At 65.2% G+C, this 112,687-nt stretch carries 106 protein-coding genes, 1 tRNA gene and 1 other RNA gene (2 of these 108 cut by a window edge); 63 read left to right on the top strand and 45 right to left on the bottom strand.

Annotation, left to right across the window (positions count from 1 at the left end):
- The 8 genes in view from otsA to EUB48_RS18670 are tightly spaced (at most 38 nt apart) and all read right to left on the bottom strand, a layout consistent with a single transcriptional unit that may run on beyond the window.
- A protein-coding gene (otsA, locus tag EUB48_RS18705) for an alpha,alpha-trehalose-phosphate synthase (UDP-forming) (RefSeq protein WP_142820590.1) crosses the window boundary here: on the bottom strand, positions 1–430 show its start. Its footprint begins 953 nt before the window's first position; 430 of the gene's 1,383 nt are visible here — the first part of the coding sequence; its start codon is at positions 428–430; the stop codon falls past the left edge of the window.
- 10 nt (positions 431–440) lie between these two features.
- Positions 441–2,288 (bottom strand): glycoside hydrolase family 15 protein, encoded by a 1,848-nt coding sequence (locus EUB48_RS18700; RefSeq protein WP_142820588.1) that lies wholly within the window; start codon positions 2,286–2,288, stop codon positions 441–443.
- The gene (gene otsB / locus EUB48_RS18695; RefSeq protein WP_244618267.1) at positions 2,285–3,022 is read right to left on the bottom strand and encodes a trehalose-phosphatase; all 738 of its coding nucleotides are present in this window, start codon (positions 3,020–3,022) and stop codon (positions 2,285–2,287) included. Before otsB ends, EUB48_RS18700 begins: the two co-directional genes overlap by 4 nt.
- Before the next feature lie 38 nt (positions 3,023–3,060).
- Positions 3,061–4,524, bottom strand: a complete 1,464-nt coding sequence (locus EUB48_RS18690; protein WP_142820584.1) for a heavy metal sensor histidine kinase — start codon at positions 4,522–4,524, stop codon at positions 3,061–3,063.
- The gene (locus tag EUB48_RS18685; RefSeq protein ID WP_077563908.1) at positions 4,524–5,207 is read right to left on the bottom strand and encodes a heavy metal response regulator transcription factor; all 684 of its coding nucleotides are present in this window, start codon (positions 5,205–5,207) and stop codon (positions 4,524–4,526) included. Before EUB48_RS18685 ends, EUB48_RS18690 begins: the two co-directional genes overlap by 1 nt.
- 2 nt (positions 5,208–5,209) lie before the next feature.
- Positions 5,210–8,392 carry an efflux RND transporter permease subunit gene (locus EUB48_RS18680; protein WP_142820582.1) on the bottom strand — a complete coding sequence of 1,061 codons (3,183 nt, stop codon included), beginning with the start codon at positions 8,390–8,392 and terminating at the stop codon, positions 5,210–5,212.
- On the bottom strand, positions 8,389–9,579 hold the full coding sequence (locus EUB48_RS18675; RefSeq protein WP_142820580.1) for an efflux RND transporter periplasmic adaptor subunit: 1,191 nt from the start codon (positions 9,577–9,579) through the stop codon (positions 8,389–8,391). The genes EUB48_RS18680 and EUB48_RS18675 overlap by 4 nt, the downstream gene beginning before the upstream one ends.
- Positions 9,576–11,126: an efflux transporter outer membrane subunit gene (locus EUB48_RS18670; RefSeq protein ID WP_142820578.1), complete on the bottom strand. Its 1,551-nt coding sequence runs from the start codon at positions 11,124–11,126 to the stop codon at positions 9,576–9,578. Before EUB48_RS18670 ends, EUB48_RS18675 begins: the two co-directional genes overlap by 4 nt.
- 193 nt (positions 11,127–11,319) lie before the next feature.
- Between EUB48_RS18670 and EUB48_RS18665 the strand changes: the two genes are divergently transcribed.
- On the top strand, positions 11,320–11,802 hold the full coding sequence (locus EUB48_RS18665; RefSeq protein ID WP_142820575.1) for a thioesterase family protein: 483 nt from the start codon (positions 11,320–11,322) through the stop codon (positions 11,800–11,802).
- A 92-nt stretch (positions 11,803–11,894) separates the two neighbouring features.
- Here EUB48_RS18665 and alkB read toward each other — a convergent pair whose 3' ends face one another.
- The 9 genes from alkB to EUB48_RS18620 all read right to left on the bottom strand — a co-directional run bounded on the left by alkB (position 11,895) and on the right by EUB48_RS18620 (position 20,888).
- Positions 11,895–12,548, bottom strand: a complete 654-nt coding sequence (alkB, locus tag EUB48_RS18660) for a DNA oxidative demethylase AlkB (RefSeq protein WP_142820573.1) — start codon at positions 12,546–12,548, stop codon at positions 11,895–11,897.
- A 10-nt stretch (positions 12,549–12,558) separates the two neighbouring features.
- Complete coding sequence (locus tag EUB48_RS18655) at positions 12,559–13,263, bottom strand: 2OG-Fe(II) oxygenase (protein WP_244618452.1); 705 nt, start codon at positions 13,261–13,263, stop codon at positions 12,559–12,561.
- 163 nt (positions 13,264–13,426) lie between these two features.
- The gene (locus EUB48_RS18650) at positions 13,427–14,590 is read right to left on the bottom strand and encodes an ABC transporter substrate-binding protein (protein WP_142820569.1); all 1,164 of its coding nucleotides are present in this window, start codon (positions 14,588–14,590) and stop codon (positions 13,427–13,429) included.
- 100 nt (positions 14,591–14,690) lie between these two features.
- Entirely contained in the window at positions 14,691–16,547 is a 1,857-nt protein-coding gene (locus EUB48_RS18645; RefSeq protein ID WP_142820567.1) for an AMP-dependent synthetase/ligase, read from the bottom strand.
- A gap of 6 nt (positions 16,548–16,553) precedes the next feature.
- The gene (locus EUB48_RS18640) at positions 16,554–17,351 is read right to left on the bottom strand and encodes an ABC transporter ATP-binding protein (protein ID WP_142820565.1); all 798 of its coding nucleotides are present in this window, start codon (positions 17,349–17,351) and stop codon (positions 16,554–16,556) included.
- Entirely contained in the window at positions 17,348–18,235 is an 888-nt protein-coding gene (locus EUB48_RS18635; protein WP_142820563.1) for an ABC transporter ATP-binding protein, read from the bottom strand. Before EUB48_RS18635 ends, EUB48_RS18640 begins: the two co-directional genes overlap by 4 nt.
- On the bottom strand, positions 18,232–19,308 hold the full coding sequence (locus EUB48_RS18630; protein WP_142820561.1) for a branched-chain amino acid ABC transporter permease: 1,077 nt from the start codon (positions 19,306–19,308) through the stop codon (positions 18,232–18,234). Before EUB48_RS18630 ends, EUB48_RS18635 begins: the two co-directional genes overlap by 4 nt.
- The gene (locus EUB48_RS18625; RefSeq protein ID WP_077563926.1) at positions 19,305–20,180 is read right to left on the bottom strand and encodes a branched-chain amino acid ABC transporter permease; all 876 of its coding nucleotides are present in this window, start codon (positions 20,178–20,180) and stop codon (positions 19,305–19,307) included. The genes EUB48_RS18630 and EUB48_RS18625 overlap by 4 nt, the downstream gene beginning before the upstream one ends.
- Before the next feature lie 258 nt (positions 20,181–20,438).
- Entirely contained in the window at positions 20,439–20,888 is a 450-nt protein-coding gene (locus EUB48_RS18620) for an acyl-CoA thioesterase (RefSeq protein WP_142820559.1), read from the bottom strand.
- A gap of 41 nt (positions 20,889–20,929) precedes the next feature.
- Between EUB48_RS18620 and EUB48_RS18615 the strand changes: the two genes are divergently transcribed.
- The 17 genes from EUB48_RS18615 to EUB48_RS18535 all read left to right on the top strand — a co-directional run bounded on the left by EUB48_RS18615 (position 20,930) and on the right by EUB48_RS18535 (position 34,570).
- Positions 20,930–22,753 carry an ABCB family ABC transporter ATP-binding protein/permease gene (locus EUB48_RS18615; RefSeq protein WP_142820556.1) on the top strand — a complete coding sequence of 608 codons (1,824 nt, stop codon included), beginning with the start codon at positions 20,930–20,932 and terminating at the stop codon, positions 22,751–22,753.
- Positions 22,754–23,044: 291 nt separating this feature from the next.
- On the top strand, positions 23,045–23,299 hold the full coding sequence (locus EUB48_RS21445; protein WP_168226782.1) for a hypothetical protein: 255 nt from the start codon (positions 23,045–23,047) through the stop codon (positions 23,297–23,299).
- Complete coding sequence (locus EUB48_RS18610) at positions 23,283–23,597, top strand: hypothetical protein (protein ID WP_142820554.1); 315 nt, start codon at positions 23,283–23,285, stop codon at positions 23,595–23,597. Before EUB48_RS21445 ends, EUB48_RS18610 begins: the two co-directional genes overlap by 17 nt.
- Positions 23,598–23,681: 84 nt before the next feature.
- Positions 23,682–24,149: a hypothetical protein gene (locus EUB48_RS18605; protein WP_142820552.1), complete on the top strand. Its 468-nt coding sequence runs from the start codon at positions 23,682–23,684 to the stop codon at positions 24,147–24,149.
- Between the two features lie 124 nt (positions 24,150–24,273).
- Positions 24,274–24,813 carry a cysteine hydrolase family protein gene (locus tag EUB48_RS18600; RefSeq protein ID WP_142820550.1) on the top strand — a complete coding sequence of 180 codons (540 nt, stop codon included), beginning with the start codon at positions 24,274–24,276 and terminating at the stop codon, positions 24,811–24,813.
- A 6-nt stretch (positions 24,814–24,819) separates the two neighbouring features.
- Complete coding sequence (locus tag EUB48_RS18595; protein ID WP_142820548.1) at positions 24,820–25,128, top strand: DUF167 domain-containing protein; 309 nt, start codon at positions 24,820–24,822, stop codon at positions 25,126–25,128.
- A gap of 211 nt (positions 25,129–25,339) precedes the next feature.
- Entirely contained in the window at positions 25,340–26,131 is a 792-nt protein-coding gene (locus tag EUB48_RS18590; RefSeq protein WP_142820546.1) for an SDR family NAD(P)-dependent oxidoreductase, read from the top strand.
- A gap of 61 nt (positions 26,132–26,192) precedes the next feature.
- Positions 26,193–27,125: a LysR substrate-binding domain-containing protein gene (locus tag EUB48_RS18585; protein ID WP_142820544.1), complete on the top strand. Its 933-nt coding sequence runs from the start codon at positions 26,193–26,195 to the stop codon at positions 27,123–27,125.
- Positions 27,126–27,297: 172 nt separating this feature from the next.
- The gene (locus EUB48_RS18580) at positions 27,298–28,203 is read left to right on the top strand and encodes an amino acid ABC transporter substrate-binding protein (protein ID WP_142820542.1); all 906 of its coding nucleotides are present in this window, start codon (positions 27,298–27,300) and stop codon (positions 28,201–28,203) included.
- A 105-nt stretch (positions 28,204–28,308) separates the two neighbouring features.
- Positions 28,309–29,067: an amino acid ABC transporter permease gene (locus tag EUB48_RS18575; RefSeq protein ID WP_142820540.1), complete on the top strand. Its 759-nt coding sequence runs from the start codon at positions 28,309–28,311 to the stop codon at positions 29,065–29,067.
- A 1-nt stretch (position 29,068) separates the two neighbouring features.
- Complete coding sequence (locus EUB48_RS18570) at positions 29,069–29,734, top strand: amino acid ABC transporter permease (protein ID WP_142820538.1); 666 nt, start codon at positions 29,069–29,071, stop codon at positions 29,732–29,734.
- A gap of 27 nt (positions 29,735–29,761) precedes the next feature.
- On the top strand, positions 29,762–30,499 hold the full coding sequence (locus EUB48_RS18565; RefSeq protein ID WP_142820536.1) for an amino acid ABC transporter ATP-binding protein: 738 nt from the start codon (positions 29,762–29,764) through the stop codon (positions 30,497–30,499).
- A gap of 277 nt (positions 30,500–30,776) precedes the next feature.
- Positions 30,777–31,187 carry a GreA/GreB family elongation factor gene (locus EUB48_RS18560; protein WP_142820534.1) on the top strand — a complete coding sequence of 137 codons (411 nt, stop codon included), beginning with the start codon at positions 30,777–30,779 and terminating at the stop codon, positions 31,185–31,187.
- A gap of 49 nt (positions 31,188–31,236) precedes the next feature.
- Positions 31,237–32,268: a dihydroorotase gene (pyrC, locus tag EUB48_RS18555; RefSeq protein WP_142820532.1), complete on the top strand. Its 1,032-nt coding sequence runs from the start codon at positions 31,237–31,239 to the stop codon at positions 32,266–32,268.
- Between the two features lie 68 nt (positions 32,269–32,336).
- Positions 32,337–33,104: a DUF3025 domain-containing protein gene (locus tag EUB48_RS18545; RefSeq protein ID WP_244618266.1), complete on the top strand. Its 768-nt coding sequence runs from the start codon at positions 32,337–32,339 to the stop codon at positions 33,102–33,104.
- Positions 33,105–33,197: 93 nt separating this feature from the next.
- Positions 33,198–34,073 (top strand): protease HtpX, encoded by an 876-nt coding sequence (gene htpX / locus EUB48_RS18540; protein ID WP_142820527.1) that lies wholly within the window; start codon positions 33,198–33,200, stop codon positions 34,071–34,073.
- Between the two features lie 119 nt (positions 34,074–34,192).
- Positions 34,193–34,570: a YXWGXW repeat-containing protein gene (locus EUB48_RS18535; protein ID WP_142820526.1), complete on the top strand. Its 378-nt coding sequence runs from the start codon at positions 34,193–34,195 to the stop codon at positions 34,568–34,570.
- Between the two features lie 22 nt (positions 34,571–34,592).
- Here the strand turns inward: EUB48_RS18535 and EUB48_RS18530 are convergent, their stop codons facing one another.
- On the bottom strand, positions 34,593–36,293 hold the full coding sequence (locus tag EUB48_RS18530; protein ID WP_142820524.1) for an NAD(P)/FAD-dependent oxidoreductase: 1,701 nt from the start codon (positions 36,291–36,293) through the stop codon (positions 34,593–34,595).
- A 44-nt stretch (positions 36,294–36,337) separates the two neighbouring features.
- Here EUB48_RS18530 and rnpB point away from each other — a divergent pair.
- Positions 36,338–36,667, top strand: an RNA gene (rnpB, locus tag EUB48_RS18525) — RNase P RNA component class A.
- Between the two features lie 108 nt (positions 36,668–36,775).
- Here rnpB and EUB48_RS18515 read toward each other — a convergent pair.
- On the bottom strand, positions 36,776–37,303 hold the full coding sequence (locus EUB48_RS18515; protein WP_142820522.1) for an Rrf2 family transcriptional regulator: 528 nt from the start codon (positions 37,301–37,303) through the stop codon (positions 36,776–36,778).
- Positions 37,304–37,452: 149 nt separating this feature from the next.
- Between EUB48_RS18515 and nhaR the strand changes: the two genes are divergently transcribed.
- On the top strand, positions 37,453–38,349 hold the full coding sequence (nhaR, locus tag EUB48_RS18510; protein WP_142820520.1) for a transcriptional activator NhaR: 897 nt from the start codon (positions 37,453–37,455) through the stop codon (positions 38,347–38,349).
- A gap of 41 nt (positions 38,350–38,390) precedes the next feature.
- Here nhaR and EUB48_RS18505 read toward each other — a convergent pair whose 3' ends face one another.
- Together EUB48_RS18505 and EUB48_RS18500 are read right to left on the bottom strand one after the other, a co-directional pair.
- Entirely contained in the window at positions 38,391–39,185 is a 795-nt protein-coding gene (locus EUB48_RS18505) for an RNA pseudouridine synthase (protein WP_142820518.1), read from the bottom strand.
- Between the two features lie 3 nt (positions 39,186–39,188).
- Positions 39,189–40,841, bottom strand: a complete 1,653-nt coding sequence (locus EUB48_RS18500) for an MBL fold metallo-hydrolase (protein WP_142820516.1) — start codon at positions 40,839–40,841, stop codon at positions 39,189–39,191.
- Positions 40,842–40,898: 57 nt separating this feature from the next.
- On the opposite strand from EUB48_RS18500, the gene dapF reads away from it, so the two are divergent.
- The 26 genes from dapF to EUB48_RS21440 all read left to right on the top strand — a co-directional run bounded on the left by dapF (position 40,899) and on the right by EUB48_RS21440 (position 68,491).
- Positions 40,899–41,774 (top strand): diaminopimelate epimerase, encoded by an 876-nt coding sequence (dapF, locus tag EUB48_RS18495; RefSeq protein WP_142820514.1) that lies wholly within the window; start codon positions 40,899–40,901, stop codon positions 41,772–41,774.
- Positions 41,771–42,460 (top strand): DUF484 family protein, encoded by a 690-nt coding sequence (locus EUB48_RS18490; RefSeq protein WP_142820512.1) that lies wholly within the window; start codon positions 41,771–41,773, stop codon positions 42,458–42,460. Before dapF ends, EUB48_RS18490 begins: the two co-directional genes overlap by 4 nt.
- 11 nt (positions 42,461–42,471) lie before the next feature.
- The gene (locus EUB48_RS18485) at positions 42,472–43,407 is read left to right on the top strand and encodes a tyrosine recombinase XerC (protein WP_142820511.1); all 936 of its coding nucleotides are present in this window, start codon (positions 42,472–42,474) and stop codon (positions 43,405–43,407) included.
- 219 nt (positions 43,408–43,626) lie between these two features.
- A complete protein-coding gene (locus EUB48_RS18480) occupies positions 43,627–44,700 on the top strand; it encodes a CobW family GTP-binding protein (protein ID WP_142820509.1) in 1,074 nt (357 codons plus the stop codon).
- A gap of 238 nt (positions 44,701–44,938) precedes the next feature.
- Positions 44,939–45,928 carry an RNA polymerase-binding protein DksA gene (gene dksA / locus EUB48_RS21775; protein WP_244618451.1) on the top strand — a complete coding sequence of 330 codons (990 nt, stop codon included), beginning with the start codon at positions 44,939–44,941 and terminating at the stop codon, positions 45,926–45,928.
- 41 nt (positions 45,929–45,969) lie between these two features.
- Positions 45,970–47,181 (top strand): type IV pilus assembly protein FimV, encoded by a 1,212-nt coding sequence (locus EUB48_RS18470; RefSeq protein ID WP_338052404.1) that lies wholly within the window; start codon positions 45,970–45,972, stop codon positions 47,179–47,181.
- Positions 47,163–47,696, top strand: coding sequence for an STAS domain-containing protein (locus EUB48_RS21970; protein WP_338052403.1), 534 nt, complete (start codon positions 47,163–47,165; stop codon positions 47,694–47,696). Before EUB48_RS18470 ends, EUB48_RS21970 begins: the two co-directional genes overlap by 19 nt.
- A gap of 71 nt (positions 47,697–47,767) precedes the next feature.
- Positions 47,768–48,316, top strand: a complete 549-nt coding sequence (gene hslV, locus EUB48_RS18465; protein WP_142820507.1) for an ATP-dependent protease subunit HslV — start codon at positions 47,768–47,770, stop codon at positions 48,314–48,316.
- Between the two features lie 4 nt (positions 48,317–48,320).
- Positions 48,321–49,670, top strand: coding sequence for an ATP-dependent protease ATPase subunit HslU (gene hslU, locus EUB48_RS18460; protein WP_142820505.1), 1,350 nt, complete (start codon positions 48,321–48,323; stop codon positions 49,668–49,670).
- A 257-nt stretch (positions 49,671–49,927) separates the two neighbouring features.
- Positions 49,928–50,356, top strand: a complete 429-nt coding sequence (gene mraZ / locus EUB48_RS18455) for a division/cell wall cluster transcriptional repressor MraZ (protein ID WP_142820503.1) — start codon at positions 49,928–49,930, stop codon at positions 50,354–50,356.
- Positions 50,357–50,365: 9 nt separating this feature from the next.
- Positions 50,366–51,283 carry a 16S rRNA (cytosine(1402)-N(4))-methyltransferase RsmH gene (gene rsmH / locus EUB48_RS18450; RefSeq protein ID WP_142820501.1) on the top strand — a complete coding sequence of 306 codons (918 nt, stop codon included), beginning with the start codon at positions 50,366–50,368 and terminating at the stop codon, positions 51,281–51,283.
- Positions 51,280–51,633, top strand: a complete 354-nt coding sequence (gene ftsL / locus EUB48_RS18445) for a cell division protein FtsL (RefSeq protein ID WP_142820500.1) — start codon at positions 51,280–51,282, stop codon at positions 51,631–51,633. The genes rsmH and ftsL overlap by 4 nt, the downstream gene beginning before the upstream one ends.
- Positions 51,630–53,375 carry a peptidoglycan D,D-transpeptidase FtsI family protein gene (locus EUB48_RS18440; RefSeq protein ID WP_142820498.1) on the top strand — a complete coding sequence of 582 codons (1,746 nt, stop codon included), beginning with the start codon at positions 51,630–51,632 and terminating at the stop codon, positions 53,373–53,375. Before ftsL ends, EUB48_RS18440 begins: the two co-directional genes overlap by 4 nt.
- Before the next feature lie 3 nt (positions 53,376–53,378).
- Positions 53,379–54,884, top strand: a complete 1,506-nt coding sequence (locus tag EUB48_RS18435) for a UDP-N-acetylmuramoyl-L-alanyl-D-glutamate--2,6-diaminopimelate ligase (protein WP_142820496.1) — start codon at positions 53,379–53,381, stop codon at positions 54,882–54,884.
- Between the two features lie 89 nt (positions 54,885–54,973).
- Positions 54,974–56,368, top strand: a complete 1,395-nt coding sequence (locus EUB48_RS18430) for a UDP-N-acetylmuramoyl-tripeptide--D-alanyl-D-alanine ligase (RefSeq protein WP_142821404.1) — start codon at positions 54,974–54,976, stop codon at positions 56,366–56,368.
- Entirely contained in the window at positions 56,358–57,536 is a 1,179-nt protein-coding gene (gene mraY, locus EUB48_RS18425; RefSeq protein ID WP_142820494.1) for a phospho-N-acetylmuramoyl-pentapeptide-transferase, read from the top strand. The genes EUB48_RS18430 and mraY overlap by 11 nt, the downstream gene beginning before the upstream one ends.
- Positions 57,537–57,539: 3 nt before the next feature.
- Positions 57,540–59,057, top strand: a complete 1,518-nt coding sequence (murD, locus tag EUB48_RS18420; RefSeq protein ID WP_142820492.1) for a UDP-N-acetylmuramoyl-L-alanine--D-glutamate ligase — start codon at positions 57,540–57,542, stop codon at positions 59,055–59,057.
- The gene (gene ftsW / locus EUB48_RS18415) at positions 59,054–60,313 is read left to right on the top strand and encodes a putative lipid II flippase FtsW (protein ID WP_142820490.1); all 1,260 of its coding nucleotides are present in this window, start codon (positions 59,054–59,056) and stop codon (positions 60,311–60,313) included. Before murD ends, ftsW begins: the two co-directional genes overlap by 4 nt.
- Positions 60,310–61,389 carry an undecaprenyldiphospho-muramoylpentapeptide beta-N-acetylglucosaminyltransferase gene (gene murG / locus EUB48_RS18410; protein WP_142820488.1) on the top strand — a complete coding sequence of 360 codons (1,080 nt, stop codon included), beginning with the start codon at positions 60,310–60,312 and terminating at the stop codon, positions 61,387–61,389. The genes ftsW and murG overlap by 4 nt, the downstream gene beginning before the upstream one ends.
- On the top strand, positions 61,386–62,822 hold the full coding sequence (gene murC, locus EUB48_RS18405; protein ID WP_142820486.1) for a UDP-N-acetylmuramate--L-alanine ligase: 1,437 nt from the start codon (positions 61,386–61,388) through the stop codon (positions 62,820–62,822). Before murG ends, murC begins: the two co-directional genes overlap by 4 nt.
- Positions 62,819–63,814 (top strand): D-alanine--D-alanine ligase, encoded by a 996-nt coding sequence (locus tag EUB48_RS18400; protein WP_142820484.1) that lies wholly within the window; start codon positions 62,819–62,821, stop codon positions 63,812–63,814. Before murC ends, EUB48_RS18400 begins: the two co-directional genes overlap by 4 nt.
- Positions 63,811–64,596 carry a cell division protein FtsQ/DivIB gene (locus EUB48_RS18395; RefSeq protein ID WP_142820482.1) on the top strand — a complete coding sequence of 262 codons (786 nt, stop codon included), beginning with the start codon at positions 63,811–63,813 and terminating at the stop codon, positions 64,594–64,596. Before EUB48_RS18400 ends, EUB48_RS18395 begins: the two co-directional genes overlap by 4 nt.
- 25 nt (positions 64,597–64,621) lie before the next feature.
- Entirely contained in the window at positions 64,622–65,851 is a 1,230-nt protein-coding gene (gene ftsA / locus EUB48_RS18390) for a cell division protein FtsA (RefSeq protein ID WP_142820481.1), read from the top strand.
- Between the two features lie 142 nt (positions 65,852–65,993).
- Complete coding sequence (ftsZ, locus tag EUB48_RS18385; protein WP_077563996.1) at positions 65,994–67,226, top strand: cell division protein FtsZ; 1,233 nt, start codon at positions 65,994–65,996, stop codon at positions 67,224–67,226.
- A gap of 155 nt (positions 67,227–67,381) precedes the next feature.
- Positions 67,382–68,305, top strand: coding sequence for a UDP-3-O-acyl-N-acetylglucosamine deacetylase (gene lpxC / locus EUB48_RS18380; protein ID WP_142820479.1), 924 nt, complete (start codon positions 67,382–67,384; stop codon positions 68,303–68,305).
- Positions 68,306–68,314: 9 nt separating this feature from the next.
- Complete coding sequence (locus EUB48_RS21440; RefSeq protein ID WP_168226781.1) at positions 68,315–68,491, top strand: hypothetical protein; 177 nt, start codon at positions 68,315–68,317, stop codon at positions 68,489–68,491.
- 216 nt (positions 68,492–68,707) lie between these two features.
- Here EUB48_RS21440 and ruvC read toward each other — a convergent pair whose 3' ends face one another.
- The 7 genes from ruvC to EUB48_RS18345 form a co-directional block, all read right to left on the bottom strand.
- Entirely contained in the window at positions 68,708–69,256 is a 549-nt protein-coding gene (gene ruvC, locus EUB48_RS18375) for a crossover junction endodeoxyribonuclease RuvC (protein ID WP_142820477.1), read from the bottom strand.
- A gap of 16 nt (positions 69,257–69,272) precedes the next feature.
- Entirely contained in the window at positions 69,273–70,004 is a 732-nt protein-coding gene (mtgA, locus tag EUB48_RS18370; protein ID WP_142820475.1) for a monofunctional biosynthetic peptidoglycan transglycosylase, read from the bottom strand.
- A gap of 7 nt (positions 70,005–70,011) precedes the next feature.
- Positions 70,012–70,848: a shikimate dehydrogenase gene (gene aroE / locus EUB48_RS18365; protein ID WP_142821403.1), complete on the bottom strand. Its 837-nt coding sequence runs from the start codon at positions 70,846–70,848 to the stop codon at positions 70,012–70,014.
- 23 nt (positions 70,849–70,871) lie between these two features.
- Entirely contained in the window at positions 70,872–71,720 is an 849-nt protein-coding gene (locus EUB48_RS18360; protein WP_142821402.1) for an energy transducer TonB, read from the bottom strand.
- A gap of 2 nt (positions 71,721–71,722) precedes the next feature.
- Complete coding sequence (locus tag EUB48_RS18355) at positions 71,723–73,798, bottom strand: ribonuclease catalytic domain-containing protein (RefSeq protein ID WP_142820473.1); 2,076 nt, start codon at positions 73,796–73,798, stop codon at positions 71,723–71,725.
- A gap of 31 nt (positions 73,799–73,829) precedes the next feature.
- Entirely contained in the window at positions 73,830–74,414 is a 585-nt protein-coding gene (locus tag EUB48_RS18350; protein WP_142820471.1) for a YqiA/YcfP family alpha/beta fold hydrolase, read from the bottom strand.
- A 92-nt stretch (positions 74,415–74,506) separates the two neighbouring features.
- Positions 74,507–76,849, bottom strand: coding sequence for a hypothetical protein (locus EUB48_RS18345; RefSeq protein WP_142820469.1), 2,343 nt, complete (start codon positions 76,847–76,849; stop codon positions 74,507–74,509).
- Between the two features lie 237 nt (positions 76,850–77,086).
- Here EUB48_RS18345 and EUB48_RS18340 point away from each other — a divergent pair, with 237 nt between their 5' ends.
- From EUB48_RS18340 to EUB48_RS18315, 6 genes are all read left to right on the top strand, one after another.
- A complete protein-coding gene (locus EUB48_RS18340) occupies positions 77,087–77,809 on the top strand; it encodes a response regulator transcription factor (protein WP_142820467.1) in 723 nt (240 codons plus the stop codon).
- Positions 77,810–77,845: 36 nt separating this feature from the next.
- The gene (locus EUB48_RS18335; protein WP_244618265.1) at positions 77,846–79,678 is read left to right on the top strand and encodes a sensor histidine kinase; all 1,833 of its coding nucleotides are present in this window, start codon (positions 77,846–77,848) and stop codon (positions 79,676–79,678) included.
- A gap of 31 nt (positions 79,679–79,709) precedes the next feature.
- Positions 79,710–80,864 carry a rod shape-determining protein RodA gene (gene rodA, locus EUB48_RS18330; RefSeq protein WP_142820465.1) on the top strand — a complete coding sequence of 385 codons (1,155 nt, stop codon included), beginning with the start codon at positions 79,710–79,712 and terminating at the stop codon, positions 80,862–80,864.
- A complete protein-coding gene (locus EUB48_RS18325) occupies positions 80,861–81,751 on the top strand; it encodes an NAD(P)-dependent oxidoreductase (RefSeq protein ID WP_142820463.1) in 891 nt (296 codons plus the stop codon). The genes rodA and EUB48_RS18325 overlap by 4 nt, the downstream gene beginning before the upstream one ends.
- A 9-nt stretch (positions 81,752–81,760) precedes the next feature.
- Entirely contained in the window at positions 81,761–83,233 is a 1,473-nt protein-coding gene (gene tldD / locus EUB48_RS18320; protein WP_142820461.1) for a metalloprotease TldD, read from the top strand.
- 191 nt (positions 83,234–83,424) lie between these two features.
- On the top strand, positions 83,425–84,555 hold the full coding sequence (locus EUB48_RS18315; RefSeq protein WP_142820460.1) for a 3-deoxy-7-phosphoheptulonate synthase: 1,131 nt from the start codon (positions 83,425–83,427) through the stop codon (positions 84,553–84,555).
- A gap of 43 nt (positions 84,556–84,598) precedes the next feature.
- Here the strand turns inward: EUB48_RS18315 and mpl are convergent, their stop codons facing one another.
- Positions 84,599–86,080, bottom strand: a complete 1,482-nt coding sequence (mpl, locus tag EUB48_RS18310) for a UDP-N-acetylmuramate:L-alanyl-gamma-D-glutamyl-meso-diaminopimelate ligase (protein WP_142820459.1) — start codon at positions 86,078–86,080, stop codon at positions 84,599–84,601.
- 84 nt (positions 86,081–86,164) lie between these two features.
- Complete coding sequence (locus EUB48_RS18305) at positions 86,165–87,886, bottom strand: long-chain fatty acid--CoA ligase (protein WP_244618264.1); 1,722 nt, start codon at positions 87,884–87,886, stop codon at positions 86,165–86,167.
- Between the two features lie 85 nt (positions 87,887–87,971).
- Here EUB48_RS18305 and EUB48_RS18300 point away from each other — a divergent pair, with 85 nt between their 5' ends.
- The 7 genes from EUB48_RS18300 to EUB48_RS18270 all read left to right on the top strand — a co-directional run bounded on the left by EUB48_RS18300 (position 87,972) and on the right by EUB48_RS18270 (position 94,061).
- Positions 87,972–88,565 (top strand): hypothetical protein, encoded by a 594-nt coding sequence (locus EUB48_RS18300; RefSeq protein WP_077564017.1) that lies wholly within the window; start codon positions 87,972–87,974, stop codon positions 88,563–88,565.
- Positions 88,562–89,128: a TlpA family protein disulfide reductase gene (locus tag EUB48_RS18295; RefSeq protein WP_142820458.1), complete on the top strand. Its 567-nt coding sequence runs from the start codon at positions 88,562–88,564 to the stop codon at positions 89,126–89,128. Before EUB48_RS18300 ends, EUB48_RS18295 begins: the two co-directional genes overlap by 4 nt.
- Before the next feature lie 162 nt (positions 89,129–89,290).
- A complete protein-coding gene (accB, locus tag EUB48_RS18290; RefSeq protein ID WP_142820457.1) occupies positions 89,291–89,743 on the top strand; it encodes an acetyl-CoA carboxylase biotin carboxyl carrier protein in 453 nt (150 codons plus the stop codon).
- Between the two features lie 22 nt (positions 89,744–89,765).
- A complete protein-coding gene (gene accC, locus EUB48_RS18285) occupies positions 89,766–91,115 on the top strand; it encodes an acetyl-CoA carboxylase biotin carboxylase subunit (protein ID WP_142820456.1) in 1,350 nt (449 codons plus the stop codon).
- Between the two features lie 27 nt (positions 91,116–91,142).
- Positions 91,143–92,051 carry a 50S ribosomal protein L11 methyltransferase gene (prmA, locus tag EUB48_RS18280; RefSeq protein WP_142820455.1) on the top strand — a complete coding sequence of 303 codons (909 nt, stop codon included), beginning with the start codon at positions 91,143–91,145 and terminating at the stop codon, positions 92,049–92,051.
- 49 nt (positions 92,052–92,100) lie between these two features.
- Positions 92,101–93,138 carry a DUF3426 domain-containing protein gene (locus EUB48_RS18275; RefSeq protein WP_142820454.1) on the top strand — a complete coding sequence of 346 codons (1,038 nt, stop codon included), beginning with the start codon at positions 92,101–92,103 and terminating at the stop codon, positions 93,136–93,138.
- 20 nt (positions 93,139–93,158) lie between these two features.
- On the top strand, positions 93,159–94,061 hold the full coding sequence (locus EUB48_RS18270; RefSeq protein ID WP_142820453.1) for a carbohydrate kinase family protein: 903 nt from the start codon (positions 93,159–93,161) through the stop codon (positions 94,059–94,061).
- A gap of 153 nt (positions 94,062–94,214) precedes the next feature.
- On the opposite strand, the gene EUB48_RS18265 is transcribed toward EUB48_RS18270, so the two are convergent.
- The 8 genes from EUB48_RS18265 to EUB48_RS18230 form a co-directional block, all read right to left on the bottom strand.
- Positions 94,215–94,658 carry a histone H1-like DNA-binding protein gene (locus EUB48_RS18265; RefSeq protein ID WP_142820452.1) on the bottom strand — a complete coding sequence of 148 codons (444 nt, stop codon included), beginning with the start codon at positions 94,656–94,658 and terminating at the stop codon, positions 94,215–94,217.
- 179 nt (positions 94,659–94,837) lie between these two features.
- Positions 94,838–96,076, bottom strand: a complete 1,239-nt coding sequence (locus EUB48_RS18260) for a ribonucleotide-diphosphate reductase subunit beta (protein ID WP_142820451.1) — start codon at positions 96,074–96,076, stop codon at positions 94,838–94,840.
- 119 nt (positions 96,077–96,195) lie between these two features.
- Positions 96,196–99,150, bottom strand: a complete 2,955-nt coding sequence (locus EUB48_RS18255; protein WP_142820450.1) for a ribonucleoside-diphosphate reductase subunit alpha — start codon at positions 99,148–99,150, stop codon at positions 96,196–96,198.
- A gap of 396 nt (positions 99,151–99,546) precedes the next feature.
- A complete protein-coding gene (ampD, locus tag EUB48_RS18250) occupies positions 99,547–100,161 on the bottom strand; it encodes a 1,6-anhydro-N-acetylmuramyl-L-alanine amidase AmpD (RefSeq protein WP_142820449.1) in 615 nt (204 codons plus the stop codon).
- A complete protein-coding gene (locus EUB48_RS18245) occupies positions 100,145–101,575 on the bottom strand; it encodes a sigma-54-dependent transcriptional regulator (RefSeq protein ID WP_142820448.1) in 1,431 nt (476 codons plus the stop codon). Before EUB48_RS18245 ends, ampD begins: the two co-directional genes overlap by 17 nt.
- Positions 101,576–101,578: 3 nt before the next feature.
- On the bottom strand, positions 101,579–103,291 hold the full coding sequence (locus EUB48_RS18240) for a sensor histidine kinase (protein WP_142820447.1): 1,713 nt from the start codon (positions 103,289–103,291) through the stop codon (positions 101,579–101,581).
- Positions 103,292–103,522 carry a PP0621 family protein gene (locus EUB48_RS18235; protein WP_244618263.1) on the bottom strand — a complete coding sequence of 77 codons (231 nt, stop codon included), beginning with the start codon at positions 103,520–103,522 and terminating at the stop codon, positions 103,292–103,294.
- Complete coding sequence (locus EUB48_RS18230; RefSeq protein ID WP_142820446.1) at positions 103,519–104,328, bottom strand: cytochrome C assembly family protein; 810 nt, start codon at positions 104,326–104,328, stop codon at positions 103,519–103,521. Before EUB48_RS18230 ends, EUB48_RS18235 begins: the two co-directional genes overlap by 4 nt.
- A gap of 96 nt (positions 104,329–104,424) precedes the next feature.
- On the opposite strand from EUB48_RS18230, the gene ffh reads away from it, so the two are divergent.
- A complete protein-coding gene (ffh, locus tag EUB48_RS18225; protein WP_142820445.1) occupies positions 104,425–105,789 on the top strand; it encodes a signal recognition particle protein in 1,365 nt (454 codons plus the stop codon).
- Between the two features lie 75 nt (positions 105,790–105,864).
- On the opposite strand, the gene miaB is transcribed toward ffh, so the two are convergent.
- The 6 genes from miaB to EUB48_RS18195 all read right to left on the bottom strand — a co-directional run bounded on the left by miaB (position 105,865) and on the right by EUB48_RS18195 (position 109,533).
- Entirely contained in the window at positions 105,865–107,208 is a 1,344-nt protein-coding gene (miaB, locus tag EUB48_RS18220) for a tRNA (N6-isopentenyl adenosine(37)-C2)-methylthiotransferase MiaB (protein WP_142820444.1), read from the bottom strand.
- Positions 107,209–107,315: 107 nt separating this feature from the next.
- Positions 107,316–107,672, bottom strand: a complete 357-nt coding sequence (locus tag EUB48_RS18215) for a hypothetical protein (RefSeq protein ID WP_244618262.1) — start codon at positions 107,670–107,672, stop codon at positions 107,316–107,318.
- A gap of 207 nt (positions 107,673–107,879) precedes the next feature.
- Positions 107,880–108,224, bottom strand: a complete 345-nt coding sequence (mazF, locus tag EUB48_RS18210) for an endoribonuclease MazF (RefSeq protein WP_142820442.1) — start codon at positions 108,222–108,224, stop codon at positions 107,880–107,882.
- Positions 108,224–108,466 (bottom strand): AbrB/MazE/SpoVT family DNA-binding domain-containing protein, encoded by a 243-nt coding sequence (locus EUB48_RS18205; protein ID WP_210411661.1) that lies wholly within the window; start codon positions 108,464–108,466, stop codon positions 108,224–108,226. Before EUB48_RS18205 ends, mazF begins: the two co-directional genes overlap by 1 nt.
- A 172-nt stretch (positions 108,467–108,638) precedes the next feature.
- Positions 108,639–108,715, bottom strand: a tRNA-Met gene (locus tag EUB48_RS18200).
- Between the two features lie 38 nt (positions 108,716–108,753).
- On the bottom strand, positions 108,754–109,533 hold the full coding sequence (locus tag EUB48_RS18195; RefSeq protein ID WP_142820440.1) for an enoyl-CoA hydratase: 780 nt from the start codon (positions 109,531–109,533) through the stop codon (positions 108,754–108,756).
- 115 nt (positions 109,534–109,648) lie between these two features.
- On the opposite strand from EUB48_RS18195, the gene EUB48_RS18190 reads away from it, so the two are divergent.
- Genes EUB48_RS18190 through paaK form a run of 3 tightly spaced genes read left to right on the top strand, consistent with a single transcriptional unit; the run spans position 109,649 to position 112,183 of the window.
- Positions 109,649–110,476 carry an enoyl-CoA hydratase-related protein gene (locus tag EUB48_RS18190; protein WP_142820439.1) on the top strand — a complete coding sequence of 276 codons (828 nt, stop codon included), beginning with the start codon at positions 109,649–109,651 and terminating at the stop codon, positions 110,474–110,476.
- The gene (paaI, locus tag EUB48_RS18185) at positions 110,451–110,888 is read left to right on the top strand and encodes a hydroxyphenylacetyl-CoA thioesterase PaaI (RefSeq protein WP_142820438.1); all 438 of its coding nucleotides are present in this window, start codon (positions 110,451–110,453) and stop codon (positions 110,886–110,888) included. The genes EUB48_RS18190 and paaI overlap by 26 nt, the downstream gene beginning before the upstream one ends.
- Entirely contained in the window at positions 110,885–112,183 is a 1,299-nt protein-coding gene (gene paaK / locus EUB48_RS18180; protein ID WP_142820437.1) for a phenylacetate--CoA ligase PaaK, read from the top strand. Before paaI ends, paaK begins: the two co-directional genes overlap by 4 nt.
- A gap of 28 nt (positions 112,184–112,211) precedes the next feature.
- On the opposite strand, the gene EUB48_RS18175 is transcribed toward paaK, so the two are convergent.
- Positions 112,212–112,687: the final stretch of a DUF3108 domain-containing protein gene (locus EUB48_RS18175; protein WP_142820436.1), read on the bottom strand. The gene runs 604 nt beyond the window's last position; only the last 476 of its 1,080 coding nucleotides appear in the window; the start codon falls outside the window, past its right edge; the stop codon is at positions 112,212–112,214.

Below are 112,687 nucleotides of genomic sequence, written 5' to 3'. Positions count from 1 at the left end.
GCAACTCGTCCGCCAGGGGGATCAGGTGGTAGTCGTGCACCCAGATGATGTCGTCGGGCCGCAGCAGCGTCAGCAACTGGCGTGCAAACAGCCGGTTCACACGCCGATACGCGCCAAAGTAGCCGGCATCAAAGCGTGCCAGGTCGAGCCGGTAGTGAAACACGGGCCACAGCACACTGTTGCTGTAGCCCAGGTAGTAATCGGCGTGGTCTTCGGCGCATAAATCCACCGTGGCCAGCGTGACGGTGCCGGCCTTTTGCTGGTGCAATTCGCCTTCGCCGGGCGCGCCGCCTTCGATCACGGTGCCGCTCCAGCCGAACCAGAGTCCGCCCGCGGTATTCAGGGCGTCGCCCAGTGCGACGGCGAGGCCGCCCGCCGCCGCCTTGCGCGGGTCGGCGACGCGGTTGGAAACAACGACAAGGCGGCTCATGGCGTGATCCTCATATCTGGGAGTCCCACGGTGCCGACAGGCGCACCGCCGCGTTGATGATGCCGACCATCGAGTAGGTCTGCGGAAAGTTGCCCCACATTTCACCCGTGACCGGGTGCGTGTCTTCAGACAGCAGTCCCAGATGGTTGCGTGCGGCCAGCATGGTTGAAAAAATTTCGCGCGCCTGCTCTTTGCGGCCAATGCGCGCAAGTGCATCAACGCGCCAGAAGGTGCAGATGTTGAAGGCCGTCTCCGGCTTGCCGAAATCGTCAGGGGCTTCGTAGCGGCGCATGTAGGGGCCATCGCACAAATGGGTTTCCAGCGCATCGACGGTGGCGATGAAGCGCGGGTCTTTCGGATCGATGAAGCCGACCTCGGTCATCAACAGCACACTGGCGTCCAGGCTGCGCCCGCCAAAACTCTCCGCAAAGGCCTGGCGCTCTTCGCTCCACGCCTCGCGCAAGATTCGCTCTCGCATGCGCCGTGCGTGGCCCCGCCAATGGGTTGCCCGCCTCTTTTGCGCCAGCACCTCGGCGATTTTTGCGAGCCGGTCGCAGGCGGCCCAGCACATCAGCGCGGACGAGGTGTGGACGCGGGCGCGCGAGCGCAGCTCCCACATGCCGGCGTCGGGTTTGTCGTAGGTGCGTATCGCCTGCTCGCCGACTTCTTCGAGCCGCTTGAACTGGGCCAGTCCCGCGCGGTGCAGCAGCCGGTGGTCATGAAAGGCCTGTGCTGCGCCCAGCACCACGTTGCCGTAAACGTCATGCTGAAAGTGTTGCTGCGCCTGGTTGCCCACGCGCACCGGCCCCATGCCGCGGTAGCCGGCCAGATGCTCCATCACGACTTCAGGCAACTCGCGCTCCAGGCCAATGCCGTACAGCGGCTGGATGTGGCCGCCCCGGGCCTGCACCACCACGTTGCCGAGCCAGCCCAGGTAGTCTTCCATGGTGCCGACTTCCGACAGGCTGTTCAGGGCGCGCACCACGAAGAAGGCATCGCGCAGCCAGCAGTAGCGGTAGTCCCAGTTGCGCTGGCTGCCGGGCGCCTCGGGAATACTGGTGGTCATGGCGGCCACGATGGCGCCCGTGTCCTCGAACAGCGACAGCTTGAGCGTGATCGCCGCGCGGATCACCGCCTCCTGCCACTCCAGTGGAATGCTCAGGCGCTGGCTCCACTGGCGCCAGTAAGCCAGCGTCTCCAGCTCGAACAGCCGCGCGGTGTCGGCGATGCCATCGGTCAGCGATTCATCGGCGCCTAGCAAAAAGTTGAGTTCGCGTGTCAGCACAAAGGGCTGCCGGGACAGAACGTGGGACAGCGGCGCGTCGGTGTTCAGGCGCAGCGTCAACTCATGGCCCACGTAGCGCAGATGGTTGCTGCCCTGGGTGATCAGGGGTTCTCGCCGGCCCCAGTCGAAACGCACGTCCAGCGCGACGCGAATGCGCGGTGCGCCGTTCAGAGGCCGCACCCGGCGCACCAGTGTCATGGGCCGGAAAAAGCGCGCCCGGCTGTAAAAGCGCGGTGCAAAGTCGGTGACCTCGATGCCATGCCCGCTCTTGTCGAACAACTGGGTACGCAGCACCGCGGTGTTGGGATCGTAGAACTGCTTTGATTCGGCAAAATCCTCGATCTCGATGGCAAAGGCGCCGGGTTGGGCGCCAGTGGGTGAGGCGCCTTTGCCCGTGTCCGGCTGCAGCAGGGCGTTGAACACCGGGTCACCATCGAAACGCGGCAGACAGCACCAGACGATGCGGGCCCTGGCATCAATCAGGGCGCTGAAGGCGCAGTTGCCAATGACCCCCATGGCGAGCGAGGGTTCGGCGGGCGGCGCAAAGCGCGCAGCGTCGGGCGGGGCTGTCATGGGCTGGTCCTTCCGGTGAGGTCTTGTGCTGCGCGCTGCAGCCATTGCCGCAGTGCGACCGGCGACAGACAGCGGTAGCGGGCTCGCGTTGCGCCTTCGCCCACCTTGATGCCGCAGCCACCCATCCGTTGCACCGCCGAAAATCCGTCTTCATCGGTGATATCGTCGCCGGCAAAAAGCGGCAGGCGGCCCGCGAACGGCGCTTGCGCCATGAAGTCTTCAATGGCGGTGCCCTTGCTGGCGCCCGCCGGCTTGATTTCATGCACATATTTACCGTGCAGCAATTCCAGGCCCACGGTGCTGCGGACGACCTCGTCCATGGCCTGCCGGCACACCGCTTCCATCTCGGGTGCATGGCGATAGTGCAGGGCGACGGCGGCGGTCTTGATTTCGACACGCAGACCGGGATGGCGCTGGGCCAGCGTGTTGACCCGGCAAATCACGGCTTGCAGGTCGGGAGACGCCATGCGGATGATTTCACCGGAGATGAGGCGGCGCTGCGCGCCGTGCTCGGCCACCGAGGGCAGCCGCAGGGGTGCGAGAAAACCATCCAGGTCCGTGAGTGGGCGCCCTGACACGATGGCCAGCGCCCCATTCAACCGGGCGGCCAGCTGCGTCAAGGTGGGGACCAGATCCGCGGCGACCTGTACGGCATCGGGTTGCGGCGCGAGCTCGGCCAGCGTGCCGTCGAAGTCGAGAAAAAGCGCGCTCTGCGCGCCGATGGGCGGCAACAAGCAGGAGCATTCCGGCAGTGGAGAACTCGAAGACTGCATCACATAACCATAGCAGATCCCCGCGCAAACCCGTGTAGGCCGGTTGCCCGTTTTGCCGGCGGGCGACGCTGGTCAGGCAGCTCGGGGGGCGTCACCGGGACACTGAAGCCGATGGTGGTAATGCCCTCCGCGCACGAGGCCGTCACGCTGCCGCCGTGCATGCTCGCGACCGCCTTGACGATGGCCAGGCCCAGGCCGTGCCCGTGGTGTTCTCCCTGGGGCTGGCGCGCCGCGTCGACCCGGTAGAAGCGGTCGAACAGGCGCAGCAAATGAGCCGGCGCAATGGGCTCGCCAGGATTCGAGACCGTGACCCAGATCGACGACAGTTGTTGCTGGATGGTTACGAGCAGGCGCGCGCCGGCGCTGGAATGTTCGATCGCGTTTTGCAGCAGATTCGACATGGCGCGGCGGAACAGCGCGGTTTCGATCATGGCCTCGGCCGCCACATCGCCCTCGATGCTGACGGTCGCGCCCATGTCGTCGAGCACGAACTCGAAGAACTCGGTGGTCTTGCGCACTTCCTGCGCGATCGGCGTGCGCACCAGGCCGGTGGCCGCTTCGCCCTGGTCGGCGCGCGCCAGGAACAGCATGTCGTTGATGATCGAGCGCACCCGCTCGAGCTCCTCGAGGTTCGATTGCAGCACTTCCTGGAACTGCCCCGCCGTGCGCTGGCGCGACAGGGCGACCTGGGTGCCACCGATCAGGTTGGTCAGCGGCGTGCGCAGTTCGTGGGCCACGTCGGCATTGAAGGACTCGAGCTGCCGATACGCATCCTGCTGGCGGCTCAGCGCGCCGTTGAAGGCCGCGGCCAGCTGCGACAACTCGGCCGGCAACTGCGACACATTCAGCCGTTGCGAGAGCGGCTTTGGGCGCAGCGCCTGGGCCTCCCGGGACAGCTGCACCAGAGGTCGCAGCCCGACCCGTGCGATCCAGTAGCCGATCAGCATGACCCCCAGCACCGCGCTCAGCGAGAGTACGGCCAGCGCGGCCAGAAAAGTGTCCAGCGTACGGGCGTAGGAGGCCGAGTCGACGCCGACGATCAGCCGCACGGCCGGACGGTCCTGCAGGGCGGCGATGCTGGCCGACAGGGTGTGTATCGGGTGCACCTGTTGCGGCATCAGGATGCTGCCGCGGCCATCGGGCTCGCGGTTCATGTGCTCGATCTCGGCCAGGCCGCGGCCGTACTGGTAGCGCGGGTCGTCGCTCAACACCCAGAAACGCACACTGCCGTCGGCCGGCGTCAGGGTGTCCATCTTGGCGCGCACGCGCGCCCAGCGATCCATGTCGCCGGTGCGCTCGATGGAGTACTGCAGGTTTTGCAGGTTGGTCTTGAGTTCGTCCTGCTCATGGCGCGCCAGTTCGCGCTCGAGAACGCCATACAGGGCCGCACCGATCAGCGCAAAGGTGACCAGCGCCGCGAACGCGAACATGACGATCAGCCGCACGGTGATGGAGCGCCGCATCACACCACGTCCTCCTCCCGCGGCTCGAGCACGTAGCCCATGCCGCGGATGGTGTGCAGCAGCTTGGGCGAGAACGGCGCGTCGATCTTGGCGCGCAGGCGCTTGATGGCGACCTCGACCACATTCGTGTTGCTGTCGAAATTCATGTCCCACACCAATTCGGCAATCGCGGTCTTGGACAGGATCTCGCCCTGGCGCCTCGCCAGTACGGCGAGCAGCGCAAATTCCTTGGCGGTCAGGTTGATGCGCACATGGCCGCGCCAGGCCTTGCGTGCCATCAGGTCGATCTGCAGGTCGGCAATCTTCAGCAGCGCCGGCTCCTGCGCGCGGCCGCGCCGCGTGAGGGCCTGCAGCCGGGCCAGCAGTTCCAGGAACGAGAACGGTTTGACGAGGTAGTCGTCGGCTCCGTCGTGCAGCCCCTTGATGCGGTCTTCCACCTGGTCGCGCGCGGTCAGCATGATGACCGGCGTCTGTTTGAGCGCGCGCACGGTGCGCAGCACCGAGAAGCCGTCGAGGCCGGGCAGCATCACGTCGAGCACGATGACGTCGTAGTCGTGCGCCAGCGCCAGGTGCTGGCCGTCGATGCCGTTGTAGGCCAGATCGACGGTGCAGCCCTGTTCGGCCAGGCCCTTTTGCAGATAGTCGGCGGTCTTGGGCTCGTCTTCGACGATCAGGATCTTCATGGTCAATGCGTGCCTACGACCACCGGTGGCTTGGGCTCGCCCCCAAGGCCCGCCTTGCGCGCCTTGCGCGCTTCCTTGCGGCGGGTATACCAGTAGTGGGCGCGGTCCAGGTACAGGTAGATCACGGGCGTCGTGAACAGGGTCATGGCCTGCGACAGGATCAGCCCGCCGACCATCGCATAGCCCAGCGGGCGGCGCAGCTCGGAGCCGGCGCCGGTGCCCAGCATCAGGGGCAGGCCGGCCAGCATCGCGCACATCGTCGTCATCATGATCGGACGAAAGCGCAGCAGGCACGCCTGGTAGATCGCCTCGCGTGGCTCCAGCCCCTGCTCGCGCTCGGCCGTGAGCGCGAAGTCGACCAGCATGATGCCGTTCTTCTTGACGATGCCGATCAGAAGAATGATGCCAATCAGGGCGATCACGCTGAGGTCGTAGCCACCCAGACGCAGAATCAGCAGCGCGCCAAGCCCCGCCGGGGGCAACGTGGACAGGATGGTCAGCGGGTGAATGAAGCTCTCGTAGAGCAGGCCCAGCACGATGTACACCGCGATCAGCGCTGCCGCGATCAGGTACGGTTGGGTGGAGAGTGAGTCGGTGAAGGCCTTGGCCGTTCCCTGGAACCCGCCCGACAGTGTCGCCGGCACACGCATCTCCACCTGCGCTTTGGCGATCGCTGTGACCGCCTGGCCCAGCGCCACGTTGGGGGCGAGGTTGAACGAGATCGTCACCGCCGGGAACTGGCCCTGATGGTTGATCGTCAGGTACGCCGTCTTGCTGGTGTCGATCTTGATGAAGGCCGACAACGGCACCTGCTGCCCGGTCAGCGGCGAGGTCAGGTACAGCTTGTCGAACAGCGACGGGTCCTGTTGCAGTGCGGGCGTAACTTCCAGGATCACATGGTAGCTGTTGGTCTGGGTGAAATATTGCGCGACCTGGCGCTGGCCGATCGCGTCGTTCAGCGTCGAGTCGATCAGTGCCGGCGAGATGCCGAAACTGGCGGCCCGCGCCCGGTCGATGGTCAACACCGCAGCTGCGGCCTGGTTTTGCTGGTCGGTGGCCACGTCGACGAGTTCGGGCAGCTTGCGCAGGCCTTCGAGCACGCGCGGCGCCCAGCTGTTGAGTTCGTCCAGGCTGGTGTCCGTCAGCGTGTATTGATATTGGGTGCGTGACAGCCGGCCGCCGACGTTGATGTCCTGCGGCGCCTGCAGAAACAGCCGAATGCCCTCCAGCTTCTCCAGCTTCGGGCGCAGCCGCGCAATGATCTGGTCGGCGGAGGCGGTGCGGCCCTCGTCGCGGGGCCGCAGGGCGATGAACAGGCGTCCCGTATTGGCGGTACCGCCGTTGCCACCGGTGAACATGCCGAAGCCGCTCACATCGGGGTCCGCGCGCACGACATCGGCCGCCTGCGTCATGCGTCGCCACATCGCGGCGGGTGAGGCGTCCTGGCCGCTCTCGGCAATGGCGAAGAGGGCGCCGGTATCCTGCTGTGGAAAGAAGCCCTTGGGGCTGAACACGAACATCAGCACGGTCAGCGCCAGCGTCATGAGGAACACGCACAGCGTGATGAACTCGTGCCTGAGCACCTTGTCGAGCCCGCGCCGGTACCCGGCCAGCAGGGCATTGAAGCCGCCGTCGAACAGCCGGTACAGACGGCCATGCTGCTTGGCGTGGCTGTCGGTGAGAAAGCGCGAGCACAGCATCGGCGTGAGCGTCAGAGACACCAGCACCGAGATCACGATGGTCATCGTCACCGTAACGGCGAACTCGCGGAACAAGCGCCCGACGATGCCACCCATGAACAGCAGCGGGATGAACACCGCCACCAGCGAGACCGAAATCGACATGATCGTGAATCCGATCTCCGCCGAACCCTGGAGGGCCGCCGCCATCGGTTTCATCCCCTTTTCGATGTGACGGTAGATGTTCTCCAGCATCACGATGGCGTCGTCGATGATGAAGCCGATCGAGATGGTCAACGCCATCAGCGACAGGTTGTCCAGGCTGTATCCCAGAAGGTACATCCCGGCGGCCGTGCCCAGCAGCGCCAGCGGCACCGTCAGGCCCGGGATCACGGTGGCCGGTACGCTCAGCAGGAACATGAAGATCACCCCGATGACCGCTGCAATGGTGATCAGCAGCGTTTTCTCGACCTCGTCTACCGACGCGCGAATGTTCTGCGTGCGGTCGACCAGGATGTTGACCGAGATAGAGGGTGGAATCGCCGCCTGCAGCCGGGGCAGCGCCGCCTTGATGCGCTCCACCGTGTCGATCACGTTGGCTCCCGGCTCCTTGTCGATGAACAGCACCAGCCCGCGGCCGTTTTGCAAGGTGCTGGCGGCGGGCGCCGCCGCGCCCGCGTAAGCCCAGGCGGCGGAAGTCACGTCTTCGGGCCCCGCAACGGCCACGCCGATGTCGCGCACGCGCACCGGCGCGCCATGACGGTAGGCCAGCACAATGTCGTTCCACGGACCGGCATGAAGCACCTGGTCGTTGGTGTAAACGGCGAAGCTCTGATGTTGGCCGTTGATGCTGCCAGTGGGCTGGCTGACGGTCGCGGTAGCGATGGCGCTGCGCACGTCCTCGATGCTCATGCCCAGGGCGGCCAGCTTGACCGGATCGACCTGGACGCGCACCGACGGTTTCTGCGCGCCGCCGATGTTGACCTGACCGACTCCCTGAATCTGCGAGATCTGCTGCGCCAGGATCGTGTCCGCGTACTCGTTCACCTGCGTCATCGGCAACGAGTCGGACTGCACTGCCAGCACCAGGATCGAAAAGTTACCCGGATTGATCTGGCGCAAGGTGGGCGGGCTTGGCAGATTCGACGGCAACTGGCCGCTGGCCGCCGTGATGGCCGTCTGCACGTCGAGCGCGGCTGCGTCAATATTGCGGCTCAAATCGAACTGCAGCGTGATCTGCGTGGTGCCCTGGGAGCTGCTCGAAGTCATCTGCGACAGGCTGGAGATAAGCGCGAACTTGCGCTCCAGCGGCTGGGCGACGCTGGAGGCCATGGTCTCGGGATTTGCACCGGGCAGATTGGCGGTGACCTGAATCGTCGGGAAGTCCACCTGCGGCAGGGACGACACCGGCAGTAGCGGAAACACCGCCGCGCCGATCAGAAATATCGCCAGCGCCAGCAGCGTCGTGCCGATCGGGCGCTTGATGAAGACGGCGGAAACGCTCACCGGCTTCCTCCCGCGGCGCTAGCCCCACCCATCGCTGTGGATGCGGACACTGGCGCGCCAGCGACCCTGGTGCCGGAGGTGATCTTGTACTGTCCGTCGAGCACAACGCGCTCGCCCGCCGTCAGACCCGCATCGACGATGGCCGTGCCGTCCTGGATCAGGGCCACCTTGATCGATTGCATTCGAACCGTGTCGTCGGCATTCACGACATAGGCATACGTGCCTTCCTGGTTGCGCTGCACCACGGCGGCTGGAACCGTGATGGCGTTTTCACGCTCACCCAGCACGAGGTGTGCGTTGAGATACTGACCCGGCCAGAGCTTGTGCGTCGGGTTCGCGAAGCGACCCTTGACTTGCACGGTGCCATTGCTGGTGTCGATCTGGTTGTTGACCAGGACGAGCTCGCCGGTGGCGAGCAAGGTCTGGTCGTCGCGCGTGAACACCTGCACTTTCAGGGGTTGTCGGCTCGCCTGCTGCGCGCGGTGGATGCCCTGCACGGCCTCTCCCGGCAGCGTGAAGACGACCGCGATCGGGTCAATCTGGTTGATCACGACCAGGCCGTTGACATCGCTCGTGTGCACGATGTTGCCCGGGTCCACCAGCCGTGCCCCGACCCGTCCACTGATCGGGGCGACGATTGTCGTGAAACTGAGTTGCACCTGAGCGGATTTGATCAGCGCGTCATCGACCTTGACGGCCGCATCGAGCTGTGCGACCAGGGTCTTTTGCGTGTCGAACTGCTGCTGCGTGGCGGCATCCTGCGCGAGCAAGGTGGTGTAACGCTTCAGATCGAGCCGGGCGTTGGCCAACTGCGCCTGATCCTTGGCCTTCTGGGCCTGTGCCTGCTGCAATTGGGCCTGCTGGGTGCGCGGGTCCAGCTGTGCCAGCATCTGACCCGCCTTGACGTCCTGGCCTTCGGTGAACCCGACGCGCTCGAGCTGGCCGTCAATCTGGGCTTTCACGGTCACGCTGGCCAGCGGGGTCACGGTGCCGACGCCGGCCTGGTAGATCGGCATAGCGTGTTGTTGAACCCGGGCCAGGGTAACGTTCACCGGCGGCGCGGCCGGCTCCGGCGGCTTTGCCGAACGGGCGTCGCGGTCAAGGCCGAGCGTGGCCACGCCAGCGAGCACGAGCAGGAAGGCCGCGGTCAGCAGAATCGGGCGGCGTTGAAAAAAAGGGGATTTCATGGCTTCAGTTTCCGGAGCTCGGAGTTCAATAGATTGGCGTTGGCAACCTGCGGGACTGCGCCGGGGGCTTGGCGGGCGGTGGAGGCCACGGGTGCACTGTTTGCAGGCGTGGCGTCCCAGCCACCCCCCGTGGCCGTAATCAACGCCACGCTGGCGACCAGCTGGCGCCCGCGCAATTGCACCGCGCCGCGCTGGTTTGTCAGCGACAGCGTCTGCGCCGTGACCACGCTCAGGTAGCTCGCCGTGCCCGCGCGGTACTGCGCCAGCGCCAGTCGCTCGGCCAGCTGCGAGGCCTGCACCGCCTGGTCCTGCAACACCACTTCATGATCCAGCACGCGCAGCAGCGCCAGATTGTCTTCCACCTGCTGCAAGCTGTTGAGCACCGTTTGCTTGTATTGCGCCACCGATACGTCGTAGGCCGCCAGTGCCTGCGCGTTCCGGGCTTTGCGCAGCCCGCCGTCAAATAGCGTCTGGGCGAGCGCCGCGCCGAGCGACCAGACCCGGCTCGGTGTGTTGAACAGCGTGGCGAAGCTGGCGCTGCTGTAGCCACCGCTGGCGCTCAGCATCAGCGACGGGAAGTAGGCGGCCTTGGCCACGCCGATGTTGGCATTCGCCAGTGCGACCCGGCGTTCGGCCCCGGCGATGTCGGGGCGGCGCTCCAGCAGCTCGGAGGGCAAGCCCGTTGGAATCGCCGGCAAGTGCGTGCCCAGCTGGTCCATGGTGGCCGCCGTCGCCGGCAGCGCAAAGGCGGCCGGCGGCTTGCCGGTCAGGATTGCGATGGCGTGCTCGAGCTGGCTGCGCTGCGCCTGCAGATCGACGCCCTGGGCCTGCGCCGTCCTGAGCTGGCTCTCGGCCAGCGCCACGTCCGAGCGCAGCGCCACGCCCACCGCGTACTGGCTTTGCGCCAGCTGCAGTGCGCGCGTGTAGGCCTCGGTCGTGACGGCATACAAATCGATCAGCAGGTCGGTGACGCGCAGTTGCAGGTAGTCCTGCGCCAGCGCGGCCTGGATGCTCAGGCGGGCCGCCGCGAGGTCGTCGGCGCTGGCCTGGACCCCGGCATTGCCCGCTTCCACGGCGCGCCGCACGCTGCCCCACACATCGGGTTCCCAGCTCGCGCCCACGCCGATGCTGGGGAAGGTGCCTTCCTTGATGCCGCCGGAATTGCTCAGGGCCCGGGTGACCCCCGCATTCACGCCCACGGCAGGCCACAAGCCGGCGCGCGCGGCATCGGCCAGCGCACGCGCCTGCCGGTACTGGGCCTCGGCCTGGGCGATGTTCTGGTTCGCCTGGTTGGCCTGCTGCATCAAGTGGTCAAGGGTGCTGTCGCGATAGGCCTGCCACCACGGGTGCCGGCTGTCGATGGCTTGCGGCTCGGCCGTCTTCCAGGGGCCGCTCTCTTTGTAAGCGGCCGGGATGTCGATGGTGGGGCGCACGTAGTCGGGGCCGACGGCGGAGCAGCTGGCCAGCAGTGCCGCCAGCGCGGCAACCGCCAGCCGGCTGGGGAGCCGTGCCGCAGGTCGGGGGGATCGTCTGTCAGAAGGAGTCATGGCCTCTGGGGATTCGTGCGATGGGTCGGGCATGCGGGCGGGCAACGCCAAAAGCTGGTCACCCGCATGACAACTTTTGTACTCTAAACGCAGGCGCCGTCTGCAGGCTGTCGTGAATATGACTGTTTTGTCAGTTTCGGTGGCTTATGGCGCCATGGCGCCGCCAGTTGCCGCGTGCGAGACAATCGCAGTCATGATGAAAAACATAGTTCCCATCGGCGAGTTTGAACCCGAATTCATCACCGGCCTGAAAGCCATCTTTGAAGAGAAGATTCCCTTCAACCGGGTGATCGGGCTGAAGATCACCTCGCTGCGGCCCGAACAGATCGCCGCCCGCATCGACATGAAGCCCGAGCTCGTGGGCCACTACGCCCACAACCGCCTGCACGGCGGCGTGATCAGCGCCGGGCTCGACTCCGTGGGCGGCCTGGCCGTGATGGCGGCCATCGGTGCGCGCCACATGGACGAGTCGCCCGCGCAGCGGCTGCAGCGCTTCGGCAAGCTCGGCACCATCGACTTGCGCATCGACTACCTGCGCCCCGGCATCGGCGAGCACTTCGAGTTGCGCGCGCAGGTGATGCGCCTGGGCTCGCGCGTGGCGTCCACGCGCATGGAGTTCCTGGCGGCCGACGGCAAGCTGCTGTCCAGTGGCACGGCGGCCTATATCGTGTCCTGATTTGCTCTTGTTTTTATAGCTTATAGCCATTGCTCCGTATGGGCTGAAGCCCTAAATGATGCGGAACGTCGCCTGCGGCGGGAGCGCCGGGCTCAACCCGCCTTGCGAAATGTCAGGTTGATGCGGTAGTCCCCCGTCAGGGGGTGATGGCCTTCCGCAAGAGGTAGCACGCCGTGGTAGCGCAGGCGCGCCGGCCCGCCCCACACCACGACGTCGCCATGGCTCAAAGGCACGCGCGTCGTCCGATCCGCCCTGGCCAGGCCACCGAACAGGAACACGGCGGGCAGGCCGAGCGAGACCGAGACGATCGGTTCGCCGTAGTCCCGCTCGTTGCGGTCCTGGTGCAACGACAGTTTGGCACCCGGCGCGTACCGGTTGATCAGGCAGGCGTCGGGTACAAACCCCTCGAAACCGCCCCGCGCCGCCGCGTTTGTGGCCAGTCGCAGGAACGATTCCGGCATGCACGGCCAGGGGTGGCCGCTTTGCGGGTCCGCGGCATCGTAGCGGTAGCCGGTACGGTCCGTGACCCAGCCCAGCGCGCCGCAGTTCGTCATCGCCACCGACATGCGAAAGCCGCCCGGCGTGCGCATGTGGCGAAATGGCGCCAGCGCCAGCACGTCCTGCAGACTCGCCCACAGCGCCGTCTCGTGCGCCGTGGCGAAGCCGCGCAGCACCAGCGCACCGGGACCCAGCGTTTGCAAGGACGGTCCACCTGCGTTATCTGGTTCGAACAAGTCCATCGTCATGAACAGAGTCTCAGGCCGCGTCGTGAAAGATGATGCCGGCGGTGTGGCGCTGCCCGGTATGCACGCGGCTGACGCCATGCCGCAAATTCACCCGGTACACGCCGCGCGTGCCCTGCACCGGGCGGTGGTGCACCGCGATCACCGCGGCATCGCCCTGGCGCAGCGGCAGCACCATCGGGCGCGACTGCATGCGCGGGCGCTGCTCCGTCATCACGAACTCGCCGCCGCTGAAGTCGCGTCCGGGCTCGGACAGCAGGATCACCACCTGCAGCGGAAACACATGCTCGCCGTAAAGATCCTGGTGCAGGCAGTTGTAGTCGCCCGCGCCGTATTGCAGCAGCAGCGGCGTGGGCCGCGACTGGCCCGCCGTGTGGCAGCGCTCGATGAAGGCCGCATGCCGGTCCGGATAACGCACATCAATGCCCATGGCCGTGTTCCAGCGGTTGGCGATCGGCGCCAGGTGCGGATAGAGCGCCGTGCGCAGCGCGCCAATCAAGTCGGGCAGGGGATAGCTGAAATATTTGTACTCCCCGCGCCCGAAGCCGTGCCGCGCCATCACCACGCGGCTGCGAAACAGGGCGTCCCGAGGGTACAGCGCGGCCAGGGTCTGGCACTCGGCCGGGGCGATCAGGCGCTCGATCACGGCGCTGCCCTGGGCATCGAGGTCCAGCGCGACCTGGCCCCAGTCGATCGCCGCGAGCCTGTCGCCCGTCATGTGCGTGGTCATAGACTTTCTTTGTTCACTCATGGTTTGATGAGTCAACTTTAGCCCCCGCGGGCAGATCCGGCACGCCGGATTCGGCTGTCGAATTCGCCGGTCTTCAGGCCGGAGACGAAAAAAACCGCCCGAAGGCGGTTTTTACGGGGGGTGGGCAGGTTCAGGGCTTCACATAGCCCGAGACCACCTTCCACTTGCCATCCTGGATCTGCGACAGGCGCGACAGATCGCTGCCCAGGCGCTTGGTCGGGCTGAACGTGGCCTCGTCGCTGCCGAACATGTCGGGCGGGATCTTCATGGTGTCCATGGCCTTGATGAAGCTGTCGGTCGTGAGGTTCTGGCCGGCCTTGTCCGCGGCCCGCGCGAGCGCGTCGATGATGTCGTAGCCATAGACCGAGAACACGGTCGGGTCTTCGTTGAACTTGGTCTTGTACTTGGTGGCCCAGAAGCGGATCGGCTGCGAGGCCTCGTCGAGGTAGGGATGCTGCACCGTCATGGTCGCGTACAGGCCGTCCATGGCCTTGCCGCCGAGCTTGTGGATCAGGTCGGTGTAGACCGCGCTGGAGCCCAGGAACGTCGGGTTGAAACCGGTCTTGCGCGACTCGCCGATGGTGCCGATGGTCTCGCGGATGATGGTGCCCAGCACCACCAGGTCGCAGCCCGCGGCCTTCATCTTGGCCACCTGCGAGGAGAAGTCGGTTGCGCCGCGCTTGTAGGTGGTCTTCTCGGTCAAGGGCATGTTCAGGGTCTTGAGGGCCGCCTCGGCGCCGCGTTCGACCTCGATGCCGAAGTCGTCATCCTGGTAGATCGTGCAGACTTTTTTCGCATTCTTTTCCTTCACCAGCTTGGGCAGCGCCAGGCGAATCTGGTCATAGTAGGTGGCGGCGAACGAGTACTTGAGCCGGTTGAAGGGCTCGTACATTTCGCGCGCCGCCGTGATCGGGAAGAAGTTGATCACGTTCTTTTCAAACTGCACCGGCATGGCGGCCAGGTTCTGGGCCGTGCCCAGGTGACCCGCCATGATGAAAATCTTGTCCTGGTTCACCAGTTTTTGCGCGGCCAGCACGGCCTTCTTGGGATCGTAGCCATCGTCTTCGGACACCAGCTTGAGCTTGCGGCCGTGGATACCGCCCTGTTCGTTGACCTCGTCGATGCGCAGCAGCATACCGTTGCGCGCCTGCTTGCCGTAGCCCGCCAGCGGGCCCGACATGTCCTGGATGGTGCCGATCAGGATCTCGTTCTTGCTGACGCCTTGCTGCTGCGCCAGCGCCAGCGAGGTGCCCAGTGCCAGAATGGCCAGGACCAGGGCGGACTTCAATTTCATGCGTATCTCCTTGATGGACGTGAGTGGGAATTTTTGACCGGACCCCTTGAAACTCAAATTGGCGTTAACGCGCAAGGGAAACTACTTAACCAGCGGCGCGTCAGCCGTACATGGCTTCGATCTGGGGCGCGTATTTTTTCTCGACCAGTTTGCGCTTGAGCTTCATGGTGGGCGTCAGCTCCTCGTCCTCGGCCGTGAGCTGGGTCTCCAGCAGGAAGAACTTCTTGATCTGCTCGACCCGCGCAAACTTCTGGTTGATCTTGTCGATCTCCGACTGGATCAGGTCCTGGATCTGCGCGGCGCGCGTCAGGCTCGCGTAGTTGCTGAATGGCACATCGGCGTCCTGCGCGTATTTCTCGACGTTCTCCTGGTCGATCATGATGATCACGCTCAGGTACGCACGCTTGTCGCCAATCACCACCGCGTCGGTGATGTAGGGCGAGAACTTGAGTTCGTTCTCGAGTTCGCTGGGCGTGATGTTCTTGCCGCCGGCTGTGATGATGATGTCCTTCATGCGGTCGGTGATGCGGAAGTAGCCGTCGGCGTCCACCGTGCCGACGTCGCCGGTGTGCAGCCAGCCGTCCGCGTCGATCGTCTCGGCGGTCTTCTCGGGCAGGTTCAGGTAACCCATGAACACATTCGTGCCGCGTACCAGGATTTCGCCGGTGGCCGGGTCGAGCCTGACCTCGTTGTAGTCGGCCGCCGGTCCGATGGAGCCGGGCTTGATGCGGCTGGCGGGCACGCCGGTGGAGGCGCCGCAGGTCTCGGTCATGCCCCAGACCTCCAGCATGGGCACGCCCAGCGCCAGATACCACTTGACCAGTTCGGGCGAGATCGGCGCCGCGCCGGTGACGCAAAAGCGCGCGCGGTGGATGCCGATGAGCTTGCGTGCATTGTTCAGGGCAATCCAGCGCGCCACGGTGAATTTCACCTTGAGCCAGTCATTCACGGGCTCGCCGGCCAGCACCTTGTCGGCAATCGCGGTGCCCACGCCAATGCCCCAGGCGTAGGCGGCCTGCTGCAGCGCGCTGGCTTCCTTGAGCGCTATCATCACGCTGGAGTAGAACTTCTCCCACACGCGCGGCACCGCCGTGAACACGGTCGGTGCAATCTCGCGCACGTTCTCGGGAATCGTCTCGGGGTTCTCGACAAAGTTCAGCCTGGAGCCGGTGTACAGCGAAAAATACTCGCCGCCCATGCGCTCGGCAATGTGGCACAGCGGCAGAAAGCACATGCGCTCATCGGTCTCGTCCTGCGCCACCAGCGTGTTGTAGCCGCGTGCGCTGAACACCAGGCCCCGGTGGCTGTGCATCGCGCCCTTGGGTTTGCCCGTGGTGCCCGAGGTGTAGACCAGGATCGCCAGGTCCTGCGGCTGGCAGGCCTGCACGCGTTCCTCTACGGCTTTCGGCTGGCGCGCCAGATGCTCGCGGCCCAGCGCACGCAGAGCGTCCAGGCTCAGCACGTCGGGGTCGGCCAGATCGCGCAGGCCTTCCATGTCGAACACCACCACCTTGCGCAGGCCGGGCAGCTGCGGGCGCACCTGCAGCGCCTTGTCGAGTTGCTCGTCGTCTTCCACGAACAGGATGGTGGTGCGCGAGTCCTCGCACAGGTAATGCACCTGGCTGGCCGCGTCGGTGGGGTAGATGCCGTTGGCCACGCCGGCGCAGCTGAGCACGGCCAGGTCGGTCAGCACCCATTCGATCACGGTGTTGGACAGGATGGACGCGCACTCGCCGCGCGCAAAGCCCAGGCTGATCAGCCCCGCAGCAATCTCGCGCACCGCCTGCCCGGTCTCGGTCCAGCTCCAGGCGTGCCAGATACCGAGTTTTTTCTGCCGCATCCAGACCTGGCCGGCGCGCTGCTCCACCGCGTTCCAGAACATCTCGGGAATGGTGTCGCCGGGCATCACGATGGCGTGATTCGGCTGCAGGCGGCTCAAGTCCCAGAGGTTGCTCATCCTTATTTATCTCCAGGTTTTCTTTTTCTTCCAGCGCCGCTCGCCGCGCACGCCGTCTTCCTTCATGCCGAGGTAGAACTCCTTGATGTCATCCTTCTCGCGCAGCCGGGCGCAGCTGTCTTCCATCACGATGCGGCCGTTCTCCAGCACGTAGCCATAGTCGGAGGCGTTCAGCGCCATGTTGGCGTTCTGCTCGACCAGCAGGATGGTGGTGCCGCGCTCGCGGTTGATGCGCACCACGATCTCGAAGATTTCCTTGGTCAGCTTCGGCGACAGGCCCAGGCTCGGCTCGTCGAGCAGGATCAGGTCGGGCGCGGCCATCAGGGCGCGCGAGATCGCCAGCATCTGCTGCTGCCCGCCCGAGAGCAGCCCGGCGTCCTGCGTGGCGCGCTCGCGCAGGATGGGGAAGTAGCCGAACACGATTTCGATGTCCCGCGCCACGCCATCGCGGTCACGGCGGGTGTACGCGCCCATCAGCAGGTTGTCGCGCACGCTCAGCAGCGGGAACACCTCGCGCCCCTCCGGCACATGCGACAGGCCACGCTGCACGATGAAGGCCGGGTCCTGCGCCGTGATGTTCTCGCCCTTGAATTCGATCGAGCCCTTGCGCGGATCGATGATGCCCGAGATGGTCTTGAGAATCGTGGTTTTGCCCGCGCCGTTCGAGCCCAGCACAGTGGCGATCTCGCCGCGGCGCACCTGCAGGCTGACGCCGCGAATCGCCTTGATCGGGCCATACGCGCTCTCGACGTTGAGCAGCGTGAGCACAGGCTGGTCGCTCACGGGGAGTGGCACGCCGCTCATGTTGAATGGGCCCCCACGTTTGCGGCTGGTGCCGCTGCGCTGCCCCCCGAGGGGGTTTTCGCGGCCAGGGGCGGCCCGTCGCCGCTCCGGGCCTCTCTTCTGAGGCTGCTCACATCGTCCACCGAGCCCAGGTACGCCTCGATCACGCCGGGGTCGGTCTGCACCTCGCGCGGCGTGCCCATGGCCAGCACCTCGCCCTGGTTCATCGCCAGCACGCGGTCGGAGACCTTGGAGACCAGCGTCATGTCGTGCTCCACCATCAGCACCGTGATGCCGAGTTCATTCTTGATGTCGGCAATCCAGAAAGCCATGTCGTCGGTTTCTTCCACGTTCAGCCCGGAGGAGGGTTCGTCCAGCAGCAGCAGCCTGGGTTCCGTGCACAGCGCGCGGGCCAGTTCGACCACCTTGCGCACGCCGTAGGGCAGGCCGGCGACGATCGAGTCGCGGTGGTGCTGCAGGTCGAGAAAGTCGATGACCTGTTCGACCTTTCCGCGCGCCTCGATTTCGGCCTCGCGCGTGCGGCCCGTGAAAAACAGCTCGCTCCACAAGCCGGTCTTGCGGTGCGTGTGGCGCCCGATCAGGAGGTTGTTGAGTACGGTCGCATGCTCGAACAGCTCGATGTTCTGAAAGGTGCGTGCGATCCCGAGCGCGGCAATCTTGTAGGGCGGCTGGTCCGTCAGTTTGCGGCCGAGGTACTCGATCTCGCCCGTGGTCGGGGTGTAGATGCGGCTGATCAGGTTGAACACCGTGGTCTTGCCGGCGCCGTTCGGGCCGATCAGCGTGAAGACCTCGCCCTGCCTGACGTCGAAGCTCACGTTGTTGACGGCCAGCACGCCGCCGAAGCGCACGCTCAGGTTTCGGGCCGAGAGAAGAGCGGTGCTCATCTGAGGCGGTCCGATTTCTGGAAGGATTTTTGCCGCTTGAACGTGCCCTTGCGATAGAACGGAAAGGTCTGCAGGTAGGTGCGGATCTTCAGCCAGCGGCCGTACAGGCCGAGTGGTTCGAACAGCACAAAGCCGATCAGGACCGCACCGTACACCACCGCCTGCAAGCCGGGGGCCTGGCCGATCACGTCTGGCAGGTAGCCCTTGGACAGCGAGATCAGCTGCGGCATGGAAATCAGGAAGATCGCACCCAGGAACGCACCATGGACCGAGCCCAGGCCGCCGATGACCACCAGCAGCAGCAGGTCGATGGACTGCAGGATGTCGAACTGGTCGGGCGAGATGAAGCGCAGCTTGTGCGCATACAGCGCGCCGGCCACGCCGGCCAGCGCGGCCGACAGCGCGAACGACAGCGTCTTGTAGCGCGCCAGCTGGATGCCCATGCTCTGCGCCGAAATCTCCGAATCGCGAATCGCCACAAAGGCACGGCCGGTCGGCGAGCGCAGCAGGTTCAGGATGGCCAGCGTGGCCACGACGGCGACGACCAGGCACAGGAAATAAAACGAGGTGCCGGAGCCCAGGGTCCAGCCGAACATTTCGGGGGGCTTGACCTGGATGCCCGAGTTGCCGCCCGTGACCGAATCCCAGCGCGCCAGAATCTCTTCGACGATGAAGCCGAACGCCAGCGTGGCAATGCCGAGGTAGATGCCCTTCACGCGCAGGGCCGGCAGGCCCACGATGACCCCGACCGCTGCCGACAGCAGCCCGGCCGCCACCAGTGCGATCGGGAACGGCCAGCCCATGTTGGTCAGCACGGCCTGGGTGTACGCGCCCGCGCCCAGAAACGCCGCATGGCCGATGGAAAACTGGCCCGTGAAGCCGGCCAGCAGCATCAGGCCGAGGCCGGCGATGCCGTAGATCAGCACAAAGGTCAGCTGCGCCAGCCAGTACTCGGCAAACAGCCAGGGCGCGGCGAGCAGCAGCAGCATCAGCGCGCTGTACCAGAACACGTGTCCGCCATGCTTGGCAAGGCGGATGTCCTGCGCGTAATCGGTCTTGAAGATGAACCTCATACCTTTTTCCGGAGTTTTTCGCCGAACAGTCCGTTGGGCTTGATGACCAGCATGACCAGCACCACGATGTAGGCGGCCGTGTCCTTGAAGCCGTCGGGCAGGTAAAAGCCCGACAGCGATTCCACGATGCCTACGATCAGGCCGCCCACGATCGCGCCCGGCAGGCTGCCAAAGCCGCCCACCACTGCGGCCGGGAAAGCCTTCAGGCCGATAAAGCCCATGTTGGCGTGCACGAAGGTGATGGGCGCCAGCAGCAGCCCCGCGATGGCCGCGACCGCGGCGGCCAGCCCCCAGACCAGGCCGTTGATGCGTTTCACCGGGATGCCCATGTAATACGCCGCGAGCTGGTTTTGCGAGGACGCCTGCATGGCAATGCCGAGCTTGCTATACCTGAACATGGCAAACAGCAGCACGCACAGCACGCCGGTGGCGCCGATCACCACCATCTGCTCAACGTTGAGCACCAGCGTGCCCACGTTCCAGATCTGGTCCTTGTAGGGCACGGGCAGCACGCGGGTTTCGGTGCCGATGTTCGGAATCATGGTGATCAGGCCGCGCGCCACGTAGCCGATGCCGATGGTCAGCATGACGATGGAAAACTGCGGCTGACCCAGAATGGGGCGGATCACCACGCGCTCGAGCACCACGCCGAACGCGGCCATCGCCACGATGGCGCTGATCACCGCCAGCCAGTACGGAAAGCCCAGCAGCGTCATGCCCGCGAGGCCGGCAAACGCGCCCAGCATCATGAGCTCGCCCTGCGCGAAGCTCACGGTCTCGGTGGCCTTGTAGATGAGCACGAAGCCCAGAGCGATCAGCCCGTAGATGCATCCTTGCGAGATGCCGCTGATCACCAGTTGAAGTACCTGCACCGCGCCTCCCGAATCGTTGCGTGGTTTATAGCTGTATGCGTGACAACTGTCGTCAGGGTTGATACGCATAGCCTGTCGCGCAGATATCAGGAGTTATCACGAACGTGGGCCATTCAGCGCACGTTGAAGGACGGGAGCCGGCCCCGCGCGTGAGGTCGGCGTGCTTCGCCGCGGGCCGGGGCCAGCCCGGGAGATTCTAGAGAAAAGGCCTTGTAGCCCTTGCCAGTCAATGGCAATTAGCTATAAAAAACGGAGCAATCAGGCGGCTGGCTGGGGCAGTGGCCGCGGCCGCCCCTGATCGTCGATCGCCACATACGTCACCGATGCTTGCGTGACCTTGAGGTAGCGGCCCTGGGTGCGGATGCGCTCGGCATAGACCTCGACGTTCACGGTGATCGAGGTGCGGCCCACGTGCGTGATCTCGGAGTAGAACGACAACAGGTCGCCCACGCGCACCGGCTGCTTGAAGACGAACTGGTTCACCGCCACCGTGGCCATGCGGCCTTGCGCGCGGCGCGCCGGCAGCACCGAGCCGGCCAGGTCCACCTGGGCCATGACCCAGCCGCCAAAGATGTCGCCGTTGGCGTTGCAGTCGGCCGGCAGGGGAATGACCTTGAGCACCAGTTCCTTGTCGGTGGGCAGCTCGACATGGAGCGCGCCGGCTTCGCCGGTGGCTGTACTGGCGGTCGAACTTGAATTGTCAGACATGGGCACAATCTCTTGTCATTAACAGCCCCCGATTGTCTCTTATGCGCCGATCCGGCGAACTCGCCCGCCCCTCTTTTGCGCCTGCCTCGCCCGCCGGCACCGCCGCGCCGCGCTCCGACTGGAGCACGCTGGCCCGGCTGTTCCCGTACCTGTGGCAATACAAATGGCGCGCCATCGCGGCCTTGCTCTTCATGGTCGGCGCCAAGATGGCCAATGTCGGCGTGCCGCTGCTGCTGAAGCGCCTGGTCGATGCGATGAGCTTCAAGCCCGGCGAAGTGCAGGCCGTGCTGGTGGTGCCGCTGGCGCTGCTGATCGCGTACGGGCTCCTGCGCCTGTCCACCTCGCTCTTTACCGAGCTGCGCGAACTGGTGTTTGCCAAGGCCACCGAGGGCGCGGCGCGCACCATCTCGCTCGAAGTGTTCCGCCATCTGCATGCCCTGAGCCTGCGCTTTCACCTGGAGCGCCAGACCGGCGGCATGTCGCGCGACATCGAGCGCGGCTCGCGCGGCGTGCACTCGCTCATCTCGTATTCGCTGTACAGCATCATCCCGACCCTGATCGAGGTGACCATGGTGCTGACCTTGCTGGCCGTCAAGTTCGACATCTGGTTTGCCTGGATCACCGCCATTGCGCTGGTGTTTTATATCGGTTTCACCGTCACGGTGACCGAGTGGCGCACCCAGTTCCGCAAGGAGATGAACGAGCTCGACTCGCGCGCGAACAGCCGCGCCATCGACTCGCTCCTGAATTACGAAACCGTCAAGTATTTCAACAACGAAGAGTTCGAGGCCCGGCGCTATGACGAAAACCTGCGCCGCTACCGCGTGGCCGCGCTCAAGAGCCAGCGCACCCTGAGCCTGCTCAATGCCGGCCAGCAGACGATCATCGCCATCGGCCTGGTGGTCATGCTGTGGCGCGCCACCGAGGGCGTGGTCGCCGGGCACCTCACGCTGGGCGACCTGGTCATGATCAACGCCTTCATGATCCAGCTCTACATTCCGCTGGGTTTCCTGGGCGTGCTGTACCGCGAGATCAAGCAGAGCCTGACCGACCTGGAGCGCATGTTCCATCTGATGGAGAGGGAACGCGAGATCGCCGACGTGCCCGGCGCGCAGCCCATCCGCATCGAGGGCACGCCCGAGGTGCGCTTCGAGGACGTGAGCTTCTCCTATGAGGCCGCGCGCCCCATCCTGCACCACATCAGCTTCGTGATCCCGGCCGGCAAGACGGTGGCCGTAGTTGGCCCCTCGGGCGCCGGCAAGTCCACCCTGTCGCGCCTGCTGTACCGCTTTTACGACGTGCAGCAGGGCCGCATCACCATCGCCGGGCAGGACATCAAGCAGGTCACGCAGGCCAGCGTGCGCCACGCCATCGGCATCGTGCCGCAGGACACGGTGCTGTTCAACGACACCATCGAATACAACATCGCCTACGGCAACCCCGGCGCCAGCCGCGCGGTGGTCGAGGCCGCGGCCCGCGCCGCCCACATCCACAACTTCATCAATGCCACGCCGGCCGGTTACGACACCATGGTCGGCGAGCGCGGCCTCAAGCTGTCGGGCGGCGAGAAGCAGCGCGTGGCCATCGCGCGCACGCTCTTGAAGAACCCGCCGGTGCTGATCTTCGACGAGGCCACCTCGGCGCTCGACTCCGCCAACGAGCGCGCCATCCAGGCCGAGCTGCAGAGCGTGGCGCAAAACAAGACCACGCTGGTGATTGCGCACCGGCTCTCGACCGTGGTGGACGCGCATGAAATCCTGGTGATGGAGGCGGGGCGCATTGTCGAGCGGGGCTCGCATGCCGAGCTGCTGGCGGCCAATGGGCGCTATGCGCAGATGTGGGCGTTGCAGCAGAGTTCGGAGTAGTTTGACATCGCGTTTGGTACGAGATTGATAGCGCGATATGTAGGAACGATATGGGCTACGGGCCGAAAATGCTTGAAATTCGCGGATTCAACAAGGCCGGGTACCAGCGTAGCGATTGAGCAGGGCTCATAGACGCTTTGCTGGTTAAGTTGGGTTTGCATGCCGTATAACGTGAGAAGTCTTTTGAACTCAGGACTTTTTGCCAAAAATGTGCAGCAATCAAAAGTGTCCCGTTGACCGGTTAAATTCCGGCAATGATGACGAAATCGCGTTAGACCTCATAGGAGCCCCATGAGCCTTCGGAATTTCCATGTTGACTCCAACGTCACTGACTCAGACCTTCTGAAACGTTCTGATGGTCTCTTCAAGAATTTCGTGGCATCTTTTCGTCAGGCGGCAGCGAACGGTCATTTCAGTTTTGGCGGCATCACCCTCCAAGACCACGACCTAAATCGAGTCCACGGTATCGTCACCGAAATCGACTCTCGCCGGCTGTTCTTGCGGAGAAGACGAGTCTCCACATTACGCCATGCAAAGCCTTTATGAGGCTCGCAAGTCAATCATGGATGCTTCTAAGGGCGTATGGGCAAACCCCTCCTGCGAGGTTCTTGTTCAAGAAATAACCGCAACTCTTAGCCAGCACTGTACGGCGGCAGAAAAGCTAGCCGCCAAAGGCGGGGATATGTGGTCAGTCGACCGGATGGCGTTCATGATGGTAATGACAGACATGCGCCTAAGTATCTGGTTGCTTGTGGCGGCCTTACAAAACAAACTTGGCCCAATTATTCGGCCAAGGAACCTTCCTATAGACATTGCCCGCTTGGTCAGCGCAGGTCAGGTCTAACATGTCGTTCAAGCCGACGCCGCTTCGCGGCGCGGCTTAATTCGTTAGGCTACACAAATACTGCTCTTGGAGCGTAAATGCACAATGAATGATCTGGAGTTACAAGCGGCCGCCCGTGTTGGACAGTTGGCTTTTGCGTTCACAAGACTCGATTTCCTGCTCGCTTTGAGCCTACGCAATCTCGTATCGGCGTCCAGCCCCGACGCACTTAACCCGCTAATCGAGCGATTAGGATTCAAAGACAAGATGGATGCACTCAGGGACGTTGTTGCGAGCGTTCTGTCAGATCATCAAAATGCCGTAACCGAGTATCAAGCTTGGTATGCACGGGCTGATCGACTCCGAACTACAAGAAATGCCTTTGTCCATGGGCGCTGGGGCATGCAGTCCAGAGACACCGTTTTCAATGCGTCAACGAAGATTGGGAAAGCATTGTCGGGAGTCGCGCGGAACTTCTCCCTCGCCGATCTCGATGCCGAGATATCAAACGCAAGCCAGGTCGTGGCAGAGTTCAACGATTGGCACTCGCGATATGTGACAAATGCGGCCTGACTCGTCATATACGGACTACGCTTGGTGCGTCAATCGCTTTGCACAGGGGTTTCAAACCGATCGGCCCTGAAAAATCATGGCAAGTGGCTCAACCTGGGCGCCTAGCCGCAATCACGATCTACCTATGAAGACCGCCGTACTGGTTATCGACATGCAGCAAGGCCTTTGCGAAGGCGAGGGCAAAGCCTTTGACTGCGAGGGCGTCATCGAACGAATCAACCGGGTCACGCGCAAAGCTCGACGTGCCGGCGCGCCCGTCATCTTTGTCCAACATGAGTCAACGGCCGGCTATCTTGAATACGAAACCCCGGCATGGCAGTTCGCCACGGGCCTGAAGGTCGAGGCAGGCGACATCAGAGTCCGAAAGGCCACGCCGGATTCATTTCTTCGCACCAACCTGGAAGCTGTTCTCAAACAACACTGCGTGGAAAGCATCGTGTTATGCGGCATGCATACAGAGTTCTGCGTTGACACGACGACCCGGCGGGCGCTGGCTCTTGGCTACCCTGTGACTCTTGTTGAAGATGCTCACACCTCCGCCGGCAATGCAGCGCTCACGCCGCAACAGGTGATTGCGCACCACAACGCCACGCTCACCAACATCTCGAGTTTTGGGTCTCGGGCTTCTGCGGTTTCCACGGACGGGCTGGAAATTGCGGTCTGACCGCTCATGGCACCGATTGCCTTCCGCAACCTGAACCTTCCAGTGAAAACGCTCACGCTAAGGATCAAGGTCAAGCCAGGCGCGAAAACTGAAAGTCTGGTCGCTGCAGAAGATGGCACCTGGATCGCGTCGGTGAAGGCGCAGCCAATGGATGGCAAGGCCAACGCAGCACTGCTGGCCCTCGTCGCAAGGCACTTCGCGGTCGCTCGCAGCGCGGTTCAGCTCAAGTCGGGTGCCGGCTCCCGGCTCAAGCTGGTGCAGGTGCATGGGGTGCAAGACGGCGGTACGGAGACGGCAAGCCCCGGCCGCCGCTGACCCATGGCCCGGGGGGCACGCGCCCGCCAGCCTTCTGCGGTTCGTGCGTGAGTATGGAATTGATAGCGCACTGCCAGCGTCCTTTATGGGCTACAGGCCGAAAAGGCTTGAAATTTTCTGGCCCGATCAGGCCTGACCCTTCTGCAGCAATCGGGTTGCCCCGTGGATGCCTGGCCGCGTAAACTGGTTTTTCTCGGAAAGGTGGGACGTTATGGATTTGAAACTCACGAACAAACTCGCGCTGGTGTCCGGCAGCACGGCCGGCATCGGCTACGCCATCGCCGCCGCCCTGGCGGCCGAAGGCGCCCAGGTGATTGTCAATGGACGCTCGCAGGCGTCAGTGGACGGCGCCGTGTCGAAGATCAAGTCGGCCACGGGCGGCACGGTGCACGGATTTGCCGGCGATCTCGGTACGGCCGCCGCTGCCGAGGAACTCGTGCGGCAGCACCCGAACATCGAAATCCTGGTCAACAACCTTGGCATTTTCGAGGCCACGCCGTTCGAAAAAATCCCCGATGCCGACTGGGTCCGGTTCTTCGAGGTCAATGTGCTCAGTGGCGTGCGCCTGGCGCGTCTGTGCCTGCCCGCCATGCGGCGCGCGAACTGGGGGCGAATTATTTTTATTTCCAGCGAGAGCGCGGTGCAGATCCCCGTCGAGATGATTCACTACGGCATGACCAAGACCGCGCAACTGGCGGTCTCGCGCGGCCTGGCCGAATCGCTCGCCGGCACGGGCATCACGGTCAACAGCGTCCTGCCCGGCCCAACGCGGTCGCGCGGGGTCGGCGATTTTGTGGAAGCGCTGGCCAAGTCGCAGGGCAAGTCTTTCAGCGAGTTCGAGAAGGAGTTCTTCGACAAGGTGCGCCCGACCTCGCTCATCAAGCGCTTCGCGTCTCCGGACGAGGTCGCGTCGCTGGTGACCTACGTCGCGAGCCCGCTGGCATCGGCCACCACGGGCGCTGCCTTGCGCGTGGATGGCGGCGTGCTGAAGAGCGCGTTCTGAGCGGTGGACAGCTGCCGCCAATGTCCGACTTCGACCGACCCCGCGCCGCATAATCCGCGCCATGGAAACCAAATGGCTTGAAGACTTTGTCAGCCTGGCCGAGACGCACAGTTTCAGCCGCTCCGCGCAATTGCGCCACGTCACGCAGCCGGCGTTTTCGCGCCGCATCCAGGCGCTCGAGGCCTGGGCCGGCACCGATCTGGTGGACCGCAGTTCGTACCCGACGCGCCTGACGCCGGCGGGCGAGACGCTGTACGACCAGGCCATGGAGATGCTGCAGGCGCTGCAAAGCACGCGCGCCATGCTGCGCGGGCACACCTCGGCGGGGCAGGACGTGATCGAGTTCGCCGTGCCGCACACGCTGGCCTTCACCTTTTTCCCGGCCTGGGTCACCAGCCTGCGCGAGAAGTTCGGGCCGATCAAAAGCCGGCTGATCGCGCTCAACGTGCACGATGCGGTGATGCGCCTGGTCGAGGGCAGCTGCGACGTGCTGATTGCCTACTACCATAGCTCGCAGCCGTTTCAGTTAGATGCCGCGCGCTACGAAATGGTGAGCCTGGGGCAGGAGGTGCTGTCGCCCTATGCCAAGCCCGATGCCGACGGCAGTCCAATGTTCAAGCTGCCGGGCCGCCCCAACCAGCCGCTGCCGTACCTGGGTTACGCGCCCGGCGCCTACCTGGGGCGGGTGGTGGACCTGATCCTCAAGCAGTCGGCGACCGCGGTGCACCTGGACCGGGTCTACGAGACCGACATGGCCGAGGGTCTCAAGGCGATGGCGGTGGAAGGGCATGGCATCGCCTTTTTGCCGCACAGCGCGGTCAAGAAGGAGGTGCGTGCGCGCAGGCTGGTGGCGGCCGTGATGCCGGGAGCGCAGGCGCTGGAGATGACCATGGACGTTCGGGCCTACCGGGAAAAGCCCGTGGGCAAGGAGGCGCCCAAGGGGACGGCGCAGGCCTTGTGGACTTATCTGGCGTCGCAGGCAGCCGTTAAATAGCATCTGGCTTATCTATAAAATTGTTGCATAACACCGCCCGCATTTAACATGGGCGTTTTTCCTGGATTTCCGCATTTCAGGAGGGATTTGCGGGTTATCCCGCAAGCCCGACTCTCTAGAATCTCGTCATATTCAGTTACCCGTTAACGCTTTACCTCCAGGAGAGTTTTGTATGAAGAAACATTTATTGGCCTTTGCCGTTGCGGCTGCTGCGGCCGTGGCCACCGGTGGCGCCTTCGCGCAGGCGCCCGATACGCTGGCCAAGATCAAGGATCGAGGCGCCGTCAACCTGGGCGTGCGCGATTCCTCGGGCCTGGCCTACACGCTGGGCGGTGGCAAGTATGTGGGCTTTCACACTGAGATGGCCGAGCGCATCGTTGGCGACCTGAGCAAGGACCTGGGCAAGCCGCTGACGATCAACTATCAGGTCATCACGTCGCAGAACCGCATTCCGCTGATCCAGAACGGCACCATCGACTTCGAATGCGGCTCGACCACCAACAGCGCTGCACGCCAGAAGGACGTGGACTTTGCCTACACCACCTACGTCGAGGAAGTGCGTATGGCGGTCAACAAGAAATCTGGCATCAAGTCGATCAAGGATCTGAACGGCAAGACCATCGCCACCACCACCGGCACCACCTCGGTCCAGACCTTGCGCAAGAACGAGCGCGCCCACAACATCGACTTCAAGACCGTGCAGGGCAAGGATCACGCCGACAGCTTCCTGCTGCTGGAGGCGGGCCGCGCCGACGCCTTCGTGATGGACGGCTCGATCCTGGCCGCCAACATCGCCAAGTCCAAGAACCCGAAGGACTTCGAGATCGTGGGCGAGGTGCTGTCGACCGAGCCGATTGCCTGCATGCTGCCCAAGGGCGATGCCAAGCTGAAGAAGGCCGTCGACGACAGCATCGTGCGCCAGATCAAGGACGGCTCGCTGGCCAAGCTGTACGACAAGTGGTTCATGCAGCCGATCCCGCCCAACAACGTGTCGCTGAACATGCCGGCCTCCGAAAGCACCAAGAACGCCTGGGCGCACCCCAACGACAAACCGATGGAAGACTACGGCAACAAGTAATCCCCCGTGTTGCTGAGTCCCGCAGCGCCCACTTGGCCTCCAAGTGGGCGTTATTGTTCGGTATAAAGCGAAAGCGTCAAGGCGCTTTTCCGCAGGAGGGGTCGAATGGCTATGGACTGGGTGGTGTTCTGCAAGGACACCCTGAGTGGCGATGTGGTGTCGGGCTGTCTCGGCCATGGCCGGGACATCACCTACCTTAACTGGCTGTTTACGGCCTGGGGCTGGACGGTGGCGGTGTCGCTCGCGGCGCTGACGGTGGCGCTGGTGGTGGGTTCCGCCATCGGCATGATCCGCACCTTGCCCGACAAACCCTGGCTGGTGCGGCTGGGCAACGCCTGGGTCGAGCTGTTTCGCAACATCCCGCTGCTGGTGCAGATCTTCCTGTGGTATTTCGTCGTCCCGGCGCTGATACCGTCCATGAAGGCATTCCCGCCCTTCATCCTGGTGGTGCTGGCGCTGGGGCTCTTCACTTCGGCGCGCATTGCCGAGCAGGTGCGCGCGGGCATCCAGGCGCTGCCCAAGGGCCAGCGCTACGCGGGCATGGCGCTGGGCTTTACAACGCCGCAGTACTACCGCTACGTGCTGCTGCCCATGGCCTACCGCATCATCATTCCGCCGCTCACCAGCGAATCGATGAACATCTTCAAGAATTCGGCAGTGGCATTCGCGGTGTCCATCCCTGAACTGACGCAGTATGCCTTGCAGGTGGGCGAGGAAACGGCGCGCCCGATCGAGGTCTACATCGCGGTGACGGTGCTCTATGCGATTTCGGCGCTGGTCATCAACCGTGTCTTCGCCCATATCGAGAGGCGGGCGCGGGTGCCGGGCTTCGTGAGCTCCGGCACCGGAGTGGGAGGCCACTGAGATGAATCTGGACTTCTCGATCTTCAACTGGAACCTGATCCAGAACTTCATCCTCAAGGGTCTCTGGTTCAGTGTCATGCTCACGGTGGTCGCCACCGCTGGCGGCGTGTTCTTCGGCACCGTGCTGGCGCTGATGCGCCTGTCGGGCCAGAAGTGGCTGGACGCGCCCGCCGCGCTGTACGTCAACGTCATGCGCTCGGTGCCGCTGGTGATGGTGATCCTGTGGTTCTTCCTGCTGGTGCCGCTGGTCATTGGGCGGCCCATCGGCGCTGAATACTCGGCCGTCGTGACCTTTACCGCCTTCGAGGCGGCCTACTTCAGCGAGATCATGCGCGCGGGCATCCAGTCGATCCCGCGCGGGCAGGTGTTTGCCGGCCAGGCAGTGGGCATGACCTACGGCCAGAACATGAAGCTGGTGATCCTGCCGCAAGCCATCCGCAACATGCTGCCGGTACTGCTCACGCAGACCATCATTCTGTTCCAGGACACCTCGCTGGTCTACGCCATCGGCGCCTACGACCTGCTCAAGGGCTTCGAGACCGCGGGCAAGACCTTCGGCCGCCCGATGGAAACCTATCTGATGGCCGCGGTGGTGTATTTCGTCATCTGCTTCTCGCTGTCGGCCATCGTCAAGCGCCTGCACAAGAAGATCGCCATCATTCGCTAATTTTTTGCCAGGACGCCGGAGAAGAAGATGATTGAACTCAAACATGTATCCAAGTGGTATGGCCCGGTGCAGGTGCTGACCGATTGCTCCATCAGCATCCAGAAGGGCGAGGTGGTGGTGGTGTGCGGCCCGTCGGGCTCGGGCAAGTCCACCCTGATCAAGACCATCAATGCGCTGGAGCCGTTCCAGAAGGGCGAGATCACGGTCGACGGCGTGGCCGTGCACGACCCCAAGACCGACCTGCCCAAGCTGCGTTCGCGCGTGGGCATGGTGTTCCAGCACTTCGAGCTGTTTCCGCACCTGTCGGTGACCGAGAACCTGACTATCGCGCAAATCAAGGTGATGGGGCGCAGCGCCGAGGAAGCCAAGGTGCGCGGCCTGAAGATGCTCGACCGCGTGGGTCTGATGGTGCACAAGGACAAGTTCCCGGGCCAGCTTTCGGGCGGCCAGCAGCAGCGCGTGGCGATCGCGCGCGCACTCAGCATGGACCCGATCGTGATGCTGTTCGACGAGCCGACCTCGGCGCTTGACCCCGAGATGGTGGGCGAGGTGCTCGACGTGATGGTGGGCCTGGCCAACGAGGGCATGACCATGATGTGCGTGACGCACGAGATGGGTTTTGCGCGCAAGGTCAGCCACCGCGTGATCTTCATGGACGTGGGCGGCAAGATCCTGGAGGACTGCTCGAAGGACGAGTTCTTCAACCACCCCGAGAACCGCGCCCCGCGCACGCGCGATTTCCTGAACAAAATCCTTGCACACTGAACGGTATTGCCGCCTGGGCTAAGATGGCGGCATGCACGCCGCAATGACCTCCTGCCCCTGCGCTCCCGTACGCCGGCGCCCTGCCTTGATGGCAGCGGCGGCGCAGGCGCGCGCCTGTGCGGCAACCCCGGTCGGCGAAATGCCCCAACCGGTTGCACACTCCCAAGCCCGGCGATCCCCCAGTATTTCATAGCGCTTCTCTGATCGTCCGGGCCCCGCCTCCAGCGCGGCTTGCCCGGATGCCTTGTTCCGGGTCTTAACGATTCAGGAGTGCAACATGTCTTCTCTCAAAACCGAATTCCGTACCGTGACCGAGCTCGATCACGTGCGTATCCACAGCCTGGTGCGCCGCCAGGGCGGTGTGGTGGCCGGCGACATCGCCGAAGTCATCGACAACGCGGACCTGGTCCGCTCTCAGGAAATTCCCGCCAACGTGGTGACGATGTATTCGCAGGTGCTGGTGGCCGATGTGCACAGCGGCGAGCAGCGCACGTTGACGCTGTGCTACCCGGCCGACACCGACCCGGCCGCGGGCTTCATCTCTGTGCTCTCGCCCGTGGGCAGCAGCCTGTTGGGCCTGCCAATCGGTGCGATTGCAAGCTGGACGGCGCCCGATGGCACGCGCGTGGCCGCCCAGGTGCAGGACATCCTGTTCCAGCCCGAGGCCAGCGGCGACTACGTGCTGTAAGGCGCGGCGGGGCCGCGCGGGCGAGCGCAGGGATGCGAAAATCAGGCCCATGACTGATACCCTGAGCCTGACCCGCCCCGACGACTGGCACCTGCACGTGCGCGATGGCGACGCCTTGCACACCGTGGTGCCGCACACGGCAAGGCAGTTTGGCCGCGCCATCATCATGCCCAACCTCAAGCCGCCGGTGACCACGGCGGCGCAGGCGATGGCGTATCGCGAACGCATCCGCGCGGCGGTGCCGCCGGGTGTGCGCTTCGAGCCCCTGATGACGCTGTACCTGACCGACAATCTGCCGCCCGACGAGATCGCACGCGCGAAGGACGCCGGCGTGGTGGCCGTCAAGCTGTACCCGGCCGGCGCCACCACCAATAGCGACGCCGGCGTGACCGATGTACGCAAGACCTACCCCACACTGGAGGCCATGCAGCGCGCCGGCCTGCTGCTGCTGGTGCATGGCGAAGTCACGTTGCCCGAGATCGACCTGTTCGACCGCGAGGCGGTGTTCATCGAGCAGCAACTGATTCCACTGCGCCGCGATTTCCCCGAGCTGAAGATCGTGTTCGAGCACATCACCACGAAGGAAGCCGCGCAGTACGTGAGCGAGGCGGATCGCTTCACCGGGGCCACCATCACGGCACACCATCTGCTGTACAACCGCAACGCCATCTTCACCGGCGGCATCCGGCCGCACTACTACTGTCTGCCGGTGCTCAAGCGCGAAACGCACCGCCAGGCGCTGCTGGCCGCGGCCACCTCGGGCAGCCCGAAATTCTTTCTCGGCACCGACAGCGCACCGCACCCGGCCCACCTGAAGGAACATGCCAGCGGCTGCGCCGGCTGCTACACCGCGCACGCGGCGATCGAGATGTATGCCGAAGCGTTTGATGGTGCGGGCGCGCTCGACAGGCTCGAAGGCTTCGCCAGCTTCCACGGCGCGGATTTCTATGGCCTGCCGCGCAACACGGACACGATCACGCTGCGCCGCGAGTCGTGGACCCCGCCCGAGAGCTTTCCCTTTGGCGAGGCGCAGCTCAAGCCGCTGCGTTCGGGCGAAGCATTGCCGTGGCGCATGGTTTAGTTTCCGCCGGGCCGCCCCAAGGAAAACTAGCCCCCTCGGGGGGCAGCGCAGTACGCGAAGCGACAAGCGTGGGGGCACTAGAGGCGGTTGACTGGCAGGCGCCCTGGCTCGACGTCTGGCGCGTGCCAGGGGAACGCGTGGCGCAGCGGGTTGCTGGTGGCATGGCGCTGCACGAGGCGCTCAATCGCGAGCCGGATAACGCCATCGCGTTCGTGCCGCAAGCCGATCTGCGGCCCGGTGAACCCTACGAACGCTATATTTTTAATAGCAAACAGTGTCCGACCCGAGAGGGCTTGCACGACTTTTTCAATGGACTTTGCTGGATTCGCTTGCCGCAGACCAAGAAAAAGCTGAACCGGTTGCAGGCGCTGGAGATTGAACGGGCGGGCGTGCAGGCCGTGCGCGGCCCGGTGCGCGATGCGCTCACCTTGTTCGACGAGAACGCCGCATTTCTGCAGGCGCCGCCCGCGTTGTGGCAGGCCCTGATCGACAAGGACTGGCATCGCCTGTTCGTGCAGCTGCGCCCGCTGTGGGCGCAGGCCCGGCTGGTGCTGTTCGGCCACGCCTTGCTGGAAAAACTGGTTCAACCACGAAAAGCGGTCACAGCCCACGTCTACCTTGCGCAGACAGCTATTCATTCAATAGCAGAGCTCGATGCCTGGGTGGCGACCGACCTGACTGCGGCAAAGCTCGGGGCCAAACCCTTTGCGCCGCTGCCCGTGCTGGGCGTGCCCGGCTGGTGGCCGCCCAACGAAACGCCGGCCTTTTACGACGATCCCGAGGTTTTCCGTCTGCCCAGGTCTGCGGCGCATTCACCCGAATATCCGCAACTTTAGCGGGCATTGCGCGAGTGGGGCTTGATTTCTTCCCGCTCGCCCCTACCATTTGCGCCACCAGTCCCTTGTGACGGGCTGCATTTGAAGGACTTCATGAAGCGTATCTTTTTATTTGTATTGACCAATGTGGCCGTGGTCGCGGTGCTGGGCATCGTGGCCAGCCTGCTTGGCGTGAACCGCTACCTCACGGCCAACGGGCTGAATCTGGGCGCGCTGCTAGGCTTCGCGCTGGTCATGGGTTTTGGCGGCGCCATCATCTCGCTCTTGATCAGCAAGCCGGTGGCCAAGTGGAGCGCTGGCGTGCGCGTGATCGAGCAGCCGCAGTCGGCCGACGAGGCCTGGATCGTGGAGACCGTGCGCAAGCTGGCCACCCAGGCCGGCGTCGGCATGCCCGAAGTCGGCATCTTCGAGGGCGAGCCGAATGCGTTCGCCACGGGTGCCTTCAAAAACTCGGCGCTGGTCGCCGTCTCTACCGGCTTGCTTGCCGGCATGACGCGCGAAGAAATCGAGGCCGTGATCGGGCACGAGATATCTCACGTAGCCAATGGCGACATGGTGACGATGACGCTGATCCAGGGCGTGATGAACACCTTCGTGGTGTTCCTGAGCCGCGTCATCGGCTACGCGGTGGACAGCTTTTTGCGCAAGGGCGACGACCGCAATTCCGGCCCCGGCATCGGCTACTACATCTCCACCGTGGTGCTCGACATTGTGCTGGGTTTCGCGGCCGCCATCATCGTGGCCTGGTTCAGTCGCCAGCGCGAGTTTCGCGCCGACGCGGGCTCGGCCCGGCTGCTGGGCCGCCAGCCGATGATCAACGCGCTGGCACGGCTCGGCGGCATGCAGCCGGGCGCACTGCCCAAGAGCGTGGCGGCCATGGGCATTGCGGGCGGCGTGGGCCAGCTGTTCGCGACGCATCCGCCGATCGAGGAACGCATTGCGGCGCTGCAGACCGCCGCTCAGGGCTGAACGACGGCACGGCCGCGTGTCGCTGCGCGCCGCGCCGGCTTTACCGTCGGGTAACAGTTTTTCGGTCAACGACGCCTTGCTGCGGCCGTTGTTGGAGCATGAAGCAACCGGAGAACACCATGCCCTTGAATCAAATTTTCCGCGGCCAGCCGCGTGCCATGCCCGCACTGCTGGCGGCCGTCGCCGCCAGTTTGTGTCTGTCGGCCTGCGTCGTCGCGCCGCTGCCGGGACCGCCGCCGGCTCAGTACCAGGGTTACCAGGGCGAGCCCGAGGTGGTGGCGCCCGTGGCGCCGCCCGCACCGTATGCCGAGGCGATTACCGTGGCGCCGGCGCCCGGCTATATCTGGATTGGCGGCTTCTGGAGTTGGGGTGGCGGGCGCTACGCCTGGAATGCGGGACATTGGGAAAGGCCGCGCCCCGGCTATCACTGGGCTCCGCGCAGCTGGGCCCAGGGGCCACACGGCTGGCACCAGCACGGCGGCCGCTGGGAGCGTTGACGCGCTGCGCGGACCAGACCGTTCAGGTTTGTTCCGTGATGGCTCTGGCCACTGCCTCGGCCACCTTGATGCCGTCCACACCTGCCGACAGGATGCCGCCGGCATAGCTCGCGCCTTCACCGGCCGGGTACAGGCCGCGCACATTCAGGCTCTGCAGGTCCTCGCCGCGGCCCATCTTGAGCGGTGACGAGGTGCGGGTTTCGACGCCTGTGAGCACCGCATCCGGCCGGTCGAAGCCCTTGAGCTTGCGGCCGAAGGCGGGCAGCGCTTCGCGGATCGCCTCTATGGCATAGGCCGGCAGCGCGCTTGCCAGATCGCCCAGCTTCACCCCCGGTTTGTAGGACGGCACCACGTCGCCCAGTTGCGTGGATGGCCGGCCCGCAATGAAGTCACCGACCAGCTGGCCCGGTGCTTCATAGCTGCTGCCGCCCAGCACATAGGCCTGCGATTCGAGCTGGCGCTGCAGCACGATGCCGGCCAGCGGATGAGGCGCATCGCCGTGCAGGCTTTGCGTGTCGAACGTGGACCCCAATGTGGCCGCAAAGGCGGCCGGGTCGCTCGGGTAGTCGTGCGGATCGATGCCCACCACGATGCCCGCGTTCGCGTTGCGCTCGTTGCGCGAATACTGGCTCATGCCGTTGGTCACCACGCGGCCGGGCTCGGAGGTGGCGGCCACCACCGTGCCGCCGGGGCACATGCAAAAACTGTAGACCGAGCGGCCGTTGCTGGCGTGGTGCACCAGCTTGTAGTCGGCCGCGCCCAGCAGCGGGTGGCCGGCGTGGCGGCCCCAGCGCGCGCGGTCGATCAGGCCCTGCGGGTGCTCGATGCGAAAGCCGATCGAGAACGGCTTGGCCTGCATGTGCACGCCGCGCGTGTGCAGCATGGTGAAGGTGTCGCGCGAGCTGTGGCCCAGCGCCAGCACCACCTGGTCGGCCGCGAGCTCGTAGCTTTGTCCGCTGGCCTGGTCCAGCACCGTGAGGCCGCGCAGATGGCCCTGCTCGATCAGCACATCGGTCACGCGCTGCTCGAAGCGGATCTCGCCGCCCAGCGCGGTGATCTGCTCGCGCATGTTCTCCACCACCTTGACCAGCTTGAAGGTGCCGATGTGCGGGTGCGCTTCGTACAGTATCTCGGGCGGCGCGCCGGCCTTGACAAACTCGTTCATGACCTTGCGGCCAAGGTGGCGCGGGTCCTTGATCTGGCTGTACAGCTTGCCGTCGGAAAAGGTGCCGGCGCCCCCCTCGCCGAACTGCACGTTGCTCTCCGGGTTGAGCACCTTCTTGCGCCACAGGCCCCAGGTGTCCCGGGTGCGCTCGCGCACGGTCTTGCCGCGCTCCAGCACGAGGGGCTTGAAGCCCATTTGCGCCAGCGCCAGCGCCGCAAAGATCCCGCAGGGGCCAAAGCCGACCACCACCGGGCGCCGCGGCAGATCGGCTGGAGCCTGCACTGGCGCGCGCCAGCTCATGTCGGGCGTGGGCTGAATGTGCGGATTGCCGGCAAATTTCGCGAGCAGCGCGGCCTCGAGCGTGGATGTCACTACCACATCGATGATGTAGACCGCCATGAGGTCGGCTTTGCGCGCGTCGAAGCTGCGTTTGAAAACATCGACGCGCAAGAGGTCGGCCGGTGTGAGATGCAGGATGCCAGCGGCGGCAGCCTGCAGCGGCGTGGCGGGGTTTTCCGCGTCGGACAGCGAAAGTTTGATTTCAGACAGGCGAATCATGCGGGCTCGTGTTGATCAAGCAGAGGGCGGATAATACGCCCCGTGAAGCCCGCCAGACCGCCGCTGGTGCATGTCTCGAAAGAGCGCACTGGAGGAACGTCCGGACTGCACAGGGCAGCGTAGCAGGTAACTCCTGTCCACCGTGAGGTGAGGATCAGAGCAACAGAGACGAGCCGGTTAAGTCCGGGTGAAACGGGCAATCTCTACGCGCAGCAATACCAAGTAGGCCAGCGTTGATGTGGCTCCGCAGAGCTGGCGGGTAGGTAGCATCGAGCCGGGTGGGCGACCCCCGGCCCAGAGTAATGGCGGTCACGCCGGGGTTTTCGCAAGAAAGCGCCGGCGCACAGAATCCGGCTTATCGGCGGGCTTCACACTTTTTTGCAGGCGACCGGCTGGGCCAGCGAACGCAGCGAAGGGCCGCCCCGAGCAAGTTCAGCCCCCTCGGGGGGCAGCGCAGTACGCGCAGCGACAAGCGTGGGGGCTCATCGCCCTGCCAACAGGCTGCTGCCCAGTGCAAACACCGAGTTCGGCGCCGTCGTGTGCAATGGCTTGGGCTTCGTGTACACGCCGCGCCGCGCCGGTCGGGACTCGACCTGCACACCCTTGGCGCGTTGTTCGCTGACCAGCGAACGCAGGCTGATGGACTGCATGTGCGCCGTCATCTGCGCGCTCAACGTGGCCCAGAGTTCGGCCGTCATGGCCGCGGCAGCGGCAGGGTGTGGCGTGCCCGCCTGGGCGCCATTGCCACCGCGCCAGCCCTCTACGGCGCCAATGATGTCGGCCACGCTGATGGCGTCGGCGCCGCGCGCCAGCGAATAGCCACCGCCGGGCCCGCGCGTGCTCTCCACCAGCTTGCACTGGCGCAGCCGGCTAAATACCTGCTCAAGGTAAGACAGCGAGATCTGGTGGCGCACCGCGATGTCGGCCAGCGAAACCGGGCCGGCGTTCTCGCGCAGGCCCAGATCGATCAGGGCGGTGACGGCAAATCGGCCTTTGGTGCTTAAACGCATGGCGGTACTCCTTGGAACGTCATGAAAAGAATTACAAGGCTCACTGTAGGTGAAAAGTTACTTCGTGTAAATTCGTATTTCTTGTGATAAAACTTCGAGAAAAACGAATAATACGGGATGTCTTCAATCTGTTTCTGAAGGAGGGCTGCGTGAACTTCAAGCATCTGCACTATTTCTGGGTCACCGCCCGGGCCGGCGGCATCATGCGCGCGGGCGAACAACTGCACACCACGCCGCAAACCCTGTCCGGCCAGATCAAGCTGCTCGAGGAGTGGCTGGGGCGCAAACTGTTCCGCAAGAGCGGCCGCCAGCTCGCGCTGACCGACGAGGGACGGCTCGCGCTCGGCTATGCCGACCAGATCTTCGCGTTGGGCGCCGAGCTGGAGGACGCCCTGCGCCAAGCCCGCAGCGGCCAGCGGGTGCTCGAGTTTCGCGTCGGCGTGGCCGACTCGGTGGCCAAGTCGGTGGCGTACCGGCTACTGGAGCCGGCGCTGTCCGTGGCCGAGCCGGTGCGGCTGATCGGCAGCGAGGGCAAGTTTCCCGACCTGCTGGCCCAGTTGGCGCTGCACCGCCTCGACCTGGTGATCGCCGACGAGCCGCTGTCCCGGCGCATGAGCGTGAAGGCGTTCAACCATGCACTGGGCACCACGACCATGAGTTTTTTTTGCGCGCCCGCGCTCAAGGCCCAACTCAAGGGGCCGTTTCCGCAGTGCCTGAACGACGCGCCCATGCTGATCCAGGGCGTGGCCTCGTCGGTGCGCCAGCAGCTCGAAGGCTGGCTCACGCAGCACCAGATTCGCCCGCGCGTGGTGGGTGAGTTTGACGACGGCGCGCTGATGACCGCGTTCGGCCGCGAAGGGCGCGGCGTCTTCATGTCGCCCGCCGTGCTGGAGCAGGAGACCGTGGCGCAGTACGGCGTCGAGGTGATCGGCCGCTCGAGCGAACTGGTGGAGGAATTTTTTGCGGTGTCGGTGGAGCGGCGCATCACGCACCCCTGTGTGGCCGCCATCACGCAGGCGGCGCGCGGCCGGTTGTTTGGCGGCTGAACGGTTTTGGCGCCCCACGCTTGCGACTGCGTGGGCTGTGCTCAGAACTGCTCGTGCGGCAGCAGGTAGCGCCACTGTCCCGGCGCCAGCGCGGCCAGCGGCACGCGGCCGATGCGGATGCGCTTCATCGCGGTGATTCTCAGCCCGACGCGCTCGCACAAAAGCGCAATCAGCCCCGGGTGCGCGCCCTTGACGGCAAAGCGCAGCCGCGTGGCACCCTCGCCGGTACTGCCCACGCTGACCTTGACCGGCGGCAGCGGGCGTCCGTCCGTGTGCAGGCCGTGGTTGAGGCGCTCGAGCAAGCCAGGTGCGACCTCGCCCGCGACCTCCACCGTGAACTCCTGCTCGATGAAGGCGGCGTCCTCGGTCAGCTTGCGCAGGGTGCGCCAGTCCTGCGTGAACACCACCAGGCCGCTGGCGGCGCTCTCCAGCGGCATGCCCAGGGTCTGCTGCGCGGAATGCTTCTTGAGCAGGCGGATGCCACTGCGGTCGTCTGCCGCGTGCGAGGCCGGCGTGATCAGCGCGAGCGCGGGCCGCACGCCCTTGCCGACGCCCTTGATGTCCACCGGCACGCCGGTGCCCGCGTCATAGCCGGGCGGCTTGTGCAGCAGCAGCGTGACCGGCGTGAGCGCCAGCAGGCTCGCGTGCGCGTCAATCTCGATGCGGTGCGCCGCCAGGACGCGGAACTGAGGCTCTTCCACCACCTGGCCATCGACCGTGACCCAGCCGCCCTCGATGTACTGCTCGGCCTCGCGCCGCGAGCAGGCCTTGAGTTCGGCCACGCGCTTGGCCAGGCGCATGCCCTGCGCGGGCTCGGGACGGTCGGATTCGGCCATGGCTCAGTCGTTTCCGGGCGGCAGCGAGCGCAGGCGTTCCACATGCGCCAGCAGCGAACGCGCCGCCACGGGCCACATGCGCGTGGGCACGTCGTCGTATGCGAGCGCGACCCAGTCATCCAGCGTGCCGTCCGGGCGCGCCTGCATCGCGGCCATGATCCTGGCTTCGCGCTTGAGGCGGTGCGCCTTCAGGTGGGCGATGGCGTCCCGCGCCGCGCCCAGCACATAGCCGTGCGCCGGCAGGATGAATTCGATGCCGTGCGCATCGCAGGCGGCGCTCAAGGTGTCGAGCGAATCGAGGTAGGCCGTCATGTCGCCGTCGGGCGGATCCACCACCGTGGTGCTGCCGTTGAGCACATGGTCGCCCGAGAACAGCAGGCCGTCTTCCAGCAGCACCAGGCACAGGTGGTTGGCGGCGTGGCCGGGCGTGAAGATCACCTGCAGGGTATGGGTGATTTCGCCCTCCAGCCCTTTTCCCGTCAGCACGAGAAGCTCCTGATCTTGTAGCGCCCGATCGGGCGTAAAGGCGCTGGCCGCGCGCGCCGTCGGTGCCGACGGCAGGCCCAGAATCGGCGGAGTGTTCTGGCACAGTGCCTGCAGCGGCTTTGCGCCGGGCGAATGGTCCGGGTGCGAATGGGTGCAGACGATCAGGCGGATGCGGCCGTCCGCCGCGCGCCACAGCCGTTCGAGGTGTGCGGCATCGGCCGGCCCGGGGTCGATCACGATATAGCCGGTGGCCGGGTCGCCGACCAGGTAACTGTTGGTGCCGGGGCCGGTCATGGCGCCGGGATTCGGCGCCGTCAGGCGCATCACGTTCTTCAGCAGGGCCACCGGATGTTCGCTCTGCCAGTCCAGCGCGTGCACGATCTGTCCGTCGGGGCAGACCATGGCGAGCTCGCCGTAGGGATGCTCATGCTCCATGTAGCGCGCCTCCTTGCCCGCCAGCAGGCCGGCGCGCGGGCATGAGGTCCACAGCGGCTGTTCGGTCGCCGCGCAGGCCGTGAGCAGCGCGTCCACGGTGGCAAAGGCCTGCAGCCGCTCCAGCGTGCGGATGGTCGGGAAGATGATGAAGAAACTGCCCGCCTGGTGCCGCGCCAGCGCGTCGGCCGGACGCACCCAGACCGGCTCGAACTGCTCGGTCTCGTCGGCCACCGGGATCTGGCCAGTGGGCATGCGCGCCACCAGAAACGGCACGTCAAAGCGGCGCGGCAGGTCGCGGTCGGTGATCCAGTGCGCCAGCACGAACACCTCGTCGGCCGCCAATGTCAGACCGTGCGCGGCGCACTGGGCCGCGAACGGGGTCTTGCGGTCGAGCGCGGCGATGTCCCCGGCATCGGCCAGGGCGCCGTCGGCGCGGCGCGCCAGCAGGATGCCGAGCTCTTCAAAACTCTCGCGGATGGCGGCAATCGCCTGCGTCAGGTGCAGCTCGCTTTGGCCGGGGCGGCGCGTGGCCTGTGCGTGCGCTGACGCGTCCAGCGCGTCCACGCCGCCGCCCGGAAACACATAGGCACCGGGCGCGAAGCTGGCCGTCATGGAGCGGCGCGTCATCAGCACCTCGATGCCCTGGGGGCTGTCGCGCAGCAGCAGCACGGTGGCGGCGGGGCGCAGCGGTGCGGGTTCGCGCTGCGGATACAGGAGTTGGGTGGGTCGGACCATGGCAGCATTATCCGCAGGTGGCGTGGCCCCGGCACCGCTGCGTCGATAATGCAGCCCATGCGAATTCGCTTCACCAAGATGCAGGGGGCGGGCAATGACTTTGTCGTGCTCGACGAGACGCGCGCCCGGCTGGGACTGACGCGCGGGCACTACCGCTTCCTGGCGGACCGCCACTTTGGCGTGGGGGCCGACCAGATCCTGTCGGTGCGCACTAGCCCGGCGCCCGGCATCGACTTCGAGTACGTGATTCACAACGCCGACGGCGGCGAGGTCGAGCAGTGCGGCAACGGCGCGCGCTGCTTTGTGCGCTATGTGCGCGACCACGGCCTGGCCACCCGGGACGTGCTGCGGGTGCAGACACTGGGCGGCGTGATCGAGCCGCGCCTGGGCGCCGATGGCCGCGTGACGGTGAACATGGGCGCACCCGTGTTCGACCTGCCGCGCGTCCCGTTCGACGCCGCCGGCCTGCAGCCGCAGGCCGCAGGTTCATGGCAAAAATGGCCGCTAGCCCTTTATGGCCCTGCACCAGATACTATAAAATATGTAGCAATCCTGTCCATGGGCAATCCGCATGCGGTGCAGTTGGTGGACGACGTGGAGACCGCGCCCGTGCTGCAAGAGGGCCCGCTGATCGAACACCACCCGCGCTTTCCGAAGCGGGTCAACGCGGGGTTCATGCAGGTGGTAAGCCGCTCGCAGATCCGGCTGCGCGTGTACGAGCGCGGCGCCGGTGAAACACTGGCCTGCGGCACCGGCGCCTGCGCGGCCGTGGTGGCGGGCGTCCGGCTCGGCCTGCTCGATGGCTGCGTCGAGGTGGCCACGCGCGGCGGAGCCCTGACCATTGAATGGGCCGGCGGCGATGCCCCGGTGCTGATGACCGGCCCGGCCACCACCGTCTTTGAAGGCGACATTGAAATTCCGGACACGCTATGAACATCAACACCATGAACCCGATCACCGAAGACGACATCGCCAACTACCTGGCCAACACGCCCGACTTTTTCGAGCGCCACGCCCAACTGCTGGCGGCGGTGCAGCTGACCAGCCCGCACGGCAACCGCGCCGTGAGCCTGCAGGAGCGCCAGGCCGAAATGCTGCGCGACAAGATCCGGGCACTCGAGCAGCGCATCATGGAGATGATTCGCAACGGCAGCGAGAACGTGGTGATCGCCGACAAGCTGCAGCGCTGGACCCGCGAGCTGTTTCTGGCGCCCAGCGCGCGCGATCTGCCGCGGCGCATCGTGGATGAGCTGCAGGCGCAGTTCGTGGTGCCGCAGGCGGCGATCCGGGTCTGGGATGTGGCGCCCGCCTTTGCTGCCGAGGCGTTCGCCAAGGGGGTGAGTGACGATGCGAAAATCTTTGCGTCGTCGCTGACCACGTCCTATTGCGGTGTGAATGCCGGCTTCGAGGCCGTGAGCTGGCTGCAGGATCCGGTCACGGCGCAGTCGCTGGTGCTGATCCCACTGCGCGCGGGGCTGGCCCCGCAGGCCTTCGGGCTGATTGTGCTGGCCTCGCCCGATTCGCAGCGTTTCAACAGTGGCATGGGCACCGATTTCCTCGAACGCATCGCCGAGCTGGCCAGCGCCGCCCTGTCCCGGCTGCGCCACCCGGACGCCTGACGCGCCAAGTCATGAGTCAGGAACTGGTCGAGCGCTACCTGGAGCACGTCCGGGTCGAAAAGCGCCTGGCCCAGCGCACGGTGGAGCTGTATGCGCTCGACCTGCAAAAACTCGCCGCCTATGCCTTTGAGGCCAAGGTCGAACTGACGCAGGTGCAAAACGCCCACATTCGCCGCTGGGTGGCGCAGATGCACAGTGGCGGGCGTAGCGGGCGCGGCATTGCGCTGATCCTGTCGGGCTGGCGCGGTTTCTACATCTGGCTGGGGCGCGAGGGTCGGGTCGCCAGCAATCCGGTGCAGGACGTGCGTTCGCCCAAATCACCCAAACCGCTGCCCAAGGCGCTGAGTGTGGATGACGCGGTGCAACTGGCCAGCTACCACAGCGAAGCCGGCGACCCGTGGCTGGAGGCGCGCGACGCTGCCATGGTGGAGTTGCTCTACGGCTGCGGCCTGCGCGTGGGCGAGCTGGTCGGGCTCGATGCGGTGGCCAGCGCCTCGGCGCGCGGCTGGATCGACCTGGAAGGCGCCGAGGCGCATGTGCTGGGCAAGGGCAGCAAGCGCCGCACCACGCCGGTCGGCGCCAAGGCCTTGGAGGCGCTGCAGCGCTGGCTGGCGCTGCGTGGCCAGGCGGCCGGCGTGCCCGGGGATGCGCCGGCCCTGTTCGTGGGCCGCAACGGCACGCGCCTGAGCGCGCAATCGATCTGGCAGCGCCTGCGCCGGCGCAGCCTGCAGGCGGGCCTCGCCACGCCGGTGCATCCACACATGCTGCGCCACTCGTTCGCCAGCCATCTGCTGCAGTCCAGCAGCGACCTGCGCGCAGTGCAGGAACTGCTGGGCCACGCCAACATCACCACCACGCAGGTCTATACCCGGCTTGATTTCCAGCACCTGGCCCGCGCCTACGACGCGGCACATCCGCGCGCCAAGCTGAGCCGCAGCAAGCCCTGATGGCGCGGTGCCGGCGGGTTGATCGGCCGACGCACCGGACGGCCCTCCGGTTTCGGATTCCCCCGGGAGAAATACCCGAAAAGATGGGTGGTTATCCGGGAATGACCCTTATTGAAAGGGCCGCTAAACTCCCCACCTGCAAAAGATGGACCCAACCCCGCGGCAGCGACCGCGGAGCGCACCGTAGACTGGTCCCTGCCCTCACCCGATTGGAGCGCCATGAGCCTTATTCCTGCAACCATCATTACCGGCTTTCTGGGCTCCGGCAAAACCACGCTGCTCAAGCGCGTTCTGAGCGAGGCCCACGGCCAGAAAATCGCCGTGATCGAGAATGAATTCGGCGAAGAAAACATCGACAGCGATATTTTGGTGTCGGACACCACCGAGCAGATCATCCAGATGAGCAATGGCTGCATCTGCTGCACCATCCGCGAAGACCTGCGCTCCACGCTGCACGACCTGGCGGAGAAAAAGCGCAAGGGGCAGCTCGACTTCGACCGCGTGGTGATCGAGACCACCGGCCTGGCCGACCCCGGCCCGGTGGCGCAGACCTTCTTCATGGACGACGAAATTGCCGAGAGCTACCTGCTCGACTCGATCCTGACGCTGGTCGATGCAAAACACGCGGCAGGCCAGCTCAACGAGCGCCAGGAGGCGCGGCGCCAGATCGGGTTTGCCGACCAGATCTTCATCAGCAAGACCGATCTGGTTGCGAAAGACGAGGTGGATGCGTTGATCCACCGCATCAAGCACATGAACCCGCGCGCGCCGCAGCGCGCCGTGAACTTCGGCGACGTGGCGATCTCGGAAGTGTTCGACCTGCGCGGCTTCAACCTCAATGCCAAGCTGGACATCGACCCGGACTTCCTCAAGGAAGAGGAGCACGACCACGATCATCACGACCATGATCACGCGCACGGTGAGCACTGCGACCATCCATCGCACCAGCACGAACACGGCGAGGAGGGCGGCCGCCTGCACCACCATCACGACGACGACGATGTGAAAAGCTTTGTCTTCAAGTCCGATCGCATGCTCGATCCGGCCAAGCTCGAAGATTTTCTGGGCGCCATCGTCAACATCTACGGGCCGCGCATGCTGCGCTACAAGGGCGTGCTCAACATGAAAGGCACCGATCGCAAGGTGATCTTCCAGGGCGTGCACCAGTTGATGGGCAGCGATCTCGGGCCGGCCTGGGCGGACGGCGAGCAGCGCACCAGCAAAATGGTCTTCATCGGTATCGAATTGCCCAAAGACATCCTGCTGCAGGGACTTGAGCAGTGTCTGGTGTGAATTTGTTGCCTAAAGCCTGATTTGGAGTGAAATGTTTGTCTCGATTCTGCAACGCATGGCAATGGGCTGGCTTCAGCCGATACAATCGCGCGCCGGTGAAAACCCGCAAAACAAGCCCTCGAAGGTCAACAATAAGGGTATAACTCACGTGATTAAAGACCACAAATCACCTGGGGAGGCTGGTTCAGGCGACGTGCAGCAGGCGCACGTGCCGGTCAGTACGGTGAGGAGACAAGAAGTGAAAGTGCAACCTAAAACCCCCAAGACTGCAGTCAAATTGCAGAAACCGGCTCCCAAGGCCGGGCCAGTGTCCAAGGCGGTCGCGAAGCCGGCCGCCAAGGTCGCCAAGCCTGCGGCCAAAAAGGCAACGAGACCGAAGGTCGCGGCCCGCAAACCTGTCGCAGCAGGGGTTGCAAAAGCGGCCGCGCCAGTTGAAAAGGCCTCGCCCCCTGTTCCGAAGAAGGCGGCTGCTGTTGCGAAACCCGTCAGGGCTTCGTCGGCAGTCCCCGTCAAATCCATTACCAAGCCAACCTCCAAAGTGGCCAAGCCGGTTGAAAAGCCGGTGGCCAAAGCGGTGGCGGCTCCCAAACCGGTCAAATCCTCCATGTCTACTCTCACTGCGACCCCCGCGCCGGCGCCCAAGCGCTCGTCCAGGCTTGCCCAACTGACCGTGCCCTCGATGGCGCCTGCGGTTGCTTCAACGGCGGCCAAATCGAGCTATTCACAAACAACGTCGGTGCCCGTGTTTGCGCCGGCACCTCACGTGGCCGCCCGCAAGGACCCCAAGCTGGCCGGCAACTGGAAAACCAAAACGGCAGAGCAACTCAGTGACGCAGAGATCATTGCCATGCCCGACTCGGAATACATGAACGAAAAGCAGATGGCTTTTTTCCGTCTCAAGCTGCTGCAACTCAAGATGGATATCCTCAATAGCGCGGGCGAGACGACCGAGCATTTGCGTGCTGACACCGTGGTGGTGCCGGACCCTGCCGACCGCGCCACCATCGAGGAAGAGCATGCGCTGGAGTTGCGCACGCGCGATCGCGAACGCAAACTGCTCAAGAAGATCGAGCAGTCGATCCAGCGCATCGATGCGGGCGACTATGGTTATTGCGATGAAACCGGCGAACCCATCGGTGTCGCGCGCCTGCTGGCCCGGCCGACGGCTACCTTGTCGCTGGAGGCGCAGCAGCGCCGCGAACTCAAGCAGAAAATGTTTGGCGACTGACGTTTCCCACAGCCAACTGTATTCATCACCCCAGTAGCCATATGCTCAAAGACGACAACGGCGGTTTGCTGTCCAAGGTGGTGAAGTTCGTGCGCAATCCGACGACGAACTGGGCTGATCTCGACCACCAGGAAACGGACCGCGAGAGCACCTACAGCAAGCAGGTGCTCAAGGAGATGATCGAGCGCAAGCGGCGCAACGATTTTGTGCGCAAGCGCGAGTTCGACATGCTGCGCAAAATTCGCCGCCGCGAATCCCTGGTGGGTCATGATTTTGCCGCACCCCCCTCGTTTTTCCAGAGCAGCATTCCCTCCAAGCCGGATGATCGTGCCTCGACGCTGAAGAAGATCGACGAGATCGAGGCGCAGATGTCGATGCAGTGGTGGAAAACCAAGAGCGGCAACTCGTCGTCCTCGCACGGCAGCAGTGCCTCGGGCGCCGACAGCACTGGCGGCATCAGCGCGGCGCCCATCTTGTCGCCGGCCGCCCGGGCCGCCCACTATGCCGTGACGGATCCGGCGCCGCTGGCGACGCCGCACTACCCGGAACCGACCTTGCCATCCCCCCTTGCCGCTGACTTTGTCATGGCGCCGGGCGGCGCAGGCGGCCACCCGGTGAACGGATTTGGCAACGCGGACCCGCTGGCGGTCGAGGTGCAGGCGTTTGCCCACGATCCCGAACTGGAGGAAGCCTCCATCCGTTTTGCCAACGGGGACGATGCGGGTGCCGAGGCGGGTTTGCTGGAAGCTTTGGGCCCCCAGGGCACGCGCGGCAAGCATGAAGAAACCTGGATGACCCTGTTCGACTTGTACCGGGCCATCGGGGAGCAAGGCCGCTTCGAGTCGGCGGCCATCGACTTCGCGCGGCAGTTCGAGCGTTCCGCGCCAGTGTGGTTCTCGATGCCCGACAGCGTGGGGCATATGGCCACACCCGTCCTGCCCGCCAAGCCGGCAGCGCGGGCCGTGAACTGGACCAGCCCCGCCAGCGTGGGGGTGCAGACCGTGGCGGCGCTCAATGCGGCCCTTGCCGGCGCGCCCCCCCCTGGCGGCTGGATTGGACCCGGCTCTCAAGCGTGGAAGATGCGGCCGTGGCGCCGCTGCGCCAGCTGTTTGCGTTCTGGAGTGCGCAGCCGGTGCAATTGCAATTCGTCGGGGCGCATCAGCTTGACGAAGTGCTCCGGAAAGCCACCCCCCAAGGCGACAAGTCCGTTTCCCAGGAGTTGTGGCGCCTGCGCATGGAGATGCTGCGCCTGACGAACCAGCCCGATGAATTCGAGATGGTTGCGCTGACCTACTGCGTGACCTACGAGGTCTCCCCGCCCTCCTGGGAGCAGGCGCGCTGCAGTTACAAGCCGCTCGACGCAGACGGCGCCGATATGGCCGGCCACGCGATCATTGGCGAGGTGACGCAGGACGACGCGCCTGTATCCACATTGCCGGGCGAGTTGGGGGATTCGGGCCTGACGGCGACCCAGCCAGCTCCATTGCGCACACGCACGCTGGCACTGGCCGGGGAGATCACGGGCGACGCCACGACGGTGCTCGATGAACTGGACGCCAAACTGTCGGGCGCCGATATCATGGTGATCTCCTGCAACAAGTTGATCCGCGTCGATTTTTCGGCCGCAGGCACCTTGCTGAATTGGGCTTCCGCCCAGCACACGCGAGGTCACCAGGCCCAGTTCAACGATGTGCACCGGCTGGTGGCGGCTTTTTTCAACGTCATCGGCATCAACGAAGTTGCCCGGGTGATGCCCCGCGCGGACTGAGCCTGTCGCCAGACCGCAGCGCGCATCGCGCGCATTCTTGCATTCGCATCGATTAGCCTCAACTAAGCGCCATGGAACAATTTCACGGAACCACCATCGTCAGCGTGCGCCGCGTCACCGCCAATGGCGTTGAGGTGGCCATCGGCGGTGACGGACAAGTCACCTTGGGAAACATCGTCGTCAAGGGCACGGCGCGCAAAGTGCGCAAGCTATACCACGACCAGGTACTGGCCGGTTTTGCCGGGGCGACGGCCGACGCCTTTACCCTGTTCGAGCGCTTCGAGGCCAAGCTTGAAAAGCACCAGGGCCAGCTGGTGCGCGCCGCCATCGAGCTGACCAAGGACTGGCGCACCGATCGCGTGCTGCGCCGCCTGGAGGCGATGCTCGCCGTTGCCGACAAGGACGCGTCGCTCATCATCACCGGCAATGGCGATGTGCTGGAGCCCGAGCACGGCATCATCTCCATCGGTTCGGGCGGCGCCTATGCCCAGGCGGCGGCCAGGGCACTACTGGACAACACCGATCTGCCGGCCCGCGACATCGTCAAAAAGTCGCTTGCCATTGCCGGTGGGCTGTGCATATACACCAACATGCACCACACCATCGAAACCCTGAATTGAAAAAATGTCTTCCATGACCCCGCAGGAGATCGTCTCCGAACTCGACAACCACATCGTTGGGCAAAACCAGGCCAAGCGTGCCGTGGCGATTGCGCTGCGCAACCGCTGGCGGCGCCAGCAGGTGGACGAGAAGCTGCGCAGCGAGATCACCCCGAAAAATATTCTGATGATTGGCCCGACCGGTGTGGGCAAGACCGAGATCGCGCGCCGCCTGGCGCGGCTGGCCGACGCGCCCTTCATCAAGGTCGAAGCCACCAAGTTCACCGAGGTGGGTTATGTCGGCAAGGACGTGGACTCCATCATTCGCGATCTGGCCGATGTGGCGGTCAAGCAGATGCGCGAGACCGAGATGCGCAAATTTCGCACGCGCGCGCAGGACGCCGCGGAGGACCGCATTCTCGACATCCTGATTCCGCCGGCTCGGGCGCTGGCCAGCGTTGATGCGGGCGCCGGGCAGGGTAGTCTGGCAGCGCCCGACAGCACGGCACGTCAGGTGTTTCGCAAGAAGTTGCGCGAAGGCCAGCTCGACGACAAGGAAATCGAGATCGACTTGGCCGATGCCAGGCCGCAACTCGAGATCATGGGGCCGGCCGGCACCGAAGAGATGACCGAGCAGCTACGCGGCCTGTTTACCCAGTTTGGCAGCCCCAAGCGCAAGACCCGCAAGCTCAAGATCGTTGATGCGATGAAGCTGCTGGTCGATGAAGAAGCCGCCAAGCTGGTCAACGACGACGACATCAAGTCGCAGGCCCTGCACATGGCCGAGCAAAACGGCATCGTGTTCATCGACGAGATCGACAAGGTAACCTCGCGCAGCGACGCTGGCGTTGCCGAGGTGTCCCGCCAGGGGGTGCAGCGCGACCTGCTGCCGCTGGTCGAAGGCACGACAGTGTCCACCAAGTACGGGGTGGTCAAGACCGACCATATCCTGTTCATAGCTTCCGGCGCATTCCACCTGAGCAAGCCAAGCGACCTGATTCCCGAGCTGCAAGGGCGCTTTCCGATCCGCGTGGAGCTGCAGTCGCTCTCGGTGCAGGATTTTGAAGCCATCCTGACGCAGACTCACGCCTCGCTGGTCAAGCAGTACCAGGCGCTGTTGGCGACGGAAAACGTCAGCATCGAGTTTTTACCCGAAGGCATCACGCGGCTGGCGAATATCGCATTCGAAGTCAACGAACGCACGGAAAACATCGGTGCGCGGCGGCTCTCGACGGTGATGGAGCGGTTGCTCGACGAGGTCAGTTTTGACGCAACCCGGCTCGGTGGGCAGACCATCACGATCGACGCCGCCTATGTCGATGCGCGGCTCAAGGAACTCAGCGCCAACGAGGATTTGTCCCGCTACATTCTCTGAGAACGCCCGGCAGCACGGGTCTGCCTTCAAGCATTACTTTCATAGCTGGCGCTAAGTGCTTAATTTAGAATGATTTTTTGGCATTTCTTGCTTGCAAAATCGTGTCTAAGTCTTTGATTTCATTACAAAATTTTGTTGTAACCCCTCTTGCGGCGGGCCTTTTTCCTGCTACAGTGCAAAAAAGTGCAATTAAGTGGTGAAAAGTGTCTTTGTGGCGCTCACTTAAGGGCTGATTAACCTAGCGAGGGTGTGCTGTCGTGTTTCAAGGGGCTTCGTCTCTCAGTCTGGATGCCAAAGGGCGCCTGTCGGTGCCGACGCGGCACCGCGACGTGCTGAGCGCCATTGCCTCGGGCCAGCTCACCATCACCAAGCATCCGCACGGTTGCCTGATGGTTTTCCCGCGGCCCGAATGGGAGAAGTTTCGCGAGCGTATTGCCGCGCTGCCCATGTCGGCCCAGTGGTGGAAACGTATCTTTCTGGGCAACGCGATGGATGTCGACATGGATGCCACCGGCCGCGTGCTGGTGTCGCCCGAGTTGCGCGAGGCGGCCGGCATTGCCCGGGACACCATGCTGCTGGGCATGGGCAATCATTTCGAGCTCTGGGACAAGGCGACCTACGACGCCCAGGAAGCGAAGGCGATGCAGGGTGACATGCCCGACGTCTTCAAGGACTTCTCCTTCTGAAGGCCGGCGGTGGACACCTCATGGAAACACACCACCGTCTTGTTGACCGAAGCAGTCGAAGCTCTTCTCAGCAACCCGGATGCCTGCTACGTCGATGCTACTTTCGGGCGCGGCGGCCACTCGCGCCTGATCCTGTCCCGGCTCTCGCCGCAAGGACGGTTGGTGGCCTTCGACAAGGACCTCGATGCGGTGGCCGAGGCGGCGACCATCAGCGATCCGCGCTTTTCGATTCGCCACGAGAGCTTTCGCCGGCTTGCGGACTTGCCGCCGGCCAGCGTGGCCGGCGTGCTGCTGGACCTGGGGGTCAGTTCGCCCCAGATCGACAATCCGGTGCGCGGCTTCAGTTTCAGGTTCGATGCCCCGCTGGACATGCGCATGGACATCACGCGCGGCGAGAGCGTGGCCGAGTGGCTGGCCACCGCGCCCATTCAACAGATCACGGAGGTAATACGTGACTACGGTGAAGAACGGTTTGCTGGCGCCATTGCAAAGGCGATTGTTGCTCGCCGACAGGAACGGGGCCCAGTTTCAACCACCGCCGAGTTGGCCGAACTCGTGGCTGGCGCGGTCAAAACCCGCGAGCCGGGCCAGAACCCTGCAACGCGCACATTTCAGGCTTTTCGGATTTTCATCAACGCCGAGCTTGAAGAGCTGCAACAGGCGCTAGAGGCCAGTCTTCATGTACTGCAACCCGGAGGCCGACTGGTGGTGATCAGTTTCCATTCGCTGGAAGACCGCATCGTCAAGCAATTCATCGCGAAGCACGCGCGTGAGACGTTCGATCGCCGGGTTCCCTTTGCGCCGCCCCAGGCCATGAAGCTCAAGGCGCTGGGGCGCGTCAAACCCGGCGCCGCCGAAGTGGCGGCGAATCCCAGGACGCGCAGCGCGGTGATGCGTGTGGCCGAAAGAACCGGGGTGATGGCATGACGCGCTTGAACCTGGTGTTGCTGCTCGCCGTGCTGGCCAGTGCGCTGTACCTCGTGAATACCCAGTACGAGTCGCGCCGGCTGTTCACGGCGCTCGACAAGGCCAACTCCGAGGCGCAGAAACTGGCGCAGGACAATGACCGGCTGCAGGTGGAAAAACGCACCCAGGCCACGCCGGGGCGGGTGGAGCAACTGGCCAGGGCCAAGCTGCAAATGCGCCCGGCCTCGCCAGCCATCACGCAATACGTGACCTACAACGCCGCGGCCGCCAGCCAGCGCAGCGAAGGGCCGACCCGAGCAAGTTCAGCCCCCTCGGGGGGCAGCGCGCCCATGCAAAGGGGCGCGCCGTGAGCAAAAGCGTTCTCTATACATCCAGCCCGCTGCTCGCGAGCAAGACCCCCGTCTGGCGCAGCAAGTTCATTGTGGCGGCCATCGCCATGGGGTTTGTCGTGCTCGCCGCGCGCGCGGCCTACGTGCAGGTGATCGACAACGACTTTTTCCAGAAGCAGGGTGAGGTGCGTTTCGCGCGCACCCTGGCGCTGCCCGCCTACCGCGGCCGCATTCTGGACCGCAACGGCCAGATCCTGGCCTCCAGCGTGCCGGCGCCCAGCATCTGGGCCATTCCCGAAGACATCGAGCGCGATGATCCGGCGGTGCAAGCCAAGCTCCGGCAGGTCGCCAGTTTGCTTGGCATGTCGCAGAAAGACTTCGACAAGAAGCTCAAGGACGAGGACAAGACCTTCGTCTGGATCAAGCGCCAGGTCGATGAGCCCATCGCCAAAGCCATCGCAGCCCTCGGTCTGAAGGGCATTTACCAGCGCAAGGAATACAAGCGCCAGTACCCCGAAGGGGAGTCCGCGGCGCATGTGGTGGGTTTCACCAACGTCGAGGATAAGGGCCAGGAGGGGATCGAGCTCGAGTTCAACAAGGATCTGGCGGGCAAGGCCGGTTCGCGCCGCGTGATCAAGGACCGGCTCGGGCGCGTGGTGGAAGACGTCGGCGAGCAGGTGGCGCCGATCGAAGGCAAGGACATTCAACTCAGCATCGACAGCAAGGTGCAGTTTTTCGCCTACCAGAAGCTGCGCGATGCAGTGGTCGCCAACAAGGCCAAGGCGGGCAGCGTCGTGGTGCTCGACGCCATCACGGGCGAGCTGCTGGCGATGGCCAATTACCCGAGCTTTGACCCCAACAACCGGCAGAACCTGACCGGCGAGCAGTTGCGCAACCGGGCCATGACCGATGTGTTCGAACCCGGCTCGACGATGAAGCCCATCACCGTGGCGACGGCGCTGGAGCTCGGGCGCATCACGCCGCAGACGGTGATCGATACCTCGCCCGGCCGCATCACCGTGGCGGGGGCAACCATCCACGACGACAGCAACTTCGGCGTGCTCACGGTGGAAGGGGTGATCCAGAAGTCCAGCAACGTGGGCGCTACCAAAATATCGCAGCGCATGAGCGCGCAGGAGATGTGGAACGCATTCACCGCCGTCGGTTTTGGCCAGAAGCCCCAGGTCACCTTTCCCGGCGCCGTCACGGGCCGTCTGCGGCCCTGGAAAACATGGCGGCCGATCGAGCAGGCCACGATGTCGTATGGCTACGGCCTGTCGGCCTCCCTGCTCCAGATTGCGCACGCGTACACGGCGTTTGCGCACGATGGCGGCATCATCCCGGTGACCCTGCTGAAAAGCGACACACCGGCGGTCGGTGTGCCGGTGTTCACGCCCAAGGTGGTGGGCGAGGTGCGCAAGATGCTGCACATGGCTGCCGGCCCCGGGGGCACCGCGCCGCTGGCGCAGACCATGGGGTATTCGGTGGGCGGCAAGACCGGCACTGCGCACAAGCAGGTCGGCAAAGGCTATGCCAGCAACAAATACCGCGCCTGGTATACCGGCATGTCGCCCATCGACAAACCCCGCATCATCGTGGCCGTGATGATCGACGAGCCCAGTGGCGGCCAGTACTTTGGCGGTCTGGTGGCCGCGCCGGTGTTCAGCCAGGTGGTGCAGCAGACGCTGCGCATCATGAATGTGCCTCCCGATCTGGCGGTCAAGCCCGAAATCATGGCGAACAGCGTCAAAGAGAGCTTCTGAAGCATGAAAACCCTGTCCACTCCCGTTGAAGCCTCGCGCTGGCTGCACGCCCGCGTGCATGGCACGCTGCAGGCCGACAGCCGGTCCGTGGGAGCGGGCGACGGCTTCATCGCCTGGCCCGGTGCGGCCACGGACGGCCGCCGCTACGTTGCGGCGGCATTGGCACAGGGCGCTGGCGCCTGTCTGGTCGAACAGGCGGGCGTCGAGGCCTTTGGCTTCGAAGGCGACGCGATCGCGAGCTATGCCGGCCTCAAGGCCGCGACCGGGCCGATTGCGGCGGCGTACTTCGAGGCGCCGACGAAGCAGCTCGACGTGCTCGCGGTCACGGGTACCAACGGCAAGACCTCGATCGCCTGGTGGTTGGCGCAGGCGCTATCAAATGTGAAGCAGCCTGCGCCTATCCCATGCGGGCTAATAGGCACTTTGGGCATTGGCCGGCCGCCGCAGGTGGAATTCAACGGACTGACCACGCCGGACCCGGTGCTGCTGCAAAAGCACTTCCACCGCTTCGTGGACGAAGGCTTGCGCGCCTGCGCCATCGAAGCCTCATCCATCGGGTTGGCGGAACGGCGCCTGGACGGCACCCGCATCCGGGTCGCCCTCTTCAGCAATCTGACACAGGACCACCTGGACTACCACGGCTCCATGCAGGCTTATTGGCAGGCCAAGGCCGGGCTGTTTCGCTGGCCCGGCCTGCAGGCCGCCGTGATCAATGTAGATGATGCCCACGGCGCCGCACTGGCCGCGTCGCTGGCGGGCCGCGAGATCGACGTGTGGACTGTGTCCTGTGCCGTGGACACGCCGGCGCGGCTGCAAGCCCGCCGCATCGGCTATGCAACGCAAGGTCCCTTGCAGGGCCTGTGCTTTTCGGTGGTGGAGGGCGAAGAGCGTCACGAGCTCGCCACGCCGTTAATCGGCCAGTACAACGTCTCCAACCTGCTGTGCGTCATCGGTGCCCTGCGCGCCATGGGCGTGGCGTTGCAAGATGCCGTGCAAGCGTGCCAGAACCTGCTGCCGGTGCCGGGACGCATGGACTGCGTCGCCGGGCCGGAGCAGCCGCTGGTGGCGATCGACTACGCCCACACGCCCGATGCGCTCGACAAGGCCCTGCTGGCCCTGCGGCCGCTGGCGCAGCAACGTGGCGGGCGACTCTGGTGTGTGTTCGGCTGTGGCGGCGACCGCGACGCCGGCAAGCGTCCGCTGATGGCGGCCATCGCCGAAAAAAATGCCAACCACGTGGTGGTGACCAGCGATAACCCGCGCAGCGAAAACCCCGATGCCATCATTGGCCAGATTCTGCGCGGCCTGAGCCGGCAGGATGCGGCGCATGTGCAGCCCGACCGGGCCCTGGCGATCGCCGAGACCGTGGCGCAGGCCGGCGCACGGGACGTGGTGCTGATCGCCGGCAAGGGGCACGAAGAGTACCAGGAGGTCGCGGGCGTGCGGCATGCGTTCTCCGACAAGACCCACGCCCGCCAGGCGCTGCAACGCAGGAAGGTGAGCATATGAGCGCCGCCCGGCCGCCCGAAAGCGCGAAGGCCCCCTTGGGGGGCAGCGCAGCACGCGAAGCGGCAAGCGTGGGGGCCACGTCTTCCCCCATGATGAGCTTGCAGCAGGCGCTGGCCTGGATTCCCGACGGCCGGCTCGTGGGCGACGGCGCGACGCCGGTGCAGCGCGTGCACAGCGACACGCGCACGCTGCAGGCCGGCGACCTGTTCGTCGCGCTCAAGGGTGAGCATTTCGATGCCAATGATTTTCTGGCAGACGCCAGGGCTCGCGGCGCGGCGGCCGCCATCGCGCAGCGCGGTCTGGCCGAGGCGGGTCTGGCCGGCATCGAAGTGGCCGACAGCAAGCGCGCCCTTGGCGCGCTCGCGGCCGGCTGGCGCGCGCAGTTCAAGCTGCCGCTGATCGCGGTCACGGGCAGCAACGGCAAGACCACGGTGACGCAGATGATCGCCGCGATCCTGCGCGCCTGGAAGCTTGATGCCGCGTTCGCCACCCAGGGCAACCTCAACAACGACATCGGCGTGCCGCTCACGCTCTTGCGCCTGCGCGCCGCGCACGAGGTCGCGGTGATCGAGCTGGGCATGAACCACCCGGGCGAAATTGCCACCCTGGCCGACATCGCCCGGCCCACCGTGGCGCTGGTCAACAACGCGCAGCGCGAGCACCAGGAGTTCATGGCCACGGTGCAGGCCGTGGCGTATGAAAACGGCGCGGTGATCGAGTCGCTGGCGGCCAGCGGCGTGGCTGTGTTTCCGGCGGACGACGCCTACACCCCGATCTGGACGGCGCTGGCGGGCACGCGTGCCTGCCTGAGTTTCGGCACCGCTGCTGGCGCCGATGTCAGTTTGGCCGTTACTGAGTGGACGCAGGGGCATTGGCTGGTGAGCGTGCAAACGCCCGCCGGACCGCTGGCTTACGAGCTCCATATCGCCGGCCGCCACAACGTGCGCAACTCGCTGGCTGCCGTGGCCTGCACGCTGGCCGCCGGTGTGCCGTTGGCCGCGATCGTGCGGGGCCTGGGCAGCTTCGAGCCGGTCAAGGGCCGCTCGCGCGCGCTGGGCCTCACGCTGGCGGGCCGCGCCATCACCGTGGTGGACGATACCTACAACGCCAACCCCGATTCGGTGCGCGCCGCCATCGAGGTGCTGGCCGAACTACCGGGGCCGCGCCTGCTGGTGCTCGGCGACATGGGCGAGGTGGGCGACCAGGGTCCGCAGTTCCACGCCGAGGTCGGTGCCCATGCCAGGGCGTTGGGCGTGGAGGCGCTGTTCACGCTCGGCGCGCAGTCGGCCCAGGCGGGCGCGAGTTTCGGCGCCGGCCGGCATTTCGACGATATCGCGGCGCTGAATGCTGCAGTGCTGGCCGATCTGCCGCGCCGCGCCAGCGTGCTGGTCAAGGGCTCGCGCTTCATGAAGATGGAGCGCGTGGTGCAGGCCATCACCGCTTACGCGCAACAACAAAATCAGGAAGAAGGCCATGCTGCTTAGCCTCGCCCAGTGGCTGCAAACCCTGTCCCCGGAGTTCGGCGGCTTTCGGGTGTTCCAGTATCTGACCTTTCGCGCCGTGATGGCGGCCATGACGGCGCTGCTGATCGGCCTCGCGGCGGGCCCCGCCGTGATCCGCCGCCTGACCGAACTCAAGATTGGCCAGCCCATCCGCGGCTACGGCATGGAATCGCACCTGAGCAAAAGCGGCACGCCCACCATGGGCGGCGTGCTGATCCTGCTGTCGATCGCCATCTCGACCCTGCTCTGGTTCGACCTCTCGAATCGCTTTGTCTGGATCGTGCTGCTGGTCACGCTGGGCTTCGGCGCCATCGGCTGGGTCGACGACTGGCGCAAGGTGGTGAACAAGGACCCCGAGGGCATGCGCTCGCGCGAGAAGTATTTCTGGCAGTCCGTGATCGGCCTGGTGGCGGCGCTGTACCTGGTGTTCAGCATTTCCGAGAACTCCAACCTGCGGGTGCTGGAGCTGTTCTTCGATTGGGTCCGCTCGGGCTTCGATGTGAGCCTGCCGCCCAAGGCCGGCCTGCAGTTGCCGTTTTTCAAGGAGACCAGCTACCCGCTGGGCGTGTTCGGGTTCGTGTTCCTGTCCTATCTGGTCATCGTGGGCGCCAGCAACGCGGTGAACCTCACGGACGGGCTGGACGGACTGGCCATCATGCCGGTGGTGATGGTGGGCTCGGCGCTGGGCGTGTTCGCCTACGTGACGGGCAGTGCGGTGTACTCCAAATACCTGTTCTTTCCCCACATTCCGGGCTCCGGCGAGCTGCTGATCTTCTGCTCGGCCATGGCCGGCGCCGGCCTGGCTTTTTTATGGTTCAACACCTACCCGGCACAGGTCTTCATGGGCGACGTCGGCGCGCTGGCGTTGGGCGCGGCGCTCGGCACCATTGCGGTGATCGTGCGCCAGGAAATCGTGCTGGCCATCATGGGCGGCATCTTCGTCGTCGAAGCCGTCTCGGTGATGGCTCAGGTGATGTATTTCAAGTACACCAAAAAGAGGTTCGGCGAAGGCCGCCGCATCCTCAAGATGGCGCCGCTGCACCATCACTTCGAGAAGAGCGGCTGGAAGGAAACGCAGATTGTGGTGCGCTTCTGGATCATCACCATGCTGTTGTGCCTGCTCGGCCTGTCCACCCTGAAACTGAGGTAAGACGTGCGCCCGCTTGAAAACCAACACGTTCTCATCCTCGGCCTGGGGCACTCCGGCCTGGCGATGGCGCGCTGGTGCGCGCGCTGTGGTGCGCAGGTCACGGTGGCGGACACGCGCGAGTCGCCGCCCCAGCGCGAGGCGCTCACGCGCGATGTGCCGGCCGCACATTTTGTCAGCGGCGCGTTCGATGCGGCGCTGGTGGAAGGCTCATCCGTGCGCGCCGTGTTCAAGAGTCCGGGCCTGGCGCCGGCTGTGGTTGCTACGGTTTCAGGAGCTGCTCGCGCACAAGGGTTGTGGGTTGGCGGTGAATTGGACCTCTTTTCTCAGGCGCTGGCCGAATTGAAGCAAAGCCAGCGTTACGCGCCCAAGGTGCTGGCCATCACCGGCACCAACGGCAAAACCACTGTCACCTCGCTCACCGGCCAGTTGATCGAGCGCGCCGGAAAATCGGCCGTCACCGCGGGCAACATCGGCCCGACACTGCTGGACACGCTGACACAAAGGCTGGACGCGGGCACGCTGCCCGAGGTCTGGGTGCTGGAGCTCTCCAGCTTCCAGCTCGACGGCCTGAAAGACTTCGAGCCCACGGCCGCCACGGTGCTCAATCTGAGCCAGGACCACCTCGACTGGCACGGCACCATGCAGGCCTATGCGGAGGCCAAGTCACGCGTGTTCGGGCAGCACGCGCTGATGCTGCTGAACCGCGAAGACCCGCAGGTGATGGCCATGCTGCCAGCGCCGGTCAAAGCCAAGGGCGGCAAGACGGTGCAGCGCGACTACCTCACGTTCGGCGGCGACATGCCGCAGCGCCCCGGCGATTTCGGCATCGAGCTGGTCAACGGCATGGCCTGGCTGGTGCGCGCGCTGGAGGCCGACGAAACCATCAAGAAGCGCAAGGGTGACGAGCCGGAGATCCACATCCAGCGCCTGATGCCGGCCGATGCGCTGCGCATCCGCGGCCGTCACAACGCGGTGAATGCGCTGGCCGCCCTGGCGCTGGCCGGTGCCGCCGGCTGCGCGCTCGGTCCGCTGCTGTACGGGCTGCGGGAATACCGCGGCGAGGCGCACCGCGTGGAGCCGATCGGCATCGTGCACGACGTGGAATATTTCGACGACAGCAAGGGCACCAATGTCGGCGCCACCGTCGCGGCGCTGTACGGCCTGGGCGCCGAGCGCCGCGTGGTGGTGATTCTGGGCGGCGACGGCAAGGGGCAGGACTTCGCACCGCTGGCCGCGCCGGTAACGCGTCACGTCCGGGCGGCCGTGCTGATCGGGCGCGACGGCCCGAAAATTCGCGCCGCGCTCGAGGTCACCGGCGTGCCGCTGATCGAGGCGGACACGATGCAGGATGCCGTGCTGCAGGCTAGCCGGCAGGCCCGCTCTGGCGACGCCGTGCTGATGTCGCCGGCCTGCGCCAGCTTCGACATGTTCGACAACTACGGGCACCGCGCCCAGGTGTTCCGCGACGCGGTGGCGGCGCTGGGCGCACAGGCCGGCATGCCACTGGAGGGCGCCGCATGAAGGCCGTCCTGCAGCAGATTTCGGGCTGGTTCGGTGGCCTGCCGAGCGTCACGGCGCAAGCGCTGCCGGTGCGCATTGGCGGGGCTGACTTTGGCGGAAGAAGCCGCGCGCGCGCGAGCATGGCCGGCTTCGACCAGACCCTGCTCTGGGTCACGGTGGCGCTGCTGGCCTGGGGCCTGGTGATGGTGTACTCGGCCACCATTGCGATGCCCGACAACCCCCGGTTTGCGCGCTACGCACCGACGCATTTCCTGATGATGCATGTGCTCTCGCTCGCGGTGGGATTCGTGGCCGCCCTGATCACGTTCCAGATTCCGCTCACCACCTGGGAAAAGGTGGCGCCCTGGCTGTTTGTGGCGTCCCTGCTGCTGCTGGTTGCCGTGCTGATTCCGCACATGAGCCACAGCGTCAACGGCGCACGCCGCTGGATTCCTCTGGGGTTCATGAACTTTCAGCCCTCCGAGCTGGCCAAGCTGGCCATGGTGATCTATGCCGCCGACTACATGGTGCGCAAGATGGAAGTGAAGGAAAAATTCTTCCGCGCCGTGCTGCCGATGGCGGTCGCCGTGGCGGTGGTCGGCGTGCTGTTGCTGGCCGAGCCCGACATGGGCGCCTTCATGGTGATTGCCATCATCGCCATGGGTATCCTGTTCCTGGGCGGCGTGAACGCGCGCATGTTCTTCCTGATCGCGACCCTGCTCGTGGTGGCGTTCAGCCTGATGATTGCCACCTCCGAATTCCGCCGTGAACGCATCTTTGCCTACCTGGATCCGTGGACCGAACACAACGCGCTGGGCAAGGGCTACCAGTTGTCGCACTCCCTGATCGCGATCGGCCGCGGCGAGATCTTTGGCGTGGGGCTGGGCGGCAGCGTGGAAAAGCTCCACTGGCTGCCCGAGGCGCACACCGACTTCCTGCTGGCGGTGATCGGCGAGGAGTTCGGCCTGGTCGGCGTGCTGTGCGTGCTCGGCCTGTTTTTCTGGCTGATCCGGCGCATCATGCACATCGGTCGCCAGTCGATCGCGCTGGACCGGGTGTTCGCGGGGCTGGTGGCCCAGGGCGTGGGCATCTGGATCGGCTTTCAGGCCTTCATCAACATCGGAGTGAACCTGGGTGCGTTGCCGACCAAGGGCCTGACCCTGCCGCTGATGAGCTATGGCGGCTCGGCCATCCTGATGAACCTGGTGAGCATCGCCCTGGTGCTGCGCATCGACTACGAGAACCGGCAGCTGATGCGGGGAGGGCGGCGCGCATGAACCAGAAATGCGCCCTGGTCATGGCCGGCGGCACCGGTGGCCACATTTTCCCGGGTCTGGCAGTGGCGCAAGCCCTGCGCGAGCGCGGCTGGCGCGTGCACTGGCTTGGCGGGCGCGGCCGGCCGGGCCACCCGAGCATGGAAAGCCAGCTGGTGCCGCCGCGTGGTTTTGCCTTCGAGAGCATCGATTTCTCGGGCGTGCGTGGCAAGGGTGTGAGCACGCTGATCCTGCTGCCGTTGCGCCTGTTCAAGGCGTTCTGGCAAAGCCTGCAGGTGGTGCGCCGCGTCAAGCCCGATGTGGTGGTGGGGCTGGGCGGTTACATCACCCTCCCCGGGGGGCTGATGAGCGTGCTGCTCGGCAAGCCGCTGGTGCTGCACGAGCAGAACTCGGTGGCCGGTATGGCCAACCGGGTGCTCGCCCGTGTGGCCGCGCGCGTGTTCACCGCCTTCCCCGATGTGCTGAAAAAGGCCCGGTGGGTGGGCAACCCCCTGCGCACGGCATTCACCTGCCAGGCCGATCCGCAAACGCGCTTTGCCGGGCGCAGCGGCCCGCTGCGCCTGCTGGTGGTGGGCGGCAGCCTCGGCGCGCGCGCACTCAATGAGGTCGTGCCGCAGGCGCTGGCCCTGATTCCGCAGGCGCAGCGCCCCGTGGTCACGCACCAAAGCGGCGCCGCGCAAATCGACGCGTTGCGCGCCAATTACGCGCGTGCCGGCGTGACTGCCGAGCTCACGCCCTTCATCGACGACACGGCGCAGGCCTTTGCCGACGCCGACCTGATCGTCTGCCGCGCCGGCGCCAGCACCGTGACCGAAATTGCCGCGGTCGGTGCGGCCGCCGTCTTTGTGCCGTTCCCCTCGGCGGTGGACGACCACCAGACGGGCAACGCCCACTTCCTGGTGGCGCAGGGCGGCGGCTGGCTCGTGCCGCAAAGCGACCTGAGCCCCGAGCGGTTGGCGCAGGTGCTACAAAAAACGGAGCGTCCTGCGCTGCTGGCGTGTGCGCTAAAGGCCAAAAAGATGCAAAAAATACATGCCACACGCGATGTGGTCACCGCCTGCGAGGAGCTGGCCTCATGAAGCACGCCATCAAACGTATTCACTTCGTCGGCATTGGCGGCGCGGGCATGAGCGGCATTGCCGAAGTGCTGTTGAACCTGGGCTACACCATCTCGGGCTCCGACCTGTCCGACAGCGTCACGCTCAAACGGCTGGGCGGCCTGGGGATCAAGACCTTTGTCGGCCATGCGGCCGAGCATGTGGTGGGCGCGGACGCCGTCGTCACCTCCACCGCCGTGCGGCAGGACAACCCCGAGGTCATCGCTGCACGCGGGAAGAAGATCCCGGTGGTGCCGCGCGCCCTCATGCTGGCCGAGCTGATGCGTCTGAAGCAGGGCATCGCGATTGCCGGCACGCACGGCAAGACCACCACCACCAGCCTGGTCGCCAGCGTGCTGGCCGAGGCCGGGCTGGATCCGACCTTCGTCATCGGCGGGCGCCTGAACAGTGCCGGCGCGAACGCCCGGCTGGGCAGCGGCGACTACATCGTGGTGGAGGCGGACGAGTCGGACGCCTCCTTCCTGAACCTGCTGCCCGTGATGGCCGTCGTGACGAATATCGACGCGGACCACATGGAAACCTATGGCCACGACTTCGGCAAGCTCAAGGCCGCGTTCGTCGATTTCCTGGCGCGCATGCCCTTCTATGGCACCGCCATTTTGTGCACCGACGATGCCGCCGTGCGCGAGATCGTGCCCGAGGTCACCTGCCCGATCACCAGCTATGGCATGAACGAGGACGCGCAGGTGCGGGCCCTCGACGTGCGTGCGGTCGGCGGACAGATGCACTTCAGGGTGCAGCGGCGCAACGGCGTCACGCTGCCCGACCTGGACATCGTGCTGAACCTGGCCGGCGAGCACAACGTGCGCAACGCGCTGGCGGCGATCGCAGTGGCGGTGGAGTTGAATGTGCCCGATGCGGCCGTGCAGAAAGCGCTGGCGGAGTTCCGCGGCGTCGGGCGCCGCTTTCAGCGCTATGGCGAGGTGCCGGCCAGAACGGGTGCCGGCACCTTCACGCTGATCGACGACTACGGCCACCATCCGGTCGAGATGGCCGCCACGCTGGCCGCCGCGCGCGGCGCCTTTCCGGGCCGGCGCCTGGTGCTCGCCTTCCAGCCGCACCGCTATACCCGCACGCGCGACTGCTTCGAGGATTTCATCAAGGTCATCGGCCGGGCCGACGCCGTGCTGCTGGCCGAAGTGTATGCGGCCGGCGAAGCGCCGATCGTGGCGGCCGACGGCCGCACGCTGGCGCGCGCACTGCGGGTCGCCGGCAAGGTTGAGCCGGTGTTCGTGGACGACATCGCCGACATGCCGCAGGCCATTCTGGACAACGCGCTGGAGGGCGACGTGGTGATGTGCATGGGCGCCGGCACGATCGGCACGGTGCCGGCCAAGGTTCTCGAGTTGCTACAAAAACAAGAGCAGACTGTGCAAGCGAGGCAAGGGCTATGAGCCAGATTCTTTCAAACTTCGGGAAGATCGAGGCGAGCAGCCTGGGCCGGGTCGCGGTCCTGCTGGGCGGCCAGTCGGCCGAGCGCGAGGTTTCGCTGATGTCGGGCCACGGCGTGCTGCTGGCGCTGCGCACGCGCGGTGTCGACGCTCACGCCTTCGATCCGGCCGAACGCGACCTGGGTGATCTGAAGCGCGAAGGTTTTGCGCGCTGCTTCATCGCGCTGCATGGTCGCTACGGCGAAGACGGTACGGTGCAGGGCGCGCTGGAGCTGCTCGGCATTCCCTACACCGGAGCGGGCGTGATGGCATCGAGCATCGCGATGGACAAGGTCATGACCAAGCGGGTCTGGAGTGCCGAGGGCCTGCCCACGCCCAGGTATGTGTGCCTGGCACCGGATCAACAGACGCACCAGCAGGTGCTCGCCGTGCCGGACGAGCTGGGCCTGCCGCTGATCGTCAAGCCGCCGCGCGAGGGCTCCTCGATCGGGGTCACCAAGGTCAAGGGGTATTCGCAGATGCAGGACGCGGTGCGCCTGTCGGCCAGTTACGACCCGGACGTGCTGTGCGAAGAATTCATCGAGGGCGAAGAGGTCACCTGCCCGGTGCTGGGCCGCGGCGCCGGCGCGCGCGCGCTGCCGGTGATCCGCATCAATGCGCCCGACGGCGCCTACGACTACCAGAACAAGTACTTCACCGACACGGTCCAGTACCAGTGCCCGAGTGGCCTGCCCGCGGCCGAGGAGCGCGAGATCCAGCGCCTCGTGCTGGCGTCGTACCGCACCCTCGATTGCCGCGGCTGGGGCCGTGCCGACCTGATGATCCGCGCCAGCGACCGCAAGCCCTTCCTGCTGGAGATGAACACCTCGCCCGGCATGACGGGCCACTCGCTGGTGCCGATGTCGGCCCGGGCCGCGGGCATCAGCTACGAGGACCTGTGCGTCGGGGTGCTCGCGCTGGCGACGCTGGACTACAAGCCAAAGGCCAGCACATGACCGAATCGCTGCCCGTGCCGTTCGACGTCAAGATCATGAACCTGACCGCCTCGGTCCTGTTCCTGGTCTGCGGCGCCATGGTGCTGGCGGCGGCGGCCTGGTGGGCTGTGCGCAACCCGGTGTTTGCGATCGGCCGCATCACGGTGCAGGGCGATCTGGTGCACAACAATGTCGTGACCTTGCGTGCCAACGTCACGTCCCGGCTCAGCGGCAACTTCTTCACGGTGGATCTGGCGCGCGCGCGCAGTGCCTTTGAAGCCGTGCCCTGGGTGCGCCGCGCCGTGGTGCACCGCGAGTTTCCGAATCGCTTGCAGGTGGTGCTGCAGGAGCAGCAGCCCGTCGCGTACTGGGGCGCCGACAGTGAATCCACCCTGCTCAACAACTTCGGCGAAGTCTTCGAGGCGAATACCGATGACATCGACCAGGATGACCTGCCACACCTGAGCGGCCCCCTCGATCAGGCCGCGGACGTGCTGGCGATGTACCAGACGCTCGCCCCCCTGTTCGCGCCGCTGGACACCACGCTGGAGCGGTTGAGCCTGTCGGCGCATGGCGGCTGGCGCGCGCAGCTCGACAGTGGCGCCGCGATTGAGCTCGGGCATGGCACGCCCGATGAGTTGACGGCGCGGGTGCAGCGCTTTGTGCATACGCTGACCCAGGTGACCTCGCGCTACGGCCGCACGGCGGCGGCGGTGGAATCGGCAGATTTGCGCCACCCCGACGGTTACGCGCTCCGGCTGGCCGGCGTGACCACGGTCAGCCTGGATCCCAAGAAAAAGTAGCGGCAACAGAGAAAACGGAATTCATATGGCAAAAGAATACAAGGACCTGGTCGTTGGACTGGACATCGGAACCGCCAAGGTCATGGTGGTGGTGGCCGAGGTGCTGCCCGGCGGCGAGCTCAAGCTCGCGGGGCTCGGCGTGGCGCACAGCAATGGTCTCAAGCGCGGCGTGGTGGTCAACATCGACGCCACGGTGGCGAGCATCCAGCAGGCCCTGCGCGAGGCCGAGCTGATGGCCGACTGCAAGATCACGCGGGTCTACACCGGCATCACCGGCAGCCACATCCGCGGCATGAATTCCAGCGGCATGGTGGCGGTGAAGGACAAGGAAGTGACGCCGGCCGACGTGGCGCGCGTGATGGAAACCGCCAAGGCCATCAACATCTCCAGCGACCAGCGCCTGCTGCTGGTGGAGCCGCAGGAGTTCGTGATCGACGGGCAGGAGGTCAAGGAGCCGATCGGCATGAGCGGCATCCGGCTGGAAGCCAAGATCCATATCGTGACCGGGGCGCAGAGTGCGGCCGAGAACATCATCAAGTGCGTGCGCCGCTGCGGGCTCGACGTGGACCAGCTGATGCTGAATGCGCTGGCCTCCAGCCAGGCCGTGCTGACCGAGGACGAGCGCGAACTGGGCGTGGCGCTGGTGGACATCGGCGCGGGCACCACCGATGTGGCGATCTTCACCAATGGCGCGATTCGCCACACCGCGGTGATCCCGATTGCCGGCGACCTGATCACCAGCGATATCGCGATGGCGCTGCGCACCCCGACCAAGGACGCCGAAGACATCAAGGTGGAGAGCGGTTATGCCAAACAGCTGCTGGCCGATCCCGACACGCAGGTCGAGGTGCCCGGCCTGGGCGACCGCGGTCCGCGCATGCTGAGCCGCCAGGCGCTGGCCGGCGTGATCGAGCCGCGCGTGGAAGAAATCTTCTCGCTGGTGCAGCAGGTGGTGCGCGAGTCGGGCTTCGAGGAGGTGCTGTCCTCGGGCATCGTGCTCACCGGCGGCAGCTGCGTGATGCCCGGCATGGTCGAGCTGGGCGAGGACATCTTCCTGAAACCGGTGCGCCGCGGTAATCCCAAGTATTCCAGCGCGCTGGCCGACATGGTGGCGCAGCCGCGTGCGGCCACCGTCATGGGCCTGATGGAAGAGGCCCGGCTGGCGCGCCTGCGCGGCTTCAAGGTGGCACAGAAAAATGGTTCCATGAAGACCGCGTTCGGGCGCTTCAAGGACTTCGTGGTGGGGAATTTCTGATCATGCAAAAAACCTCTTCCCTGGCCCGTGGCCGCCCGCGATGGCGATGGCGACGCACCGGCCCGCCCTCGTGAATTCATTGACACACATTGAAAAAAATTTTGGCAACTGCAAGGTATCTGGAATATCCAAGGAGAAATATATGAGCATCGAAATGATTGAAGTGGAAGAGTTCAACCTGGGCACGCAGATCAAGGTGATCGGTGTCGGCGGTGGCGGCGGCAACGCGGTCGACCACATGATCCTGCGCAATGTGCAGGGCGTTGAGTTCATTTGCGCCAACACCGATGCGCAAGCCCTGAGCCGCTCGGCCGTGCACAAAACCATCCAGCTCGGCCAGACCGGCCTGGGTGCGGGCAGCAAACCCGAGAAGGGCCGCGAGGCCGCCGAAGCCGCGCTTGATGAAATTCGCGCGGCCATCGACGGCGCGCACATGCTTTTCATCACGGCCGGAATGGGCGGCGGCACCGGCACCGGCGCGGCCCCCGTGATCGCGCGCGTGGCCAAGGAAATGGGCATCCTCACGGTCGGTGTAGTGACCAAGCCGTTCGACTTCGAGGGCGGGCGCCGCATGACGAATGCGGACCAGGGCCTGGCCGAACTGGAGGCCAACGTCGATTCGCTGATCGTGGTGCTCAACGAGAAACTGCTCGAAGTGCTGGGCGACGACGTGACCCAGGACGAAGCCTTCGGCCACGCCAACGACGTGCTGAAGAATGCCGTGGGCGGGATTGCCGAAATCATCAATGTGCCGGGCCACCTGAACGTCGACTTCGAAGACGTGCGCACCGTGATGAGTGAGCCCGGCAAGGCCATGATGGGCACCGCCGTCGCCGGCGGCCCGGACCGCGCGCGCATCGCGGCCGAGCAGGCCGTGGCCTGCCCGCTTCTGGAGGGCATCGACCTGTCGGGCGCCAAGGGCGTGCTGGTGCTGGTGACGGCGACCAAGGGCTCGCTCAAGCTGAGTGAATCCAAGCTCGCCATGAACACCATCCGCGCCTATGCCGCACCCGACGCCCACGTGATCTACGGCGCCGCCTACGACGACAACCTGGGCGACGAGATTCGCGTTACCGTGGTGGCCACGGGTCTGAGCCGCCAGGGCATGCGCCGCACCGCGCCGCCGCTGCAGGTACTGCGCACCGGCACCGACAACATTCCGTTCAATGTGCCGAACCTGAACTCGGCCCTGGCGGGCGTTGGCGGCGCCGGCGCGATGCACGCGGGCAACGCCCAGCCCGACTACGGCAACATGACGGTGCCCAGCGTGTGGCGTACCAACCGCACGCAGGCGGCGGCCAAGGTCGATGCGCTGTCTTCCGGCGGCATGGATGACTTCGAGATCCCGGCGTTCCTGCGCAAGCAGGCCGATTGATCTGGCCCCCACGCTCCCTCACTGCGTGTGGTCGCTGCCCCCCGAGGGGGCCGTCGTCGCCTTGGGGCGGCCCGGCGGCGACTGGGCTGCTTCTCGATAAAGGTCAAACGCGCTGGTGGAGTGCACGCTCCAGCCAGTGCTTTTAAAATCGCGGCATGCTCCAGCAGCGAACCCTCAAAACGTTGACCAGTGCGGTCGGCGTCGGCGTGCACAGCGGCCAGCGGGTCGAGCTCACCCTGCGGCCCGCGCAGCCCGACACCGGCATTGTGTTTCGCCGCGTGGATTTGCCGGTGCCGGTGGACATTCCCATGCTGGCCACTGCCGTGACCGATACCCGCATGGCCACCACCGTGTCGCACGGTGCGGGCAAGGTTGCCACGGTGGAGCACCTGATGTCGGCCTGCGCCGGCCTGGGCATTGACAACCTTTACGTGGACATTACCGCCGAAGAAGTGCCCATCATGGACGGCTCGGCGGCGTCGTTCGTGTTCCTGCTGCAAAGCGCCGGCATCGCGCTGCAGAACGCGCCCAAGCGTTTCATCCGCGTGGCCCAGCCGGTCGAAGTGCGTGAAGGCGAGGGCGCAATGCTGAAGTGGGCCCGGCTCGAGCCCTTCAACGGCTACAAGCTCAGCTTCGAGATCGACTTCAACCATCCGGCGGTCGATTCGTCCGGCCAGCGCGTCGTGTTCGACCTGAGCACCGGCTCGTACAGCCGCGACATCGCGCGCGCGCGCACCTTCGGCTTCACCAAGGACGTGGAGATGCTGCGCACCCACGGCCTGGCGCTGGGCGGCGGGCTCGACAACGCCATCGTGATCGACGACTACAAGGTGCTGAACGCTGATGGCCTGCGCTACGACGACGAGTTCGTCAAGCACAAGATCCTCGACGCCATGGGCGACATGTACATGCTGGGCAAGCCGCTGCTGGCCAGCTACAGCGCCTTCAAGTCCGGCCACGCGCTGAACAACAAGCTGCTGCGCGAGCTCCTGTCGCGCCCCGACGCCTACGAGGTTGTCACGTTCGACGACGAGAAGCTCGCGCCCAGCGGCTTTTCCCAACTGGCCCGGGCCTGGTAGCCGCCCGCCATGGCGCTGTTTCGCGGGCTCTTCTTCGTGCTGCTGCTCGGCGCAGCGATTTCCTTTGCGCTCTACGCGGTCACCGGGCAGTCCAAATACAGGAAATTCGGACTGCGTATCGTCATCGGCACCCTGCTTGCCGCCTTCGGTTTCTTCGCGGTGCTGATCGTGCAGCGCCTGGCGTAACTGGCCCCCACGCTTGCCACTGCGTGTGCTGCGCTGGGCTCGCGTAGCGTCCGTGCGCGCAGCTGTACAGTGGAGCGAGCCCATGCCGGGCCTGCGCTATGCACGTTCCGAGGCATCACGCTGCTGCCCGGCCCCGAGGGGGCTTGCCTCGCTTGGGGCGGCCCGGCGCTACGGCCGATAGCCCCCGCGCTTGTCGCTGCGTTCGCTGGACCGGTCTTACCGGCTGCGCCCCGCTTTGTACATGCCGCTGCTCTTGCGCTGCAGCTCTGTGGCCTGCGCCAGCCGGTGCATGGACTGGCCCACATGCGCGTGCGTGATGGCCAGGCCGAGCGCGTCGGCCGCGTCGGTGCCGGGCAGGCCGGGCAGTTGCAGCAGCCGCTGCACCATGGCCTGCACCTGCGCCTTGGCCGCCTTGCCGTGACCCGCCACCGCCTGTTTCATCTGCAGCGCGGTGTATTCCGCCACCGGCAGGGCGCTGCAGACCAGTGCCGTCACGCAGGCGCCGCGCGCCTGGCCCAGCAGCAGCGTGGCCTGCGGGTTGACGTTGACGAAGACGATCTCGACCGAGGCCGCATCGGGCTGGTAGCGCGCCACCACCTCGGTGATGCCGTCGAACAGCACCTTCAGGCGGGCCGGCAGGTCGCCGCGGTCCAGATGCGTGGTCCGGATGGTGCCGCTGGCCACATAGCTGAGCGCCGAGCCGGCCGCGTCCACCACGCCGAAGCCGGTGGTTTGCAGGCCGGGGTCAATGCCTAAAATTCGCATGGTGCCAAGTTGGCGCTCACGGCAATTCGGCGTCGCGCATGCGCGCCACGATGGTGGACGCGCGGCTGGACAGGTAGCCCGAGCGGGGCACCTTCTCGAAATACTTGGGCCGCGGCAGCATCACGGCCAGCCGTGCGGCCTCGTAGGCGCTGAGCTTCGATGCGGTTTTGCGGTAGTAGTGCTGGGCCGCAGCTTCGGCGCCGAACACGCCTTCGCCCCATTCCACGCTGTTCAGGTAAATCTCCAGGATGCGCTGCTTGCCCAGGATGTGTTCGAGCAGCATCGTCAGCACAAATTCCTGGCCCTTGCGCAAGAGCGTGCGCTCGCCCGAGAGAAACAGGTTTTTCGCCAGCTGCTGGCTGATGGTGGAGCCGCCCACGATCTTCGGCGGGCGCTTGGCGGGGCGGGCCTGCAGCGCGCGCCGCGCGGCGAGCTCTTCGGCCTTGGCATTTTTCTGCCAGGCCTTCTCGATGGCTTCCCACTCGACGCCATCATGATTGACGAAATCGTCGTCCTCCGAGGCGATCACGGCACGCTTGAGGTTGTCCGAGATCTGCGCATACGGCACCCACTGCTGGCGCCAGCGCAGCTCGCCGTGCTCGCGCGCCAGGCGCCACGCCTCCGAGCGCTGGAACGTGGTGGACTCGGGGTGCACCACCAGCATCAGCGCAATGCGCGCCACAAAAAACAGTTGCAGGGCGAGGAAGGCGGCGATGAGCAGGCCGATCCAGCGCAGCAAGGGGTTCATGCGCGCTTCATTCCATGACGGCGCGCAACTCGGCGAGCACCTGCGCGGAGGGCGGGCGCACGCCGCGCCAGATCAAAAAGGCTTCGGCCGCCTGCTCCACCAGCATGCCCAGCCCGTCGCGCGGGACGGCGCCATGCTCGAGCGCCCAGGCCATGAAGCCGCGCGCGGCGGGGCCGTACATCATGTCGTAGGCCAGCGCGCCGGGCCTCAGGACGCTGCCCGGAACCGGCACGCCGGCGCCGCTGAGGCTGCTTGCCGTGGCGTTGATGATGACGTCAAATTTGCCCTGCAACCCTTGCAGGTCGGGCGTCAACAGCTCTGTTTTTTGCAGCAAGGCCAGCGCCTGGTGGCGCTCGGCCAGGGCCACGGCCTTTGCGTGAGTGCGGTTCGCAATCGCGATGCGGGCGGGCCGCGCCTCAATCAACGGGCCCAGCACGCCGGCCGCGGCGCCGCCCGCGCCGATCAAGAGCACGTCACGGCCCGCCAATGCCAGGCCCGCGTTGCGCTGAATGTCATCCACCAGCCCGATGCCATCGGTGTTGTCGGCGTGGATGCCGCCGGCTTCGAAGCTCAGGATGTTGGCGGCGCGCGCCAATTCGGCGCGCGCGCTCACCCGGGTGGCCACGGCCGCGGCCTCGAACTTGAACGGCACCGTGATATTGCAGCCGCGGGCCGTGCCGGCGGCATCGTTCATGAACTCGCGCAGCGACGCGGCAAAGTTGGCCAGCGGAATCAGCCGCTTGCCATAGTGCAGGCGCTGCCCGGTGAGTTCGGCAAAGCGCGCGTGAATCCACGGCGACTTGCTGTGCTCCACCGGGTTGCCCATGACGCAGTAAAGATCCATGTTCATTCGTTGCGCGCGCCGGTTCACTGACCGGTCAGCCTGGTCTCGAGCGTTTCGTCGCGCGTGAAGCGAAAGCGCGAGACCACCACGATCTGGTCGGCCTGGCGCCGCATGGCGTCGCTGAAATGACCGAACGGCCCGGCGCTGCGCGCAATCGCCTCGGCGCGGCGGTCCAGCGCGGGACTGCCCGAAGGATCCACCACTTCGGTGGACACCACGCGCCCGTCAAAGTTGACGGTCAGGATCATGGTCAGCTCGCCGTACAGCTTCTTGCCGCTGATTTCCGGAAAATGCTCGGTGCCGCGGTTCTCGATCTTGTGGCGCAAGCCGTCGTAGTACACCGCATAGACCTCCTCGCGCGTGGCCGGACTGATGTAGCGTTTTTTGGGGCGCGCGTTTTCTTCGTTGACGCGCCGCTCGATCTCGGCCAGCAGCTTGACCAGCTGGCGCCGCTTGTCCTCCCGGGCCTGGGCTTCGGGGTTGTCGCTGGCCTCCTTGGGGTCGGCCGGCGGCAGCGCGGCGAGCAGCCTTTTGACCTGCGTCAGCATCAGGCTTTGCTGCTGCTGCAGCGCCTCGACCTTGCGCTGCGCATCTTCGGCGGCATCGCCCATTTCGGTCAGCGCCGAGGGCGGCAGCGGCGTGGTCGCGCGCCCCTTGTCGGCCTCGCCGCCGCCGGCCAGTGAGGCCTGCGCGATGGCCGTGGCCTTGTCCGGGTGCTCGTTCGATTTGGCATTGACCAGGATGACTTCCAGCGGCGTGTCCTGGAACACGCGGTTGAAGCCCTCCGGGTCCACGAAGCGCACGGTCAGCAGCCCCGCGTGGACCGCGATGGATGCGCCAAGCGCCAGCTGGAGGGTGCTGAAGGACCGCAGTTTCACGGGGATGGATTATCGCTGGTGGCCGCCTCGGTTTTCGCCTCAGCCTCGGCTTCGCTCACGTCCACGGCAATGGCGATCGGGCCGGCCACGGCGTCGTCCTCATCCTCGCTGCCTTCGTCCTCTTGCGAGGCCGCCTCGGGCGCCTGATCCAGCCGCTCGATCACCGTGCCGTTCACGTCCAGCGTGATCTCGTCGATCGCGCCGAGCTTCACGCGCACGCGGGCGCCGCGCGGCAGGCTTTGCGTGCCGAGCACGGGCAGCACCAGCGGCAGTTCGTCGGCGCGCACCAGGCCTTCCTTGAAGACGGTGCCGGTCAGCTCGGTAATGCCCTGCTGCTGCACATACTTGAGCGTCCAGAAGCGCTCCATGCCGCGCTGGTAGTCGTTGTAGGCGGCGTAGGTCGCGTCAAAGCTGGAAATGATGGAGAACAGCTCGGCGGCCTTGGGTTTGAACGGCGCGGCCAGCGCGGCCGTTTTGCCATGGCGCGCGCAGGCGATGATCTGCCACTGGTTCACCAGGTCGGTGTAGCGGCGCAGCGGCGAGGTGCTCCAGACGTAGCTCTTGACGCCGATGCCGGCGTGCGGCAGGGCCTTGGTGCCCATGCGCACCTTAACGCCGGGCAGCAGGCTGGCCTGGCTGCGGTAGATGCCCGGCACACCCAGCTCGGCCAGCCAGTTGCCCCAGGTGCTGTTGGCCAGGATCATGGCCTCGGACACGATCAGATCCAGCGGCGCGCCGCGCTGGCGCGTGCCGATCTGCACCTGCTCGCTGCCAGTGGGTTCGGCCCCATCGTTACCGACCAGCTTGAAGTTGTAGTCGGGACGGTTGAAGGTCTCGGGCTTGCCGCGCACCACTTCGCGGGCGGCCTTCAGGTGTTTCGCCAGGCGGTATAAAAATGAGAGCTGCTCGCGCGCCATGGGCGGGGGCTGCAGGCCGTTTTGATGCGAAAAGTCCGGATTCTCCAGCCAGTCGGCCGTGACCACCGCGTCGAGCTGGTCGTGGCGCAGATTCGCGGCAACCGGCACGCGCTCCAGTCTGGTTTCGGTGGCCTGGACCTCCAGCGTGACCTCGTTCAACGTGACGTACAGCGACACGGCCGGGCAATTGCGCCCCGCCAGGAGCGTGTAGCTCTGCACCACGTCGTCGGGCAGCATGGTGACCTTGTAGCCCGGCATGTACACGGTGGACAATCGCGTGCGCCCGAGCTGGTCGATCGGGCTGCCCGGCGCAATCGCCAGGCCCGGCGCCGCGATATGGATCCCCAGCGTCACCGTGCCGCTGCCCAAGCCCTGCACCGACAGCGCATCGTCGATTTCGGTGGTGTGCGAGTCGTCGATCGAGTAGGCCCGGCAGGTCGCCAGCGGCAGCTCGTCCGTGATCGCGGGCGCCTGCAGCGCGGGGAAGCCCGTGCCCTTGGGAAAGTTCTCGAACAAAAAGCGCTTCCAGTGGAACTGGTAGGGCGAGTCGATCGCGCCAGCCTGCTGCAGCAGCGCCAGTGGCGCCGTGTGCGTGGCGCGCGACGCCTCGACCACGGCCTTGTACTCGGGCGCGTTCTTGTCGGGGCGGAACAAAATCTTGTAGAGCTGCTCGCGGATCGGTGTCGGGCACTGGCCCTGGCCCAGCTCGGCGGCCCAGGCGGCAATCTGCGCCTGCAACTGCTTTTTCTTCTCGATACCGGCCAGCGCCTGCTGCAGGATCTCGGCGGGCGCCTTTTTGAAGCGCCCCTTGCCGGCGCGGCGAAAGTAATGCGGCGCCTCGAACAGGCGAAACAGCGCGGCGGCCTGCTCGACCAGCGTCGCCTGCTCGCTGAAATACTCGCGCGCCAGCTCGGCAAAGCCGAATTCGTCGTCGGGCGCGAATTCCCAGGCCAGCTCCAGCTCGATGTCCTGGCTCAGGGCCTGCGCCTGGCGCACCAGCTCGGCGGGCGCGGGCTTCTCGAACTTGAGCAACAAATTCGCGGCCTTGACCTTGACGCGCTTGCCGCTGTCCAGCTCCACCTGCGCGGACGATTCCGCCTCGGACAGCACGCGCCCGGCGTGGAATTTGCCGGTTTCTTCAAACAATACAAACATGGGCGCTATTGTCCCCGTAAAAACCGGGGGCTCAGGCCAGCTGCAAAAACTCGAATACCTCGTCGATCTGGGCGTCGAAGTCGCTCAGCGCGTGGTCGCTGCCCTCCAGCAGCCGGATCCGCGCGCCGGGATAGCGCGCCGTCATCTCGCGCCAGTCCAGCACCTCGTCGCCCTTGGCGATCACGGCGAAATAGTGGTGCGGCTCGGCCACCGGGCCGCATTCGAGGGCGCGCAACTCGTCCACGAATTCCGGTTTGAAGAAAAAGTGATCGGCGGGGTCGTGCCAGGCGGTCTGCTCGCCCACGTATCTTTGCAGGTCGCGCGCCGGGGCGATGGCCGGGTTCAGCAGCACGGCCCGGCAAAGGGTCTGCTCGGCCACAAAGGTCGCGTAAAACCCGCCCAGCGACGAGCCCACCACGGCCATCGATTCGTGTGGCCAGGTGGCAATGCCGTGCATCAGCATTGCCATCGCTTCGCGCGGCGAGGGTGGCAGCTGCGGGCACCACCAGGTCACGCCGGGGTGCTGCGTCTGAACGCGCGCGCCGACCTTTCGCGCCTTGGCGGAGTGCGGCGACGAGCGAAAGCCGTGCAGGTAGAGCAGGTGGGTGGTGGGCATGACGCCATCATACGAATGAAGAGCGCGCAAAAAAGCCCCGCCGGAGCGAGGCTTTGCTGAAGAGGGCGGTTTGTCAGCCGCCGTGTTGGGGTTTAACGTCGGGCGCCAATGAAGTTACCCGTAGAGCCGTCCGTATCTGTGTAGCTGCCGCTGACCGCGCCCGTCAGGAAGTTGAGGGTGCCATTGGCGGTGCCGTCAGGATCCGACAGGTCAAAGGCGCCGGTTGCCAAGTTGGTGAAGGCCAGGGTGCACGCATAGTTGGTGGTGCTGCTGCTGTCAATCGAGGTGCAGTTGGCACTGCCATCGCCGTAGATATGGATGATGGTTGAGCCGTTGTTTGCAACGGGGTCGGTTACCTCCCAATCGCCCGTGTAGGACGTCCTTGTCAAGGTCAAGGGCGTATCCGGGTCCACGGCGGGCAGACCGAGCTGGGAGGCCAGGGCGTTGGCGGCGGTCAGATTCAGCCGCGCGGTGTTGGTGGTCGTGGTGTTGTTCTGGTAGCCGGCGTAGACCTTGCCGCCACGTTCCACAAACACGCGCTGGTAGCCCAGGGTGCTGGCGATCAGCGGCGGATTGCTCAGCGTCATGACGCGTGCATCGCCCAAGGCCGTGATGGTGTAGGTGCCCGTGCCGATCGCCGTGCAATTGCGCGGCGAGCCGTTGTTGAAGCGCTCCTTGCACGCGTAGTAGGTCACCGGGTTGGTGCCGACGCCCGTGAAGGCCACACGGAGTTTGGCGTTGCCGCTGTAGAAGCCGGGAGCCGGGCCAAAACCGACCGGCGCCGTTCCGAGCGTACCAATGCCCACGGTGCTGTTGCCCCATGCCTCGTCGGCCGCGTCCGGACTCGTGTAGAGAACGCTGTTGTACGTAAATTTGCCTTGTCCAAAGACGCAGGGCGTTCCCGTCATGGCACCGATCATGCCTTCCAGCGTGGTGCTGTTGGTGCCGCTGGTGTTCTTGAACTCGTTGGAGTCACAGCCCGTCGCGCCCGGTGTGCCGGAAGAAACCGGTGCGCTGTATTGCATGACGTAGCTGCTGTTTCCCGGGTAGTAGGCAACCGCTGTGCTCAAGGGCGTGTTCGCCTGGTAGAACAACTGGGAATTCGCCGGGAACTTGGCGGTGCCCAGCGCACTGGCTGCCGATTTGATGGACAGGTTGGTATAGCCCGCTGCGGTGATCTGGTTGTACACGTCGAGCATGGAGCGATCGGCAATGTCGAACACGGCGCGATTCGAGCTGCCGGTTTCCAACTTGTCGCAGTCGTCGTAGCTCGAGTTGCCCCTGGCATCGCGCACCGTGCTTGTGCTCTCAACGTTCAAAGCGCAACCGATCCAGCTGGAGCCGTTGAAATGCAGGTCCGACTGGCGGTTCGGGCTGCCCCCGTAGTTCCAGGCGGCCACCGCGCCGCCGACGCTGTTGTAGCGGCGGCTCACATACTTGATGTGGCCCGCGGCATCCGGGGTGTTCTGGGCCAGCGTCGAAACGAGGGTCCTGACAGACCAGTTGGCGTTATCCGTGAAATTCAGGCTGCGCAAGGCTGCGCTCGCCACGGGTGCGTCGGCTCCGGCAGCGGGGGATGAGGCGAGTTGGTTGTTGATCGCGACCAGCGTGGCGACCGACGTGGTCGTCAGACCCGTGTTGTCCACCAACGTCTTGGCCTGGGCCTTCAAGGCAGCATCCTTGTCCTCGGGCGCGGCGGCCTGAACGCTGGGGTCGGCCAGCGCAGTCAGCAGCGCCGGCAGGATTTCAAGCAGCTTCTTCTGGATGATCTTGTCCAGATCGGCCTGCCTGATCACCGCGCCATCGATCGCGGCGCCGCCTATGGCGCCGGCGAGCAGGCTGGATTGTTGCTGGGTGGTCACCACCACCATGCGGGCCATCGTGCCGGCGGCCTGGCTGTCGGCCGTGCTGCTCTTGGTGAAGTCTGCAAACAGTGAAACGTTGAGGCCGGTTTGCGCTTTGACGGAAGCTTCCGCCTGGGCGCTGGTGGCCCCGGTGCTGGCAATCAGGGTCTGCACCAGGGTGGTCAGCGGGCTGACCACGGCAGGCTTGTCGGCCGGAGCCTGCATGGTGAAGGGCGTCGTGACGGGGCCGTGGTCTGCATCGACCGCATCGGTGCCGACCACCGCGAGAATCGGGTATTTACCGACATCCTCCGTGGGCACCTGCAGGCTGACATTGCCTGCGGCGTCCGTCTTGCCCGACGGTTCGCCGATATCGCAAATGCCGTTGAGGTTTTTGTCCAGGCAGACGGTGGCGTTCATGATTGCGCCGTCGATCACGGTCACGGGCACGCTGGTCTTGGCCGCCGTGGGCGGCGATACGCTTGTGCCGCCACCGCCACCGCCACCGCCACCGCCACCGCCACACCCTGCTACGGTCAGCATGGCCGCACCTGCAAATGCAAGTGCCAGTTTTCCGAGTTTGATCGCCATAAGTTCCTCCAAGAAATTTGAACGAAGCGCTCCGGAGATGCCTTCGGAATGCGCTTGGAACGCATTGGGCCGATAGTTGTGACAAATTGCATCCCATAAACATGGGGCACTGTCGGACTGCCGCGACGTTGATCGCGAATTCCCCCATTCATGGGAGGAGGTGCGGCTGGTGGTTCGGACGGCCTGCGCTTATGCTCGCTCCGTGTTACAGATTTAAACCAGTTCGGAGCCAGGAAGATGCCGGTATGGCGTGTATTGATTGTTGAAGACGACTCGCAGATGCGCGAGTTTTTTGCCGCCAGCGTGGCGCGCTGCGAGCGGCTGGCGCTGGCCGCCAGCGTGGGCTCGGTGGCCGAGGCGCGCGCCTGGCTGGACGACCCGGCTAATGCGGTCGATGTGTTGCTGACCGACCTGGGCCTGCCCGACGGCAGCGGGCTCGACGTGATCCGCCACGCGCGGCGCCTGCATCCCGAATGCGAGCCGCTGGTGATCTCGATGTTTGGCGACGAAGACAATGTGCTGGCCAGCATCGAGGCCGGCGCGCTGGGCTATATCCACAAGGACTCGACACCCGACGACATCGCCCACACCATCCTGGAGATGAAGGACGGCGCCTCGCCCATTTCCCCGATGATCGCGCGGCGGGTGCTGTCCAAGTACCTGAGTTTGCAGTCGAATCAGGCACTGGCCCAGGAGCAGCGTGCGCAGGAAGCTATTGAAAAGGTAGCAAACGAGGCGCAAGCCGCGGCGAACAGCGGCTTGCTCTCCAGGCGCGAGCAGGCGGTGCTGGAGCTGATCGCGCGCGGCTTTTCGTACCTGGAGATCGCGCGCCTGCAGTCGGTCAGCGTGCACACCGTGCAAACCCACATTAAGAACCTGTACAGCAAGCTGGCGGTGCACTCCAAAAGCGAAGCCGTTTTCGAGGCCACCAAGCTCGGCCTGCTGCGCGCGCACGGCTGAGCGGGGGCGCGGCGCGTCAGCCGCTACCATGCGCGCATGACGATTCGCTGTGTTCGTGTTCTTATAGGGCTGGTGCTGCTTTGGCTGGGGCTGGCCTGGGGCGCGGGCGCGGCGACGCTGCAATTGCGCGAGGCCAATGCCAGCATCACCGTGAACGGGGCGACCACGCAAGCGAATGTGGCACTGCCCTACAACTGGGACCGCATGCATCGCGGCCAGCCCGGCAGCGCCACCTTTGATGTGGCCTTTTCGCTGGCGGAACACCCGAGCGTGCCCTACGAGGTTTATTTTGTGCGGCTCGGCAACGCCTACGAGGTCTCGCTGAACGGAACCATGCTCGAGCGCAATGGGAACCTGCAGGCCTTCAACAGCGGCGATTACGGCCAGGTGCCGCGCACCATGGCGCTGCCGCCGCAACTGCTGAAAAAAGACAACCTGCTGCACATCCGCATCCGGGCCGACACCGGACGCCGCGGCGGCGTCCCCGCCGTGGTGGTGGGGCCCGACCACGAGGTGGATGCGCTGTACAACGCCGAATACCGCTGGCGCGTGACCGGCTCCGAGGTCGTGGTGATTTTGAGTCTGCTGGTGGGCACCATGGCGCTGGCGCTGTGGTTGACCCAAACCGATCCGACCCCGTCGGGGCACCTGCGGCGCGATCCGCTGTATCTGTTTGCGGGCCTGGCGGAGCTCAGCTGGGCCCTGCGCGTGGGCACCGTCCTGATCGAGCAGCCGCCGCTGCCCTGGTCCTTGTGGGGGCCGCTCAGTGCCATGGCCCTGGGCGGCTGGGTCTGCTTCATGGTGGCCTTTTGCTGTACCGCCGCAGGTTGGACGCAGCATCGCTGGGCCACTCCGTTTTTTCGCTTGCTGTGGGCGCTGCTGGCTGCCGGCGCCGTGCTGCCTTTCCTGGCGTTCGCCTTGCACACCCCCTGGCTGCTGACCCTGTGGTATGGCTCGCTGGCGGCCGTCGCGTTGCCGTTTGGCATTTTTTACTGCTGGGCCACCATGCGGCACCCCACTGCCATGCGGGTGCCGGTGGCGGTTGCGCTGGTGCTGAACGTCGCGGTCGGGCTGCGCGACTGGGTGGTGTTTCGTTTCACCGACGCATTCGGCAGCAACACGCTCACGCGCTACTCCTCGGTGGTGTTCGGCCTGACCTTGGGCTACATCGTGCTCACGCGCTTTCGCGAGGTCAGCGGGCAGGCGCGCGACCTGCTCGCGAATCTGGCGAGCCGGGTCGCGCAAAAAGAGCTGGAACTGGCGCAAAGCTACGCGCGGGTCGAGCAGCTGGCGCGCCAGCAGGAGCGTACCACCGAGCGCACCCGCATCCTGCGCGACATGCACGACGGCGTGGGCTCGCACATCAGCGCCGCGATCCGCCAGCTGCAATCGGGCAAGGCCAGCCACGACGACGTGCTGCTGACCCTGCGCGACTCGCTGGATCAGCTCAAGCTGTCCATCGATGCGATGAACCTGCCGCCCGGCGACGTCACGGCCCTGCTGGCGAACCTGCGCTACCGGCTGGAGCCGCGCTTTGCCGCCTCGGACATCGAACTGCAATGGGACGTGGAACTGCTCGAACCGCTGGCACGGCTCGATGCCGGCGCCATGCGCCAGTTGCAGTTCATGGTGTTCGAGGCGCTGTCCAACGTGCTGCAGCACGCGCACGCGAGTCGGCTGCGCATCGACGCGCGCCAGCTCGGCGCCGGCGTGCAGTTGCGCATCATCGACAACGGCGCGGGCTTCGACGTGACGGCACCGCTGCGCAAGGGCCTGCTGTCGATGCACGAGCGCGCCACTGCGATTGGCGCGACCCTGGCGCTGGACAGCGAGCCCGGCCACACGGTGGTGGAAATCCGGCTGGCCTGAGCGGAGTCGCCGGGCACGGGATAATCACGCCATGTCCGCGGTATTTGACAAACCCTCCCTGTGGCAACGTGCCGCCCCGATGTTCCGGGGCTTCGACGGCCCGCTCGCGTTTGCCGTGTTCCTGCTCGCCTGCGCCGGCCTGGTGACGATGTATTCGTCGGGCTACGACAACGGCGCGCGTTTCTACGACCATGGCCGCAACATGCTGATCGCGGGCGCCATCATGTTCGTGGTGGCGCAGATTCCGCCGCAGCGCCTGGCGACCTTTGCGGTGCCGCTGTACACGCTGGGCGTCGCGCTGCTGATCGCCGTGGCAATTTTCGGCGTCACCAAGAAGGGCGCGCGGCGCTGGCTGAATCTGGGCGTCACGATCCAGCCCAGTGAAATCCTCAAGATCGCCATGCCGCTGATGCTGGCCTGGTGGTTCCAGAAGCGCGAGGGCCAGCTGCGCCCGCTGGACTTCCTGGTGGGCGGCGTGTTGCTGGCCGTGCCCGCCGCGCTGATCATGCGCCAGCCCGATCTGGGAACGGCGCTGCTGGTGCTGACGGCCGGTCTCGCGGTGATTTTCTTTGCCGGCCTGAGCTGGAAGCTGATCCTGCCGCCGGTGCTGCTGGGCCTGGTGGCGGTCACGCTGGTGGTGGCGTTCGAGCCGCGGCTGTGCGCCGACGGCGTGCGCTGGGCCGTGCTGCACGACTACCAGCAGCAGCGCATCTGCACGCTGCTCGACCCCACGCGCGACCCACTGGGCAAGGGCTTTCACATCATCCAGGGCATGATCGCGATTGGCTCGGGCGGCGTCTGGGGCAAGGGCTTCATGCAGGGCACGCAGGCGCACCTGGACTTCGTGCCCGAGCGCACCACCGACTTCATTTTTGCGGCCTTTGCGGAAGAGTTCGGCCTGCTGGGCAATCTGCTGCTGATTGCGGGCTTCGTCTTCCTGGTGCTGCGCGGGCTGATGATCGCGCTGGAAGCGCCCACGCTGTTTTCGCGGCTGCTGGCGGGCTCAATCACCTTCATGTTCTTTGCCTACGCGTTCGTCAACATGGGCATGGTCAGCGGCATTTTGCCGGTGGTGGGCGTGCCCTTGCCCTTCATCAGCTATGGCGGCACCGCCATGGTGACGCTGGGCATGGGCATCGGCATCCTGATGTCCATCTCCAAATCCAAACGGCTGGTGCAGACATGACCCCTCCCGCAGACAAAACGCCGGTCGGCATCATCGGCGTGGGCAACATGGGCGCGGGCATGGCGGCGAATCTGCTGGCCCAGGGCTGGCCGGTGCAGGTGCGCGATCTGGTGTCCGCCAAAGAGCAGGAGCTTGAGCGTTTAGGGGCTGTAGCCCATGCCAGCCCTGCGCAGCTTGCTATCAATTGCGAAGTCGTCATCGTCTGCGTGGTCGATGCCGCGCAGACCCGCGAGGTGCTGTTCGGTTTTGAGGGCGCGGCCACCGCGATGCGCGCCGGGCAGGCGGTGATGCTGTGCCCCACCATCGCGCCGCAGGACGTGGAAGCATTCGCGGGCGAGCTGGCCGCGCGCAGCATCCACACCATCGACGCGCCCATGTCCGGCGGCCCGGTGCGTGCGCGCGACGGCTCCATGAGCCTGATGCTGGCGTGCCCCGATGCCGTGTTCGAGCAGCACCGCGCGCTGCTGCAGGCGCTCTCAAACAAGCTGTTTCGCATCGGCCAGCGCCCCGGCGACGGCGCGCGCACCAAGCTGGTCAACAACCTGCTGGCGGGCATCAACCTGGTCGGCGCGGCCGAGGTGCTGGCGCTGGCGGGCCGCATGGGGCTGGACCTGGGCACCACGCTGGACGTGATCGAGCAGTCCAGCGGGCAGAGCTGGATCGGCTCGGACCGCCTGCGCCGCGCCATCGCGGGCGACTTCGCGCCGCGCGCCCACACCACGCTGCTGGCCAAGGACACGCGGCTGGCGCTTGCCGCCGCGCAGGCCGCGGGGTTCGAGCCGGCGTTGGGCCGCATCGCCGCAGACACGTTTGCCCGTGCCATTGATGCGGGCCTGGCCGGGGAAGACGATGCCAGCGTGTTCAAGCTGCTGGGCCGGACCGCCTAGAATGGCTTGATGATCTCCCGCGAACCCACTATTGAGCGCCTGGCCATCGCCCAGCGCCTGCTGCTCGAACCCTTTGGCCTGACCGAGGCGCACCTGTCGCGTGCGTTGATGGAAATCACCTCGCACAAGGTGGACGACGCGGACCTGTATTTCCAGTACACGCGCTCCGAGGGCTGGAGCCTGGAAGAGGGCATCGTCAAGACCGGCTCTTTCAGCATCGACCAGGGCGTCGGGGTGCGCGCCGTCAGCGGCGAGAAAACCGCGTTCGCCTACTCCGACGATATTTCCGAGGCGTCGTTGCTCGACGCGGCCCTGACTGTGCGCTCCATTTCATCCGCGGCCCAATCCGGGCGGGTCAAGGCAGCTAGCAGAAAGATAGCGGGCAGCCGTTCGCTGTACAACGAGTTGGACCCGATTGCCAGCATGGACAGCGCGGCCAAGGTCAAGCTGCTGGAAAAGGCCGAGCAACTGGCACGTGCCAAAGACCCGCGCGTGGCGCAGGTCATGGCGGGCCTGGCGTGCGAGTACGACGTCGTGCTGGTGGCGCGCGCCGACGGCACATTGGCGGCCGATGTGCGTCCGCTGGTGCGCCTGTCGGTCACCGTGATCGCCGAGGCCACCGTGGGTGGCGCGGTGCGCCGCGAAATAGGCTCGGGCGGCGGCGGCGGCCGCTTCGGCCTGGCGTATTTCGACGACGAAATCATCACCCGCTACGTGAACGAGGCCGTGCACGCCGCGCTGACCAATCTCGACTCGCGCCCGGCCCCGGCCGGCGAGATGACGGTGGTGCTGGGCTCGGGCTGGCCGGGCATCCTGCTGCACGAAGCCATCGGCCACGGGCTGGAGGGCGACTTCAACCGCAAGGGCTCGAGCGCGTTTGCCGGACGCATGGGCCAGCGCGTGGCGGCCAGGGGCGTGACGGTGCTGGACGACGGCACGATTGCCGACCGGCGCGGCTCGCTCAACGTGGACGACGAAGGCAACGCGACGCAGCGCAATGTGCTGATCGAGGATGGCATCCTCAAGGGCTACCTGCAGGACTCGCTGAACGCGCGCCTGATGAAGTCCAAGCCCACCGGCAACGGCCGGCGCGAGAGCTACGCGCACGTGCCGATGCCGCGCATGACCAACACCTACATGCTGGGCGGCGACAAGGACCCGAAGGAAATCGTCGCCAGCATCAAGAAGGGTCTGTACGCCACCAACTTCGGCGGCGGCCAGGTCGACATCACGAGCGGCAAGTTCGTGTTCTCGGCCAGCGAAGCCTACTGGGTGGAGAACGGCAAGATCCAGTACCCGGTCAAGGGCGCGACCATTGTCGGCAACGGCCCCGATGCGCTCACGCGCGTGACGCTGATCGGCAACGACATGCGGCTCGACCCCGGCGTCGGCACCTGCGGCAAGGAAGGCCAGAGCGTGCCCGTGGGCGTGGGCCAGCCCACCTTGCGCATCGATGGACTGACGGTAGGCGGAACGGCCTGAGCGGGGGTTTTGAAAAAAGTGCTACATTTCACAACCATGCAAGCACGCAGCGCCTTCTATTTTTACTTTTGGTTCTCAGTCCCCGGCGGACGAGAGGCAATCGCGTAGCAGAGCGCACCTCACATCGAACCGCCGGCCTTTCCAGCCCGGCGGTTTTTTTATGCCCGAATTGATTTAACAGGAGCGACACGATGAATGCCAAGGCCACAGCCCCCACCAGCGAGAGCTGGTATGCGAGCGTCGAGAAAACCAGCCAGACCGACGACAAACGCATCAAGGACATCACCGTGCTGCCCCCGCCAGAACATTTGATCCGCTTCTTCCCGATCGTCGGCACCGCCGTCGAATCGCTGATCACGCAAACGCGCAAGAACATCCACCACATCATTGCCGGCAAGGATGACCGGCTGCTGGTCATCATCGGTCCGTGCTCGATCCACAACCCGGAGGCCGCAATCGACTACGCGCGCCGCCTGGCCGCGCAGCGCGCCAAGTACGCCGGCACGCTGGAGATCGTGATGCGCGTGTATTTCGAGAAGCCGCGCACCACGGTCGGCTGGAAGGGCCTGATCAACGACCCCTACCTCGACGAGAGCTACGCCATCGACGAGGGCCTGCGCATTGCGCGCCAGCTCCTGATCGAGATCAACCGCCAGGGCCTGCCGGCCGGCAGCGAATTCCTCGACGTGATTTCGCCGCAGTACATCGGCGACCTTATCAGCTGGGGCGCGATCGGCGCGCGCACCACCGAGAGCCAGGTGCATCGCGAGCTGGCCTCGGGCCTGTCGGCACCGATCGGCTTCAAGAACGGCACCGACGGCAACATCCGCATTGCCACCGACGCGATCCAGGCGGCGGCGCGCGGGCATCACTTCCTGTCGGTGCACAAGAACGGCCAGGTCGCGATCGTGCAGACCAACGGCAACAAGGACTGCCACGTGATCCTGCGCGGCGGCAAGACCCCCAACTACGACGCTGCCAGCGTGGCCGCGGCCTGCAAGGAGCTGGAGGCGGCCAAGCTGCCCGCGACCCTGATGGTCGATTGCAGTCACGCCAACAGCCACAAGCAGCACGAGCGCCAGATCGAGGTGGCGCGCGACATCGCGGCGCAGGTCGCCGGCGGCTCGCGCAACGTGTTCGGCCTGATGGTGGAGAGCCACCTGGTCGCGGGTGCGCAGAAGTTCACGCCCGGCAAGGACCGGCCCTCGGTGCTCGAATACGGCAAGAGCATCACCGACGCCTGTCTGGGCTGGGACGATTCACTGCGGGTGCTGGAGCTGCTGTCCGACGCGGTCAAGGCGCGCCGCGCACGCAAGGCCTGAGCATAAAATCGTGCCTTAGCCCATTCTGTGCAATGGAATATAGCTATTGATCTGGTAGTGTCTGCAGCATCGCGAGCAGCCGGGCATGAATGCCGCCAAAGCCGCCGTTGCTCATGCACAGGATGTGGTCGCCGGGCCGCACCGCCGCCCTGATCTGCGCGACCAGCTCGTCGACGTTGTCGGCCACCTGGGCCTTGCGGCCCGGTCCCACGCCCATCGGCGCCAGGGCCTCGCGCGCGTCCCAGTCGAGTCCGCCGGCATGGCAGAACGCCAGGTCGGCGTCCTCCAGGCTCCACGGCAGCTGCGCCTTCATGGTGCCGAGTTTCATGGTGTTGCTGCGCGGCTCGAACACCGCGAGGATGCGCGCAGCCTGGCCGACCTGGCGGCGCAGGCCGTCGAGCGTGGTGCGGATCGCCGTGGGGTGGTGCGCGAAATCGTCGTAGACCGTGATGCCGCCCACACTGCCGCGCACCTCCATGCGGCGCTTGACGTTCTGGAACTCGCCCAGCGCCTGGGCCGCCGCGGCGGGCGCCACGCCCACATGTTCGGCCGCGGCAATCGCGGCCAGCGCGTTGAGCTGGTTGTGAACGCCGCCCAGTGCCCATCGCACCTGCGCCACGCGCTCTCCTTTTTCGAGCACGTCGAAGGCGCCGGGCTCGCCCACGGCGGAAAAATCGCTCACCGTCGCGCCAAAGCTGCGCACCTCGCTCCAGCAACCCTGGTGCAGCACGCGCGCCAGGCTCTCTTCGAGCCCGTTCACCACCACGCGCCCGCTGGATGGCACGGTGCGCACCAGGTGATGGAACTGGCGCTCGATCGCGGCCAGGTCGTCGAAAATGTCGGCGTGGTCGAATTCGAGGTTGTTCAGGATCGCGGTGCGCGGGCGGTAGTGCACGAACTTGCTGCGCTTGTCGAAGAACGCGGTGTCGTACTCGTCCGCTTCGATCACGAAAAAGGAGCGGCCGTGCGGCACAAGGCTCTGCTTCGTGTCCCCCGCCCGCGTTGCGGGCTCCTCCTTTACCTGTGCAGAGCCCTGTGCCACACGGCCGCCACCCACGCGCGCCGATACGCCGAAGTTCAGAGGCACGCCGCCGACCAGAAAGCCCGGCTGCAGGCCGGCGCACTCCAGGATCCAGGCCAGCATCGAGGTGGTGGTGGTCTTGCCGTGCGTGCCGGCCACGGCCAGCACGTGGCGGCCCTGCAGCACATGCTCGGCCAGCCACTGCGGGCCGCTGGTGTAGGGCAGGCCGGCATCCAGAATGGCCTCCATCAGCGGAAACTTCGGTGTGCCGTCGCTAAGATGGGCGCGGCTCACGACGTTGCCGACGACGAACATGTCGGGCTGCAGCGCCAGTTGCTCGGCGCCGAAGCCCTCGATCAGGTCAATGCCCAGCGCGCGCAGCTGGTCGCTCATCGGCGGGTAGACGCCCGCGTCGCAGCCGGTCACCTTGTGGCCCGACTCGCGCGCCAGCGCGGCCAGGCCGCCCATGAAGGTGCCGCAGATCCCCAGAATATGAATGTGCATGAGGTGATTTTAGGCGGGATTCGAGGTGTTTCAGGCCTCCAGCCCTTGTGCAATATGCACAATCAGCTATTGAAACTGTAGCGCTCAGGTTTTGCTGGCAAAGCGCTCGCGCAGCTTCATCTTCCAGAATTTGCCGGTCGAGGTGCGCGGCACGGCGTCGATGAATTCATAGCGCTCGGGTAACTGCCACTTGGCGAAGCCGTGCCCCAGCAGGTGCGGGCCAAAGTCGGTGGCCGCCACGCTCCGGCCGGGTTTTAGCACCACACAGGCCAGCGGGCGCTCGCCCCATTTTTCGTCCGGCATCGCGATCACGGCGGCCTCGGCCACGGCCGGGTGCGCCATCAGCGCGTTCTCCAGATCGACCGAGCTGATCCATTCGCCGCCGGACTTGATCAGGTCCTTGGTGCGGTCGGTGATCTTGACGAAGCCCATCGCGTCGACCGAGGCCACGTCGCCAGTGCGCAGCCAGCCGTCCGGGGTGAATTTTTCGGGGTTCACGGAAACCTGGTGGTCCCCGGCGCCGGGCCGCCCCAAGCCGGGGAGCGCCCCCTCGGGGGGCCGAGGCGCAGCCTCTTGGGGGTAATAACTCCCCGTAATGAAGGGCCCGCGCACCTGGACCTCGCCCACGCTGTGGCCGTCCCAGGGCTGCTCGGTGCCATCGTCGCCCCAGACGCGCAGATCGACCAGCGGCACCGGCACGCCGGCCATGGCGGCGCGGCGGTAGCGCTCGTCCATGCTCGCGTTGCGCAGCTCGGCCTTGGGGTAGGACACGGTGGCGACCGGCGAGGTCTCGGTCATGCCCCAGCCCTGCAAAATCCAGATGCCGTGCTGGTCGAACGCGCGGATCAGCGCCTCGGGCACGGCCGCGCCGCCAACCAGCGAGCGCATGCCGACCGGCAGCTTCCAGCGGCCATGGCTCGGCGAGTCGGGGTTTTGCGCGGCGTCGAAGGTCTGGATCAGGCTCATCCATATGGTGGGCACGCCGAGCGACAGGGTCGGCGGCTCCAGTTGCATCAGGTCGAGCAGGTCGTCGGGGTGCAGGTGCGGGCCGGGAAACACGAGCTTGACGCCCATCATCACCGCGCCATACGGCATGCCCCAGCTGTTGGCGTGGAACATCGGCGTGACCGGCAGCACCACGTCGGTGCCGCGCAGGCCCCAGAAGTCGCCCAGGCTGGCCACCAGCGTGTGCAGCACGGTGGAGCGGTGCGAATACACCACGCCCTTGGGCCGGCCCGTGGTGCCCGAGGTGTAGCACATGGCGACCGGATCGTTTTCGTCGTGCGGCGCGTACCGGAAAGCATCCGGGTCGGCGCCGGCGAGCAGGGCTTCGTAGTCGGTGAACTCCGCCGGGACGGGAGCGCCGGAGAACGGAAAGACGATGACCTTTTCGAACTTGTACAGGTGCGCGAACTGCCGGTACAGCGGCAGCAGCACGTCGTCGATCACCAGAAAGCGGTCCTGCGCATCGTTGGCGATCCAGCCCAGCTCGTCGGGCGACAGGCGCAGGTTCAGCGTGTGCATCACGCCGCCGGCCGCGGGAATGCCGAAGTAGCATTCCAGGTGCGCGTGGTGGTTCCAGCACAGGGTGGCAACGCGCTCGCCTTTTTGCAGGCCCAGCCCTTGCAGGGCCGCCGCCAATGCGCGCGTGCGGCGGTAATAGTCGCCGAAGCTGTGCCGCTTGAGCGATTTGTCGGGCAGGCGCGAGACGATCTCGTTGCTGGCAAACAGGGTACCGGCGCGCTCCAGCAGGTGATTCAGCGACAGCGGCACGGGCATCATCGTGCTTTTCATGGGGGCGGGCATGCGGTGGTCTCCGGACATCGTGGTTTTGGTCTAATCTACTGCGTGCAGGCGGGCAACGCCAGTTAGAGAATGCAAAATCACCTCCATGGATACCCTGAAATCTGAAATTGCCGCGGCCGCCGCCCGTATGGTGGTGGAGGAAGGGCTGGAATACGGTCCGGCCAAGCGCCGCGCGCTCAAACAGATGGGGCTGCCGGCCCGCACGCAACTGCCCGGCAACGACGAGATTGAAACGGCGGTGCGCGAGTACATCGATCTGTTCTGTGCCGACACGCAGCCCGCTGAGCTGGCCGCGCTGCGCCGGCTGGCGCTGTCGTGGATGCAGCGCATGGCACCGTTTCGGCCCTATCTGGGGGGCGCGGTCTGGCATGGCACGGCGACCAAGCTGTCGGACATTTATATCCAGTTGTTTTGCGATGACCCCAAATCAGCGGAGATTGCGCTGATTGACCACAAGGCGGACTACGAGCCGCGCACCGTCAGGGGCTTTCACGGCGAGTCGGTAGAGGCGCTGAGCCTGTCGAGCATCTGCCGCGAGCTGGACACGATCATCGGCGTGCACCTGCTGATCTACGATCTGGACGATCTGCGCGGCGCGCTCAAGCCCGATGCCAGAGGCCGCTCCCCGCGCGGCAATATCGAGGCGGTGCGCCGGCTGCTGCAGGACACAACGCCATGAGCCACGATCCATCATCCGCTGCGCGTGGCGCGCCCGAAATCGGCTCCAGGGGTCGGCGCCGGATTCTCTATGCGGGCGTTGCCGCCGCCGCCGCACTGGGGGGGGCGAGCGTGGCCTGGTGGAAATTCCAGCCTCACGCCACGGTGGCAGACACTGCACTATGGGGTTTGACTTTCGACACGCCCACCGGGGAAAAGCTGGCCATGCAAAGTCTGCGCGGCAAACCCCTGCTGGTCAATTTCTGGGCCACCTGGTGCGCACCATGCGTCGAGGAAATGCCCTTATTGGACCGCTTTTATCGTGAAAACTCGGCCAAAAGCTGGCAGGTTCTTGGATTGGCGGTCGACCAGGTGGAGCCGGTCAATCGGTTCCTGAAAAAAGCACCGGTCAGTTATCCCGTGGGTATGGCCGGGCTGCAGGGAACGGATCTGGGGCGCTCGCTGGGCAATTCGGTTGGCGGTTTGCCCTTCACCGTGGTGTTCGGTGCGGCAGGCACTGTGTTGCATCGTAAAATAGGCCAGATCACCCCTGCGGATCTACAGCGGTGGGCGGCGCCGGGATAAGCCGGCACAGGGTGGCCGCGGGCATCATCCCGAGAGCCCTGGAGATTGCTAGCGCAATTGACTAGCGAGAAAAATAGAAGAAATTAAGGGAAAAAGCGCGCATTAAGCGGAATTTGGAGTAAATTCGCGTTTTTCTTATTGTCCGCAGTCGTTGGAGATTTCATGGATTTACGCAAACTCAAGACCTTGATCGACCTTGTGTCCGATTCAAATGTGTCCGAACTCGAAATCACCGAAGCAGAAGGCAAGGTTCGAATCGTCAAAGGCGGCGTCATGCTGCAACAGGCCGCCGCCCCCGTGATGGTGGCCGCGCCTGCCGTCGCACCGCAGGGCCTGGCGCCAACCACACCGGCCGCGGCGCCTGCCGTTGAAGTGCCGCCGGGGCACGTCGTCAAGTCGCCCATGGTGGGCACGTTTTATCTGTCGTCGAGTCCGGGGGCCAAGCCTTTCGTCGAGGTCGGCAGCGCGGTCAAGGAAGGCGACACGATCTGCATCATCGAAGCCATGAAGATCCTCAACGAGATCGAGGCCGACAAGTCGGGCACCATCACCCAGATCCTGGGGCAGAACGGCCAGGCCGTTGAATATGGGCAGCCTCTCTTCGTGATTGAGTGAAGTTAAAAGTAAGCGGCCACTCATGTTTAAAAAAATCCTGGTTGCCAACCGTGGCGAGATTGCCCTGAGAATCCAGCGCGCCTGTAGCGAGATGGGTGTCAAGGCGGTGATGGTTTATTCGGAGGCCGACCGCGAGGCCAAGTACGTCAAACTGGCGGAAGAAGCGGTCTGCATCGGGCCGGCCTCGGCGTCGCTGAGCTACCTGAATATGCCGGCGCTGATTTCGGCCGCCGAGGTGACCGATGCCGAGGCCATCCATCCGGGTTACGGGTTTTTGGCCGAAAACGCCGATTTCGCCGAGCGGGTTGAAAAAAGCGGTTTTCAGTTTATCGGCCCGGCCCCCGAGTCGATCCGCCTGATGGGCGACAAGGTGTCGGCCAAGCAGGCCATGATCAAGGCGGGCGTGCCCTGCGTGCCGGGCTCCGAGGGCGAACTGCCGGACGACCCGGTGCAAATCCGGCGCACGGCCAAGGCGGTGGGCTACCCCGTCATTATCAAGGCGGCGGGTGGCGGTGGCGGGCGCGGCATGCGCGTGGTGCATACCGAGGCGGCGCTCATCAACGCGGTGCAGATGACCAAGGCCGAGGCCGGCGCGGCCTTCGGCAATCCGGCCGTGTACATGGAAAAATACCTGCAGAACCCGCGCCATATCGAGATCCAGATCCTGGCCGACAAGTACAAGAATGCGGTCTATCTGGGCGAGCGCGACTGCTCGATGCAGCGGCGCCATCAGAAGGTGATTGAAGAAGCCCCGGCGCCGGGCATCCCGCGCAGGCTGATTGAGCGGCTGGGCGAGCGCTGCGTGGCGGCCTGCAAAAAGATCGGCTACCGCGGCGCCGGCACCTTCGAGTTTCTGTACGAGAACGGCGAGTTCTACTTCATCGAGATGAACACGCGCGTGCAGGTCGAGCACCCGGTGACCGAATTCATCACGGGCGTGGACATCGTCAAGACCCAGATCATGGTGGCGGCCGGTGAAAAACTGCCCTTCACGCAGCGCCAGATCGAGATCCGCGGCCACTCCATCGAATGCCGCATCAACGCCGAAGACCCGTTCACATTCACGCCCTCGCCGGGGCGCATCACTACCTGGCACACGCCGGGCGGGCCGGGCGTGCGGGTGGACTCGCATATCTATACCAACTACTTCATACCGCCGAACTACGACTCGATGATCGCCAAGATCATCGTGCATGGCGACACGCGCGAACAGGCGCTGGCGCGCATGCGCACCGCGCTCAACGAGACGGTCATCGAGGGCATCCAGAGCAACATCCCGCTGCACCGCGAGTTGATGGTGGATGCGAATTTCGTGGCGGGCGGCACGAATATTCACTACCTCGAAGAATGGCTGGCGCAGCACAAGCGCTGAGCGAACAGCCCACATGGCGTAGCACGCATGTTTGAACTGAGCCTGATGTGCCCGCAGGACCGGGTCGAGACCTTCAGCGAGGCGCTGGAGGCGCTCGATGCGCTGAGCGTGTCCGTGGAAGACTTTGATGCCCAGACCGACGCGGAGCAGGCCCTGTTTGGCGAACCCGGCATGCCGCCTCCGAAGGACGGCTGGCAGCGCTCGCGCGTGCTGGCTTTGTTTGCTACAGAGTTAGTAGCTAAAGAGGCAGCATCCTTGCTGTCTGCGCAGGATTTCTTTGATGAATGCCGGTTGCTCGGCATCAGTCTGGTGCCCGATCAGGACTGGGTGCGCCTGACGCAATCGCAATTTGCGCCGGTCGAGGTCACGCCCGAGTTCTGGATCGTTCCGACCTGGCATGAGCCGCCGGCGCAGGCCCGCACGATCATCCGGCTGGATCCGGGGCTGGCCTTTGGCACGGGCACGCATCCCACCACGCGCATGTGCCTGCGCTGGATTGCGCAGCATGGCCGTGCTGGCGGGCAACACGCCGCGGGCAATCCGTTGGGCCGGGTGCTCGACTACGGCTGCGGCTCCGGGATTCTGGCCATTGGCGCGGCGAAATTTGGCGCCGTGGACATCGATGCGGTCGACATCGACGGCGCAGCGGTCGAGTCCACGAAGCTGAATGCGCAGGCCAATGCCGTGCGCCTGCAGGCCGGCCTGCCCGATCGGGCGACGGGCCGCTACCAGACGGTGCTGGCGAATATCCTGGCCACGCCGCTCAAGGTGTTGGCGCCGCTGCTGTGCGCGCACGTCGCGCCCGGCGGCTCGCTCGTCATGGCGGGGATTCTGGAGCGCCAGGCCGACGAGCTCAAGGCGGCTTATGCGCCGTATGCGCGGTTGGTGGTGGCCGACAGCGAAGACGGCTGGATACTGATGACCGCCACGCTGTGAATCGTGGTGCGGCGCCAGGGCCGCGCGGCGACCCTACAATCCGTTACCCATGAGCCTGATCACACGCTGCCCTGCCTGCGGGACGATGTTCAAAGTCGTGCCCGACCAACTCAGGATTTCCGACGGTTGGGTGCGCTGCGGGCAATGCACCGAGGTTTTCGAGGCGCCCGAGCACCTGCTACCGGAATCGTTGATGGCAGCGCCGGCCCCGTCGGTGGCCTCGGTGCCCCATGGCGGCAATGCGATGGGGGCGACGCCGGCGGCGCCCGACGCCGGGCCCGAGGGGGCGGCCGCCGCCGGAATCATCGAGCAGGACACTGACACCGAGTCCTGGGCGCTGCCGCCAGGCGTAGATCTGCCGCCGACTGAAATACAGCCGGACATGGATCCAGGCGCATCTGCAGAACCTGGCCTTGCGGATGAGGTGCTGTGGCCCGCGCCCTGGGACGAACCCCTGGACGTGCTGCCGGGCGAGCCGTCGCCTGCGCCCGTGAGCGGGTTTCTGACAGAGCCGAGTGCGGCGCCTTCGCCGGAGGAGCCGGGCCCGGCCCCCGACCCGGCCCTGCAGGAGGTGTCGTTTGTGCGGGAAGCCCACCGCAAGGCGTTGTGGGAGCGCCCGCGGATTCGCCGCCTGCTGATGGTGGCGTGCGCTGTGTTGCTGGTGTTGCTGGGGCTGCAGTGGGCAATCCACGAGCGCGACAGGATTGCCGCCTTCGAGCCGCGCACCCGGGGCCTGTTGCAGGGGCTGTGCGTCCCGCTGCGCTGCACGGTGGCGCCGCTGCGGCAGATTGAATCCATTGTGGTTGACAGCTCGTCGTTCAAAAAAGTCCGTGACAATGTTTACCAGCTCAGCCTCACGATCAAGAATACCGCGCCCGTCGCACTCGCCATGCCCAGCGTTGAGCTGGCGCTGACCGACACACAGGATCAGCCGGTGCTGCGCCGGGTTCTGTTGCCCACCGATCTGGGCGCCGCGGCCGTGCTGACTGCGGGCGGCGAGTGGACCGGCTCGCTTCCTGTCAGCGTGGCGGACAACGCTATCGCGGCCCGTATTGCGGGTTACCGCGTGCTGGCCTTCTATCCCTGACATCTTTTTATCCCAAACTTATGGCAGCAATCATTTGTGGCTCCCTGGCTTTTGACACCATCATGACCTTCGAGGGCCGGTTCGCCGAGCAGATCCTGCCGGATCAGCTGCACATCCTCAACATCTCGTTCCTGGTGCCTGCGCTGCGCCGTGACTTCGGCGGCTGCGCCGGCAACATCGCCTACGGCCTGAAACTGCTCGGCGGCAACCCGCTGCCGATGGCCACCGTCGGCAGTGATGGCCTGGATTACATCGCGCGCTTGAGGGCGCAGGGCATCAGCACCGAGTTCGTGCGCGAGGTCGGCGATACCTACACCGCGCAGTGCTTCATCACGACCGATATGGCCAACAACCAGATCACCGCTTTCCATCCCGGTGCCATGCAGCAGGCGCACCTCACGAAGATTGCGCCGCGCAGCGACGTGCGGCTGGGCATCATCTCGCCCGACGGCCGCGACGCGATGCTGCAGCACGCCGAGCAGTTCAAGGCGGCCGGCATTCCCTTTGTGTTCGATCCGGGCCAGGGACTGCCGATGTTCGATGGCAAGGAACTGGCGCACTTCGTCGAGCTCGCTGCCTGGGTCACGGTGAACGACTACGAAGGCAAGATGCTCAGCGATCGCACGGGCTGGAGCAGTGCCGAGCTCTCACGCCGCGTGCAAGGCCTGATCGTGACGCTGGGCGCCGAGGGCAGCGAAGTGTGGGTCGATGGCGAAAAAACCCTGGTGCCGCCAGTCAAGGCGAGCGCGGTGGTGGATCCGACGGGCTGTGGCGACGCCTACCGCGGCGCGCTGCTGTATGGGCTGGAACAGGGCTGGAGCCTGGCGCGCTGCGCCGCGCTGGGGAACCGCATCGGCGCGCTCAAGATTGCCCAGCGCGGGCCGCAGAACTACACGCTGGATTTGAAAGAAATCGGTCTGTAGACCACACGGCACATAGACAGGAGGCTCATATTTTGATAGCAATTTATTTATTGCACCCGCTCAAGGGGGTAGTCACTGCGCTTGCGACAGACATGAAAAAGCCCGATGTTTTGCAACACCGGGCCTGGAAAGCGGCAAGCCGCTGTTGGCTGTTTACGGCTTGCTGGCCGTAGGAAACGGCCACGCCGCCTGCGGGTTCAGAGTCGTCTGAGCCGCAGGGGCAGCCGGCGCCGGGGCTGCTTTGGCAGCGGGTGCTTTCGCGGCTTTCTTCGCAGCGGGTTTTTTTGCTGCTTTCTTGGCGGCCGGCTTTTTCGCCGGGGCTTTCTTGGCGGCCGCTTTCTTCGCTGGCGCCTTCTTCGCCGGGGCTTTCCTGGCTACGGCTTTTTTCGCCGGCGCTTTTTTTGCTGCTGCTTTTTTGGCAGGAGCCTTCTTCGCTACAGCCTTCTTGGCTGGCGCTTTTTTCGCCACTACTTTTTTGGCAGGGGCTTTCTTCGCAGCGGCCTTCTTGGCCGGCGCTTTTTTCGCCGCTACTTTTTTAGCAGGAGCTTTCTTCGCAGGTGCGGCCTTTTTTGCGGCCGGTTTTTTCGCAGTTGCCATCATTTTCTCCTTGATCAAATTGCAAAGAGCACTTCATGCTTGTTGGTTTGCATGAAGCGATCCATGGTGTTGGAACAATGTCCAGCACCATGAACACGGGAACACAGGCTGTCGCCACGCTCTGCGGCGCGATCAACAGTCTGTGCGATTCTTGATTTCATTATGGTTATAGGAATGCTTCAATCCCAGGAAAGCGCACCGCCCGACTGATACTCGATCACGCGGGTTTCAAAGAAGTTGCGCTCTTTCTTCAGGTCAATCATTTCGCTCATCCACGGGAACGGATTGGTCTCGTTCGGGAACAGCTCCTCGAGTCCGATCTGCGTGGCACGCCGGTTCGCGATGTAGCGCAGGTAGCCCTTGAACATGGAGGCGTTCATGCCGAGCACGCCGCGCGGCATGGTGTCCTCGGCGTATTTGTACTCGAGCTCCACCGCCTTCATGAACAGGGCACGGATCTCGGTCTTGAATTCGGCCGTCCACAGCTGCGGATTTTCCAGCTTGAGCTGGTTGATCAGGTCGATACCGAAATTGCAGTGCATGGACTCGTCGCGCAGGATGTACTGGTACTGCTCGGCCGCACCGGTCATCTTGTTTTGGCGGCCCAGCGCGAGGATTTGCGTGAAGCCGACATAGAAGAACAGGCCCTCCATCAGGCAGGCAAAGACGATCAGCGACTTGAGTAGCGTCTGATCGGTCTCGGGTGTGCCGGTATGGAAGTTCGGGTCGCTGATGGCCTCGATGAACGGGATCAGGAACTCGTCCTTGTCGCGGATCGACTGCACTTCGTTATAGGCATTGAAGATCTCGCCTTCGTCCAGGCCCAGCGACTCCACGATGTACTGGTAGGCGTGCGTATGGATGGCTTCTTCGAACGCCTGACGCAGCAGGAACTGGCGGCATTCGGGCGCCGTAATGTGGCGGTAGGTGCCGAGCACGATGTTGTTGGCGGCCAGCGAATCGGCGGTGACGAAGAAGCCGAGGTTGCGCTTGACGATGCGCCGCTCGTCTTCGGTCAGCCCGTTCGGGTCCTTCCACAACGCGATATCGCGCGTCATGTTGATTTCTTGCGGCATCCAGTGGTTGGAGCAGGTGGCGAGGTATTTTTCCCAGGCCCACTTGTACTTGAACGGCACCAGCTGGTTGACGTCGGTCTGGCCGTTGATGATGCGCTTGTCGGAGGCGTTGACGCGGCGGCGTTCACCGCTCGCGGCGGGTACAAGCGTGGGAGGGATTGCGCGCGCAACGGCCGGCGCGGGCATCACGGCACCGTCATTCAGGGTGCGCAATGCAGGCTGTGGGCCGGTAGCGGGAGAGGGAGAAAAAAGAGGCGGGAGTTCCACCCCGCGGTTGTTTCGCAAACCGCTGTTTGGTGCTGCAGGCAATGAGGGCTTGACTTCTTCGTCCCAGGTCAACATAGATTTTCCAATGCTCAGATTATGAAAGCAGCGATGTGAAATGCAAAGTGCTCATTCACATCGCTGTCATATTGTGTTGCTCAATTGCATCGCAATTTCGAGATGCAGTGCGGCTTGATTTATTGGCAGGACTCGCACGTCGGATCGTCAACGCCGCAGAACTGGATGTCGGTTGCCGGCATCGCGTTCATCTGCGATCGTGCGGCCGCCGCCGCGGCATCGAGTGCACTCGTGCCGGCGCCGCCTTTGGCTTCCCCGCTCGAGGTCACGGCATTCAAACGGCCGGCCGTGACCGTTGATTTTTCCGCATGCGTGGCGCTCATGGTGCGCAGGTAGTAGGTGGTCTTCAGGCCGCGCAACCAGGCCAGCTTGTAGGTGTCGTCGAGCTTCTTGCCCGAGGCGCCGGCCATGTAAATGTTGAGCGACTGCGCCTGGTCGATCCACTTCTGGCGGCGTGCCGCGGCTTCCACCAGCCAGGTGGCTTCGACTTCAAACGCGGTCGAGTACAGCGCCTTGATTTCCTGCGGCACGCGGTCGATCGGACGCAGCGAACCATCGAAGTGCTTGAGGTCCATCACCATCACGTCGTCCCACAGGCCCAAACGCTTGAGGTCGCGCACCAGACCGCCGTTGATCACGGTGAACTCGCCCGACAGGTTGGACTTGACCGACAGGTTGCCGAAGCAGGGCTCGATCGAGGCATCCACGCCGATGATGTTGGAGATGGTGGCGGTCGGCGCGATGGCCACGCAATTGGAATTGCGCATGCCGTCCTGGGCAATCTTGTGGCGCAGGGCCTCCCAGTCCATCGTCGAGGAGCGGTCTACTTCGACATAACCGCCGCGCGCCTGTGCCAGCAGCTCCAGCGTGTCGAGCGGCAAAACGCCCTTGTCCCACAGCGAGCCCTTGTAGCTCGCATACTTGCCGCGCTCCCTGGCCAGCTCGGTGGAGGCCCAGTAGGCGTAGTAACAAATCGCTTCCATTGACTGGTCGGCGAATTCCACCGCGGCCTGGCTCGCGTAGGGAATACGCAGCTCGTACAGGCTGTCCTGGAATCCCATCAGGCCCAGGCCCACCGGGCGGTGGCGCATGTTGGAGTCGCGTGCCTTCTTGACCGCGTAGTAGTTGATGTCGATCACGTTGTCGAGCATGCGCATCGCCGTGGTGATGGTTTTCTTGAGCTTGTCGTGATCCAGCACCTGGGTGCCGCCGGCCTGGCCTTCGGGCGCCGCCTTCAGGTGCTGCAACAGGTTCACCGAGCCCAGGTTGCAGACCGCGGTTTCGGTGTCGCTGGTGTTGAGCGTGATTTCGGTGCACAGGTTGGAGGAGTGCACCACGCCTACGTGCTGCTGCGGCGAACGTACGTTGCAGGCATCCTTGAAGGTGATCCAGGGATGGCCGGTCTCGAACAGCATGGTCAGCATCTTGCGCCACAGGTCACTGGCCTGCACCGTACGGCAGGGCTTGATCTCGCCGCGCGCCGCGCGCTCTTCGTAGGCCACGTAGGCCTTCTCGAAGTCGGCCCCGAACTTGTCATGCAGATCCGGCACGTTGTTGGGCGAGAACAGCGTCCACTCGCCCTTTTCCATGACGCGGCGCATGAACAGGTCGGGAACCCAGTTGGCGGTGTTCATGTCGTGCGTGCGTCGGCGGTCGTCGCCGGTGTTCTTGCGCAGCTCCAGGAATTCCTCGATGTCCAGGTGCCACGATTCCAGGTAGGTGCACACGGCCCCCTTGCGCTTGCCGCCCTGGTTCACGGCCACGGCGGTGTCGTTGACGACCTTGAGGAACGGCACCACGCCCTGCGATTCGCCATTCGTGCCCTTGATGTGGCTGCCCAGCGCGCGCACGCGCGTCCAGTCATTGCCCAAGCCGCCGGCAAACTTGGACAGCAGTGCGTTTTCCTTGATGGATTCGTAAATGCCGTCGAGGTCGTCCGGCACCGTGGTCAGGTAGCACGACGAGAGCTGCGAGCGCAGCGTGCCGCTGTTGAACAGGGTCGGGGTGCTGGACATGAAGTTGAACGACGACAGCACTTCGTAGAACTCGATGGCGCGCGCCTCGCGGTCGATTTCGTTCAGCGCCAGGCCCATGGCCACGCGCATGAAGAACACCTGCGGCAGCTCGATGCGGCTCTTGCGCACGTGCAGGAAGTAGCGGTCGTACAGGGTTTGCAGGCCCAGGTAGTCAAACTGCAGGTCGCGCTCGGCCTTGAGTGCGGCGCCCAGTTGCTTCAGGTCGAACTGCAGCAGCCGCTCGTCGAGCAGCTCGGCCTCCACGCCCTTCTTGATGCCCAGGGGGAAGTAGTCGGCATATTGCTGCGCCATCTCGGCCTGGGTGGCTTCCACGCCCAGCACTTCCCGGGTAATGGTGTGCAGCAGCAGGCGCGCCGTGGCGTAGGTGTAATCGGGGTCTTTCTCGATCAGCGTGCGCGCGGCCAGGATCGACGCCTTGTAGACCTCGTCCATGGGGACGCCGTCGTACAGGTTGCGCATGGTCTCGGCCACGATCGGGTCGGGCCGGATGTCGGCACCCAGGCCGGCGCAGGCCGATTCGATCAAACCCTGCAGCCGGTTCAGGTCCAGCGCCACGCGCTGACCACCGTCGAGCACGTGCAGCGTAGGCGCCTTGGGCGCCGCCTGCGTGGCCTGCTGCGCCCGCTCCTGGGTGCGCCGCTCCCGGTACAGCACATAGGCTCGTGCGATTTCGTGGTGGCCACCGCGCATCAGGCCCAATTCCACCTGGTCCTGCACGTCTTCAATATGGAAGGTGCCACCGCCCGGGCGCGAGCGCATCATGGCGCGCACCACGCCCTGGGTCAGGCTGTCGACCACCTCGCGCACGCTGGCCGATGCGGCGCCCTGCGTGCCATGTACGGCCAGGAATGCCTTCATCATGGCCACGGCAATCTTGTTCGGCTCGAACGGCACGACGGAGCCGTTGCGCCGGATGATCTGGTAGTGCGCCAGCGGGCTGGCGGCCAGGGCGCCCGCGCTGTCGGTTCCCCGGGTGCTGGAAGTGCCTGCAGGGTGGTTGGTGCTGGCAGGGAGAGACTGGTTTGAAGTTGCTTGCATTGTTTCCTCGTCTTTCGCAATTTTTGTGGGGGGCAATGGCCTGGCGGGCAGACTCGAAACGGTTGTCAAAGCCCCCGGCTGCTACGCGATGGAGACACTATAGCTAGTGTTTCGCGCTAACTCAAGCCACTACCTGTAGTGTATCGCCCCAGAAACGGAGGATTGGCGCGCAGACCCGAAAACCTCACGGGGGCGAGTGGGTTTGCACGCACTGCGTCAGATGCCGGTGATGGACCCGCAGGCGTTGCCAGCGCACGCGCTGTTCCCGCAGATCAAGCAAATATGCGCCTTTCGGGGATTTTTTCCGCGCATCACCGCTTGCGGGTTGGCTGCGTACTTTGGCGCATACTTTGGCGGCGGCCTGTAGATGCGAAAAATGATTCCGCAAAAATAAATTCAAGCGTCGTGAAATGGCATCGCACCAGCGGGAAAACACTGAGTTCGCCAGCCCAGTGCGCGTTGCAAAAAAGCCCATCGAAAGCCGTTGCCCGGATCCTGCTTGCGACCCGGGGCGATGTGTTCGTGACCGGCGATATAGGCCACCGGGTAGCGCTGCGCCAGCGCGGCACACAGGCCCGCCAGGGTTTCATACTGGGCGGCCTCGAACGCCTCGCCCTCCACTCCTTCCAGTTCAATGCCGATCGAGTCGTCGTTGCAGTTGTCGCGTCCGCGGTAATGCGAGCGCCCCGCGTGCCAGGCGCGCGCATCGCAGCTGACGAACTGCCATAGTTCCCCATTGCGGCGAATGAAGAAGTGGGCCGACACCTGCATGCCACGAATCGATTCGAAGTAGGGGTGGGCATCCCAGTGCAGCGTATTGGTGAACAGCTGCAGCACCTCGTCGCCGCCGTAGTGCCCGGGCGGCAGGCTGATCGAGTGCAGCACGATCAGGTCGATCAGCGCGTTGGCCGGGCGCTCCCCGGCGTTGGGTGAGCGCAGCACGCGCGCAAAACGGTACCAGCCGTCCTGCCATAGGGTGCTGGCGGGGTGGCGATCAGGGGGTATCGTCATGCGCATCGTCACCAAACGGGGTGGTGATGTTCAGGCGTGCAATGCGGTAACGGATCTGGCGCAGATTCAAACCCAGCCGTGCCGCCGCAGCGGTGCGGTTGAAGCCGGTCTCGGTGAGCGTTTTGACCAGCACTTCGCGCTCCTGCTGGTCCAGATAGCTTTGCAGATCGCCCGTCACGGCAGGCGGGCCGTTGGAGGGCTGACCCGGAACAAAGTCCACATGCAACTCGCTGCCGTCGCTTAGCGCCACGGCGCGATGCAGCAGGTTTTCGAGCTCGCGGACGTTGCCGCTCAGGGGGTGCGAGGCCAGTTGCGCCAGCAGGGCGCTTGAGAGCGCGGGCACCGGCATGTCGGACTCCTGGGCAATTTTGGCCAGCAGCGCCTCGCACAGGGCCGGCAGGTCGCTGCGCCGCTCGCGCAGCGGGGGCACTGCAATCTCAATCACGTTGAGACGGAAAAACAGGTCCTGCCGAAAGCGCCCGGCCGCTACATCGGCGGCCAGATCCTTGTGCGTGGCGCTGACGATGCGCACGTCCACCGCATCTTCCTGCGTCGAGCCCAGTGAGCGCACGCTGCGCTCCTGGATGGCGCGCAGCAGCTTGGACTGCATGGCCAGCGGCAGGTCGCCGATTTCATCGAGGAACAACGTACCCTTGCGCGCCGCCTGGAAGTAGCCATCACGATCCTGGGTGGCGCCGGTGTAGGAGCCCTTTTTGGCGCCGAAGAATTCGGCCTCCAGCAGATTCTCCGGAATGGCGCCGCAGTTCACGGCGACAAAGGGAGCCTCCGCGCGATGGCTGCAGGCGTGGATGGCGCGCGCAACCAGTTCCTTGCCGGTGCCGGACTCGCCGCGTACCAATACCGGCGCCATGCTGCGCGCCACCTTGACGATGCGCTGCTTGACTAGGCGCATCGGCTCGGAGTCACCGACCATGCGCCGCAGCGAAGCCGGTTCGCTGTCCAGCCGATCCAGCGCGCCGGCGGCCTTGGCCGGACCCGGTGTGCCACGCCCACTTTTATAAATCTGGCCGGTGTCCTGGATGGCGGAGGCCACCACCGTGCGGAACTGCTTCAGGTCCACCGGCTTGGTGAGGTAGTCGAACGCGCCGGCCTTCAGGGCTTCCACCGCGTTTTCGGCGGAGCCGTAGGCCGTCATCACGATGCAGCGCTCCGCACGCTGTTGTGCCTGCATGCCGGTGAGCAGTTCCATGCCCAGGCCGTCGGGCAGGCGCATGTCGGTAATCACCGCATCGAAGCGCTTTTCTTTCAGGCAAAGCCAGGCCTGGGCAAGATTGGCCGCGGCGTCCACGTGATAGCCCTCGCGGGTCAGCGTGAGCTCATACAGGTCGCGCAGGTCGGGCTCGTCGTCGACGACCAGGACCTGCGCCGGGGAGGGGGAAGGGTTGGCTGACATTGCTTAAGCGCGCATTGTGTCAAATGCAGGCGTGGTCGGCCGAAAGGCCACGAAAAATTCGTTGCCGTCGCGCACGCCGCCGGCCAGACGTTTGCGCGCGCGGTCATAGCCGATGACCGCACCATGGCGCTCGCACAACTCGCGGCAGATGTACAGGCCCAGGCCGCTGGAGCGGCTCTCCGACGAGAAAAAGGGCTCGAACAAATGGCGCTGCACGCTGGGCTCCAGCGGAGCGCCGTCGCTCCAGACCCGCAGCGTCGCCTGGCCGGTCATGGAGGCGTGGGTCGAGACCTGCAGCGAGTCCGGCGCAGGGCCCGCGTAACGCAAGGCATTGTCCAGCAGGTTCACCAGCACACGGCGCAGGTGGTCTGCGTCGAATGCGATCAGGACATTGGCCGCGGCAAGCGCCAGCCCGATCGAGCGGCCGCTGCTGGCTTGCCGCGCCCAATCCATGCAGATGTCCCGGATCGTGGCATCCAGGCTCAGCGAGGCGGGCAGGGACAAGTCCGATTTTTGCTGCGCCCGCGATACGTCGAGTACGTCCTCGACGATGCGCGACAGCCTTTGCGCGTTCTGCTGCACCATCAGCGCCAGGCGCTGCTGCGCCGGCTCGGTCAGGTCCTCGCCGAGCAGGGCATTCGCCTGGGTGATGGCCGCCAGCGGGTTGCGTATTTCATGTGCCACGGCGGCCGACATGCGCCCCATGGCGGCCAGCTTTTCGGTGCGCAAGCGCGCCTCCATCTCGCGCAGGTCCTGCAGGAACATGACGCACAGGCTCTCGACCTCCTCTTCGTGGGTCGCTGTCAGGCGCGTGCGGGCGCGCACGCGGCAGGCGTTGTGCCCCGCATGATCAATGGCCAGATCGGCGATCTGGTCGCCGCGCTGCAGAAACGTCAGGCGCGCCAGTTCGGCCACGGCGCGCCAGGCGGGCTGCGAATCCAGCACGAACGGTGCCATGGGCGCCGGCCCGTCGGCACCGAGCAGCTGCCTTGCGGCCGGATTGGCGGCGCGCACCACGCTCCTGGCATCGACCACCAGCACGCCGTCGGTCAGGCTCTCGATCACCAGCTCGTTGACATGGGTCTGGATCCGTACCGCGAGCCCGCTGCGGCGCGCCCGCAGCTCCTCGCGTACCAGCCGCGAGGCGAGCTGGTGCGTCAAAAACGCGACGATGAACAAGCCGATGCCCGCCAGGCCGGCCTGCAGGAAATGCGACGCCATGTCGCCGGGGGCCTGCAGCGACACGTGCCAGGCCTCCACCAGCAGGATCAGGGTCACGCCGGCGGCCGTGCCCAGCGCCAGCAGGACCGAGCCGAGCACCGACGCCAATAACACGGGCAGCGCAAACAGGGGCGTGTAGTTGATCGCGCTGGTCTGCAAAAACTGCAGCGCCGAGAAGACCACGACATCCACACCGATGGTGAACACCCACTGCGGATCGAAGCTCTGGCCCGGCCACCGGGGGCGCGCAAAAATTCGCACCGCCAGCGCCGCGGCCAGATAGGCCGCGCACAGGGCGACCAGCCATTTGTTGACCGGCTGGCCAAGCCCGTAGATCGAGCCCTGCAGCAGCAACAGCAGCAGGCCGATCATGGCGCGTGCCGTCATGAAGCCGCGCCACAGCCGCACGATCGCCAGATTCTGATGCACCGGCTGGCTGCTGCGCTCGGACTCCAGGGGCCCAAACCAGGAGGAGGCGTCCGGCGAACGGCTCATTCAGCCCTCGGCCCGGCGCCGATGCTCGGCGCAGCAATACAGGCCCTGCCGGCCCGGCACCGCTTCGGTCCTGGGCACATGCACCGTACACACCGGACAGCGCACCATGTCCTGCAGCAGCGGTTGGGGCGGCGGGGGTGCGTCGCGCCGCGGCGCCCGCTCTGCCTGCCGGTGTGTGCGCCACAACCAGATGCCGGCCAGCGCCACCGCCAGCATGAGGATGAACTTCATGGGGTGCGTCCCAAAATGACTTCCAGCACGAAGCGCGAGCCGACATAGGCCAGCAACAGCAGCCCGGAGCCCGCATACAGGAACCGCACCGCCTTGCGTCCGCGCCAGCCAAAGCGCGCTCGGCCCAGTAGCAGCACCGCGAACGTGAGCCACGACAGGATGGAAAAAACGGTCTTGTGGTCCCACTGCCAGCCCGGGCCCGTGCCGGTCGGGCCGTACAGGGTTTCCGCGAAAAACCAGCCCGCCAGCAAGGTGGCCGAGAGCAGGATGAAGCCGACCGTCACGAAGCGGAAGGTCAGCCGCTCCAGCGTGAGCAGCGGCACGCCGGTGCGGGCGTCGGCGGCCAGGCGGATCTGCCTCTCGGCGCGCGTCATGAGCCAGGCGTGCAGCACCGCGGCGGCGAACAGGCCGTAGGACGCGATGCCCAGTGCCAGATGCAGCGGCAGCCAGGGCGAGGCGGCATGCAGGTGCGCGCCCGGAAACGCGAGCGGCAGCAGCACGGCGATACCGCCCAGCGCCGCCAGCGCCCAGCGCACCGGCAACTGCGGAAACAGATGGCTCTCCACGCCGTACATGGTCAGCACCAGCCAGGCCGTCATGGACAGCGCCGGCGCAAATCCGAAGCGCGGCGTGTCACCCAGCAGTCCCCAGCCCAGTACCAGCGCGTGCAGCAGCCAGCCGAGCATCAACCAGGCGCGGGCCGCGGGCGCGCTCATGCGGGCGGCCGCCGCGGCCGGCACCGTGTAGGCGAGCGCGACCGCCACACTCAGGATCTCGGTGATCGGGCTCGCACTGGGTAAAATCATGGGATACAGTTTAGCGGCTCGATCATCCCCGCCCGACGTCCCCGGCATTCACCCGTCCCCACTACAGGCTGCGCGTTCAGCGCATCGACCCTCTTCATGGCCTCCGCTCTCACCGACAAACTCTCCCGCCTCGTCAAGGAAATGCGCGGCCAGGCCCGCATCACCGAGGCCAACGTGCAGGACATGCTGCGCGAGGTGCGCATGGCCCTGCTCGAGGCCGACGTGGCGCTGCCCGTGGTGCGCGACTTCATTGCGCGCGTCAAGGAAAAAGCGCTCGGGCAGGAGGTGATGGGCTCGCTCTCGCCGGGGCAGGCACTGGTCGGCATCGTGAACCGCGAGCTCAGCCACACCATGGGCGAGGGCATCAGCGACATCAACCTGGCCGCGCAGCCGCCCGCCGTGATCCTGATGGCCGGCCTGCAGGGCGCCGGCAAGACCACCACCACCGCCAAGCTGGCCAAGCACCTGATTGAAAAGCGCAAGAAGAAGGTGCTGACGGTCTCGGGTGACGTGTATCGGCCGGCCGCCATCGAGCAGCTCAAGATGGTGACGCAGCAGGCCGGGGCCGAGTGGTTTCCGAGCACGCCCGAGCAAAAGCCGGTCGACATCGCGCGCGCCGCGATCGACTACGCGCGCAAGCATTTCTTCGACGTGCTGCTGGTTGACACGGCCGGCCGGCTCGCCATCGACGAGGTGTTGATGCGCGAGATCAAGGAGTTGCACGCCGCGCTCGCTCCGGTGGAGACGCTGTTCGTGGTCGATGCCATGCAGGGCCAGGACGCGATCAATACTGCCCGCGCCTTCAAGGAGGCGCTGCCGCTGACCGGCATCATCCTGACCAAGCTCGACGGCGACTCGCGCGGCGGTGCGGCGCTGTCGGTGCGCCAGATCACCGGCGCGCCGATCAAGTTCGCCGGTACCAGCGAAAAGCTCGACGGCCTGGAGGTGTTCGACGCGGAGCGTCATGCCGGGCGCATCCTGGGCATGGGCGACATCGTGGCGCTGGTCGAACAGGTCACGGCCGGGGTCGACGTCGAGGCCGCGCAAAGGCTGGCGGCCAAGGTCAAGAGCGGCGCGGCCTTCGACCTCAACGATTTCCTGGGCCAGCTGCAGCAAATGAAGCAGATGGGGGGCCTGTCCAGCCTGCTCGACAAGCTGCCCGCGCAGATGGCGGCCAAGGCCGGCCAGGTCGACATGAACAAGGCCGAGAAAGACATCAAGCGCAAGGAAGGCATCATCCAGAGCATGACGCCGCTGGAGCGCCGCAAGCCCGACCTGATCAAGGCCACGCGCAAGCGTCGCATCGCGGCCGGCGCCGGCGTTCACGTGCAGGAAGTGAACCGCCTGCTGGGTGAATTCGAGCAGATGCAGGGCATGATGAAAAAGATGAAGGGCGCCGGCATGATGAAAATGATGAAGCGCATGGGCGGCATGAAGGGCATGCCGAAAATGCCGTTCTGATCGACTTCACAACAGAAACAGGCTGCCAGCCCTTTTGCGGCGGACGCTAATAGTTATCAAATCGATAGCTAATGCTCAAGCGAGCAGTGTGCTTTCCTGTAGCAGCACCTCGCCGCGCAGCCAGCGCTGGCTGGCCTCGGTGACGCGCACATCCACCATCTGGCCCGTGAGCCGCGGCTGGCCCGGGAACAGCACCAGACGATTGCATTCGGTGCGCCCGGTGAACACGGCCGGGTCCTTGCGCGATGGCCCTTCCACCAGAATGCGCTGCACCGTGCCCTGGCGGCTCGCGCTGATGGCACGCACGCTCTCGTCCAGCCGCGCCTGCAACTGCTGCAGCCGGCGCAGCTTGACCTCGTGCGGTGTCTCATCCATCAGGTTGGCGGCCGGCGTGCCCGGGCGCGGGCTGAAGATAAAGCTGAACGAGGTGTCGTAGCCCACGTCGTCGATCAGCTTCATCATCTTGTTGAAGTCGTCCTCGGTCTCGCCGGGGAAGCCGACGATGAAGTCCGAGCTCATGGCCAGCTCGGGGCGGATCGCGCGCAGCTTGCGGACGGTGCTCTTGTATTCCATGGCGGTGTAGCCGCGCTTCATCGCCATCAGGATGCGGTCCGAGCCGTGCTGTACCGGCAGATGCAGGTGGCTCACCAGCTTGGGGACGCGCGCGTACACGTCGATCAGTCGCTGCGTGAACTCGTTCGGGTGGCTGGTGGTGTAGCGGATGCGCTTGATGCCGGGGATCTCGGCCACGTACTCGATCAGCAGCGCGAAGTCGGCGATCTCGGCCGTGTCACCCATCTTGCCGCGCCAGGCGTTGACGTTCTGGCCCAGCAGCGTGACTTCCTTCACGCCCTGGTCCGCCAGCCCGGCGACCTCGACCAGCACGTCGTCAAGTGGACGCGAGACTTCCTCGCCGCGCGTGTAGGGCACGACGCAGTAGCTGCAGTACTTGGAGCAGCCTTCCATGATGCTGACAAAGGCGCTGGCGCCGTCCACGCGCGCGGGCGGCAGGTGATCGAATTTCTCAATCTCCGGAAAGCTGATGTCGACCTGCGGGCGGTTCTGCCGTTCGCGCGCGTCCAGCAGTTCGGGAAGGCGGTGCAGCGTCTGCGGGCCGAACACGATGTCCACATACGGCGCGCGCTCGATGATGGCCGCGCCCTCCTGGCTGGCCACGCAGCCACCCACGCCGATCCTCGCACCGCGCCGCGCCAGGTGCTTGACGCGACCCAGGTCGCTGAACACCTTCTCCTGCGCCTTCTCGCGCACCGAGCAGGTGTTGAACAGGATCAGGTCGGCCTCGTCCACGTTGGGCGTGGCCTCGTAGCCCTGCGCCGCGTGCAGCACGTCGAGCATCTTGCCCGAATCGTACTCGTTCATCTGGCAGCCGAAAGTTTTGATGAAGACTTTTTTGGTCATGGCGACCTCTCGTGTGGAGTGCTATTGAATCGATAGTGTCTGGCGTATACCCGATATGGGCTACAGGCCGATTTTGTTAAAAACCGGGGCTGCGCCAGTGCGCCGGCTTATTGCTGCGGGTACACGGGCAACTGGTTGAACGGCGTCTTGCCGTCGTCCCTGGGGGTGGTGTTCACCTCGGAGCTGAAGAGAAAATTGCGCGCCGGCTGGGCCCCCGCGCGCCGCTCCCGGGCTTCCTCGGGGTTGAGAATCCATACTTCACTCACCAGACCGGCCGCGTCGCGCAGGTAGTTGACGGTCAAATCCTGCCCCACGAGTGCGCCCGACATCACCAGCATGTTCTGCGCGCCGTGAATGCGCGCGCCCGGTGAGAGCCGATCTGCCTGCCCATCGAGCTGGACCGCGGGCGGCGCCGTGACCACCAGCTCGCCGCGCAGGGCCGCCTTCGGAAAGTGACGATGCATCGTCTGCATCTCCGCCTGCGCGCGGGCTTGCGAAGAAAACGTGGCGATAGACCCCGTCAATAGGGCGCAGAGCGCTATCGAAAAAATAACGGATGGGAATTTTGGGCAGCGATTCATGGTTACATCCAGAGGCTGGGTTGGGAGGGCGCAATGGTGGCGCCCCAAAAAACTTGAGTATTACCGAGCGGCAAGCTCAAGCAAACATCGCTATTTGAGCACAAGAAGTGCTTTGATCTTGGCCCGGACGTGAAGCATGACCTCAGGGCTCACGGCGGATTTCCGCTTGGCTCGACGAACCTTCCAGTCAAGGGACTTCACCTGATCGGACAGGATGGCGCTTGGAACGCCATCCACCTCGGTTACGACTTCAAAAGGGTGCCCCTTGATCTTCGTGGACATCGGGCAGCAGACCATCAGACCGGACTTGGCGTTGTAGGCCGCCGGGCTGATCACCAGCGCCGGGCGGTGTCCCGCCTGCTCGTGGCCGGCTCGCGGATCAAATTGCAGCCAGACCACGTCGCCACTGTCCGGGACATACCCGCGAGTCGCCATCAGAGGGCTTCCTTGCCAACCGGAGCGCCGAAGCTGACTTCGGCATGCGAGTTGCTGCGCGTGATGCCTTTGACAAGATCCTCGAGGCGGTACTCGACATGGTCCAGAGGCTCGATGATGATCTTGCCTTCCACGGCCGTGACATTCACCTTTTGCTCAAGGGTGAGCGTGGCGAGCTTCATGAGGGCGACGGGGAGGCGAACGGCGGGGCTGTTTCCCCATTTTTTGATGACGGCTTCCATCTCAAACTCCAAAAGTGTCTACATTGTAGATACATGGTGATGTGATGTCAAACTCGCTATCGAACGAGTTCGGCCAAGGATTACTTTAGGCGCACGGGCGGCCCCGATGGGCAGGGGCTTGCAAAAAACCAAAGGCTGCCAAGTCGTTGACTTGGCAGCCTTCTTGGAATTCTGGTGGCGCTTCACGGATTCGAACCGCGGACCTGTGGATTATGATTCCATCGCTCTAACCGACTGAGCTAAAGCGCCTGAGCCCTCTATTATAACGTGACGGCTCCGGCACCATCTCACTGGTTCTTGAATTCGGGCTTGCGCTTGTTCACGAACGCGTCCATGCCTTCCTTCTGGTCGGTGGTGGCAAACATCGCATGGAACAGGCGGCGCTCGAACATGATGCCGTCGCTCAAGGAGCCTTCGAAGGCGCGGTTCACCGACTCCTTGGCCGCCATCACGGCGATTTGCGAGTAGTCGCAGATCATCAGCGCTGCGCCCAGCGCCTCGTCCATCAATTTGTCCAGCGCCACCACGCGGCTCACCAGGCCGGCGCGCTCGGCCTCCGTGGCGTCCATCATGCGGCCCGTGAGCGCCATGTCCATGGCCTTGGCCTTGCCCACCGCGCGCGGCAGGCGCTGCGTGCCGCCGGCGCCGGGAATGATGCCGAGCTTGATTTCGGGCTGGCCAAAACGCGCGTTGTCGGCCGCGATGATGAAGTCGCACATCATCGCCAGCTCGCAGCCGCCGCCCAGCGCGAAGCCGCTCACGGCGGCGATCACCGGCTTGCGGATGGAGCGGATGGTTTCCCAGTTGCGCGTGATGTAGTCGCCCTTGTAGACATCGGCAAAACCGTAGGTTGCCATCGCGCCGATGTCGGCGCCGGCGGCAAAGGCCTTCTCGCTGCCCGTGACGATCACGCAGCCGATCGCCGCGTCGGCGTCGAAGCCCTTGAGCGCGTGGCCCAGCTCGTCCATCAACTGGTTGTTCAGCGCGTTGAGCTGTTTCGGGCGGTTCAGTGTGACGACGCCGACCTTGCCGCCTTCGGTGCGGGCCGTAATCATTTCGTAACTCATGGTCATCTCCGGCTTTCTGTTGGGATGAGGCAGACTATAACCAACGACCAACCAAGGGAAACCATTAACCGACCGATCGGTCGGCCAATGGTAAATTCCGTTTCAGGAGACACGCATGACCGAACCCACTACCCCACCCACCGTTTTGTACAGCGAGCAGGGCGGCATCGCCGTCGTGACCCTGAACCGCCCGCAATCCCTCAACAGTTTCACGCGCCAGATGCACCAGGACCTGTGGGCCGCGCTGGACCGCGCCGAGGCCAACCCGGCCATCCGTGCGCTGGTGATCACCGGGGCCGGGCGCGGCTTTTGCGCGGGTGCGGACCTGGCTGAGTTTGACTTTGCGCCCGGCCCCGGACTGGTCGAGCGGGCCAATCCCGGGCCGGTCATCGACCAGGCCTTCAATCCCACGGCGCGCCGCCTGCAGAGCCTGCGCATGCCCACAATCGCCGCGGTGAACGGCGTCGCGGCCGGTGCCGGCGCCTCGCTGGCCATGACCTGCGACATCGCGATTGCCGCGCCCACGGCCAGCTTCATCCAGGCCTTCAGCAAGATCGGCCTGATTCCCGATGCCGGCGGCAGCTGGTTCCTGGTGGAACGGCTGGGCCTGGCGCGCGCCATGGCGCTGGCCATGACCGGCGACAAACTGCCGGCCGCGCGAGCCAAGGAGTGGGGCCTGATCTGGGACGTGGCGGACGACTGTGTGGCCGCTGCCATGGAGATGGCGCAGCGTCTGGCCGTGATGCCGACCAAGGCGCTGGTGGCGACCCGCCAGCTGCTGCGCGAGAGCAGCACGCGCACGCTGCACCAGCAGCTCGATGCGGAGCGCGACACGCAGTCCGCCCTGGGCCGCACGCACGACTACATCGAAGGCGTGACGGCCTTCCTGGAAAAGCGTCCGGCGCAGTTCAAGGGGAATGATGGACGCCGCAGCGTTGGCTAAGCGCGTGGGCGAATCGATGTTTGCGGTCGACACCGCGTCGAAGGATTTCATGAAGATGGAGCTGGTCAGCTGCCAGCCCGGGCGCGCCACGATGCGCATGACGGTGCGCGAGGAACACCTGAACGGCCACCAGATTTGCCATGGCGGGCTGATCTTCACGCTGGCGGACTCCACTTTTGCCTTTGCCTGCAACAGCCACAACAAGGTCACGGTGGCGGCTGGTTGCAGCATCGAGTTTTTGAAGTCGGGGCGGCTGGGCGACGTGCTGACCAGCGAGGGCGTGGAGCAAACCCTGAGCGGGCGCCACGGCATCTACGATATCAAGGTCAGCAACCAGCATGGCGAGGTGGTCGCGCTGTTTCGCGGCAAGAGCGCGCAGATCAAGGGCCACCTCATTGAGGAAACGTCATGAGCAATTTGAAGGCTTTTGCGCTCGAGCCGATCGAAAAGGCCAGCATCGACGAGTTGCGCGCACTGCAGCTCAAGCGGCTGCAGGCCACGCTGGTCCACGCGTACGCCCATTCTCCGGCCTACCGCGCGAAGTTCGACGCGGCCGGCGTGCACCCGGACGATTGCCGCAGCCTGGCCGACCTGGCCAGATTTCCGCTCACCAGCAAGAAGGACCTGCGCGAGCACTACCCGTTCGGCATGTTCGCCGTGCCGCGCTCTTCTGTGGTGCGCATCCACGCCTCCAGCGGCACCACCGGCAAGCCCACGGTGGTGGGCTACACCGCGCGCGATATCGACACCTGGGCCACGGTGGTGGCGCGCAGCATTCGCGCCAGCGGCGCGCGCCCCGGCGACATGGTGCATGTGAGCTATGGCTACGGCCTGTTCACGGGCGGCCTGGGCGCGCACTACGGCGCGGAAAAACTCGGCTTGACGGTGGTGCCGTTCGGCGGCGGCCAGACCGAGCGCCAGGTGCAGCTGATCCAGGACTTCCAGCCCGACATCATCATGGTCACGCCCAGCTACATGCTGGCGATTGCCGACGAGTTCGAGCGCCACGGCATCGACCCGGCCAGCTCCTCGCTGCGCATCGGCATCTTCGGCGCCGAGCCCTGGACCAACGACATGCGCCTGGCGATCGAGCAGCGCATGGGGATCGACGCGGTGGACATCTACGGCCTCTCGGAGGTCATGGGCCCGGGCGTGGCCAACGAGTGCATCGAGACGAAGGACGGCCCGACCATCTGGGAAGACCATTTCTACCCCGAAATCATCGACCCCCACACGGGCGAGCCGCTGCCCGATGGCGAGCTGGGCGAACTGGTGTTCACCAGCCTGACCAAGGAGGCGCTGCCCATCATCCGCTACCGCACGCGCGACCTCACGCGGCTGCTGCCCGGCACGGCGCGCACCATGCGCCGCATGGAAAAAATTACCGGTCGCAGCGACGACATGATGATCATCCGTGGCGTGAACGTGTTCCCGACGCAGATCGAGGAGCTGATCCTCAAGCGCGCCGAACTGGCCCCGCATTACCAGTGCATCCTGACGCGCGAGGGGCCGATGGACAACCTCACGGTGGCGGTGGAGACGCGCCCCGGCGTATCGCCCGAGAGCCTGGAGGCGCGTGCCAGCGCCCAGCTGCTTCGGCACGAGATCAAGGTCTATGTGGGCTCCAGCGTGCAGATCGACCTGCGACCCGAGGGCGGCATCGAGCGCAGTGTGGGCAAGGCCAGGCGGGTCGTGGACCAGCGCTAGAAACGCAGCGGCAAGCGTGAGGGCATGCCTAGCGCTGCTCGATCTTGTCGACGATCAGGTCCACGTAGTTCGCCTCATCCAGATTCAGGCGCACGCGCACTGGCAGGTATTGCAGGCTCGGCGCAAACCACATCTCCACCATGATGGTGCCGCGCGGGTTGCCTGGCGGGCGCGGCTTGATGTGAAAGGCCCGCACCGGCCCGAGTCGCGGGGTGGGCACCGTGACTTCTTCGGGCACGTCGTAGGTCCACAGATCCACGCCGCCGGGGCGCGCCAGCCACAGGTCGAACGAGTGGCCCACCTGCAGCGCGGTCTGCCCGGTGTTGAACTGCCAGGCGAGTTCGACGAACTGGCTGATCGTGTCCTGCACTCCCTGCGGGCGCGCCACCTGGTTGCCGTTGGGCAGCAGGATGCTGTGCTCGTCCAGCACGATGCTGCGGCGCCGGCTGCGCACCAGCTCTTCATAGACGCGCGGGAACAGGCCCGGCGGCGCGATGCTGCCCT

This window comes from Rhodoferax sediminis (assembly GCF_006970865.1).
In the GTDB taxonomy this organism is placed as follows: Bacteria; Pseudomonadota; Gammaproteobacteria; order Burkholderiales; family Burkholderiaceae_C; genus Rhodoferax_A; species Rhodoferax_A sediminis.
This window is presented reverse-complemented; position numbering and strand designations above follow the sequence as displayed.

What these genes read in the sequence shown, in the direction of transcription:
- EUB48_RS18325 (WP_142820463.1), top strand. Translation starts at nt 80,861, where the DNA reads ATGACCCCTCCCGCAGACAAAACGCCGGTCGGCATCATCGGCGTGGGC.
- EUB48_RS18355 (WP_142820473.1), bottom strand. Translation starts at nt 73,798, where the DNA reads ATGTTTGTATTGTTTGAAGAAACCGGCAAATTCCACGCCGGGCGCGTG.
- dapF (WP_142820514.1), top strand. Translation starts at nt 40,899, where the DNA reads ATGCGAATTCGCTTCACCAAGATGCAGGGGGCGGGCAATGACTTTGTC.
- EUB48_RS18595 (WP_142820548.1), top strand. Translation starts at nt 24,820, where the DNA reads ATGGCACCGATTGCCTTCCGCAACCTGAACCTTCCAGTGAAAACGCTC.
- EUB48_RS18655 (WP_244618452.1), bottom strand. Translation starts at nt 13,263, where the DNA reads ATGACGGGCGACAGGCTCGCGGCGATCGACTGGGGCCAGGTCGCGCTG.
- EUB48_RS18335 (WP_244618265.1), top strand. Translation starts at nt 77,846, where the DNA reads ATGACGATTCGCTGTGTTCGTGTTCTTATAGGGCTGGTGCTGCTTTGG.
- EUB48_RS18635 (WP_142820563.1), bottom strand. Translation starts at nt 18,235, where the DNA reads ATGAGCACCGCTCTTCTCTCGGCCCGAAACCTGAGCGTGCGCTTCGGC.
- lpxC (WP_142820479.1), top strand. Translation starts at nt 67,382, where the DNA reads ATGCTCCAGCAGCGAACCCTCAAAACGTTGACCAGTGCGGTCGGCGTC.
- EUB48_RS18620 (WP_142820559.1), bottom strand. Translation starts at nt 20,888, where the DNA reads ATGTCTGACAATTCAAGTTCGACCGCCAGTACAGCCACCGGCGAAGCC.
- pyrC (WP_142820532.1), top strand. Translation starts at nt 31,237, where the DNA reads ATGACTGATACCCTGAGCCTGACCCGCCCCGACGACTGGCACCTGCAC.
- EUB48_RS18430 (WP_142821404.1), top strand. Translation starts at nt 54,974, where the DNA reads ATGATGAGCTTGCAGCAGGCGCTGGCCTGGATTCCCGACGGCCGGCTC.
- EUB48_RS18485 (WP_142820511.1), top strand. Translation starts at nt 42,472, where the DNA reads ATGAGTCAGGAACTGGTCGAGCGCTACCTGGAGCACGTCCGGGTCGAA.
- paaK (WP_142820437.1), top strand. Translation starts at nt 110,885, where the DNA reads ATGAGCAATTTGAAGGCTTTTGCGCTCGAGCCGATCGAAAAGGCCAGC.
- accC (WP_142820456.1), top strand. Translation starts at nt 89,766, where the DNA reads ATGTTTAAAAAAATCCTGGTTGCCAACCGTGGCGAGATTGCCCTGAGA.
- EUB48_RS18685 (WP_077563908.1), bottom strand. Translation starts at nt 5,207, where the DNA reads ATGAAGATCCTGATCGTCGAAGACGAGCCCAAGACCGCCGACTATCTG.
- EUB48_RS18670 (WP_142820578.1), bottom strand. Translation starts at nt 11,126, where the DNA reads ATGACTCCTTCTGACAGACGATCCCCCCGACCTGCGGCACGGCTCCCC.
- EUB48_RS18295 (WP_142820458.1), top strand. Translation starts at nt 88,562, where the DNA reads ATGAGCCACGATCCATCATCCGCTGCGCGTGGCGCGCCCGAAATCGGC.
- EUB48_RS18565 (WP_142820536.1), top strand. Translation starts at nt 29,762, where the DNA reads ATGATTGAACTCAAACATGTATCCAAGTGGTATGGCCCGGTGCAGGTG.
- murC (WP_142820486.1), top strand. Translation starts at nt 61,386, where the DNA reads ATGAAGCACGCCATCAAACGTATTCACTTCGTCGGCATTGGCGGCGCG.
- mazF (WP_142820442.1), bottom strand. Translation starts at nt 108,224, where the DNA reads ATGGCGACTCGCGGGTATGTCCCGGACAGTGGCGACGTGGTCTGGCTG.
- EUB48_RS18600 (WP_142820550.1), top strand. Translation starts at nt 24,274, where the DNA reads ATGAAGACCGCCGTACTGGTTATCGACATGCAGCAAGGCCTTTGCGAA.
- EUB48_RS18575 (WP_142820540.1), top strand. Translation starts at nt 28,309, where the DNA reads ATGGCTATGGACTGGGTGGTGTTCTGCAAGGACACCCTGAGTGGCGAT.
- EUB48_RS18270 (WP_142820453.1), top strand. Translation starts at nt 93,159, where the DNA reads ATGGCAGCAATCATTTGTGGCTCCCTGGCTTTTGACACCATCATGACC.
- EUB48_RS18435 (WP_142820496.1), top strand. Translation starts at nt 53,379, where the DNA reads ATGAAAACCCTGTCCACTCCCGTTGAAGCCTCGCGCTGGCTGCACGCC.
- aroE (WP_142821403.1), bottom strand. Translation starts at nt 70,848, where the DNA reads ATGGATCTTTACTGCGTCATGGGCAACCCGGTGGAGCACAGCAAGTCG.
- alkB (WP_142820573.1), bottom strand. Translation starts at nt 12,548, where the DNA reads ATGACGATGGACTTGTTCGAACCAGATAACGCAGGTGGACCGTCCTTG.
- paaI (WP_142820438.1), top strand. Translation starts at nt 110,451, where the DNA reads ATGATGGACGCCGCAGCGTTGGCTAAGCGCGTGGGCGAATCGATGTTT.
- EUB48_RS18700 (WP_142820588.1), bottom strand. Translation starts at nt 2,288, where the DNA reads ATGACAGCCCCGCCCGACGCTGCGCGCTTTGCGCCGCCCGCCGAACCC.
- ampD (WP_142820449.1), bottom strand. Translation starts at nt 100,161, where the DNA reads ATGACGATACCCCCTGATCGCCACCCCGCCAGCACCCTATGGCAGGAC.
- EUB48_RS18645 (WP_142820567.1), bottom strand. Translation starts at nt 16,547, where the DNA reads ATGAGCAACCTCTGGGACTTGAGCCGCCTGCAGCCGAATCACGCCATC.
- EUB48_RS18630 (WP_142820561.1), bottom strand. Translation starts at nt 19,308, where the DNA reads ATGAGGTTCATCTTCAAGACCGATTACGCGCAGGACATCCGCCTTGCC.
- EUB48_RS18315 (WP_142820460.1), top strand. Translation starts at nt 83,425, where the DNA reads ATGAATGCCAAGGCCACAGCCCCCACCAGCGAGAGCTGGTATGCGAGC.
- ftsA (WP_142820481.1), top strand. Translation starts at nt 64,622, where the DNA reads ATGGCAAAAGAATACAAGGACCTGGTCGTTGGACTGGACATCGGAACC.
- hslV (WP_142820507.1), top strand. Translation starts at nt 47,768, where the DNA reads ATGGAACAATTTCACGGAACCACCATCGTCAGCGTGCGCCGCGTCACC.
- EUB48_RS18205 (WP_210411661.1), bottom strand. Translation starts at nt 108,466, where the DNA reads ATGGAAGCCGTCATCAAAAAATGGGGAAACAGCCCCGCCGTTCGCCTC.
- EUB48_RS18245 (WP_142820448.1), bottom strand. Translation starts at nt 101,575, where the DNA reads ATGTCAGCCAACCCTTCCCCCTCCCCGGCGCAGGTCCTGGTCGTCGAC.
- htpX (WP_142820527.1), top strand. Translation starts at nt 33,198, where the DNA reads ATGAAGCGTATCTTTTTATTTGTATTGACCAATGTGGCCGTGGTCGCG.
- EUB48_RS18675 (WP_142820580.1), bottom strand. Translation starts at nt 9,579, where the DNA reads ATGAAATCCCCTTTTTTTCAACGCCGCCCGATTCTGCTGACCGCGGCC.
- EUB48_RS21440 (WP_168226781.1), top strand. Translation starts at nt 68,315, where the DNA reads ATGGCGCTGTTTCGCGGGCTCTTCTTCGTGCTGCTGCTCGGCGCAGCG.
- EUB48_RS18215 (WP_244618262.1), bottom strand. Translation starts at nt 107,672, where the DNA reads ATGCATCGTCACTTTCCGAAGGCGGCCCTGCGCGGCGAGCTGGTGGTC.
- EUB48_RS18400 (WP_142820484.1), top strand. Translation starts at nt 62,819, where the DNA reads ATGAGCCAGATTCTTTCAAACTTCGGGAAGATCGAGGCGAGCAGCCTG.
- EUB48_RS18350 (WP_142820471.1), bottom strand. Translation starts at nt 74,414, where the DNA reads ATGCCCACCACCCACCTGCTCTACCTGCACGGCTTTCGCTCGTCGCCG.
- EUB48_RS18305 (WP_244618264.1), bottom strand. Translation starts at nt 87,886, where the DNA reads ATGCCCGCCCCCATGAAAAGCACGATGATGCCCGTGCCGCTGTCGCTG.
- EUB48_RS18585 (WP_142820544.1), top strand. Translation starts at nt 26,193, where the DNA reads ATGGAAACCAAATGGCTTGAAGACTTTGTCAGCCTGGCCGAGACGCAC.
- accB (WP_142820457.1), top strand. Translation starts at nt 89,291, where the DNA reads ATGGATTTACGCAAACTCAAGACCTTGATCGACCTTGTGTCCGATTCA.
- EUB48_RS18265 (WP_142820452.1), bottom strand. Translation starts at nt 94,658, where the DNA reads ATGGCAACTGCGAAAAAACCGGCCGCAAAAAAGGCCGCACCTGCGAAG.
- EUB48_RS18240 (WP_142820447.1), bottom strand. Translation starts at nt 103,291, where the DNA reads ATGAGCCGTTCGCCGGACGCCTCCTCCTGGTTTGGGCCCCTGGAGTCC.
- murG (WP_142820488.1), top strand. Translation starts at nt 60,310, where the DNA reads ATGAACCAGAAATGCGCCCTGGTCATGGCCGGCGGCACCGGTGGCCAC.
- EUB48_RS18255 (WP_142820450.1), bottom strand. Translation starts at nt 99,150, where the DNA reads ATGCAAGCAACTTCAAACCAGTCTCTCCCTGCCAGCACCAACCACCCT.
- mraY (WP_142820494.1), top strand. Translation starts at nt 56,358, where the DNA reads ATGCTGCTTAGCCTCGCCCAGTGGCTGCAAACCCTGTCCCCGGAGTTC.
- EUB48_RS18195 (WP_142820440.1), bottom strand. Translation starts at nt 109,533, where the DNA reads ATGAGTTACGAAATGATTACGGCCCGCACCGAAGGCGGCAAGGTCGGC.
- EUB48_RS21970 (WP_338052403.1), top strand. Translation starts at nt 47,163, where the DNA reads ATGGAGATGCTGCGCCTGACGAACCAGCCCGATGAATTCGAGATGGTT.
- EUB48_RS18395 (WP_142820482.1), top strand. Translation starts at nt 63,811, where the DNA reads ATGACCGAATCGCTGCCCGTGCCGTTCGACGTCAAGATCATGAACCTG.
- EUB48_RS18235 (WP_244618263.1), bottom strand. Translation starts at nt 103,522, where the DNA reads ATGAAGTTCATCCTCATGCTGGCGGTGGCGCTGGCCGGCATCTGGTTG.
- EUB48_RS18515 (WP_142820522.1), bottom strand. Translation starts at nt 37,303, where the DNA reads ATGCGTTTAAGCACCAAAGGCCGATTTGCCGTCACCGCCCTGATCGAT.
- ffh (WP_142820445.1), top strand. Translation starts at nt 104,425, where the DNA reads ATGGCCTCCGCTCTCACCGACAAACTCTCCCGCCTCGTCAAGGAAATG.
- ftsW (WP_142820490.1), top strand. Translation starts at nt 59,054, where the DNA reads ATGAAGGCCGTCCTGCAGCAGATTTCGGGCTGGTTCGGTGGCCTGCCG.
- EUB48_RS18480 (WP_142820509.1), top strand. Translation starts at nt 43,627, where the DNA reads ATGAGCCTTATTCCTGCAACCATCATTACCGGCTTTCTGGGCTCCGGC.
- prmA (WP_142820455.1), top strand. Translation starts at nt 91,143, where the DNA reads ATGTTTGAACTGAGCCTGATGTGCCCGCAGGACCGGGTCGAGACCTTC.
- ruvC (WP_142820477.1), bottom strand. Translation starts at nt 69,256, where the DNA reads ATGCGAATTTTAGGCATTGACCCCGGCCTGCAAACCACCGGCTTCGGC.
- EUB48_RS18640 (WP_142820565.1), bottom strand. Translation starts at nt 17,351, where the DNA reads ATGAGCGGCGTGCCACTCCCCGTGAGCGACCAGCCTGTGCTCACGCTG.
- EUB48_RS18530 (WP_142820524.1), bottom strand. Translation starts at nt 36,293, where the DNA reads ATGATTCGCCTGTCTGAAATCAAACTTTCGCTGTCCGACGCGGAAAAC.
- miaB (WP_142820444.1), bottom strand. Translation starts at nt 107,208, where the DNA reads ATGACCAAAAAAGTCTTCATCAAAACTTTCGGCTGCCAGATGAACGAG.
- EUB48_RS18230 (WP_142820446.1), bottom strand. Translation starts at nt 104,328, where the DNA reads ATGATTTTACCCAGTGCGAGCCCGATCACCGAGATCCTGAGTGTGGCG.
- EUB48_RS18345 (WP_142820469.1), bottom strand. Translation starts at nt 76,849, where the DNA reads ATGGCGATCAAACTCGGAAAACTGGCACTTGCATTTGCAGGTGCGGCC.
- hslU (WP_142820505.1), top strand. Translation starts at nt 48,321, where the DNA reads ATGTCTTCCATGACCCCGCAGGAGATCGTCTCCGAACTCGACAACCAC.
- EUB48_RS18260 (WP_142820451.1), bottom strand. Translation starts at nt 96,076, where the DNA reads ATGTTGACCTGGGACGAAGAAGTCAAGCCCTCATTGCCTGCAGCACCA.
- EUB48_RS18470 (WP_338052404.1), top strand. Translation starts at nt 45,970, where the DNA reads ATGCTCAAAGACGACAACGGCGGTTTGCTGTCCAAGGTGGTGAAGTTC.
- EUB48_RS18690 (WP_142820584.1), bottom strand. Translation starts at nt 4,524, where the DNA reads ATGCGGCGCTCCATCACCGTGCGGCTGATCGTCATGTTCGCGTTCGCG.
- EUB48_RS18190 (WP_142820439.1), top strand. Translation starts at nt 109,649, where the DNA reads ATGACCGAACCCACTACCCCACCCACCGTTTTGTACAGCGAGCAGGGC.
- EUB48_RS18275 (WP_142820454.1), top strand. Translation starts at nt 92,101, where the DNA reads ATGAGCCTGATCACACGCTGCCCTGCCTGCGGGACGATGTTCAAAGTC.
- mpl (WP_142820459.1), bottom strand. Translation starts at nt 86,080, where the DNA reads ATGCACATTCATATTCTGGGGATCTGCGGCACCTTCATGGGCGGCCTG.
- EUB48_RS18500 (WP_142820516.1), bottom strand. Translation starts at nt 40,841, where the DNA reads ATGGTCCGACCCACCCAACTCCTGTATCCGCAGCGCGAACCCGCACCG.
- ftsL (WP_142820500.1), top strand. Translation starts at nt 51,280, where the DNA reads ATGACGCGCTTGAACCTGGTGTTGCTGCTCGCCGTGCTGGCCAGTGCG.
- EUB48_RS18650 (WP_142820569.1), bottom strand. Translation starts at nt 14,590, where the DNA reads ATGAAATTGAAGTCCGCCCTGGTCCTGGCCATTCTGGCACTGGGCACC.
- EUB48_RS18570 (WP_142820538.1), top strand. Translation starts at nt 29,069, where the DNA reads ATGAATCTGGACTTCTCGATCTTCAACTGGAACCTGATCCAGAACTTC.
- EUB48_RS18560 (WP_142820534.1), top strand. Translation starts at nt 30,777, where the DNA reads ATGTCTTCTCTCAAAACCGAATTCCGTACCGTGACCGAGCTCGATCAC.
- EUB48_RS18490 (WP_142820512.1), top strand. Translation starts at nt 41,771, where the DNA reads ATGAACATCAACACCATGAACCCGATCACCGAAGACGACATCGCCAAC.
- EUB48_RS18590 (WP_142820546.1), top strand. Translation starts at nt 25,340, where the DNA reads ATGGATTTGAAACTCACGAACAAACTCGCGCTGGTGTCCGGCAGCACG.
- ftsZ (WP_077563996.1), top strand. Translation starts at nt 65,994, where the DNA reads ATGAGCATCGAAATGATTGAAGTGGAAGAGTTCAACCTGGGCACGCAG.
- EUB48_RS18610 (WP_142820554.1), top strand. Translation starts at nt 23,283, where the DNA reads ATGCAAAGCCTTTATGAGGCTCGCAAGTCAATCATGGATGCTTCTAAG.
- rodA (WP_142820465.1), top strand. Translation starts at nt 79,710, where the DNA reads ATGTCCGCGGTATTTGACAAACCCTCCCTGTGGCAACGTGCCGCCCCG.
- mtgA (WP_142820475.1), bottom strand. Translation starts at nt 70,004, where the DNA reads ATGAACCCCTTGCTGCGCTGGATCGGCCTGCTCATCGCCGCCTTCCTC.
- EUB48_RS21445 (WP_168226782.1), top strand. Translation starts at nt 23,045, where the DNA reads ATGAGCCTTCGGAATTTCCATGTTGACTCCAACGTCACTGACTCAGAC.
- EUB48_RS18665 (WP_142820575.1), top strand. Translation starts at nt 11,320, where the DNA reads ATGATGAAAAACATAGTTCCCATCGGCGAGTTTGAACCCGAATTCATC.
- EUB48_RS18300 (WP_077564017.1), top strand. Translation starts at nt 87,972, where the DNA reads ATGGATACCCTGAAATCTGAAATTGCCGCGGCCGCCGCCCGTATGGTG.
- EUB48_RS18605 (WP_142820552.1), top strand. Translation starts at nt 23,682, where the DNA reads ATGAATGATCTGGAGTTACAAGCGGCCGCCCGTGTTGGACAGTTGGCT.
- tldD (WP_142820461.1), top strand. Translation starts at nt 81,761, where the DNA reads ATGATCTCCCGCGAACCCACTATTGAGCGCCTGGCCATCGCCCAGCGC.
- EUB48_RS18580 (WP_142820542.1), top strand. Translation starts at nt 27,298, where the DNA reads ATGAAGAAACATTTATTGGCCTTTGCCGTTGCGGCTGCTGCGGCCGTG.
- EUB48_RS18615 (WP_142820556.1), top strand. Translation starts at nt 20,930, where the DNA reads ATGCGCCGATCCGGCGAACTCGCCCGCCCCTCTTTTGCGCCTGCCTCG.
- EUB48_RS18340 (WP_142820467.1), top strand. Translation starts at nt 77,087, where the DNA reads ATGCCGGTATGGCGTGTATTGATTGTTGAAGACGACTCGCAGATGCGC.
- EUB48_RS18505 (WP_142820518.1), bottom strand. Translation starts at nt 39,185, where the DNA reads ATGGCCGAATCCGACCGTCCCGAGCCCGCGCAGGGCATGCGCCTGGCC.
- EUB48_RS18535 (WP_142820526.1), top strand. Translation starts at nt 34,193, where the DNA reads ATGCCCTTGAATCAAATTTTCCGCGGCCAGCCGCGTGCCATGCCCGCA.